This window comes from Actinomycetota bacterium, assembly GCA_019347575.1.
Classification (GTDB): domain Bacteria; phylum Actinomycetota; class Nitriliruptoria; order Nitriliruptorales; family Nitriliruptoraceae; genus JAHWKY01.
The window spans coordinates 1-115,343 of the sequence record JAHWKY010000007.1 but is presented as its reverse complement, the minus strand read 5'-3'; the positions used below and the strand labels follow the sequence as shown (position 1 = coordinate 115,343).

At 68.4% G+C, this 115,343-nt stretch carries 95 protein-coding genes, 4 tRNA genes and 1 pseudogene (1 of these 100 running past the window's edge); 63 read left to right on the top strand and 37 right to left on the bottom strand.

Features of this window, described 5'->3' with window-relative positions:
- The 11 genes in view from KY469_06455 to KY469_06405 are tightly spaced (at most 35 nt apart) and all read right to left on the bottom strand, a layout consistent with a single transcriptional unit that may run on beyond the window.
- Positions 1 to 418, bottom strand: the 5' portion of a protein-coding gene (locus KY469_06455; protein MBW3662722.1) for a hypothetical protein. The gene continues 5 nt to the left of window position 1, outside the view; only the first 418 of its 423 coding nucleotides appear in the window; its start codon is at positions 416 to 418; its stop codon lies beyond the left edge, outside the window.
- Positions 418 to 831, bottom strand: coding sequence for a pilus assembly protein (locus tag KY469_06450; protein MBW3662721.1), 414 nt, complete (start codon positions 829 to 831; stop codon positions 418 to 420). The genes KY469_06455 and KY469_06450 overlap by 1 nt, the downstream gene beginning before the upstream one ends.
- The gene (locus tag KY469_06445) at positions 828 to 1,220 is read right to left on the bottom strand and encodes a pilus assembly protein (GenBank protein MBW3662720.1); all 393 of its coding nucleotides are present in this window, start codon (positions 1,218 to 1,220) and stop codon (positions 828 to 830) included. The genes KY469_06450 and KY469_06445 overlap by 4 nt, the downstream gene beginning before the upstream one ends.
- Before the next feature lie 4 nt (positions 1,221 to 1,224).
- The gene (locus tag KY469_06440; protein ID MBW3662719.1) at positions 1,225 to 1,422 is read right to left on the bottom strand and encodes a hypothetical protein; all 198 of its coding nucleotides are present in this window, start codon (positions 1,420 to 1,422) and stop codon (positions 1,225 to 1,227) included.
- Between the two features lie 22 nt (positions 1,423 to 1,444).
- Positions 1,445 to 2,344 carry a type II secretion system F family protein gene (locus KY469_06435; protein ID MBW3662718.1) on the bottom strand — a complete coding sequence of 300 codons (900 nt, stop codon included), beginning with the start codon at positions 2,342 to 2,344 and terminating at the stop codon, positions 1,445 to 1,447.
- Positions 2,341 to 3,171 carry a type II secretion system F family protein gene (locus KY469_06430; protein ID MBW3662717.1) on the bottom strand — a complete coding sequence of 277 codons (831 nt, stop codon included), beginning with the start codon at positions 3,169 to 3,171 and terminating at the stop codon, positions 2,341 to 2,343. Before KY469_06430 ends, KY469_06435 begins: the two co-directional genes overlap by 4 nt.
- A 35-nt stretch (positions 3,172 to 3,206) precedes the next feature.
- Complete coding sequence (gene tadA, locus KY469_06425; protein MBW3662716.1) at positions 3,207 to 4,604, bottom strand: Flp pilus assembly complex ATPase component TadA; 1,398 nt, start codon at positions 4,602 to 4,604, stop codon at positions 3,207 to 3,209.
- Positions 4,535 to 5,308, bottom strand: a complete 774-nt coding sequence (locus KY469_06420; protein MBW3662715.1) for a chromosome partitioning protein — start codon at positions 5,306 to 5,308, stop codon at positions 4,535 to 4,537. Before KY469_06420 ends, tadA begins: the two co-directional genes overlap by 70 nt.
- Positions 5,305 to 5,991, bottom strand: coding sequence for a hypothetical protein (locus KY469_06415; GenBank protein MBW3662714.1), 687 nt, complete (start codon positions 5,989 to 5,991; stop codon positions 5,305 to 5,307). Before KY469_06415 ends, KY469_06420 begins: the two co-directional genes overlap by 4 nt.
- 20 nt (positions 5,992 to 6,011) lie before the next feature.
- Complete coding sequence (locus KY469_06410; protein ID MBW3662713.1) at positions 6,012 to 6,836, bottom strand: hypothetical protein; 825 nt, start codon at positions 6,834 to 6,836, stop codon at positions 6,012 to 6,014.
- Positions 6,815 to 7,813, bottom strand: coding sequence for a hypothetical protein (locus KY469_06405; protein MBW3662712.1), 999 nt, complete (start codon positions 7,811 to 7,813; stop codon positions 6,815 to 6,817). Before KY469_06405 ends, KY469_06410 begins: the two co-directional genes overlap by 22 nt.
- 1,085 nt (positions 7,814 to 8,898) lie before the next feature.
- On the opposite strand from KY469_06405, the gene purB reads away from it, so the two are divergent.
- The 3 genes from purB to KY469_06390 all read left to right on the top strand — a co-directional run bounded on the left by purB (position 8,899) and on the right by KY469_06390 (position 13,371).
- Entirely contained in the window at positions 8,899 to 10,266 is a 1,368-nt protein-coding gene (gene purB, locus KY469_06400; GenBank protein MBW3662711.1) for an adenylosuccinate lyase, read from the top strand.
- A 136-nt stretch (positions 10,267 to 10,402) separates the two neighbouring features.
- On the top strand, positions 10,403 to 11,746 hold the full coding sequence (locus KY469_06395) for an ImmA/IrrE family metallo-endopeptidase (GenBank protein ID MBW3662710.1): 1,344 nt from the start codon (positions 10,403 to 10,405) through the stop codon (positions 11,744 to 11,746).
- A gap of 32 nt (positions 11,747 to 11,778) precedes the next feature.
- The gene (locus KY469_06390; GenBank protein ID MBW3662709.1) at positions 11,779 to 13,371 is read left to right on the top strand and encodes an adenylosuccinate synthetase; all 1,593 of its coding nucleotides are present in this window, start codon (positions 11,779 to 11,781) and stop codon (positions 13,369 to 13,371) included.
- 1,281 nt (positions 13,372 to 14,652) lie between these two features.
- Here KY469_06390 and KY469_06385 read toward each other — a convergent pair.
- From KY469_06385 to KY469_06375, 3 genes are all read right to left on the bottom strand, one after another.
- The gene (locus tag KY469_06385; GenBank protein ID MBW3662708.1) at positions 14,653 to 15,870 is read right to left on the bottom strand and encodes a DUF4263 domain-containing protein; all 1,218 of its coding nucleotides are present in this window, start codon (positions 15,868 to 15,870) and stop codon (positions 14,653 to 14,655) included.
- 57 nt (positions 15,871 to 15,927) lie between these two features.
- Complete coding sequence (locus KY469_06380; GenBank protein MBW3662707.1) at positions 15,928 to 16,392, bottom strand: hypothetical protein; 465 nt, start codon at positions 16,390 to 16,392, stop codon at positions 15,928 to 15,930.
- Between the two features lie 210 nt (positions 16,393 to 16,602).
- On the bottom strand, positions 16,603 to 17,670 hold the full coding sequence (locus KY469_06375) for a lytic transglycosylase domain-containing protein (protein MBW3662706.1): 1,068 nt from the start codon (positions 17,668 to 17,670) through the stop codon (positions 16,603 to 16,605).
- 241 nt (positions 17,671 to 17,911) lie between these two features.
- Here KY469_06375 and KY469_06370 point away from each other — a divergent pair, with 241 nt between their 5' ends.
- The 6 genes from KY469_06370 (at position 17,912) to KY469_06345 (ending at position 24,813) form a co-directional block, all read left to right on the top strand.
- Positions 17,912 to 18,208, top strand: a complete 297-nt coding sequence (locus KY469_06370; protein ID MBW3662705.1) for a hypothetical protein — start codon at positions 17,912 to 17,914, stop codon at positions 18,206 to 18,208.
- Positions 18,205 to 18,939, top strand: coding sequence for a hypothetical protein (locus KY469_06365; GenBank protein MBW3662704.1), 735 nt, complete (start codon positions 18,205 to 18,207; stop codon positions 18,937 to 18,939). Before KY469_06370 ends, KY469_06365 begins: the two co-directional genes overlap by 4 nt.
- A 3-nt stretch (positions 18,940 to 18,942) precedes the next feature.
- On the top strand, positions 18,943 to 20,352 hold the full coding sequence (locus tag KY469_06360) for a hypothetical protein (protein MBW3662703.1): 1,410 nt from the start codon (positions 18,943 to 18,945) through the stop codon (positions 20,350 to 20,352).
- Positions 20,349 to 21,842: a type VII secretion protein EccE gene (locus KY469_06355; GenBank protein MBW3662702.1), complete on the top strand. Its 1,494-nt coding sequence runs from the start codon at positions 20,349 to 20,351 to the stop codon at positions 21,840 to 21,842. Before KY469_06360 ends, KY469_06355 begins: the two co-directional genes overlap by 4 nt.
- 95 nt (positions 21,843 to 21,937) lie before the next feature.
- Entirely contained in the window at positions 21,938 to 23,113 is a 1,176-nt protein-coding gene (locus KY469_06350) for an ATP-binding protein (GenBank protein ID MBW3662701.1), read from the top strand.
- A 2-nt stretch (positions 23,114 to 23,115) separates the two neighbouring features.
- The gene (locus tag KY469_06345; protein ID MBW3662700.1) at positions 23,116 to 24,813 is read left to right on the top strand and encodes a type IV secretory system conjugative DNA transfer family protein; all 1,698 of its coding nucleotides are present in this window, start codon (positions 23,116 to 23,118) and stop codon (positions 24,811 to 24,813) included.
- 304 nt (positions 24,814 to 25,117) lie between these two features.
- On the opposite strand, the gene KY469_06340 is transcribed toward KY469_06345, so the two are convergent.
- Positions 25,118 to 25,588 carry a hypothetical protein gene (locus KY469_06340; GenBank protein MBW3662699.1) on the bottom strand — a complete coding sequence of 157 codons (471 nt, stop codon included), beginning with the start codon at positions 25,586 to 25,588 and terminating at the stop codon, positions 25,118 to 25,120.
- Between the two features lie 280 nt (positions 25,589 to 25,868).
- On the opposite strand from KY469_06340, the gene KY469_06335 reads away from it, so the two are divergent.
- The 3 genes from KY469_06335 (at position 25,869) to KY469_06325 (ending at position 29,232) form a co-directional block, all read left to right on the top strand.
- The gene (locus KY469_06335; GenBank protein ID MBW3662698.1) at positions 25,869 to 26,063 is read left to right on the top strand and encodes a hypothetical protein; all 195 of its coding nucleotides are present in this window, start codon (positions 25,869 to 25,871) and stop codon (positions 26,061 to 26,063) included.
- 299 nt (positions 26,064 to 26,362) lie between these two features.
- Positions 26,363 to 28,540 carry a hypothetical protein gene (locus KY469_06330; protein MBW3662697.1) on the top strand — a complete coding sequence of 726 codons (2,178 nt, stop codon included), beginning with the start codon at positions 26,363 to 26,365 and terminating at the stop codon, positions 28,538 to 28,540.
- Positions 28,541 to 28,587: 47 nt separating this feature from the next.
- Entirely contained in the window at positions 28,588 to 29,232 is a 645-nt protein-coding gene (locus KY469_06325; GenBank protein ID MBW3662696.1) for a serine protease, read from the top strand.
- 470 nt (positions 29,233 to 29,702) lie between these two features.
- On the opposite strand, the gene KY469_06320 is transcribed toward KY469_06325, so the two are convergent.
- Positions 29,703 to 32,405 (bottom strand): ATP-dependent RecD-like DNA helicase, encoded by a 2,703-nt coding sequence (locus tag KY469_06320; GenBank protein ID MBW3662695.1) that lies wholly within the window; start codon positions 32,403 to 32,405, stop codon positions 29,703 to 29,705.
- A gap of 576 nt (positions 32,406 to 32,981) precedes the next feature.
- Between KY469_06320 and KY469_06315 the strand changes: the two genes are divergently transcribed.
- Positions 32,982 to 33,929, top strand: coding sequence for a toll/interleukin-1 receptor domain-containing protein (locus tag KY469_06315; GenBank protein ID MBW3662694.1), 948 nt, complete (start codon positions 32,982 to 32,984; stop codon positions 33,927 to 33,929).
- Positions 33,930 to 34,612: 683 nt separating this feature from the next.
- Here the strand turns inward: KY469_06315 and KY469_06310 are convergent.
- The 9 genes from KY469_06310 to KY469_06270 all read right to left on the bottom strand — a co-directional run bounded on the left by KY469_06310 (position 34,613) and on the right by KY469_06270 (position 46,933).
- Entirely contained in the window at positions 34,613 to 35,581 is a 969-nt protein-coding gene (locus tag KY469_06310; GenBank protein MBW3662693.1) for a hypothetical protein, read from the bottom strand.
- Between the two features lie 11 nt (positions 35,582 to 35,592).
- Positions 35,593 to 38,448, bottom strand: coding sequence for a relaxase domain-containing protein (locus KY469_06305; GenBank protein ID MBW3662692.1), 2,856 nt, complete (start codon positions 38,446 to 38,448; stop codon positions 35,593 to 35,595).
- Positions 38,449 to 38,680: 232 nt separating this feature from the next.
- Positions 38,681 to 39,394, bottom strand: coding sequence for a hypothetical protein (locus KY469_06300; protein MBW3662691.1), 714 nt, complete (start codon positions 39,392 to 39,394; stop codon positions 38,681 to 38,683).
- Positions 39,391 to 39,660 carry a hypothetical protein gene (locus KY469_06295; protein MBW3662690.1) on the bottom strand — a complete coding sequence of 90 codons (270 nt, stop codon included), beginning with the start codon at positions 39,658 to 39,660 and terminating at the stop codon, positions 39,391 to 39,393. Before KY469_06295 ends, KY469_06300 begins: the two co-directional genes overlap by 4 nt.
- An 11-nt stretch (positions 39,661 to 39,671) precedes the next feature.
- A complete protein-coding gene (locus KY469_06290) occupies positions 39,672 to 40,079 on the bottom strand; it encodes a hypothetical protein (protein MBW3662689.1) in 408 nt (135 codons plus the stop codon).
- A gap of 251 nt (positions 40,080 to 40,330) precedes the next feature.
- Positions 40,331 to 41,053 carry a hypothetical protein gene (locus KY469_06285; protein ID MBW3662688.1) on the bottom strand — a complete coding sequence of 241 codons (723 nt, stop codon included), beginning with the start codon at positions 41,051 to 41,053 and terminating at the stop codon, positions 40,331 to 40,333.
- Positions 41,054 to 41,391: 338 nt separating this feature from the next.
- Entirely contained in the window at positions 41,392 to 42,873 is a 1,482-nt protein-coding gene (locus KY469_06280; GenBank protein MBW3662687.1) for a type I restriction-modification system subunit M, read from the bottom strand.
- Complete coding sequence (locus KY469_06275; protein ID MBW3662686.1) at positions 42,867 to 44,174, bottom strand: restriction endonuclease subunit S; 1,308 nt, start codon at positions 44,172 to 44,174, stop codon at positions 42,867 to 42,869. The genes KY469_06280 and KY469_06275 overlap by 7 nt, the downstream gene beginning before the upstream one ends.
- Positions 44,171 to 46,933 (bottom strand): DEAD/DEAH box helicase family protein, encoded by a 2,763-nt coding sequence (locus KY469_06270; protein ID MBW3662685.1) that lies wholly within the window; start codon positions 46,931 to 46,933, stop codon positions 44,171 to 44,173. Before KY469_06270 ends, KY469_06275 begins: the two co-directional genes overlap by 4 nt.
- Positions 46,934 to 47,361: 428 nt before the next feature.
- Here KY469_06270 and KY469_06265 point away from each other — a divergent pair, with 428 nt between their 5' ends.
- The 3 genes from KY469_06265 (at position 47,362) to KY469_06255 (ending at position 49,295) form a co-directional block, all read left to right on the top strand.
- Entirely contained in the window at positions 47,362 to 47,961 is a 600-nt protein-coding gene (locus KY469_06265; GenBank protein MBW3662684.1) for a DUF4145 domain-containing protein, read from the top strand.
- Between the two features lie 95 nt (positions 47,962 to 48,056).
- On the top strand, positions 48,057 to 48,818 hold the full coding sequence (locus KY469_06260) for a hypothetical protein (GenBank protein MBW3662683.1): 762 nt from the start codon (positions 48,057 to 48,059) through the stop codon (positions 48,816 to 48,818).
- A 213-nt stretch (positions 48,819 to 49,031) separates the two neighbouring features.
- Positions 49,032 to 49,295: an excisionase family DNA-binding protein gene (locus KY469_06255; GenBank protein MBW3662682.1), complete on the top strand. Its 264-nt coding sequence runs from the start codon at positions 49,032 to 49,034 to the stop codon at positions 49,293 to 49,295.
- Between the two features lie 12 nt (positions 49,296 to 49,307).
- Here KY469_06255 and KY469_06250 read toward each other — a convergent pair whose 3' ends face one another.
- The 3 genes from KY469_06250 to KY469_06240 all read right to left on the bottom strand — a co-directional run bounded on the left by KY469_06250 (position 49,308) and on the right by KY469_06240 (position 51,181).
- Entirely contained in the window at positions 49,308 to 50,393 is a 1,086-nt protein-coding gene (locus tag KY469_06250; GenBank protein MBW3662681.1) for a site-specific integrase, read from the bottom strand.
- A gap of 157 nt (positions 50,394 to 50,550) precedes the next feature.
- A tRNA-Arg gene (locus KY469_06245) sits at positions 50,551 to 50,627 on the bottom strand.
- 32 nt (positions 50,628 to 50,659) lie between these two features.
- Complete coding sequence (locus KY469_06240) at positions 50,660 to 51,181, bottom strand: hypothetical protein (protein ID MBW3662680.1); 522 nt, start codon at positions 51,179 to 51,181, stop codon at positions 50,660 to 50,662.
- A 232-nt stretch (positions 51,182 to 51,413) separates the two neighbouring features.
- Here KY469_06240 and KY469_06235 point away from each other — a divergent pair, with 232 nt between their 5' ends.
- From KY469_06235 to KY469_06195, 9 genes are all read left to right on the top strand, one after another.
- On the top strand, positions 51,414 to 53,342 hold the full coding sequence (locus KY469_06235) for an AAA family ATPase (GenBank protein MBW3662679.1): 1,929 nt from the start codon (positions 51,414 to 51,416) through the stop codon (positions 53,340 to 53,342).
- 86 nt (positions 53,343 to 53,428) lie between these two features.
- Positions 53,429 to 53,866 (top strand): hypothetical protein, encoded by a 438-nt coding sequence (locus tag KY469_06230; GenBank protein MBW3662678.1) that lies wholly within the window; start codon positions 53,429 to 53,431, stop codon positions 53,864 to 53,866.
- A tRNA-Gly gene (locus KY469_06225) sits at positions 53,846 to 53,919 on the top strand. The genes KY469_06230 and KY469_06225 overlap by 21 nt, the downstream gene beginning before the upstream one ends.
- A gap of 27 nt (positions 53,920 to 53,946) precedes the next feature.
- Positions 53,947 to 54,021 (top strand) — tRNA-Pro (locus tag KY469_06220).
- A gap of 196 nt (positions 54,022 to 54,217) precedes the next feature.
- Complete coding sequence (gene tig / locus KY469_06215; GenBank protein MBW3662677.1) at positions 54,218 to 55,678, top strand: trigger factor; 1,461 nt, start codon at positions 54,218 to 54,220, stop codon at positions 55,676 to 55,678.
- A 118-nt stretch (positions 55,679 to 55,796) separates the two neighbouring features.
- Complete coding sequence (gene clpP, locus KY469_06210) at positions 55,797 to 56,441, top strand: ATP-dependent Clp endopeptidase proteolytic subunit ClpP (GenBank protein ID MBW3662676.1); 645 nt, start codon at positions 55,797 to 55,799, stop codon at positions 56,439 to 56,441.
- 119 nt (positions 56,442 to 56,560) lie between these two features.
- Entirely contained in the window at positions 56,561 to 57,835 is a 1,275-nt protein-coding gene (gene clpX, locus KY469_06205) for an ATP-dependent Clp protease ATP-binding subunit ClpX (protein ID MBW3662675.1), read from the top strand.
- A gap of 68 nt (positions 57,836 to 57,903) precedes the next feature.
- Positions 57,904 to 60,543, top strand: a complete 2,640-nt coding sequence (locus KY469_06200; GenBank protein MBW3662674.1) for a valine--tRNA ligase — start codon at positions 57,904 to 57,906, stop codon at positions 60,541 to 60,543.
- Positions 60,540 to 61,877, top strand: coding sequence for a bifunctional folylpolyglutamate synthase/dihydrofolate synthase (locus KY469_06195; GenBank protein MBW3662673.1), 1,338 nt, complete (start codon positions 60,540 to 60,542; stop codon positions 61,875 to 61,877). The genes KY469_06200 and KY469_06195 overlap by 4 nt, the downstream gene beginning before the upstream one ends.
- On the opposite strand, the gene KY469_06190 is transcribed toward KY469_06195, so the two are convergent.
- Positions 61,856 to 62,557, bottom strand: coding sequence for a CAP domain-containing protein (locus tag KY469_06190; protein MBW3662672.1), 702 nt, complete (start codon positions 62,555 to 62,557; stop codon positions 61,856 to 61,858). The two genes, KY469_06195 and KY469_06190, sit on opposite strands and share 22 nt — an antisense overlap.
- 243 nt (positions 62,558 to 62,800) lie before the next feature.
- Between KY469_06190 and ndk the strand changes: the two genes are divergently transcribed.
- The 22 genes from ndk to KY469_06080 all read left to right on the top strand — a co-directional run bounded on the left by ndk (position 62,801) and on the right by KY469_06080 (position 86,411).
- Positions 62,801 to 63,214 carry a nucleoside-diphosphate kinase gene (gene ndk / locus KY469_06185; protein MBW3662671.1) on the top strand — a complete coding sequence of 138 codons (414 nt, stop codon included), beginning with the start codon at positions 62,801 to 62,803 and terminating at the stop codon, positions 63,212 to 63,214.
- A gap of 98 nt (positions 63,215 to 63,312) precedes the next feature.
- On the top strand, positions 63,313 to 63,753 hold the full coding sequence (radC, locus tag KY469_06180; protein ID MBW3662670.1) for a DNA repair protein RadC: 441 nt from the start codon (positions 63,313 to 63,315) through the stop codon (positions 63,751 to 63,753).
- Positions 63,754 to 63,932: 179 nt separating this feature from the next.
- The gene (locus KY469_06175; GenBank protein ID MBW3662669.1) at positions 63,933 to 64,931 is read left to right on the top strand and encodes a rod shape-determining protein; all 999 of its coding nucleotides are present in this window, start codon (positions 63,933 to 63,935) and stop codon (positions 64,929 to 64,931) included.
- Between the two features lie 6 nt (positions 64,932 to 64,937).
- On the top strand, positions 64,938 to 65,876 hold the full coding sequence (mreC, locus tag KY469_06170) for a rod shape-determining protein MreC (protein MBW3662668.1): 939 nt from the start codon (positions 64,938 to 64,940) through the stop codon (positions 65,874 to 65,876).
- Positions 65,877 to 65,884: 8 nt separating this feature from the next.
- Positions 65,885 to 66,379 (top strand): rod shape-determining protein MreD, encoded by a 495-nt coding sequence (gene mreD / locus KY469_06165; GenBank protein MBW3662667.1) that lies wholly within the window; start codon positions 65,885 to 65,887, stop codon positions 66,377 to 66,379.
- A gap of 72 nt (positions 66,380 to 66,451) precedes the next feature.
- The gene (gene mrdA, locus KY469_06160) at positions 66,452 to 68,470 is read left to right on the top strand and encodes a penicillin-binding protein 2 (GenBank protein ID MBW3662666.1); all 2,019 of its coding nucleotides are present in this window, start codon (positions 66,452 to 66,454) and stop codon (positions 68,468 to 68,470) included.
- Between the two features lie 2 nt (positions 68,471 to 68,472).
- A complete protein-coding gene (gene rodA, locus KY469_06155; protein ID MBW3662665.1) occupies positions 68,473 to 69,657 on the top strand; it encodes a rod shape-determining protein RodA in 1,185 nt (394 codons plus the stop codon).
- Positions 69,658 to 69,961: 304 nt separating this feature from the next.
- Positions 69,962 to 71,950, top strand: coding sequence for a TIGR03960 family B12-binding radical SAM protein (locus tag KY469_06150; GenBank protein MBW3662664.1), 1,989 nt, complete (start codon positions 69,962 to 69,964; stop codon positions 71,948 to 71,950).
- Positions 71,950 to 72,720, top strand: a complete 771-nt coding sequence (locus tag KY469_06145) for a TIGR03936 family radical SAM-associated protein (protein ID MBW3662663.1) — start codon at positions 71,950 to 71,952, stop codon at positions 72,718 to 72,720. The genes KY469_06150 and KY469_06145 overlap by 1 nt, the downstream gene beginning before the upstream one ends.
- Before the next feature lie 16 nt (positions 72,721 to 72,736).
- Complete coding sequence (locus KY469_06140) at positions 72,737 to 74,443, top strand: Rne/Rng family ribonuclease (protein MBW3662662.1); 1,707 nt, start codon at positions 72,737 to 72,739, stop codon at positions 74,441 to 74,443.
- Positions 74,444 to 74,709: 266 nt separating this feature from the next.
- A complete protein-coding gene (locus KY469_06135; GenBank protein ID MBW3662661.1) occupies positions 74,710 to 75,489 on the top strand; it encodes an adenylate/guanylate cyclase domain-containing protein in 780 nt (259 codons plus the stop codon).
- Positions 75,486 to 77,234, top strand: a complete 1,749-nt coding sequence (locus tag KY469_06130) for an aldehyde dehydrogenase family protein (protein ID MBW3662660.1) — start codon at positions 75,486 to 75,488, stop codon at positions 77,232 to 77,234. Before KY469_06135 ends, KY469_06130 begins: the two co-directional genes overlap by 4 nt.
- Before the next feature lie 139 nt (positions 77,235 to 77,373).
- Positions 77,374 to 77,676: a 50S ribosomal protein L21 gene (rplU, locus tag KY469_06125; protein MBW3662659.1), complete on the top strand. Its 303-nt coding sequence runs from the start codon at positions 77,374 to 77,376 to the stop codon at positions 77,674 to 77,676.
- A gap of 33 nt (positions 77,677 to 77,709) precedes the next feature.
- A complete protein-coding gene (gene rpmA / locus KY469_06120; protein MBW3662658.1) occupies positions 77,710 to 77,997 on the top strand; it encodes a 50S ribosomal protein L27 in 288 nt (95 codons plus the stop codon).
- A gap of 57 nt (positions 77,998 to 78,054) precedes the next feature.
- Complete coding sequence (obgE, locus tag KY469_06115) at positions 78,055 to 79,494, top strand: GTPase ObgE (protein ID MBW3662657.1); 1,440 nt, start codon at positions 78,055 to 78,057, stop codon at positions 79,492 to 79,494.
- Complete coding sequence (gene proB / locus KY469_06110) at positions 79,491 to 80,621, top strand: glutamate 5-kinase (GenBank protein MBW3662656.1); 1,131 nt, start codon at positions 79,491 to 79,493, stop codon at positions 80,619 to 80,621. Before obgE ends, proB begins: the two co-directional genes overlap by 4 nt.
- Before the next feature lie 31 nt (positions 80,622 to 80,652).
- Entirely contained in the window at positions 80,653 to 81,213 is a 561-nt protein-coding gene (locus KY469_06105) for a LemA family protein (protein MBW3662655.1), read from the top strand.
- Positions 81,210 to 83,051 (top strand): DUF2207 domain-containing protein, encoded by a 1,842-nt coding sequence (locus KY469_06100; protein ID MBW3662654.1) that lies wholly within the window; start codon positions 81,210 to 81,212, stop codon positions 83,049 to 83,051. Before KY469_06105 ends, KY469_06100 begins: the two co-directional genes overlap by 4 nt.
- An 81-nt stretch (positions 83,052 to 83,132) precedes the next feature.
- Positions 83,133 to 84,377: a glutamate-5-semialdehyde dehydrogenase gene (locus KY469_06095; protein ID MBW3662653.1), complete on the top strand. Its 1,245-nt coding sequence runs from the start codon at positions 83,133 to 83,135 to the stop codon at positions 84,375 to 84,377.
- A gap of 5 nt (positions 84,378 to 84,382) precedes the next feature.
- A complete protein-coding gene (locus tag KY469_06090) occupies positions 84,383 to 84,964 on the top strand; it encodes a hypothetical protein (protein ID MBW3662652.1) in 582 nt (193 codons plus the stop codon).
- A gap of 138 nt (positions 84,965 to 85,102) precedes the next feature.
- Complete coding sequence (locus KY469_06085) at positions 85,103 to 85,471, top strand: hypothetical protein (GenBank protein ID MBW3662651.1); 369 nt, start codon at positions 85,103 to 85,105, stop codon at positions 85,469 to 85,471.
- A 61-nt stretch (positions 85,472 to 85,532) separates the two neighbouring features.
- The gene (locus KY469_06080) at positions 85,533 to 86,411 is read left to right on the top strand and encodes a MoxR family ATPase (GenBank protein MBW3662650.1); all 879 of its coding nucleotides are present in this window, start codon (positions 85,533 to 85,535) and stop codon (positions 86,409 to 86,411) included.
- Positions 86,412 to 86,414: 3 nt separating this feature from the next.
- Here the strand turns inward: KY469_06080 and KY469_06075 are convergent, their stop codons facing one another.
- Together KY469_06075 and KY469_06070 are read right to left on the bottom strand one after the other, a co-directional pair.
- Positions 86,415 to 87,668, bottom strand: a complete 1,254-nt coding sequence (locus tag KY469_06075; protein ID MBW3662649.1) for a DUF3754 domain-containing protein — start codon at positions 87,666 to 87,668, stop codon at positions 86,415 to 86,417.
- 81 nt (positions 87,669 to 87,749) lie between these two features.
- Positions 87,750 to 88,574: a trypsin-like peptidase domain-containing protein gene (locus KY469_06070; GenBank protein ID MBW3662648.1), complete on the bottom strand. Its 825-nt coding sequence runs from the start codon at positions 88,572 to 88,574 to the stop codon at positions 87,750 to 87,752.
- Positions 88,575 to 88,698: 124 nt separating this feature from the next.
- Between KY469_06070 and KY469_06065 the strand changes: the two genes are divergently transcribed.
- The 7 genes and pseudogenes from KY469_06065 to KY469_06035 all read left to right on the top strand — a co-directional run bounded on the left by KY469_06065 (position 88,699) and on the right by KY469_06035 (position 95,335).
- On the top strand, positions 88,699 to 90,111 hold the full coding sequence (locus KY469_06065; GenBank protein ID MBW3662647.1) for a VWA domain-containing protein: 1,413 nt from the start codon (positions 88,699 to 88,701) through the stop codon (positions 90,109 to 90,111).
- A gap of 13 nt (positions 90,112 to 90,124) precedes the next feature.
- A complete protein-coding gene (gene nadD, locus KY469_06060) occupies positions 90,125 to 90,742 on the top strand; it encodes a nicotinate-nucleotide adenylyltransferase (GenBank protein ID MBW3662646.1) in 618 nt (205 codons plus the stop codon).
- A complete protein-coding gene (locus KY469_06055) occupies positions 90,739 to 92,013 on the top strand; it encodes an LCP family protein (GenBank protein MBW3662645.1) in 1,275 nt (424 codons plus the stop codon). The genes nadD and KY469_06055 overlap by 4 nt, the downstream gene beginning before the upstream one ends.
- 97 nt (positions 92,014 to 92,110) lie before the next feature.
- A pseudogene (locus tag KY469_06050) lies at positions 92,111 to 92,730 on the top strand (IS607 family transposase).
- Positions 92,730 to 94,121: an IS607 family element transposase accessory protein TnpB gene (gene tnpB, locus KY469_06045; protein MBW3662644.1), complete on the top strand. Its 1,392-nt coding sequence runs from the start codon at positions 92,730 to 92,732 to the stop codon at positions 94,119 to 94,121. The pseudogene KY469_06050 and the gene tnpB overlap by 1 nt, the downstream one beginning before the upstream one ends.
- A gap of 135 nt (positions 94,122 to 94,256) precedes the next feature.
- A complete protein-coding gene (gene rsfS / locus KY469_06040) occupies positions 94,257 to 94,655 on the top strand; it encodes a ribosome silencing factor (protein MBW3662643.1) in 399 nt (132 codons plus the stop codon).
- Positions 94,652 to 95,335 carry a histidine phosphatase family protein gene (locus tag KY469_06035; GenBank protein ID MBW3662642.1) on the top strand — a complete coding sequence of 228 codons (684 nt, stop codon included), beginning with the start codon at positions 94,652 to 94,654 and terminating at the stop codon, positions 95,333 to 95,335. Before rsfS ends, KY469_06035 begins: the two co-directional genes overlap by 4 nt.
- Positions 95,336 to 95,364: 29 nt before the next feature.
- On the opposite strand, the gene KY469_06030 is transcribed toward KY469_06035, so the two are convergent.
- The 5 genes from KY469_06030 to KY469_06010 form a co-directional block, all read right to left on the bottom strand.
- On the bottom strand, positions 95,365 to 95,775 hold the full coding sequence (locus KY469_06030; protein ID MBW3662641.1) for a hypothetical protein: 411 nt from the start codon (positions 95,773 to 95,775) through the stop codon (positions 95,365 to 95,367).
- A gap of 59 nt (positions 95,776 to 95,834) precedes the next feature.
- The gene (locus KY469_06025; protein ID MBW3662640.1) at positions 95,835 to 97,004 is read right to left on the bottom strand and encodes a cation:proton antiporter; all 1,170 of its coding nucleotides are present in this window, start codon (positions 97,002 to 97,004) and stop codon (positions 95,835 to 95,837) included.
- 1 nt (position 97,005) lies between these two features.
- On the bottom strand, positions 97,006 to 97,491 hold the full coding sequence (locus tag KY469_06020) for a potassium transporter TrkA (protein MBW3662639.1): 486 nt from the start codon (positions 97,489 to 97,491) through the stop codon (positions 97,006 to 97,008).
- 55 nt (positions 97,492 to 97,546) lie between these two features.
- The gene (locus KY469_06015; protein MBW3662638.1) at positions 97,547 to 99,298 is read right to left on the bottom strand and encodes an NAD-binding protein; all 1,752 of its coding nucleotides are present in this window, start codon (positions 99,296 to 99,298) and stop codon (positions 97,547 to 97,549) included.
- A 62-nt stretch (positions 99,299 to 99,360) separates the two neighbouring features.
- Positions 99,361 to 99,434, bottom strand: a tRNA-Ala gene (locus KY469_06010).
- Positions 99,435 to 99,519: 85 nt separating this feature from the next.
- Between KY469_06010 and leuS the strand changes: the two genes are divergently transcribed.
- From leuS to KY469_05975, 7 genes are all read left to right on the top strand, one after another.
- Positions 99,520 to 101,988, top strand: a complete 2,469-nt coding sequence (leuS, locus tag KY469_06005; protein MBW3662637.1) for a leucine--tRNA ligase — start codon at positions 99,520 to 99,522, stop codon at positions 101,986 to 101,988.
- On the top strand, positions 101,900 to 102,847 hold the full coding sequence (locus KY469_06000) for an alpha/beta hydrolase (GenBank protein MBW3662636.1): 948 nt from the start codon (positions 101,900 to 101,902) through the stop codon (positions 102,845 to 102,847). Before leuS ends, KY469_06000 begins: the two co-directional genes overlap by 89 nt.
- A gap of 111 nt (positions 102,848 to 102,958) precedes the next feature.
- Positions 102,959 to 103,792 carry a DegV family protein gene (locus KY469_05995; protein MBW3662635.1) on the top strand — a complete coding sequence of 278 codons (834 nt, stop codon included), beginning with the start codon at positions 102,959 to 102,961 and terminating at the stop codon, positions 103,790 to 103,792.
- A 76-nt stretch (positions 103,793 to 103,868) separates the two neighbouring features.
- Positions 103,869 to 104,501, top strand: a complete 633-nt coding sequence (locus tag KY469_05990) for a helix-hairpin-helix domain-containing protein (GenBank protein ID MBW3662634.1) — start codon at positions 103,869 to 103,871, stop codon at positions 104,499 to 104,501.
- Between the two features lie 32 nt (positions 104,502 to 104,533).
- Positions 104,534 to 107,053, top strand: a complete 2,520-nt coding sequence (locus KY469_05985) for a DNA internalization-related competence protein ComEC/Rec2 (GenBank protein MBW3662633.1) — start codon at positions 104,534 to 104,536, stop codon at positions 107,051 to 107,053.
- A gap of 684 nt (positions 107,054 to 107,737) precedes the next feature.
- The gene (locus tag KY469_05980) at positions 107,738 to 108,307 is read left to right on the top strand and encodes a hypothetical protein (GenBank protein ID MBW3662632.1); all 570 of its coding nucleotides are present in this window, start codon (positions 107,738 to 107,740) and stop codon (positions 108,305 to 108,307) included.
- Positions 108,304 to 109,269, top strand: a complete 966-nt coding sequence (locus KY469_05975; protein MBW3662631.1) for an HTTM domain-containing protein — start codon at positions 108,304 to 108,306, stop codon at positions 109,267 to 109,269. Before KY469_05980 ends, KY469_05975 begins: the two co-directional genes overlap by 4 nt.
- Here the strand turns inward: KY469_05975 and KY469_05970 are convergent.
- Positions 109,210 to 114,039: an NAD-glutamate dehydrogenase gene (locus tag KY469_05970; protein ID MBW3662630.1), complete on the bottom strand. Its 4,830-nt coding sequence runs from the start codon at positions 114,037 to 114,039 to the stop codon at positions 109,210 to 109,212. The two genes, KY469_05975 and KY469_05970, sit on opposite strands and share 60 nt — an antisense overlap.
- Before the next feature lie 290 nt (positions 114,040 to 114,329).
- Between KY469_05970 and KY469_05965 the strand changes: the two genes are divergently transcribed.
- Both KY469_05965 and KY469_05960 read left to right on the top strand, forming a co-directional pair.
- Positions 114,330 to 114,983, top strand: a complete 654-nt coding sequence (locus KY469_05965) for a hypothetical protein (protein ID MBW3662629.1) — start codon at positions 114,330 to 114,332, stop codon at positions 114,981 to 114,983.
- The coding region (locus KY469_05960; GenBank protein MBW3662628.1) for a hypothetical protein at positions 114,965 to 115,343 on the top strand (379 nt) is incomplete at its 3' end. The genes KY469_05965 and KY469_05960, both read left to right, overlap by 19 nt.

The following is a 115,343-nucleotide window of genomic DNA, read 5'->3' as shown; positions in this document are numbered from 1 at the left end:
TCTCCGGTTCGGTGACGCCGCGCACGATCCGCGCGTGGCCGGTGGCCGTGACGGTCCGCTCGGAGATGCCGGCGAGCTGCAGCAGCGCCATCGACGTAGTGATCGAGACGGTGACCTCGACCCGGTCTGCGGTGACGACGACGGTTCCGGTGTGTCCTGTCGCGGCCAGGTAGGCCTCGCCGGCGGCTTGCGCGGCGAGCGGCTCGACGACCGGCGTGCGAGCGCTGCGGAGCGCGTCCACGTCGACCTCTTGCGCGGCGGCGCGTGCGGCGTTGTCGGCGAGGTCGTGTGCCTCGCGGCGTGCCGCGAGGAGGCGACCGCCGTCGTACACCAGGCCCGCGACGAGCATGATCGCCGGGACCAGCGCGACCACGAACACCGTGATCGCCCCGTCCTCGCCGCGCCATCGCGTGAGCATCAGTCGCCCCCGCGGTAGCGGTCGATGATCTCGACCGCGGTCGACGTGAACGTCCGGCTCCCCGGCAGGCCGGCGAACACGACGTCGTCCAGCTCCACGACGCACGTCACGGTGACACCGACCTGGCCACCGGCGCCGAACGCAGCCGTGTCGACCTCGATCCCCACGTCGGCGCACGTGACGCCGGCATCGGCGAGGTTCGCCTGTGCCACCTGCGATGCGGCGGCGATCGCCGAGTCGGGATCGCCCCGGAGCGAGGCGGCGCGCGCGGCCTGGTCCGCTGCGGCGGTGATCTGCTGCTGTGCCCCTCCGACCCGGCCAGCGAAGACCACGAACGCGAGCAGCGCGAGCAGGACCGGCGTGAGCAGCACCAACTCGGTGGAGACGCTCCCGTCCTGCCATCCGGTCCTCATCGGTCCACCTCGGCGACGAACCGTTCGACCGGCCCCGCCACGGAGGCGGTCACGTGCCAGACGGCGAAGGGCAGGACGTTGGGCGCCTCCGCCTGGACGAGGACGCGTACCTCGGCGGCGTCGCGGGTCACCTCGACGTCCGAGTTCCGGACGCCGCCCGCCTCCGCCAGGAACGCCGTCGCCGAGTCGAGCCCGTCCTGGGCACTGCTCTGCTCCCCCTGCGCGGACTCCAGGGCTTCCTGTGCCGCGGCCTCGACGACGTGACCGGCGTGGTAGTACAGGCCCGCGTGGACGCCGACCAGCACCAGCAGGAGCACGACCGGCATCAGCAGCACGAGTTCGGTCGTGCTGCTACCAGCGTCGCTGCGCAGTCGCTGCACCGAGGCCAACGGTTCAGTCCGTGGGGATCGACTCGGCCTTGCCGGTGACCTTGGCCACGATGACGGCCCCTACGGCCAGCGCCAGCCCGGCGAGGATCGCGGTGATGATCGCTGCCTCGGTCGTGAAGGCGCCGGTCTCGTCGTCGCGTGCCTCGTGCAGCCGCTCCACGTAGTAGCTCCACAGCGTGGTGAGGTAGGCGATCTCTCCCATGTCCGTTCCTTCCCTCTCGTTGTCAGAACCCGAGGATCTCGTGCAGCGCCGGGAACCCGACGAAGACGACGAAGCCCACGACCATAAGCACGGAAGGCAGAGCCATGCGTTCCGTGGCGGCGCCTGCCTCGCCCTCCATCTCCGCGAGGTCGCGCGACCGCAGCGCAGCCGCGCGTGCCTGTAGCGACCCCTTGACCTTGGCGCCGTGGGTGCCGGCCATGCCGAGGCTCGACGCGACCTCGCGCAGCTCGGGGACGTCGAGGTCCTCCCCGAGACGCTCGAGCGCGCTCCACGGGCTGGTGCGGGCCAGGCGGCTGCGGCGGAGCGCAGCTCGCAGCTCGACGAAGGGCCAACCCTCGCCCGCGTCGGCCGCGTAACCGAGCGCCGTCTCGACACCGGCCCCTGCCGCGAGCGCCATGTGTGCCAGGTCGAGGTACGACGACAGCGCGTAGCGGAAGTCGCGGCGACGCTCGGCGGCCTGCGACCCCAGGATCAGGTCGGGGAGCAGGAACCCGGCCAGGCCGAGCGCGAACGCTCCCACGAACGCGAGCGACCAGGGAGCACCGCCGCCGCCGAGGTGCATCAGCACGACCGTGGCCGGAGGGAGGGCGAAGCCCACCAGCGCCGCGGTCGCCTTCTCGACGAGGTGCTCCTCGCTGCTACGGCCGACGACTCGGAGGTCGGCGTCCAGCCTCCGCACGTCGATGCCTGCTGCTGCGAGGAAGTGGCCGACCCGCTGCGCCAGCCCGAGCCGCCAGCCGTCCCCGGCCACGGTGCGGGTCGAGTCCGGCGTGGTCGGTCGCGGTTCGAGGAGCGCATCGAGCGCTTCCGCGAGCGGTGGTCGGTGAGCCGCCACTCCCCAGGCGATCAGCAGCGCCCCGAGGGCCATCCCGGCACCGGCCAACATCCCTGCCGCGGTCATCGGTCGACCTCGGACATGGCGCCGACCGCGGCGCTCGTCAGGAATCGCTGCGGGGTGCGGATGCGCGCCATCCGCTGCAGCATCACGTAGCCCGTGAGCAGGATGGCCCCGACCAGCAGCAGCACGAGCTGGCCCTGCACCGTGCGATAGGGGGCCAGGTAGACCGGGTTGAACAGGATCAGCCCGCCCGCGAAGACGGCGAGGCTCCCGACCACGACCCGGACCGTTGTCCGCAGCCGGGCGCGGCTCGCCCGCACGTGCAGGCGCATCTGCGCCTCCTCGCGCGTGGACTTCGCGAGCGAGGTCAGCAGCGGCACGAGGTCGCGGGCTTCCCTCTCCGCAGCGATCACCAGCGCGGCAACGACGAGATCGGCGGCGGGGTTGGCGAGGTCGTCGGCCAGCAGGCGCAGGCCGTGGACGAGCCGCTCCCCGCGCTCCAGACGGCGAACGACCCGGCCGACCTCTGCCCGGATCGCCTCGGGGGCGTGCGGTGCGGTCGACACGATCGACTGTTCCAGCCCCGCAGCTGCCGCGAGCGTGTCGCGCAGCATCTCGGTCCACGCCGCGATCGCGTCGGTGCGCTCGACGAGCGCGTGCTGCTCGCGGCTGCGCCGCCAGCTCCGCGGGAGCGTCGCAGCGAGCAGCGCTGCCATGGCCGCACCGACCACCCAGCCGGTGAGGAGGTAGACGGCCAGCGCCGCGACGAAGGTGAGCACCGACACGAGCGCGAGGGGCTGCGTCGCCAGCGGGGAGCGCGGCGGGCGTCGAGCGGGTGTGTCCTCCGCCCCGCGGAGGCCGAGGACGAGGACGAGAGCACCCAAGGCCATCCCCGCCCCGCACACCGCTCCGATGAGCACCACCGCTACCAGCCTCCTCGGCCGTTGCCGGAGACGATCCCGGGACGCAGGCCGGCGTCCTCGAGCGCCGCGAGCGTCTCGTCACGCACCATCCCTGTCGGGACGGCGCGCCCGTCCGGTCCGGGGCGGAAGACCTCGTTGGCGACGACCTCGCGGCCCTCGGCGTCGCTGACCTCGAGCACCGACGTCACGAACCGCTCGGTGGGGTCGTTGCCGATCCGGCGCTTGTCGAGGTGCACCACGAAGTCGACGGCGTTGGCGATCAGCACCGCCGTGTCCTCGGGAGCCAGGCGGTGGGGCGGGAGCATCGCGTACATCTGCAACCGCCGGAACACGCCTCTGGCGGTGTTGGCGTGGATCGTGCACATCGAACCGTCCTGCCCCTGGCTCATCGCGAGGAGCATCGGGAGAACCTCGGCTCCCCGGACCTCGCCGACGAACACCCGGTCGGGGTCCATCCGCAGCGCCATGCGCACGAGCTGCTCGAGCGAGATGCCTCCCTCGCCCTCGATGTTGGGCTCGCGCGATTCGAAAGTGACGAGGTTGGGGTGGAGCTCGACGAAGCGATCCACGCCGAGTTCGAGCGCGTCCTCGATGGTCACTAGGCGCTCCTGCTGAGGTATCACGTTGATGAGCGCGCGCATCAACGTGGTCTTGCCGCACCCGACACCTCCACCGATGACGATGCTGCGGCGCGCCTCCACTGCCGCGCGCAGGAACGCGACGAGTGGGGCACTCAGGGTGCCGCGCAGCTCCAGGTCATCGAGGTGCGCGATGTCGAACTGGTGCTTGCGGATCGACACACAGGGCCGCGCGGACACCGCCATGACCGCGAACAACCTCGACCCGTCGGTGAGTTGGAGGTTGAGTTCCGGCTCGCTCGAGTCGAAGCGCCGCTCGGTGCGGCCCACGCGCGCGGCTGCCGTTCGCAGTAGCTCCACGAGTTCGTCGTCGCTGTCCGCAACCGACGCGCCGCGCGACCACGATCCGTCCAGGAGCTTCAACCACACGACGTCACAGCCCTGGACGTGGATGTCGGTGACGCTCGGGTCGTCGAGGTAGCGCTGGAGACGACCGAGCCCGTAGAGGCGGTCGAACGCTTCGCGAGCGACCAGCTCCTCATCGCTGGTGCTCAGCGACACCTCGCCCACCCGGAGCCGCCGACCCGCGTCGGCCTCGAGTCGTTCGCGGATCAGCGCCTGCGCGTACATCCGCTCGTCTTCCGGCAGCTTCGGGGCGCGACCGCCCTGTTCCGCGGCGCCGTCCTCGGCAGCGAGCTGGTCGGCAACACCACCGGCGATCGAGGACACGAGCAGCGCGCGCTCGCCTGGGTTCACGTGACCACCTCCGCTTCCTCCCTCTCGGGCGCCCGCACCTCGCCGTCGTCGTGGCCGCCTGAGCATGCGGCGAGCAGCGCGGCGACGGCGTCCTGGGCACTGCGCAGCAGGAGGGAGCGGCGCAGTCCGGCCACTCCCGGCTCGCCTGTGAGGGCGGCCGCCGCGCGCGGGTCGTCGGCAAGCACCGCGAGCACGTCCACGTCGAGCGCCGTGGTGACCTCCGCGGGGGAGTAGGGGCGTTCACCCACGAGCACCAACGATGGGGCGACTCCGGCACCGGTCAGCGCGCGCAACCTCGCGGGGAGCATCTGGAGCTCCTCCAGACGGGGACGCGCCACGAGGACCACACGGTCCGCGGCGTCGACGAGGGGCCAGGTCGTCGCCGCCGGCGTCAACCGGCCCAGGTCCACCAGCACGTCGGTACCGGGCAGCTCCCGCAGAGCGACGGCGAGCGGCCCCGCGCCCAGCTCGAGCGCCCGGCGTGACTGCTCGGCCGATGGAGGTCCGACGAGGACGTCGACGTCGCCGCCGGGCAGCCGCTGGACGTGGCGGGCGAGCTCACCCAGGGGCATCGACCGCCGTCCTGCCACGGCGAGCGTCGACAGGCCAGGCTCCGCCGCCAAGCCGCACCGCGCACTGAGCACGCCCCCGTCGGGGTCTGCCTCGACGAGGAGCAGCGAGCGGTCCGCGGGCCAGACGGCCGCCATCGCGAGGAGCGACGTCGTCACACCGGGTGACGCTTTGGCGGAGCCGAAGGCGAGGATGCTCATGATCCGCCCACCAGCGCGAGCCGTATCCGTCCCTCAGCCGCCGCCGCCGCGATCTCGCGCGCCGACTCCGACGGCACCGTGAGCGAGACCATCAGGGTGCGTGCGGTGTCGCTGAGCGGCTCGACGGCGAAGACCTCCGCCTCGGCGAGCACGATGGCCTCGGTCGACGCCTCACGGTCCAGCCCGTTCGGTGCAGGTGTCCTGACGACGACGACGGCATCGCCGGCGTGGAGGTTCGCGGTCGGGTACTCGCCCGGTGCCAGCGCCAGACCGATGACGCTCTCCCCGGGACCCACGGAGGGTCCGGCGGTGAAGTGGTCGAGGGTCACGAGCGTCCCGGGGGACAGATCGCTGGTGGCTCGCAGACCGACGATGCCGTCGGCCTCCGAGGCGGGCGCCACCGCCACTTCGTCGTCGGTGCCGACCCGTACGGTGGTGAGGTGAGCCGCTGTCAGCTCCTCTCCACGCTCGATGGGCTGCGCCAGCGCGAGCACCGGCTCACGGTCCGCCACTCGTGCGATGGTGATCGCCCCGAACAGGCCGAACGCCACGAGGAGCAACGCACCCAGCCCGATCCACGACATGCGAGGACGGCGCTGGAGTCGGCCCGGCGGATCGAGGCGCAGCGGTGGCGTCTGCGTCTTGCCGGAACCGTTGCCCCGCTGGCTCGTGATCATCGACACGGTGTGCTCCTCGCTTGGGACTACTCGTTGAGCGCCTGGAACTCGGCGACGCGGACGGGCAGCGTCGTGGAGGTGGAGAGCGCGGGAAGCGGACCGCCACCTGCGGCGCCGGTCACCGTCCAGCCCACCTCCCACTCGACCGTCGCGGTCACGAGGTAGGTGCCGTTCGGCTGGGCGGCGGAGCTGTGTCCGTAGGTGTACGAGCAGTCGGTCGTCTGCTCCGCCTCGGGTAGCGCCGGGTCGTAGGGCGTGCCCGGTCCCGCGCAGGTCACGGTGTCGCCGTTGCCCAGATCCCACACGACCCGCACCGGAGTCGCGGTGACGGTCGCGGTGACCCCGCCCGCGGACGCGGACCGTGAGTGCTGCTGCCAGACCTCGTCGTCGATCCACAGCCACGACTCGATGCGGACCACCTGTTCCTGAGGTGGGTTCATCGCGAGCTGGGGCGCCGGCAGTTCGAGACGGCTCACCGCGCGGTCACGTAGCTGTGTCGGATCGACCGGCGGCGCCTCGCGCGGAACCGGTATGAGGTCGCGCACGACGGTTCCGTCCGGCAGCGGGCACTCCCGCACGTACCAGTCGTACTCCTGGTTGCCGTCCCGCTCCAGGATGGGGAGGATGTCGCTTCCGGCCGGCAGGTCGGCCGGGTCGATGCGGGTCCAGGTGCAGTCTGCGCCGCTGCTGCCCCCGCCGTTGGTGGTTCGGTCCTCGGCACCGACATCGATCGTGGCGTCGTCCTCGTCGACGTCGACCCAGCCATCGGAGTCGCTGGCCCACGCGGGCGCGGCAGCCAGCACGGTCATGAGTCCGGCGAGAGCGGCGCTCAGAAGGAAGCGGGATCGCATGTGCTCTCCTCCTCGATCAGGTCCGCGTCGACGACCTTCCAGGCGCCGCCCCTGAGTTCCATGCGGCTCTCCCACAGCGAGCGCTCGCCGGGTTCAGCGCCGCCCTGGATGCGCTCCCCGGTCTCGGCGTCGTACACACCGGCTTCCGGGTCGAGCTCGCGGCAGTCCCGCACCAGCGCCACGGTGTCGTCCGACGTGATCTGCACCGCCAGCGGGTTGGGCGTGTTGTGGCCGCGGACCTCGTAGCCCTCGTCGCGGAACTCCGCGAGCCGCTGGCGCAAGCCCTCGAGCTGCTCACCGCCAGCCGTCGCCGCCAGCGCGGGGTGGTCGGGGTCCGGCGGCCGGCTCGCCGTTTCGACGGCGTCCCAGAACGCGAGGTAGCTGCTCTCGATATCCGCGGCGAGATCCTCGGGTACGCAGAAGTCGTCCTCGGCGAAGTCGACGACCACCCAATCGCCTTCCTGCTTCCGCAGCTCGGCGGACGCCGCGAATCGGACGCCGTCACGATCAGCGACCTCCTCGCTGGAGTCGCGGTCGTACTCGACGATGTCGGCCCGGTAGCAGTCCAGCAGCCGCGCGCTGTCGTCGTCGACCTCGAGCGACTGGATTGCGGGGACGAACGCCCCCCGTGCGATGCGGCCTTGGGAGGTGAGGTTCGCGACGCGTGCCTGCGCCGCTGTCAAGGCTCGGTCGCGTGCCAGGTCACGGAGTCCGGGGCTATCAGGATCGCCCGTGGACATCGCCTCGACTGTCGCGTCGAGGTAGGCGCGGTACGCGGCCTCCACCTCCGAGGTCGGCTCCGGACTCGGCGACGGTGTCGCGGTCGACTCGGCGGTTGTGGCCACCGGCGCAGGCGTCGTCGCTCCCGGCTCGGCACCGCCGTTGGGTTCGTCGCTACACGCGCTGAGCAAGGCGATGCCGACGAGCGTCACTCGGGCCAGCCAGGCCCACGAACCGTCTCCCCGACGGCGCGTCATGCCACCGTCCCCTCGTGCTGTCGGTGCTCGCCCGAACACCGTGCGTGCACGGGACCCTACCGACTCCGTCCTCAACGTGCGCTCCGGATTCCACAGCGTTGTGGATAACGTCATGGACCGCGTTCGTGCAGTCCCTTCGTCGAGAGAAGGCCGATCTCGAAGTTCAGATGTGACACCGGCTTCGACGGTGTTGGGGGAGGGGCAGGTCCGCGGTCGGAGACCTCGCGGCCGCTACCGTCGCATGGACGTCCCCGGTTCTAAATCCCCGTAGAGCGGAAGGCCACCGCCCATGAGTTGGACCGACCGCGTGCGCTCCTGGTTCGGCAGCGAACGCGACCTCAGATCGGGGGCCGGCGAACCCACGGGGCCGATGCCGGGCCCGCCCGAGGCCGAGGCTGCGGCACCTCAGCCGCAGTCTGAGCCCGAAGCCGCAGCGCCCGAGGAGCAGGATGTGCTCACGGAGGGACTCCCCATTGCCGAAGGTCAGGAACTCCTCGGCCCGTGCCGGACCTGCGAGGGCTATTGGACACGGATCAAGGTCCGGGGCGCGAAACCCCAGACCTGCCCGGTGTGCAAGGAGGCGGAGTGACCGACGTGTCCGTCGCACCGTTCGGGGCCAGCTGCCGCACAAGGCTCAATCGGATACCGCGAGAATCGCCTCTAGAGGCAGAACCCACCGCCCGCCGATCCGCGCCACGGGCGCGTCTGCAGGAGCCGGGGTGGGTGCGAGCCGTGCATAGTCGCCTGGTCTCAAGGTCAGCGCGGGCGCGCTCGCACTGGTTGGGCAATCACCGCTGGTTGTGTCCGTCAAGGTGGTGTATGAGAGTGCGATCCTCGACCGCCTGATTCGTAGGCGCTTCCGACATCCGACGGGTACGTCGGATTTTGCCTAGCCGCGTTGTACCTGGTCAGAGCGTTGCGGGGTCCCGAGAGTGCCGCCGGATTCTCCTCGTGTGGCGCCGGAGATTGCCAAGGAATTACCGAACGGTAAGCCGCGATTCACTCGCAGACGCCACGCTCGGGACCAGGACTACGGCACGCGTTTGCGGGCGTGGGTGTCACACCGGCGTCTCATACTCCAGGTGATGATCGCGACACGTCTCCGCCACGCGCTGTACACCGTGGGCTACGTTGAGGACCCCGTCCAGCCAGCGAACGTGTCTCCTATGCTTCCGCGCTACCTCACGCCGGAAATGGCGGAGTTGTTTAGCGATCGCGCGCGCGTCGAGCGCTGGCTTCAGGTCGAGCTTCTGGCGGTGGATGCGCTCGCAGCAATCGGGCGGGTGCCCGCCGAAGACGCTGCCCGCATTCGCCGTGCCTCACCGGCGGTCGATGACTCGCTCCTCGCGGAGATTGAAGCTCGCGAGCAAACGACGCACCATGACGTCGCCGCGTTCGTCGATGTCGTATCGGGGCGACTGGGGAACGACGGTCGCTGGTTCCACTTCGGCTTGACGTCGTCAGACGTTGTCGACACCGGCCTCGCCCTAGCACTCGTGGCCGCTGGGGAGCTGGTTGTCGAAGCTGGTGCTCGCCTGCATCGAGTGTTGGTGAGTGAGGCGCGCGCGCACCGAGCGGCTGCCATGCCGGGCCGCACACACGGTATGCATGCTCTCCCGGTCACGTTTGGGTCGAAACTCGCCCTGCTGGCGCTCCAGGTAGCCCGTGCCGTCGGCCGAGTTGGTTTAGCGACCGATGGTCTTCGTGTCGGCAAGCTCTCTGGCGCGGTCGGCACGTATGCAGTGGTTGAGCCAAGGGTTGAGGCGGTCGTGTGCGAAGCACTTCAGTTACGACCGGAACCGGCCTCCCAGGTCATCGCACGGGACCGGCACGCCGACTTCGTGTTCTCATTAGCACTCGTGATGGCCGCGGTGGAGAACCTCGCGACCACCGTCCGTCTAGGTCATCAGACGGAGGTCGCTGAGCTCAGAGAGGGCTTTTCGGGCGAGCAGAAGGGATCGTCCGCGATGCCGCACAAGAGCAACCCTGTGAAGGCCGAACAGCTCTGTGGACTAGCGCGGTACGCACGGAGTCTCATGCCAGCGGCGTTGGAGAACGTCGCTCTCTGGCACGAGCGGGACCTCACTCACAGCTCGGTCGAGCGAATCGTCCTGGCAGACGCTTGCACCGTGGCGCACTACTCACTGTGTACGGCGACGGACCTCGTCTCGACGTGGGTCGTCGACACCGACCGCATGTCGGAGAACCTCGCCCGTAGCGGGGACGTTGTGTGCAGCGAGGCCTTGCTGCATGCTCTTATCGAGATCGGACGTTCGCGCGACGAGGCATACAGAACGGTCCAGTCCGTCGTCCGGAGTGCCGCCGACAACGGAACGACGTTGTACACGGAGGCCGCGCGGCTCGGCGTTGGGCTCAGCGATGACGAACTCAGAGCCACCCTGGATCCCGCCGCGTTACTGACTCACGCCTCGCGAGCCGTGGACGCGTTATGAGGCCCGCCCCGCATTTTGCGAGTAGGAGCAATGCCCTCGCAGCCCGGACGAACACGCCCGCCAGGTCGCTGGTGGTCGCCGTTCGAGTCACTACGCTGCGGAAGGACCCGCTCTCCAGCCGTGGAGGTCCAGTGCCGTGACCGCAATCAACTGGACTCACCCCTCCGTGCTTCGAGTGCTCGAGCAACAGGGCGCGAAGGACCCCCTGGAATGGGTGGAGACGCGGGCTCGCGACCTAGCGCTTCAGGCGATCGAACAGGGCTGGACCGGCCCACCTTATGACTCGTTCAAGCTTGCGGACGCGCTCGACATTGAGGTTGTTGCACGCCAAGACTTGGACGATGCACGGTTGGTAGCCATCGAGGGCAAACCCCGGATCGAGTTCAACCCGCAACGCCGGCCTGCGCGTATCCGCTTCTCGCTGGCCCACGAAATCGGGCACCTTCTGTTTGATGACTATGCGGACCGGACGCGCTATCGGGACATGGATCAACGCCGCGCCGACGACTGGCAACTGGAGGTTCTCTGCAACGTTGCGGCCGCTGAACTGCTCATGCCGGCCGGAGCGCTGCCCATTGGTGAGACGACGGACCTCGACTTAGTGCGTCTGCTCGATCTTCGGGCCAAGTTCGGTGTGTCGACAGAGGCACTCTTGCGTCGTGTGATCCGACTCACGGCGCGGCCGGCGTGTTTGTTCGCGGCCGCCCGTACCGATGACGGGCGCTTCCGGATCGATTACACCGTCCGTTCGAGGGCTTGGACCCCGGAGCTGCGGAGCGGAGATGTCGTATCTGCGGAAGTGCTCGCCCGCTGCACTGCGGTCGGCTACGCCGACCACGGCGTCGAGATCTGGGACGGGCAAGAACTGCGCGTCCAAGCCGTAGGCGTCCCGCCGTACCCCGGAGACAGGTTCCCGCGCGTGATCGGGCTCCTGCAGCCAGCATCTGAGACCGTCCCAGACGACGCGGGCCTGCGATATGTGAGAGGTGATGCGTCCCAGCCACGAACGGACGGTCGAGCGATCATCGCTCACGTTGTCAACAACCGCGCGAAGCGCTGGGGTGGACAGGGGTTCGCGCGTTCGCTGATGAAGCGCTTTCCCGCCGCGAAGGATGCGTACGCTGATTGGCCGGCGAAGGAGCGGCGACTCGGAGCACTACACATAGCGCCGGCTGCAGACGACCTGTGGATCGCAAGCCTCGTCGCGCAGGCTGGCTACGGTCCATCGGACCAACCCCGGCTCAGGCTGCCTGCTTTGCGACAATGCCTCGAATCTTTGGCAGAGACGGCGACAAGTCTCCGTGCCGAGGTGCACATGCCACTCATCGGCACGGGCCAAGGGGGGACCCCCTGGCCAAAGGTACGAGATCTGATCCTTGAGGAACTCAGCCGACGCCATGTTCGGGTTACTGTGCACATCCTTCCGAATGCACTGATGCCAGAGGATGCTGACGACAGCGCCCAGATGGCTCTGCTGTAACGAGTCCCCTCGGGCGCACGAAGAGGGATCCGATGGTGCAGCGCGTGGTGATCGTCGTGTCTGGCCCTGTTGCCGGCGGCAAGAGCCTGTTGGCGCGATCGCTGGCCGAGCGATTTGGTGGAATCCGGTTCTCCACTCGGGATCTTCTCGTACCCCACCTCGCCGAAGGACAGACACCAACCCGGGGCACGCTCCAACGCATTGGTGCTGAGCTCGATGAGCGCACGAACGGTCGCTGGGTCGTAGATGGCTTGTCGCGCCGAATCTTCGACGCAGACGAGGAAGTCGTCATAGTTGACGCCGCGCGCATAGCAGCCCAGATCGAGGGTCTTCGCCAGGCATTCGGACGCGACGTTCGGCACGTGCATGTAACTGCGCCGCGGAAAGTGTGCGCCGAGCGCTACGAGAATCGGCGCTCGGAGGCAGAGTTTGAAGAAGCCGCGTCGTACGCCGCTGTCGTCGCCGACCCTACGGAGGAGCGAATCGATGACCTGGGCGCAATGGCTGACGTCGCTGTGGACACCGAGCGAGATGGTCCGGACGATGTAGTCGTTCGCGTAGCTGCCCAACTTGGGCTGCTTGACCGCGAACATGCTTCGTGCGTCGACGTGATCGTTGGCGGAAGTTATGGCAGCGAGGGGAAGGGCAACATCGCATTCCACCTCGCACCCGAGTACGACCTGCTGCTTCGAGTCGGTGGACCAAACGCAGCACACAAAGTCTATCTGGCCTCTGGCGAGATCTTCACGCACTTCAGCCTACCGTCAGGTACGCAAGCGGGCGATGCTCGGCTCGCCCTTGGTCCAGGTGCCGTCGTGTACCCGCCAGAGTTGCTCGACGAGATCGCACGCTGTGACGTCAGTAGCAGTCGTCTTTCGATCGACCCCCTAGTGATGATCATCGACGACGCTGACAAAGCTCGCGAGGCTGAGAAACTCGGTGGCATCGCTTCCACCAAATCCGGAACGGGGTTCGCCACCGCTCGCCGGATCATGCGCGGCGATGACGTTCGGCTCGCTCGGGACGTCCCAGAACTGCATCCCTACGTTCGACCGACGTACGAGATCCTTGAACAAGCCTACGCATCACGGCAGCGGATCATGTTGGAAGGGACACAGGGATCCGGACTCTCGCTCTTCCATGGCCCATATCCCTACGTCACCTCACGAGACACCAACGTGGCCGGCTGTCTGGCTGAGGCTGGAATAGCGCCGTCTCGCGTCCGCCGCGTGGTTCTCGTCGTGAGGACGTATCCTATCCGTGTTGGAGGAACGTCGGGGCCGCTAACGACGGAACTGACGTGGGAGGAGATCGAGGAACGGTCGGGCCTCAAGGGCTTGGCAGAGAAGGAACTGACTTCAAAGACACAACGCCTGCGCCGGGTGGGAGAACCGGAATGGGATCTGTTGCGGCGTGCGGCCCTATTGAACGCACCCACCGACATCGCACTCACCTTCGCCGACTACTTGGACGGCAGAAACGTGGAGGCGTGGCGTTTCGAGCAGTTGACAGACGAAACTATCCGCTTCATAGAAGAGGTTGAGCGGGTGACTGGTGCCCGCGTATCCCTCATCTCGACCGGCTTCATGCAGTACCGCGGCATTATAGACCGCCGACAGTGGTGACTTCGGACGTTCTGACGGTTGGCTACATGGTCGAGCGCTGGCCAACCCTGTTCCACATGGCGGAGGAAGGATCGTGGGCAAGTATTCAGCGCTTTGGACTTCGCTCAACCACCGCTCTACTTGATCTGTACGGGATCGAGGGCCCGGAGCGTGAGACGATCGAGGCTAGGCGCCGACCGGAGTCAGTTCGGATTGAGCATCCTCGGTACGGCACAGCTTGGATCCGAGATAACAAGCCAATTAACGAGACCGTGCTCAGGAGGACTCTCTTCGGCATGACCGAGGACGAATGGTATCGAACGCTCAACGGGAGAGTGTTTTTTTGGCTTACCAGGAAGCGCCTAGATCGCCTGCGTCACGCCCCGCCATATCGGGACCGTCAACACGACATCCTTGTCGTCAGCACGGAACGACTTCTCGCGCGGTTCGGGGACGCTGTGGAGTTGTCACCTCTCAACAGCGGTGCTGTTCACCCCGGCGCAAACTACACGCGGGGGGTCGGCACATTCAGCCGAATCTCGGACTATCCGTGGCGGCAGCGGTGCCGTGTGGCCCCCGCTGAGCCCATCGTGGAGTTGACCGTGCCATATCTCGTCGACGATCCAGCCTCGGTCGTCATTGATGTCAGGACCTACTAACGTTTAGCCAGTGCCGCCGAGTTCTGTTCGACGTCGTGAGGGATGGGTGTGGCGGCGTCTCCCGCAGGCTCTGCGACTCCTTACACACCCGGTACAGCACACGCTCGAGCTCGTAGGCCGTCGGGATGCCGGCACAACGGCGATAGCTCGTCTAGGTTGCATCGAGCCCCTCATAGCAGTAGAGCCCAGCGGTGTCGACGACGGCCGCGTCCCAGGTCCCGGCGTAACAGCGCCACTGGACGCAGCTCCTGATCGTGCATGCTACGCAGCGGCTGTGACGTCGCCGTTGGGGTGTCGTCGGGTCGGTCTTCCCCTCCGTCCTGCGAGTCCGAGTTCGCGGCGGATGATCTGCAGCCGTCAGGCGTCGGCGGGGGTGTTGTAGGTAGGTACCGCGCCAGCCAGCCGCGGCACGCTCGAGACCGAGGCGGCGCTACACACCGCCATCACGCTCGTGCACCCGTTCGCATCGGGACTCGAATCCGCAGTCCTAGCACGCGGGTAAGTGAGCAAGCCGATTGCGGATTTCGCTTCCCGGCCTAAGGCGGCCTCGACTGGTCCGTACGAGATTCGGACCGGCGGACCTCATCCGATGGCTGTTGTACCCGGGAGGTCCTCCGACCGTTGGAGCGGTCGCGATATTGGCTCAGCCTCCACCGGCATCCGTCGACCCATCCGCAGTCTCATGCCGAGCGATGAATCGTGCGCGTTCGAGTAGTTCGTCGAAGGTGATGATCTCTACATCGTGAATCGAACGACGATAGAGTTCAAAGCTCCTGTACAGGTCCTCATTGACGACGCCGTTGCGGCTGAACTGCTGCAGCTGGCCGATGACGATTACCTTCCGAGGCTCAACTGTCCCCACTTCCCTGAGCGGCCATCCCTTCCTGTCCTTCTGTGTCGCGAGGTCCGACAATCCCTTGACAGCCCGATGCGCAGTCACCTGAACTTGGCTGACCGCACCGGACAGCTCAGCCGAAGGGCGGTAGATACCCGACCGGTACTCCTTCGGGTTGAGGAGATCCTCCGAGGCCTTCTTGATTTCGACGAACATGAGCGACTGGATCAGGCCCAACGTGATCATGAGACCATCGATTCTGTCGCCCGTTCGGGAGAAGGCATCAGCACCCGTCGTGTACTGCTCCAGTTTCGTGTCGTCGAAGCCCTCGCAAGCCACCAGCTTGAGCCCATAACCGAAAATCCATGGGTGCTCCTCAAAGAATGCCTGCCACATGGGCTCCTCTCCTCGTGCTCCCGTCTGCTCGATCCGGGCTGCCAGGTAGTCGGGATCCTCGATCAGATGGTTGAACTCGTCGAGGGCAGCGCGGCGATCGACGAGGAGACGAACGTCAGCCTCCGTCAGTCGGCCACGCATGGCACTCTGAACGACCCGGCGGGCCTCGCTGGTGTCGGCATCGGCCAGCACAGACGTGAGGTCTCGCAGGTCCTGCGGCACGACTGCCACGGGCTCGCCCGGGAATTCGACCTCCTTCAAGGCGGCGAGGAACGAGACGAGCTGCCAGAAGTTCTCGTGGCATGGATCAAGATTGACCGCTGTCTTAACGAGGATGTGCTCCTCCTGGTTCCGGAGCTGCTCCTGACCTCGCTTGAATCCGGCCTTCGTCTTGTTGTCCTTCTTGAGGAACAGGCGCGGCTCGAACTTCTCGCCCTTGGCGATGAGTGTCACCTCGCAGTAGGTGATCGTTCGGTCCGTCTCGTCAATGACGAACTCCTTGATCAGGCGCCTCTGCTTGACATCGAAGAAGTAGTTGAAGCCGGATCTATCTCCACTCGGACGGATCTCAAGGTCCGTGAACTCGTCCAAGCCAACGAAGAACAGTTCGGTACGGCGGCGCTCATCCAACCACTGCTCGAGTGAACGGAAGTCCACAGGATCACCCCCGACATGTCGCCCTGGAGCTCAGGGTAACCAGCCACCGGCACGGTCCCCATGTGACTCGAGGTGGCTTAGGTCTGGGGCCGCTGGCTCGCGAGGTCTCGAGACTGTGAGCAATGTGCCGACGGCCATCGAGAACGGCACGGCCGCCATGAGGAGCACGCCGATGTCATCGCTGGGCGCGATCGTCGAGGCATAGAAGAGGGGAATCGACGCCAGCGCAGCTACAACGATCAGTACGAAGTCGCCCATTGGGCCGCTTTGCCGGTGCGAACGGCGCGCACCGTGCAGGAACTGTCCGGGGTTCGGGAGACCAGTTCGACGGAGCCACGCCCGCACGATGACCGGAAGGACCGCGATCCACGGCAGCCCGACTACGAGGAAGACGACGGCCTCGAGCCTGGCGATGGAGTCGCCGCCCCTCCATGCCAGGGTCGCGTCGGCGATGACGATGGCCGGCGCGGAGGCCGCCAACAAGGCATCGAGCACGCGCCCGGGATGTTTCCGGGTTGGGACCTCTGGCGATGGACGCGCGGCTTGGAAGGGGAGACCTCGGTGAGAGGTGCTGACTGCTTGGGCAGTCTGGGCGGTACCGGCCTTGCCCCCTGACCGCATGGTCTCCGGGTGGGTGGGTTGGCGAGGAGCCTCGACCATCGTGGTTCCTTTCGTCATGGTGACTCGCCGGGTAGCCCGTCACCGCTAGCCGGGGTTGGATCGATAGCCAAGGTGCACGTGATCGCGATGATCCGAGTCGCTGAAGAACGGGGCGACCCCCAGATCCGCCCACGGTGTTCCGATCTCCGTCGGTCGAAGGCCCGAGTCGAGTGCCGCAAGCCACTCCACGAGTCCGCGAGCCAGCTGATTGGTCGTATGGACCGGACGGTCGTCGACGACTGCTATATCGGCCGCGCGGCCGTACCAGTGGTGCGAGGTCCGGCAGCCGTCGAAGTCGCCGCCTCCGACGCAGCGTGAATGGCCGGTGCGGAGGCTCGTGATCGTAAGCGTGTGTCGTTCACTCGCGAGTTGCAAGACCTGGAGGACGCGCGCATCGATGCGCCCCGCAGCGATGTCCGCTCTCCCCGCGTCGTAGATCTCCAGTCTGGGGTTGGCGAGCACCATCGCCACGAGGGTCGGCGAGGCGGTGACGAAACCGGGTGATCCGGCGCTTGAGTAGCGGGCCGCCAGCGTCATGACCCGCTCGACGTAGTCCCACGAGTTGTTGTACGCCCAGATCGCGTCGGGGAGTCGAGGCGGGTCCGTAGCTCCGCTCGCGCACAGGTAGACCGCTGCCGCGTGCGCCGCGTCGACGGCGTTGTGGGGATCAGTGATGCGGTCGCCGGACGCATCAACGCCGTAGGCCTGCCAGGTCGCCGGGATGAACTGCATGGGCCCGACCGCGCGGTCGAAGACGGCGTCGCCGTCGTGGTGCCCTTGATCCGTGTCCAGGACAACGCGTGTCCCGTCAGTGCCGTCGAGGACGGGACCGAGGACAGGAGGCATCACTCGGCCGTCCGGGAGGAGCTGCGCGCCGCCGCTTCGTCCGTGGTCTGACTCGATGCCGCCGATGGCTGCGAGTACCGACCACGGCAACGACGGGCATCGAGTCGCGACGGCGTCCTGGTAGAGGGCGAGGAAGGCCGACGGCACCTCGTCCACTGCGTCTTGCGAGGGCGTATCGATCGATCCCACCGCAGCGAGTCCCGCCACGACGGGCAGCCCGAGGAGAAGTCCGAAGCCCGCGAGGAGGGACCAGGCGACGCGGACCATGTCGCGGCTCCTTGCTCATCGCGCCCGACAGGGAGAGAAGGCCCTGTAGGCATCCCGAACGTGACAGCCGTCTCGTGGCAGCCATCGGCGCACCGCATGCCTCACCCAAGAGCACCGACCGTCTCCGTGTTCCGTTCGAATTCGTTGTCACACCGCGACCCCGGAATCGGCCTTCTCATTCACGGGAGCAGAAGACGCGAGTCGCCGTCCCTCTCCATAGGTCCGAGGAGGAGGAACCGTCGTGACCCCACCGCTGACGCTCGCCCAGGTCGCGGGTGACCCCGACCCGAGCCATCTACCGGGAGGGCAGGTCCTGCAGCAGCTCACCGACGGGATCATGGGGTGGGGGCTGATCCTCGCGCTCATCGCTCTGGTCGTGTCGGCGGTGACGTGGGCGCTGGCGTCCAACTCGAACAACTACCAGTACGCCGTGTCGGGGCGTCGCGGCGTCATCATCGCTGGGTTGGCGGCGCTGCTCATCGGTGCCGCCCCGGCGATCATTAACTTCTTCTTCGACACGGGGACCACGGTCCGATGACAGCGCGTCGCAGGATCCTCCCCCTCTCCCTCGCGGTGGTGGCGGTCTTCGTCCTCGGACTGCTCACCGGTCGGACCGTGGTCCCTTCCCCCAAGCAACCGGATACTGCAAGCGGCTCGACCGATGAAGCGGCACAGACCGAAGCGAGAAGCACGCAGGTCCAAGAACACGCCGCAGCCGAAGACCACCCAAGTTCGTCGCTCGGCGCCTTCGACCGTACGAAGGAGGGCGCCATCGAAGCGGCCACTGCCTACGGCCTGGCTCTTGACGGCCCTGGTCTTCTCGATCCGGTACAGCGTCACGAACTCCTCGACGAGTTCGCGGCAACGGAGGCCGAAGACGAGCTGCGCCAGGTCCTCGAGCAGGTCGCGGTCACCATCTCGACCAACCTCCCGCTGGCGTCGGGGGCTGGGAACGACATGGGGTTCGTCTGGCGGACGACGCCGGCCGGATGGACGGTGCGGGCGTACTCACGCGACCGAGCGCGGATCGCCATCTGGGCGACGGGGATCGTCATGGCGGGCGGTCAGACGCTCGTGCAACCCGCCTGGAGTACGACGGAGGTGGAACTGGTGTGGGAGAGGGGCCGGTGGCGCCTCGTGGGATTCCTGACCAGCCCCGGCCCCGAACCACCGCAGACCGGGGAGCCTGGCGGCATCGCGATCGCCGGCCAGATCAACGAGTTCCAGCCGTACGACTACGTCCCGCGCGCCACCTCGTTCGCGGAGTAGGCGATGCGTCTGCGACTTGCACAAGCAGCCGCTGTCGCCGTCATCGGTCTCGGCGTGGCGCTCGGCGGAACGCCGACGGTCGGCGACGCACAGGAGAACGTGGTCGCCATCGTGGAGACCGAGCCGCCAACTACCGCTGAGTCTGGCGACACAGGGTTCTGTAGCCACGTCCCCTGGATCGTCGGCGACGTGTGCAGCGCCGTCGGCGACGTAGTCGGCGGCGGCATCAGGACGATCGTGGGCGGGGGCGCGAGCGCGATCCTCGGCGCGATCGTCGGATGGGTCGTGGACGGCGCGGGATGGATGCTCGGTGGGGTGGCGGGCTTCATCGATGGGTCGACGCGGCCTCGACTCAGCGCGGGATGGTTCGAGGCCTCCTACCGCGACATGGCCGTGGTCGCCGCTCTGGGACTCTTGCCGTTCCTCCTCCTGGCCGTGATCCAGGCGCTCCTGCGCCAGGACATCGGGATGATGGTGCGGGCGGCGTTCGCGCACGTACCTCTCGCAGCCGTCGGTACGGCAGTGGCGATTACGGTCGTCGGCCTGCTGGTGTCGCTCACCGATGAACTCGCGGCTTGGATCCGTCGCGGCATGGGCGCAGACCTGTCGTCGTTCGCAACGGGGGTCGGCAAGGGACTGGCTCTGGTCGCTGTGCCGACCTCCGCGACGACCGGTGCCGCGGTCGCGGGCTTCGCCGCACTGATCGGTGGAGCGGTCGTTGCGTTCGCATCGTTCGTGATCTGGCTCGAGCTCCTGTTGAGGGAGGCCGCCATCTACGTGGCGGTTTTGTTCTTCCCGCTGGCGTTCATGTCGATGGTCTGGCCCGCCACGGCCCACTGGCTGCGCCGTCTGGTGCAGGGCCTCGTCGCCATCGTCCTGTCCAAGCTCGTGATCGTCGCCGTTCTGGCCCTGGCGTCCAACGCCCTCGACGCGGATGTCGCTGACGATGGCTTCGCTGTCGTCGTGTCGGGCTCAGCGCTGTTGACTCTCGCCGCCTTCGCTCCGTACGTGGTCCTGCGGTTGATCCCCGTCTTCGAGTCCAGTTTGTCGGGCCAGCTCGAAGGCACGTTCCGCCGGCCGACCGCCGCGGTGGGCACGCCGGTAACACGCAACCAGGTCGTCGGGATACTCAAGCAACGCGCCGGTGGGGACGCGCAAGGAGTCGCGCGGGGTGCATCGGCAGCAGCCGGACCGGGACGCGCCGCCACGGCGGGGGCCGCTGGTGGAGGGGTCGCTGTCGCCGCAGCCGCCGCGGCGACGAAGAGCACCATCGCCTCGGCAAGGACGCGCGCCGAGCAGGTGGCGGAGACCGCTGGTGGCGCCGGGCGCAGCTCACCTGCGGCGAGGCGCGACACTCCCCGCGCCTCCGACCCGCACGTCGGGGACGACCAGCCCAATGACGCTTCACGTTGAACGCGACCCGCTACGAGTTCGGTGCCGCCGCCGAGGACCGGACGGTCGTCCTGGGGCTGCGCGCCGCACAGCTCGCCGTACTCGGCGGTGCGCTGGTGACGGCGGTCGCGCTGGTCCGTCTCGGGGCCGGGGCGCGCGGGTCGTTCGTCGTCGCGATCGGGGTCGTCGCGCTGGCGGCGATGGCCGTCGTGTGGCCGGTTGCGGGCAGGACGGTCGAGCAGTGGACGCCGGTGGCGCTCCGCTGGGTGCTCCAGCGTCTCACCGGGCGACAACGCCACCGCTCGCCGCTCCCACTGCTGGGTCACGACGCGCAGGGCGCGCTGCCCCAGTGCCCGCCCCCAACTCTGGTGGGGACGCGGCTCCTGCCGGTCGTTCTCGAGGGGTCGGGTGGCCGCGAGGTCGGCGTCGTCCACGACGCCCGTGCCGGCACCTACAGCGCGGTGCTGTCCGTTCGCGGAGGCTCGTTCCAGCTCGCCGACACACCCGACCGGGAGCGGCGACTGGCGGCATGGGGCGGGCTGTTGGCGGGGCTCGCGCGCGCTTCCTCGCCCGTCCACCGGGTGCAGTGGGTCGAGCGAACCGCACCGGAGGACGGCGACGCGATGGGGCGCTACCTGGCCACGGCCCGGCAAGTGCCGCGCGACCACCCGAGCCTGGCGTCCTACCTCGAGCTCGTCGACCGGGCAGGGCCGTCGGCGCCTGCCCACGAGACCTTCCTCGTCCTGTCGATCTCCGTCGCCCGCGCACGACGCTCCGTGCGACAGGCCGGCGGCGGGCACGATGGCGCCCTCCACGTCCTGACGCGTGAGCTGGTCAGCCTGCGTCGTCAGCTCGCCGCCGCAGACCTCACCGTCGACGGGATCCTCACGCCGCGTCTGCTCGCCGGGGCGCTGCGAACCGCGTTCGACCCCCACTCACGCGCACCTCTCGCACGCCGAGCGACGGCGGCGCAGACCGAGGGAGGCACCGATCCCGGCAACGCGTGGCCGCTGGTGGCGGAGAACCGCTGGTCGGCCTACCGCACGACCGATGTGTGGCACGCGACCTACTGGGTCGCCCAGTGGCCCCGCTCGCCGGTCGGCGCCGACTTCCTGGCCCCGCTGCTGCTGGGCACCACCGCGATGCGCACCGTGGCGGTGACGATGGAGCCGGTGAGCCCCTACAAGGCGCACCGGGAGGTGGAGCAGGCGGTCCTCAAGGGCCAAGCCGATGAGGAGGTGCGCACTCGCGCTGGCTTCAGCTCGACCGCCCGACGCCGGCGCATGCAGGAAACGGCCGCGCGACGCGAGCAAGAGCTGGCCGATGGCCACGCCGACTACCGCCTGGCTGGCTACGTCACGGTCACCGCACCGTCGCGCGACGAGCTAGAAGCCTCGTGCGGGGAGGTCGAGCAAGCAGCCCAGCAGTCGGCTCTCGAACTGCGTCGCCTGGACGGCCAGCAGGACGTCGCGTTCACGTGGACGCTGCCGCTCGCCCGTGGGCTGCGATGACCGTTCCGCCAGGAGCCGGCTCCCACCGGGTCTCCACTGCTCATCTCCAGGCTGCCTACCCCTTCGTGACGGAGGGCGGGCTCGGAGGCCGCGGGGTGTACGTCGGACGTGAGGTGCTGGGCGGGGCGTTCTGCTACGACCCGTGGGTCCTTTACGACGAGGGTGTGCTCACCAACCCCAACCTCCTCGTCGCCGGCCAGGTCGGCCGAGGGAAGTCGGCCTGGGTCAAGACCTACCTGTGGCGCCAGCAGGTCTTTGGACGGCGGTCGTGGGTCGTCGATCCGAAGGGCGAGTACGGCCCGCTGGCAGAAGCGTGCGGCGTCGAGCCTGTGCGCATCGGACCTGGGCTCGGCGTGCACCTCAATCCCCTCGACTCCGGTCCCGGAGGCGCGGACGTCGATGAGGGGGGCCGGCGTCGGCTGAACCTGTTGACATCGCTGGCGGCTGCATCCCTGGACCGTGCGCTGAGCCCCGACGAGCAAACCGCCTGTGAGCTTGCGTTGACGTCGGCGACGAGGGAGCACGGCGAAGATCTAGTGATCCCGCACGTGGTGGACGCACTGCTACGCCCGGACCTTGACGCCGCCCAACGGGTCGCGACCGACACGAGTTCGCTCGCGGAAGCAGGCCGGCAGGTGGCCTTGGACCTGCGGCGGCTGTGCCAGGGCGACCTCGCTGGGATGTTCGACGCACCCACCAGCCCGACGCTCGACCTCACGGCGCCCGTGGTGGTGCTCGATCTGTCCGAGCTGTACGGCTCGGCGGCCCTGGGCCTCCTGATGCTGTGCGCCACGGCCTGGCTCCAAACCGCGCTTCGGGGCGTCACCTCCGAGCGGACCATCGTGGTGGTCGACGAGGCGTGGGCGGTGCTGCGCCAGCTCCAGATCGCACGTTGGCTCCAAGCGTCGTGGAAGCTGTCGCGCCAGTACGGCGTGTCCAACGTTGCCGTCATCCACCGACTCAGCGATCTGCAGGCGGCCGGAGAGGCTGGCTCGGAGCAGGTGGCGCTTGCGCGCGGCCTGCTGGCGGATTCCGAGACGCGTGTCATCTACGGCCAATCCCCAGCAGAGACCGCCGCCGCGCGCGAGATGCTCGGGCTCACCGACACCGAGGCGGAGCTGCTGCCTCAGCTCGGACGGGGCGTGGCTCTGTGGCGCGTCGGCAACCGGTCGTTCCTCGTCGAGCACGCGCTCGGCTCCCACGAACGTGCGATCACCGACACGGACGCCCGCATGACGACGGTCCTCCGAGAGCTGACGGAACGAGGTTGAGGGTGAACGCACCACCGTCAAGGAACTCTCAACTGTCGGGCGGACACAACATCGCGACGGGCCTGTCGCCATTCGAGCTGGTCGTCGCCTTCGGGCTCGGCGTCGCGGTGGCCGGCTCGGCCTGGCTGTGGGCTGCCGCTCAGCTCGCGGCGCTCGTCACGTCCGGTTCCTGGCTGACGATCAGGTTGTCGGAGATGGTTCCGGTCGCGTTCGAGGTGGCCCGGCATCCTGGTGACCCTCGGGCGGCGTTCCCCGTCGAGGCGGCCAGCCGCTTGCCTGGTCCGGTGCTGTTCTGGACCGCAGCGTCACTGCTGCTGGTGGCGGTGCTGGTTCCGGTGTGGTGGCTGTTGGGGCGCCGGGCGAGGCGACAGCCGGAGGCGTCGGATGCGTCGCGATGGGCGACTCCGCAGGACCTGACGCCGCTGGTCGTTCCCGGACCGGTACCCGGACGGCTGACGCTCGGCTACGGATCACGCGGCCGGTTGCTCGCGACGGAGGCGGGACACTCGCTCCTCGTGCTTGGCCCGACCCAGAGCGGCAAGACCTCGGGTCTGGCGATCCCGGCGATCCTCGAGTGGCCCGGTCCCGTCGTCGCCACGAGCGTCAAGGCGGATCTGCTGGCCGAAACCATCTCGACGCGGCGCGACCGCGGTGACGTCTGGGTCTACGACCCGACATCGAGCGTCGCTGAGTTCGACAGCGCCTCGTGGACGCCCTTGGCCGGGTGTCACAGCTGGCAGGAGGCGTTGCGGACCGCGTCGTGGCTGACCCAGGCGGCGCGTGACCGGCAGCTCGATGAGAACGACTTCTGGTACTCGAACGCCGGCAAGTTGATCGCGCCCTTGCTGTTCGCGGCGGCCACCTCTGGCTGCACCATCAGCGACGTCGTTCGGTGGGTGGACCTCAAGGAGCAGCAGGAGGTCGAACTCCTGCTCAAGGTGGCGCGCGTACCCGAAGCCCTGGCGGCAGCGAGGGCGAGCTGGGGACGCGAGGAACGGTCCCGTTCGTCGGTGTACACGACCGCAGAGACCGTTCTCGCGGCGTTCGCAGATCCCCAGGTCGCGGCCTCGGCCCAACGCTCCGACATCGATCCTGAGCGGCTGCTGGGCGGCGGGGCGCACACCCTCTACGTGTCGGCACCCCTTCACGAGCAGGCACGGCTCCGGCCTCTGTTCACGGCGCTCGTCCAGACCGTGCTCGCGGCGGCCTACGAGCGAGCCGGCAGCAAGGGACGACTGAACCTATTGCTAGTGCTGGACGAGGCCGCCAACATCGCGCCGCTGCGCGAACTCGCACAAGTCGCCTCCACGGCCGCCGGGCTGGGCATCCAGCTCGTGACCATCTGGCAGGACCGTTCTCAGATCGTCGCCCGGTATGGGCACCAAGCAGCAACCGTGGTCAACAACCACCGCGCGAAGCTTCTGCTGTCCGGCATCACCGACGCGACCACGACGACGGAGGTTGCCCAGGTCATCGGCGAGGCCGAGGTGACGCGGCGGACCACTACCGTCGACCCCGAGGGTCGCATCTCCGCTACGCACGCCACTCAGCACGAACCCCTGACCAGCGCAGCCGGTCTGCGCCAGATGCGACCTTTCGAGGGAGTCCTGATCTACGGCCATCTCCCGCCGACGCGGATTCGCCTCAAGCCATGGTTCGACGCACCGAAACGGTGGCGGGAACGACCTCGCTCGAGGTGAACCTGGCTTCTTGTTGTGTCCATGCTCCAGATCGGGACCCACATGACGACCTTCGACGCCGTCGGCGCGACGTCGGCGTGGATTCCTTCGACGTCCCTGGGCGATCGGCTGCAGGAGCACGTGCGGGGTTCCCGATCTCAAGAGTGTCTGCCGCCGACTCCTAGCCGGGATGACGACGACCGTTACCCGCTCGAAGCTCAGGCACCCCCCTCAGTTCTGGACGGATCTCCTCCGTCCTTGGTGTGGGTGGGTACAACGTCGATGCTGCGAGGTCGACCACTCTGCGGTCCACGTCCGCGATGCCTTACCCTGCCTCACCCACGTCGTGGATCGCCTGTGAGAGCGACTCGCGGATGGTCTTCAAATCCAACTGTCCGCCCGCGAGGAAGCCGCTCCCCTCCGCCAACGTCTCTGCCGCGGCACGCAGCGCCTCCACCGCGTGTCCCAGGGCGACTGAAACCGCATCGACGTCATGGTGGATGGCATGCGAGATCGATTCGTCGAGACGGGTGCACTCGTCGAGCGCCGTAGCGACCGCGGCATAGAGAGACTCCAGGGTCGTCTCGACGGCGGCTCTGCCCTCGGGTGTCAGCATCAACACTATCGCTCCGCGCCTGTCTTCGGCGCCGAACTGAGCGCTCACCGCGAGGGCGACTCGGTAAGCCTCGGCAAGCCTCGTGAGCGTGGTCGTCGTGCGGAGCAGCATGCGCAGGGGCCAGCGCGAGTGATGCAGAGCAGGGTGGAGCGGCGAGCCCGAGATGCTCAGCGAACCCACTGCCGACATCCCCCGAGTTCGGACACCAATGGAGCATGGTGGGCCATCCAACGCCGAAGCCACAACAGGGCAGGTGACTACTCACCCGTCCTCTTACCGAGTGCTCCCCCGGATGGACGAACGCGACGCCATGGATCTCGACGTTCAAGAGCGGCTGCGGACTCACTTGAGCTCGGGGCGTGGGCGACCAGCCTGGTCACTATCCACAGGGTGCGCCGCTCGTCCTGTGTCCATGCGACCGCAGCTTCGCTACATGTACTCACAGAATGGAGGTTGGGCGATGAACGAACGAGACGAGCAGGCAGGCATCAGCGTGGACGATCTCCCCGCGATCCTGCGTGAGGAGTACCTGTACGCGATCGAGCTGGCCCGTGCCGAGCACGATCCCTCATCCGAGTGGGAGGACTTCCGCGACTACCTCTGGGAGGCGCTCATCCGCGTGTTCGGGGTTGAGACCGAGGAACTGACGCCATGAGGCAACTCCGGCAGGGCGAGACACCCACTCCGATGCACGGGGACATTGCCGTCACGGGGGCGGCACGAAAGGATCTACTATCCAGGGTGAGCCTCCCGACATGCACTGGCCAGTTCAAGCGTCGTTCGCTCGTGTCAACTCGATGGAGCCCGTGACTCCTGCAGTCCTGTCAGTCGCATGTTCAACAGGACTGAAGCGATGGACACGTACATTGCCGGAACCATCGACATCGCGACAGGACCCATGAGTGCCGACGCCGCGGGTCCGATGTCTCTGTCCGGGGAGGACGCGAGCTCACTGTGGGAGTAGATGAGATCTGGCCACAGCTACGTGAGTTCTTGGCGACGTCAGATGAGGCGGAGCGGGTGCTGGCGGATGTTGAACGCGTTGCCGGTGCGCACGGTTGGGCGATGGCCTGTGCGCAGCTGTTCGAGGTGACGGTGCGCTTCTCCGCCCCCGCCGCCGCAGCCGCAGATGCCGATGATGACTCCGCCGCCCGGATGTTTGCTGCGGCACTGAAGCGCGGGCTGTTCGCCGCAGTGGAGGAGCTGGAGCAGGCGTGGCCAGCAGATCTCGAAGTGCCGGAGGATCTCCGTGCGCGACTCGACACTGCGCGCGAGACTCGAAACTACCTTGCCCACGACTTCTGGCTGGTCGAGCTTCCGCGGCTACTTGGCGGGCATGCCGATGTACTGGGCTCTGAGTTGCAGACAACAGCCGACGAGTTCCTCGCGTTGGCCCAGGACCTGATCCAGGTGCTCCTGTCTCGTGTTGCGGAACAGCGCGGTGTATCGCGTCAAGCGCTCGGGGAGTTCACGACCTTCCTGATCACCACCATGATTCATCGGCCCGAAAGCGTTGCCGGCCTCGACATCTGGAGAGACGGAGAGGAGCTCGTTGATCGACTGGCTGACCTTGTCGATGAGCTTCAGATGACGTCGGCACAGGAGTCAGGCGAGAACCGAAGTACTGCCGCCGGGCCCCTGGAGACTGACCCATCCCGGGACGTCGACGTCGTCCAAGTCGACGGGCGGCGGATCGTGCAATGGACCATCACCGATGCTGACGAACGGAGCGTGGTCATTAGGCACGACTCGCCGGACGCGCTAGTGCATCACTATGCGCCATGCGGACCCAACGAGGACCTACCGCTATTCCAGGGCGAGTTCACCTTCTCCGACGAGTCGGAGACCGTCGAACCGTGGACGGGTGAGGTGGCGTTCAGCTGGGCACCCTCGCCGCGGGTTGTCGCGCAAGGAGCGCGGCATGCGAACGTTGAGGACTTGAACGCGCTCTTGGAAGCACGAGAGCCGGGCTGGGTATCAAACCCCACCGTCGAGCTGCGCGAAGCGATCCCTCCTGTACCCCCTCCACCGATGGCGGGTGAGCGCGCTCCGTCTGACGGAGCAGCGAGGACTACGGCCTCCGTCAATCAGCGTCTTGGAGCGCAGCAGCTGGGGGCAGGCCGAGGCGTGGAGCGAGTGACCTTCCTCGTGCCGAACGGATGGTGGTGCCCTCAGGGGACACTCGTCTGTGACCCGGCCGATCGTCGGACGAGGTGGCCGAGCCGGCTGGTGGTCCCCATTGAGTCGTGGGAACTGACGCTCGACTCTCGACGCGAGGCGAGTCAGCACGCGTACTGGAAGGAGCGGAAGGGTCAGGGTGGCTACGACTTCACGCAAATAGGGCAGCTCCGTCGTGTGGACGGAACCTCGTTCGATTCCGCGCAAGCTCTGGTCTTCCTCGAAGCGATCGGGCTCGGACTGAGCTTCGCTGTCGGCCGCTCAACGGCCACGCTCCTCCCCGTTGGATGGATCGGGGACACGCCAACGTGGACGTCCTGGCACGAAGCCCCTGTCGATCGGTTGTGGTCAGCGGGTACTTGGCTCGACGAGAGACTCGCGAACGAGCAGCTCTCGGAGCTCCTGCCGCTGGTCGTAGGGCAGTGGAAGGACCCACTGCGTCGTGATGTGTTGAGGTACGCCATTTCGTACTACCTGACCGCGAACGTCGACGTGAACGCCGAACTCATCGTCGCCATCGCAACATCTGGTCTCCAGTTGCTCGCGTACCACCGGTTCGTAGAGTCGAGCGGCGACTTCTCGCGCAAGGCATGGAAGAAAGTGCCCACCGAACAGCAGCTCCGGACGCTACTGGATGACTCCGAGATCCCGACCGCGGTCCCCCCACACCTCGCGCACCTTGCAAACGTCGCCGAGGAATTTCACTGCACGTCGGGAGACGATGTGGACGCGCTGACGTGCATAATCCGACTCCGGAACCACGTCGTCCATCCAAAGCACGCGCATCGGGCGGCACGCAACGTGTACGAGTGGGCCGAGGCGGGTTTCGTCGCCCTCCACTACCTCGAGTTGGCGCTGCTGAACGAACTCGGCTACCAAGGCAAGGTTCGATCTCGAATCGGCAACGCGGACTCCGGCACGCTGCTAGCTCCGGTGCCGTGGGCGACACCGTGACCGATCCGCATCGCGCGCCCGGGCGTCGGCACCCCACGGAGGCCCCTATGGCGACGGACAGCGGCAAGGTCAGGGACTGGGTGGTACCTATCGGTGCGATCCGAGCCGACAATGAACATGCCACCTTCGAGTTCCGCGGCACGGGCTTCGCGCTTGAAGGCGAGGCTCGGATGATCACGGCGGCTCACGTAGTCCACGGCCTGACGGCTCAGGAACTCGGTTTCCTCACCGTCAGGGAGGGTGCCTGGACCGTCAACGAGATTCTCCATGTGCAAACACATCCCGAAGAGGACATCGCCAAGCTCGATCTAGTGGGACCCCTAGCCGGTTCACCGCTTGTGGCAAACCCCGACTGGCAAGGATCCGCCATGCCCTACACTATGTGGGGCTATCCGATGGACGCACAGTACGACATCGTTGTCGATGGTCTTGCTCACCCCCGACCTGACCTGGTCTTCACAGCCGGACACGTACGTCGCCGTGTCAGCCACCCCGTCGAAGAGGTCACGGGGCAACGATTGCTTGAACTGGGTACAGCGGCTGGGCGGGGTTGTTCGGGCAGCCCCGTTCTTCGGGATCCGGGCTGGCAGGTCGTGGGGGTCTACATCAGCGAGAGACATAACGAAGCGGAGGGGATCCGTGTCGGTTACGCCGTGCGGATGGCCGATGTCATCGAATGGGTATCGACGTAGCTTGGATGCTGGACGACGCGAGCACGAGTTTGTTCGAGTCTCGGGAGCAAGCTCCACTCCGAATGAGTCGAGCATCGGCTAGGCCACGTAGTACCAATCACCGTTGAGAGCCTTTCAGGTGACCCCATGCGTGCCACTGCGCGTGAGAAGCAAGAGAACGCCGAGTACATCGCGGCCCAGGCGCACGAGAACGTCGTCCACGTCGAGAAGGTCACCTCGGAGATGGTGGGCCCGGTCCGCCACGACACAAGTCGTTGACGCTCAGGATCCGTTCCATAACGAGTTCGACCGCGATCGCTTAGCGAACACGGCGGTGGTGGCCCCGCTGGTCCATGGGTACGACGGCCGCGACGTCATCGCTGCAAAGCGTGCGAAGAGGAGATAGACGTCGCCGGGATCGCGGTCCTGGAGGTCGCGCGTGGAGAGCACCGGTGAGTGCCGTTCCTCGCGCGGCGAACAAGTATTCGCGTCTACCCGCGGGCCGCTGGGACGAGCGTTCGGCGGGCCCTTAGCAGGGCTACGTCTTTGTGGTTCGAGGGTCGCCCAAGGGAGCCAAGGACAGCCTGTTGGGTTTCGGGAGCCCAGTAGATGCGTAGGTCGCTACGTGCGCGGGTGATGGCGGTGTAGAAGATGTTGTGGGTGATGTGGTCCTCGTTGGCGTGCGTGATTACGACCTTGACCGAGTCGTACTCCAGACCTTGCGCCTTGTGGATCGACACTGCGTAGGCGACCTGGAACGGCACGGTCGTGTGTAGCGCGTCACTGTCATCGTCGCTGACGTCGATGTCGTACACGGTGAACCTCACGGTCGAGTTGCCGATCCACTCAAGATCGCCGTCAGAGATGTCCAGCTCGGTGAGCGGCCGGTCGAGCTTCACGTCGAAGCGGATCCGTCCCTGTGCGGCGTCGATGGCGACAATCCAGCCCTTCAGGTTGTTGTAGATGACTGGCCGGAACCGCTCTGTGTCGTGGAACAGCACGGGGTCACCGACCTTGTAGGTCGCATCACGCCAACGTGTGGGCTCCGCCGGGTTACTGGCCTGAAGGAACCGGTTGATGTTGTTGATGCCGTACAGGCCATCGTAATTCAAGCTCAGCACGATCTCATCGCCTTTCGACGGGGCAAGAAGGGACTCGTCGAGCGGCGACGAGTACCCGTTGGCGGCGACGACCTCTGCGATGTCGTCGTCAAGCGCGCGAACCTTGCTCCAGAACCCCAGCAGCGCCTGGCTGGTGGTCCGAAACGGCGTCGTCAACTCGAACACCGCGCTGTCAGGGACGAACGACGGGATGATGTCAAACCAGTTGCCGAACCGGATCGATTCGATCTGGTGCACATCACCGACCAAGACCAACAGCTGAAGCGACGTGCTCCGAAGCACCTCGAGCAGCTCTTCGTTGCTGACGGTGCTGCACTCATCGATGAACACCACATCGAACTCCATGTCTTGCCCCGATGAGCGGTAGTTGTGGCTGGCGACCGTGCGGAACTCGGAGTTCTGCGCGGTCACGCGCCGCCTCAGGTTGTCCGTGGCCGGGTGGGTCTGAGCCAGAAACAGCTTGCGCATGTCGTTGAAGCGGCTGGCGATGTGGTCGACCATCGTCGACTTGCCCGTGCCAGCCGCCCCGTAGATGATCGCGACGTGCGAATCGCTGAACAACCGACGCAGCGCTTCCTCCTTGACCGGGTCGTCGATGCCGCGGTTCGCCTCGGCCAGCCACCGGTCGACCGCCTGGGTGTAGCCGTCCACACCCGCGGACGCGTACTGCTGAAGGGTCGCCACGATCTCGACCGTGTCGTCCTCATAGCTGCGGATGAACACGTGGTCCATGTCCACGATGAGACGCCGGCGACCGTGCTTGGAGTAGAGCGCGTCGTTGTAAGTGTCGACGAGCTCGTTGACGTCACCGAACCGCTCCAACTCACTCACCGGCGTGTACAGCACACCGTGGCTGTCCACGTTCGTCTTCACCCGCCGCGCAAGCAGCTCGTGGTCGCGGCGCGCCGGGTCCAGGGCCTCCATGAGATCCCAGTAGCTGGGGTTGTGTCCCCTTGGAGAGGTGCAGAACGGCATCGTGTCGAACGGGATGCAGCCGAAGTCGAGGTTCAGGCCGGACAACAGGCGGCAGCCGTCCGCGGAGTACTGGGGCTTGATGATCTGATTGTTCATTCGCAGCAGCAGGTACCTGAGCACGTTGTGGCCCGGCGACGCAGACATGATGATCTGTCGTGCCTTGTCGATGATCGGGAAGATCGCCGGTGTGCGCGTCCTCTCAGTGCCCCTACTTCTGATCTGCGAGTACCCCTCATCTGAGGTGTCGATCAGGTCGAGCAAGTTGGACGATCCGACCGTCAACGCACGCATCAGGAAGCGGTACTCGGCCGACGAGGTGCTGACGTTCACCCTTATCCCCAGCAGCTTCGCAAAGTTGTTGAACTCGCACGGTCGAATCGACACCTTCCAGTCGCGCACGATCGTGATGGGAAGCTGCTGGCCGAACATCTCGATGTGGTCGTGCTGGAACGTCAGCAATGCCGAGTACTTGTCGGTCATGGCGATGTCGGTGAACGCAACGATGCGGTCGAACTTGCTGACCCTATTCACAGCCGGGTAGCACGTCACCTCGTAGTAGATGCGCCCGTCGACGAAGAACGGCCGCGTCTTGTGGATGTAGTAGCGGCGCGGTGAGCCGTCGTCGAGTTGGCGGGCGGGCTCGTTCACCCGCGCCGCGATCCGGTCGTGGTACTCACGCAGCGCAGGGTCGGTGTCGAGTGGGAACTCCTCGAGGTTGGCCAGCACGGCGACCCCGCACTCGTCTGCCAGCAGGGTGCGCAACTGCAGCAGGTACTCGTAGTACTTGAGCATCAACCGTTCAGACGCATCCCTGTCAGGCGTGTAGTGCGAGGTGCTCTTCTGGAGCAGCTTGTGGAACCTGCCGAGGAAGTTCAGGTTCGCTCGGGTCTTGACGAAGGCGATGGCGTGTCCGACCGCGTCGTAAGTGAAGTCTGCGCCGGGCGAACCGACGTGTAGCCGCATCGCCGCTGCCTCGACGAGGTTGCGAAGGTGCGACAGGACATTCCCCGACAGGAGCGCCCGCTGATCGGCGAGCAATTCGATGTTCGAACAGATCGCGTCGTCCGCATTACGGAGCTGTACATCAACAGTCGTCACTCAATCACCCCGTCGCCTCGGCCAAGGCGGCCACGCCTTCCCCGACGGGCCGGACCCCGGGGCTATGCGGCCATGGTCGACGGTAGCGGCCGCCAGGACGAACGAGAACTTCTGGCGCATAGTTCCCTTCCTCACGGGTTTTCGACAACATCAGTGTGCCCGGCGAACGCGTCCCACTGGTGGTCGCCGACGACCAGGTTGCGGGGCTTCTTGACCTACTCAGGGACGCGCAGAGGCGCAACGTCCTTGGGGCCGTGAAGGTCGCACCGGCGGGGACCTGACGGAATCCATACGCCGCTCCATCAGCGACGTGGACATCATCACGTTCGACGAGCTGCTGGCTCGGGCTCGCCCTGTCGCCCAGCACAACGAGACGGCAGACCTCCGTGGGGACGGGGCTGGGGACGGCCCCCACGTAACACCCCGCTCGCGGCTCCACCTGCATCGCCTCCGCCGCCTCCGCCACCAGACGGCGACCCGTCGCCGTAGGAACAGCTCACGAACGTGCCGCCGCCCTAGCCCAGCGGCGACGACCTACCCTTCTAGACACAATCAACTTGAAGGGGGACGAACCACATGGCGTGGGGCAAGCAGGCGCTCGGAAAGTTGTTCATCTCTCACTCATCCGCAGATAAACCCAAGGTTCGGCGACTAGAGAAGCGCCTTCGAGCCGGGGGATACGACACTTGGCTCGATGAGAAGGAGATCGCAGTCGGTGATGCGCTGGCCGGTAGGGTCTCGGAGGGCGTGAAGACCGCCAAGATCGTCCTGGTCGTCGTTTCGAAAGCGTCATTGGAGTCGCAATGGCTCCAATATGAGTTGGACATTGCCACCGAACGCATGATCAAGGGACACTGCCGAGTCTTGCCAGTTCTCATCGATGATGTTGAAGTTCCGGCTGAACTCGCGGGTCGACTGTACGCCGACATGCGACCTGGCAAGCGAGGAGGACTGCGTCGCATCCTCGACACACTTGAGTCCGAGGCCGCCAAATACCCTAAACCTGCGCCTCCGATCACGATGGACTCTGCGGACGCATGGACGAGACATCAAGCCTACGAGAAGTTCCTAGCTGGTCTCTCCGAGCAGGGCTGGTTCTCGGCCAGCATGGAGGTCTCAGCCATCCGGGACATTGACTTTGAAGGGATCACGATCGATGAGCGTGACGTTGTGGTCGACGTAGTTTCTTCATTCGGCGGACCGGAGGACCTCACGCGCGCCGATTTCGATGATTGGGCGCACCGCGTGACAGAGGAGATCCAAGAGACATGTGGGCTCCTGGTCACGGAACGACAACCTTCTCGGGACCTGCGAGATGCCCTCGGCCTCGTAGATCGAATGGGTGCCCGAGCCACGAGTGGCCTATTCGTCCCCAGTGGCATTCTCGTTGTGGCGGACCTGAGCGGCGGCCTTTCAGAACGAGAGGCCCAGAGAGTGCTTGAAGACGCCTACTCAGTACTGGGCGACGCTATTAGACATTCCTCTCCCGCTCCCATCGACCCGTCCACGCTGCAGCATGATTGACGATGCGTCCTGAGAGGGAATGACGCGGACTCCTGGCTGTTGTCAGTTCGGGAACATCCTGCCGGCCTGACGGGACTCGTGACCTACGCCCGCGAGTTCATACGCTTGGAGATACTCAACATCCACGCTAACGCAGACGAGGTTCGTCAGGGTTCTTGGCACCCCGAGGGTGGCGGAGGCGCCGACTACTGCTTCTTCCGCAAGGGCCCCGACGTCGTGGTCACGGATGGCTCGGGCAACTTCGTCACCATCCTTCGTGGAGGCCACATCGACGCTTGGTATCAGAGTGCAGGTCGACTCCAATGACGAAGGAAGCTTCGGAGACTCTGATGGAGCTACATGGGCGAGTCATCACCAGCGTCCATAGGACCTTCTACGTGTACCGTGGCGATGTAGACGAGTCGAGAGGCGCGATCGAACTCCACTTCTCCGATGTAACCACGCTATTCCTCGATGGCGATCCGGACGGATCCAGCCTGAGGGTAAGGTCATCGCCGTGGAGGGATCCCTTCTCGGGCGAATTCTCACCCGAGAATCGAGACTACGTCGAACGCTCCGGCAAGTGGACTCGGTTCGATGTAACAAATCGTCCTGAGTACAGCAGTACGGTCGACGAAGAAGTCATCGACGTGAGCCTCATCCGCCTGTCAAACGGCATGATCAGTGGCGTCAATTACGTTTCGCTACGCCTCGAGCCCGAAACCCGGCGCCGGCGCGTGCTCGACCGTCATGTGGACCGACGGTGCCTCGCGCGTGCTTCGGCGGCCGTGTTCGAGCCACGGGACGACGGCCCGGAGGAGTTGGGTCAGTAGTTCCCGCTGTCTCATCTGCTCCGAGTCTTCCGGCACGTCACCTAAAGGGTCGTCCGTGGCGGCGATGTTCCAGCGTTCCCTGTAGCGGTTGAGTTCGTCGACGGTCTCGTCCCAGATCTTTGCCCAACGCTCGTGGTCGGGTCGTGGGCCTAGCGTGCCCAGCACTGGGTCGTCGGTCAGCGGTGCTGGCGCGCTCTCGGCGCCTCCCTCATCGAGCGTCCGACGCAGCTGCTCTGTTGCCTTCATGATCCCGATCTCCCGTTCGAGCTCGTCTACGCGGTCGGACCATCTCGCCGTCTGCTCGCGAGCCCGCAGGAGCGCACCAGGTCGCTTGTCCACCGTGGCATCAGCCTGCAGCTCCTCGACCCATCGCGTCGCCGCCTTATGGGCCGCAGTGACGAGCCTGAGTTCCCGCTCGACGTCCTGGAGGCGACGGTCGAAGTCGTCGGGCTCGGGTGGCTGCACCTCGCCCCGGCTGGAGACGACGGGTAGGCGCTCGAGCCACGTGAGTTGGGAGACCCTCCATCCGCCACTGCCCTCCCGGAGTCCGACCATGAGCGCGCCCCGACGTTTCTCGTAGTGGCGGGCGACGATGGTCGCGGTGATGCTTCCCGCGGTCCGGCGTTCGAGGTGGATGCGACCGATGTCCTCCCGCATGACGGGGCCCGCGGACGCGACCAGCTCTTGGGGTCGTTTGCGGTGACGCTGGTACTCGGCGTCGATCAAGAAGGCGGCTAAGTGGTCCGGTGGTCGTAGGCCGCGCTCGACCTCGAGGTAGGTCCTCGCGATCTGCCTCAGCACGGCGCGGAGCTGAGCGTCGGTGAACTGCCTGGTCGGCACGGTGTCTCCCTTCAGGCCAGACCGACGCCGAGGTCGCGGGCCTGGTCAGGACCCGCCTCTCGGACCGGTTGGATCTGACGACGAGCGTGTAGAAGCTGGCGGAGCGCCGCGTTGTACGACTCCCGCTCCCTCGGCGCGTCGGGTCGAGGGCCGAGGGGCTGCTCGTTGTCGGTCACCGCCTGGGCTTCGCGGTATGCCTCGACAGCGGAAACGGCCTCACGCCAGATCCGTCGTTTACCAGCGTGCGAAGGCCGGGCTCCGAGAACACGCGTGATGTAGGAGGGCGGATCGAACTCGGCAGCGTGGGTCTCACCGACGGCTTCGTGTGAGGCCTCGGGGAGGTGCTCGATCGCGCAGACCTGCTGGTGGCTGCGCCGGAGTTCGGCAGCCACACGCACTTCGGCGGGACGGTCTTCGCCTTGCAGTGTCTGTGGATGCGTCGGGTCGTCGGGCGGATCGGGATCCTGTGGGTCCTCGACGACGTAGAGGCGGTTGAGCTGACGGCCACGCGACAAGGCCACGTAACCCCACTCGCGGTAGATGGTCTGGTCGGCCAGGACGAACGTGGCTTCGCAGGTCAGGCCCTGTGCCTTGTGCGCGGTGAGCGCGTAGCCATGGTCGACCCAGCCGGCGTCCAGGTAGTCCGTCGGCAATACGACGGACTCGCCGGTGTCGTCGCGGGTGAAGGTCAAGCTGCGGGGGATGTGGTCGATGCGGGTGACGGTGCCGCGCGTGCCGTTGAGAACTCCGACGGAGCGGTGGTTGCGCAGGCACAGGATGCGGTCGCCGCGGTGGAACTCGCGCCCCGCTGCGATGAGCGCGGGCCCGTGGAGTTCGCCGGCGGCGGTCAAGTGTTCGCGCGCACGGGCGTTCAGGTCGTCGATGTCGACGCGGCGGGCAGCGATCATCAGGGCGTCGTCGCCGAACTCGGCGACCGCCTGCCACCAGTCGCCGACGAGCTGCTCTCGCAGCGCAGCGGCGGTGTCTCCGACGACCACTCGATCGTGGAGGAGGTAGGCGTCCAGGGCGTCTCGGACGTTCCCGTCGCGCAGCTCGTCGAGGGCGTCGCGTTCCCAGGCCTGCTGTTGTCGGCGGTTGTCCGTCAGTTCGATGGCGGGAAGGCGGTTGACCAGTCCTGCGAAGGCGCCGCCGGCGTCGATCTCGGGCAGCTGGTGGTGGTCGCCGACGAGGACGACCTTCGTGCCGATCTGGTTGGCCTCGTCGAGGAAGCGCGCCAAAGTGCGGGTGCCGACCATGGCCGCCTCGTCGATCACGAGCACGCCGCCTGCCGGGAGGCCGCCGCCCGGTCGCTGGATGTCGGCGAGCAGGCGCGCGATCGTCATCGACGGGATAGCCGCGCCGTTCTGCAGCTCGAGCGCGGCACGAGCCGCCAGCGCGCACCCCACCACCGGGATGCCAGCGCGTTCCCACGCGGCACGTGCGGCGCCCAGCATCGAGGTCTTGCCCGACCCGGCGCGACCAACGACGACAGCCACCCCGTCTCCCGACTGTGTCAGGTGGTGGACGGCTTCTGCCTGCTGGTCGGACAGCCAGGACCGACCTGCCAGGCAGCGCTCGACCTCCGCCGGGTCCACGGTTGCCACGCCAGCGTCCCGCCGGGCGACGGCCTGCTCGACGAGCTGCTGCTCCAGAGCGAGAAGCTCGAGGGTGGAATAGCGCCGCTCGGTGACGGCGACGAGGCGACCGTCGCGCAGTCGGATGCCTGCGCTCGCCAGGTGACGGACGTCACTGCCGTGGCTGGACAGCCGCACCGTCCTGGCCTCGCCCTCCAGCAAGTGGTCGGCCAGCCGCTCGATGTCGGCGACCTCCGCTCCGAGGGGGAGCTTCAGGCACCAAGCTTGGAGTGCGTCGCGACGCGTGAACGTCGAGGCGCGTGCGGTGAGGCCCTGCTCGCTGAGAAGATCTTCGGCGGCCATCCGCAACGACGACCTGTCCGGCTGGGGAGGCGTGGTCCGACCCGTGAGATCTGCGACGGATTCGTCGTCGAAGTCGAGCTGGGCGGCACGGCGCTGCCACTGCTCGCGGAGACCGGCAGGCTCCGCTGTCTTCGTCGGGCGGGTCGCCAGGGTGGCGACCTGTGCGGCACGGGCGGACGACTGTCCGACTCGCTCCAGCTCGTCGAGGATCTGTGAGCGACGGCGGCTGAAGGCCTCGATGACGTCGCGTGGCACGCCGTCGATGTCGGCGTAGCCGTTGCGGACGGGTCCCCAGTCGGTGCCAAGGCGGCGGGTCAGCTCGTGGCGGAGGTGGGCTTGGTAGAGGTAGCCGGCGGTCTTGGCGTGCAGGTACAGCTGGCGACCGTCGAGCGTGCGCCAGGTGTCGTCGTCGGGGGTGTAGACGAGGTTGGGCACCAGGACGTGCGTGTGCAAGAGGGGATCGTGCGCCCGCGAGGCGCGGTGGCGGAAGCCCGCGCCCACGAAGCCCTCGACGGGGACGCGCTCGGCGCCTCCAGCGCCTCGGCGTGTGAAGGCGGCATGCCGCTCCAGATAGTCGACGGCCGCGGCGACCGCCGCTTCGTGGGCGCGGCGAACCTCCCGTGAGGTCTCGACGTCCGAGAGCGCCCACGCCAGTGACACCGACTTGGGCGCTCGGAACGTCAGGTCGAAGCCGGGCACCTTACGCGGACGCGAGAGCAGGGCCTCGCCGGTGGTGGGGTCACGACCGCCCAGGACAGCCCGCAGCTCGTCGGCATCGACCTCGCCGGACAGCCCCAGGCGTGGCGATGCGCGGCCGAGCCAGCGTCCGGGAGCCTCGCCCTCGCCGGTGTAGTACTCCTCGACGCTGGTCGCGACCTGCGAGAGGTAGTAGTCCTCGCCTCCGGAGGCGAGTTTGCCGACGTTCAGCACGCGCCACCCCCAGGTCCACGGGAGGGGCGCCGGGCGGGCCTGCACGCCAGTGCAAGTCTGTGAGCGCGCTGGGGGGTGGGGAAAGGTGACGCCGCGAGCACGGCCGAGGTCGTTCCGGGCCCACGTAGAAGGTGCTGGGCGCGCAGGGGCCGCGATGACACCTGGCGGAACGTGGGGTCCGGGTCTTCGCTGCAGAGCACGTGCCGCGTCATGGCGAACTCCCTCGGATGGCTCAGCGCCCGGGCGGGGCGAGATCGGGACCATCGGGTCGACGCGGCTGCTGGTCGCGTTCGGGCGTGTCGCGCCCCGAGCCTCGTGCCAGCCGTCGAAGCGAGTCAGGGTCTCCTTCGAGCACGACCAATTCGTGGTCGTGACGTCGTGCGCAGCGGTTCCCAGGTAGTGGGACGGGGCGGCCGCAGATGCAACGGGGGGGTCGCAGCACGTTGACCTGGCCGGCTTCCGCGAGCCACAGCTGCTGCTCGTGGTCGTCCGGGGCGCAGTACACGCAGGCGCAGCGCGCGACGTCCTCCGAGCCGACACGGAAGGCCTTGAGGCAACCCAGGGAGCGGCGCCGTTCGCGGTCTGCCTCGCGGAGAGCAGTGTCCTGGGCTTTGGCCTCTGCCAGAGACGCGAGCGCGAGCTCGAACTCGGGGTCGAGGTAGCGGTCGAGCTTGTCCGGCTCGGCTGAGGTGCCACGGCCGGTGTTCGCGGCCGAGAAGCGGACCCGCTCCGCGAACGACCCGGTCCCGTCATGGGATGGGCCCGCGGTGGCGGTGACCTCGACGACGTGAGCCGCTCGGCTTGCTGCGTTGGCGAGACGTTCTGCGATGATCTCCGCCCGCCTATGTGCGGTCTGTCGCCGTGCGCCGCCTTCAACGCGGATGGTGATGGCGACCAGGTACTCGGCTGAGTTGCGGAACGCGGGTGTCTTGTGCGGTGCACTCACTGTCCGTTCCCTTCTGGGGGTGCCGGGACGGGCACGGTCAGCGCATCGATGGCGAGACCGATGTCGAGGGCCAGGCCGATGATCTCGTCCGTGTGCTCGCCGACCTGGTTGAGCGCGGCGTGGAGCGCCTCCAGGGCGCCTCGGAGAACGTCACAGATCTGTGCGGCGTGCCAACAGAGCCGGGCCGAACGGGTGACAGCCGTTGCCTCGTCTGTCGCGGCCGCTGGAGGACTGTCCGCCCCAGTGAGGTTCGATGTGGTTTGCATGGGGACTCCTGTCATGGGCTCAGCGAGCGGTCGAGGCTCCGTTCCAGGGCGGGCCCGTCCCCATGGGGTGGCGCTACGGCCTCGAAGGCGACATCAGGGCGGCGTCGAAGCACCACTGCGATCCGTGCGTTGAGGTCGTCGTCGAGGTCCTCGGCTGGCGGTGGCTCAGGCAGGCCCTCCTCGAGATTCGCCGGTGGGCTCGGCCCGTCCTCGAGGTCCGCCCCCAGGGCCAGACGCAAGAACTGATCCGGATGCTGGGCGTGCACGGCCACGGCCCACGCGAGCAGCTGCGCCCTGACGACCGGTACGGATCGTCGGTCGATGCCGGCGACCGGCGTCGTCACCCGTTCGACGGCCAGCGTGAGCTGGGCGTCATCGAGCGCGTCGGACAGGACGGCTCCCCAATCTGAGGAGCGCATCTGCTGTTCCTCGTAGACGGCGTCGGCCCGATCCCTGGCCGCCCGCTGTCGAGCCCACGCCTGTCGTCGAGCCTGCTGCGCACGACGCCCGAGGAGGTCGCTGGCGTCTGGGTCGGTCCTCACCCGCTCGAGGACCCACTCGTCAAGCATCTCCAGGAGGGCGGCTACGCGGTCTGACCCGTCCGTGCCTGTTGGCTCGTCATTGATGTGCTCGGAGGACGAGGGCTGACCTGGATTCGAACCGTGGGGGCTCATGCCGCGGACAGCACTCGGCGCATCTGCCGCTCGACCCGCAGACGCTGCTGACGCAGACGCGTGCAGGGGACACCTTCTTTCGCGGCAACCTCTGTCAGTGGGACGCCGGCGACGCGCGTGACGGCGATCAGGAAGGCGTCCTTGGGCGCGACACGTGCACGCCGAACCGCCCACCGCAGCATGGCCGCGGCCTCGACGGCTTGGCTGGGGTCCGGCGCCACGAACACGTTCTCGGGGAGGTCGCCAAGCAGCTCCGCCTGCGTGCAGCGATGGGAGTCCAGCTCCGAGAACAAGCGCTTGCGGATGTCCCACACGATGTTCACTGAGACGGCGCGCGGGCGATCCTCGACCGGATAGCTAGCGATGACGTCGTAGGCAGCGGAGACAACCCGGGCGTTCCAGTCGGGCTGCGTGAACGGGACGTCCCACGACGCGATGCGCTTCAAGGCGGGCACGAAGCGCTGGAGCACGAGCCTCAGCGCGAGGGCGTCGCCACGACCGATTTCGAGCAGCGACAGCAACACGTCGCTTTGGTCTTCGGGGTCCTGCCGACGATCGCCCAGGAAGCGCATGAGCTGCTGCACGCTGTCGAACCCGCCGAGGCGCGGCTCCCGCTGCCGCCATCCCGTGAGGGCTCTGGCGCCTTCCCCTCGGGCCATCTGCCGCGACCAGTCCTGATCCAGCTCGTCGAACAAGGTGATGACGGTGTCGGTTCCCATCGGCTCCTCCTCGCATCAGGCGACGCGAGGACGGTGCAGGCCCACCCTTTCACGGACCTCTCAGGAAGTGGCCTTTCACGCCCCGAAAGGCAACATCTCGCGGCTTTCCGCGCCGTCGGTCGGGTGACCGCTTCATCACGAACTCGGCTGCAGACCCACCTTTCTGAGCACCGGAAGGCCAGCTGGCATCGCGGACGGTCGAACCGATCAGAGACGATCGCGCGGTGATGGCGATGTGCGCACGACACCGTGCGCCTCGGCCACATCACTGACCGTGTCGCCTCGGTGAGGGTTTCCGCTGGTTCGGTGAGCGGCGGGCGCAACGCGGCTCCGCCGGGTCAGTCAGCCCCAGTTCCCCCGACATCAGCGAGAGACTCCGCCAGCTCTGAGAACTCGGCGAGCGCTGCCTCCAGGTCCTCCACGATCTCGGCGGCGATGACGCCCGGTGGCGGGAGGTTGTCGACGTCCTCGAGACTCTCGTCGCGGAGCCAGAAGATGTCGAGGCTGGCCTTGTCCTTTGCCACGAGCTCCTCGTACATGAAGCGCTTGAACCGCTCGGACTCCTCGCGCTTCGAGCGGTCGTCGGCCTGGTAGCAGTCAACGAAGTCGTCGAGGTCGGAGCGGCTGAGTGGGTTCGTCTTGAGCGTGAAGTGCATGTTCGTGCGCAGGTCGTAGATCCACAGCTCCTTCGTCCAGGGCGTGTCGGAGCCCGGCTTGCGGTCGAAGAACAGGACGTTCGCCTTCACACCCTGGGCGTAGAAGATCCCCGTCGGCAGGCGGAGGAGGGTGTGGACATCGCACTCGTGCAGGAGCCGCCGGCGGATGGTCTCGCCGGCGCCGCCCTCGAAGAGCACGTTGTCCGGCACGACGATCGCCGCCGAGCCTTCAACCTTGAGCAGCGTCTTGACGTGCTGGAGGAAGTTGAGCTGCTTGTTCGACGTCGACGCCCAGAAGTCGTCTCGCACCACCGTCATCGACTGGCGCTCAGCCTTGCCCTCGGCGTTGACGATCGTGACCGACGACTTCTTCCCGAACGGTGGGTTGGTCAGCACCATGTCGAACCGCTCACCCGGATCGGCTCTCAGTGCGTCGTCGACATAGATCGGACTGTCCGAGTCGGGTGACTCGATGCCGTGCAGCAGCAGGTTCATCGCACACAGCCTGGCGGTGTTGTCGACGATCTCCCAGCCGGTGAACGCGCCTGAGCGTAGGTGCTTCTTCTGGTCGGGGTCGAGGTGGGGGTGGTGGCCCACGATGTACTCGTAGGCGGCGAGGAAGAATCCGCCCGTGCCGCACGCCGGGTCGCAAATCCGCATGTCCGGGCTCGGCCGCATCACCTCGACCATGGCGGAGATCAACGCCCGAGGTGTGAAGTACTGGCCGGCGCCGGACTTCGTGTCGGCCGCGTTCTTCTCCAGCAGACCCTCGTACGCGTCGCCCTTCACGTCCGCGCCGAGGGTCATCCACTCCTGGCCGTCGATGAGGTCCTTGATGAGCCGTTCCAGCTTGGCCGGGTCCTGGATGCGGTTCTGGGCCTTGCGGAAGACCACGCCCAGCATGTCGCCATTGCGGCCGAGTTCGTTGAGGATCGTGATGTAGTGCGCCTCGAGCGCCTCACCCTTCAGCTCCAGCAGCGACGGCCAGTCGAGATCCTCCGGCACGATCCGGTCGAGGCCGAGCTGGCGCTGCTCCTCGGCCATCTTCAGGAACAGCAGGTAGGTGAGCTGCTCCAAGTAGTCTCCGTACGACAGCCCGTCATCCCGCAGGATGTTGCAGTAGTTCCAAAGCTTGTCGACGAGCGCCTTCGAGTCGCTCACGATGACACCTTCGTCTTCGATTGACGCTTCTTCACCGGCTTCTCGGCACGGATGTGTTTGAGCAGCTCGCTCGCCTGCTCGTCTGAGGGATCCTGCTGAACGAGCCGACCTGAGAACGCGCTAGCAACGATCGAACGGCGCGCTTTGGCGGCACGCCGCTTCGTGCGAGCAAGGGACTTCGACAGGGCCGACACCGTCGTCGACCACGTGTCGAGCTCGTCTAGGATTCGATCTTGCTCGACCAGAGGTGGAACGGGGACAACCACCGCCCGGAGAGTCCTGAGGTTGATGTTCTTCTGCGCCGTCGCTGGCGCGAATCGTTCCAAGCGCTCCTGCTCGACTCGTAGGAAGTACTCGACCCATTCCGCTCGGACGCCTGTCACGTCGGGAATCAGGCCGACCACGCTGTCGGGAAAACAGGCGTCGAGCCCGAGGATCGCCGAGTCGGCGATGTTGGCTGCGATCGTGATGAGCACGGTGCCGGCAGGCCAGAGCCGGCTCTGAGCCAGCCCCGCTTCTGAATACGTCTTCCTGTACTCCTTTAGCACACCCTGTGCGGCCGCTACATCGCCGGTTTGAATGAAGGGATATGGGCCGCCATAGAGAATGGGATCGTTGCGCGGTCGATGCTTTGACTTGCCCCTTCCCATCTCGCCGAGATCGGAAAGACGCTTCCACGACCACCCCTCGGGCAACGGGTGCCCGGGGTCTTGGGAGAACTCGGCCTCTCCCGAAGGGCCGTGGCCGTGGATAAGTCGGCGCGTGGTCGCGTCCAGCAGGCGAGGCAGTCGCGCCGCCACTGCACTCGTCGTAAGCGACGCTCGATCCAAGACTGACAGATGCTCCTCGATCGCCGCGACGATCCGCTCCTGCTCATTCAGCGGTGGCACTGGGATTGGCGTCGCATCGAACCGCTTCTTTGTGATGTGGACCATGCCCGACCCGTGCGTCTGCCGTTGCAGGTCCCCGAGAACGTGCTCGAGCAGGTGCCGATGGAAGCGTGGGTCCACGTAGGAGACGACCTTGAAGATGTGCTGGTTGAGTACCGCCTCTGGACCCCGCCATACGAAGACTCCAAGCGTCGCAGCCCAGGAGACGAGTAGATCGCCGTCCCGGACGATGTGGCGTTCGTCAGCCTCGCCCTGGAAGTAGTTGAAAGCGTCGCTGGTTCCTGTGAGGTTCTGGATGCGGATGATCGGTCGGCCGGACTCGCGCCACTCGGTCTTCTTGAAGCCGCGGCCGTTGATGTACTTGCCAATCTCGCCGAGGCTCGACCACTCCCAGCCCATCGGAAGATCGTTCATGCCGCAACCGCTTCCGTGATCTCGTCAAGCAGCACTCTCAGCTCGTCGCCGAACAGTTCGCGTGCCTTGCCAAGGCCGCCGCGCTGGCTGAAGGGCGGGCCTTGGAACTCGATGGGTTCGATGCTGAGGCTGGCGGCGAGGTGGTCGCGGATGAGTCGGAGCCACTCGATTTGTTCGGTGGTGAAGGCGCGGCCAGCGTTCTGCTGTTGGAGCAGCCAGGTCTCAAAGCGTTCGGTCACGCGATCGGGGTACGGGATGAGCTCGTCGTCAAGGGCGAGGGTGTAGCGAACGAGGGAGACGATGTTGGTGAGCACGGTGCCAGCTGAGCCGCGGACCTTCGTGGCGTCGAGGGTCTCGTACGCCTCCCACAGCCGCTCGGCAGTCCACGCATGGGGCGGTCGCCTGATGGCGTCGGCCAGTTCCTTGATGTCGCGGTACGTGAGCCGCTGAGCGTAGGGCTTGCTGTATAGGACCTGGAGGGCGGTGATCTCGTCCTTGTGCTCCTCCAGGAACTCGCGGAACGACTCGATGGTGTGGGCGGCACGGGCTTTGGCGTCGACGGCGAACTCGGCGCGGGTGACGGTGTCGGTGCTGACCTCGTCGATAACTTGCTCGAAACTGCGCTGTACGTGGACGAGCTGCTCTCGAAGTGACGGGTTCGAGGCGAGCGGCTGGACAGCGGCTTCGAGCAGCTTGGTACGGGCGACAGCGACGTCGTCCGCGTCGGGTTCGTCCTTGCCGGTGGCTCGCTGGGCGGCAGCGACCTGGATGTCGGGATCGATGGCCTCAACGAGCGCGTGCTTGATGTCGTCGAGGCTGGTGCCTGCGGTCTCTTCGAGGCGAGCCCGGTCGGCGGCGGTGATGCGAGCATCGATGCGGGCGAGCCGAGAGGCGAGGCTCGAGACAGCGTCCTCGGAGATCTGGCCGAGGCTGATCTGGTGGAGCAGTTTCTCCAGCTTCACGCCCCGCTTGCGTTCCAGCGGCGTGGTCTCGAGCAACTTGGTCTCGGTCACGCCGACGGCGTCGACGAGCACGAACCGGTCCTTGTGGCCAGCGTCGGGCGTCACGACCTGCAGGTCGGTGTCGGCGATGGTGCGCGTGCCCCGCCCCTTCATCTGCTCGAAGAAGTTGCGAGACCTGACTATGCGCATGAACACGACCATCTCGATCGGCTTCACGTCGGTGCCGGTGGCGATCATGTCCACTGTCACGGCGATGCGCGGGTTGTAGCCGGTGCGGAACGCCGAGAGCAGATCTTCGGGCTTGTTGCCGTCCGAGGCCTTGTAGGTGATCTTGGCGATCACGTCGTTGCCCTTGTCGAACTCCTCCCGCACGACCCGCACGATGTCCTCGGCGTGGCTGTCGGTCTTGGCGAAGATAAGCGTCTTCGGGATGTGCCTGAGCCGTCCGTGTTCGTCGGTCTCGCGGTCGGGGAAGATGGCCGGGAGGTTGCCTCTCAGCGTGCGAACGATAGTGCGGATTTGGTCCTTGGCTACGACTCTTCGGTCGAGCTCGGACTCGGCGTACTGGAGGTCCTCGTCCACCACCTCAAGCCGTTCCTGGCGGGTCTCCCGATGCCGGAAGGTCGTGACGTAGCCGGCCTCGATGGTGGCTCCACGTTCACTGATCTCGGTGGAGATCCGGAAGACGTCGAAGTCCACGTTCACCCCGTCGGCAACCGCTTGCGGGAAGCCGTACTCCATGACGAGATTCTTGTTGAAGAAGCCGAACGTCTGCTTGCCGGGCGTGGCTGTGAGGCCTACGAGGAACGCGTCGAAGTACTCCAGGACCTGACGCCACACGCCGTAGATAGAGCGGTGACACTCGTCGACGATGATGACGTCGAACGTCTCGATGGGGATGTCGGGGTTGTAGTCGACCTCTACCGGCTGCTCGGGAGCCAGCTCGAACCCCGAGACCTCATCGATCGCCTCGTCGAGATCGGGATCACCCCGGAGCATCGAGTACAGGCGCTGGATGGTGCTGATGCAGACGCTGGCGACCGGGTCGATCCGGTTGTGCGTCAGCTGCTGCACGTTGTACAGCTCGGTGAACTTGCGGCCTGACCCCGGAACGTCGAACCCCTGGAACTCCTTGAGGGTCTGCCTGCCGAGGTTCGCTCGGTCGACCAGGAACAGGACGCGAGTTGCCCGCGCGCCCTTCTTGTGGTCCAGGAGACGCTCGGCGATGTTGACCGCACAGAACGTCTTCCCGGATCCGGTAGCCATCTGGATCAGCGCACGAGGACGACCCGCCTTCAGCGACGCCTCCACATTGCGGATGGCCTCGGCCTGCGCGTCCCGAAGCCACCACGGGTCGGTGTCCAGCGGCGGCAGCTCTCGGAGCCGCGCGCGAAGCGACCCGGTCCCGTGGTGCGACCACTCGGACAGCTCGCCGTCCAGCGACTCCGGGCGATGGAACCAGAAGACCTGCCGGGCGGTCGGCTCCGGGTCGAAGCGACAGGTGAACCAGGTTTCGATGCCGGTTGACTCGTAGCCGTAGGGCAGGTACCCGTCGACGAGCAGAGCGGGTAGCTCGTCAGGGATGTGTGTCTGGTACTTGACCGTCTGCCACTCGACGCCGGAGAGGGTCGTGCCTGCCTTCTTGGCCTCGATGACACCGACCGCTTGGCGGTTGATGAAGAGGACGTAGTCGGCGGGTCCGGCGGTGGTCACGAGTTCTCGGACAGCGACACCCACACCCGCGTAGAGGTTGATGGACCGGTAGTCCTGCACCACCCAGCCGGCGGCCTCCAGCATCTCGTCGATGCGGACGCGCGCCTTCTGCTCCGGGTGCAGGTAGCCGTCCTCCCCGGCGACCAACGAGCCTCCTCCATCAGACCGTCGTGCGCAGACTATGGACCGGCGTGCGATGGAGCAGGATGAAGCCAAACTGGACCGGGTCGAGTGACAGGAAGGTTGAGCACGGTTGATGGAGGCCCGACGAGCTTTCCCGATGCCGACTGCCGCTAGGCAAGGCGTCCTGAGGTTGGGCATGCCGCCTCGAGCCCTGAACTCACTGGCTGGATCCCTCGTTAGGCCTCGTCCGAGTCGTACAGTCTGTCGCAGCGAGCGCGGAGGAACGGTTGCACCAACCTCGGATACAGGTGACGAGCAGATCGGCGAAGAGGCGGGGACCGCCAATCGGCACCACATGCCCGCACTGTGGCGGGTTCGCATGGTTCGATGTGGGCCTCGAGGTGGCGGATGCCAACCGCCCCGCGAAGGCGACCAACTGCCCGGGCTGCCGACAGGTCGTGAAGTTCTACGTGACGGGAGCGCCCGGTTCCGACGAGTGGGTCTGGATGCACCCCGACCCGCCCGGGACGGTGCAGTTGCGTGGGGATGTCATCGAGGCGCTGCAGGACCAGAACGCGTTGCTCGCCGAGGCGTACGCAGAGGCGGTGGCCAACGTGGTCGACCAGCGGTGGAGTAGCGCACTCGTCCAGACGCGACGGACACTGGAAGGCGTGGTCCGCTCCGTTCTCAGCACCAAGGACGATGATCACGCTCCGCTGGGCAACCTCCTCAAGTTGTTGGCCAACTTCGACGGTCTCGGTGATCCACTCGTCGCGACAGCGGAGGCGGTCAAGGACGGCGGCAACCTCGGGTCACACCTCGACCTACGGAAACCCGCCGACGCGCGACTCGCCCGGGACGCTCTGGAGCTACTGGAAGCGCTGGTGCAGTACCTCCTGATCCTGCCCGCGCGCGTCAAGGCTCTCCGCGACCACATCGAGGGACCAGGGCCGGATGCCCCTCGAGGAGGAAGCGCCGACGCCGAGTGACGGGACGGGGTCGACGTGACTTCGGTGCCGAGGGAACCCGCGGTGCGTGGTAGAGCCGCCGCGTCGACCTTACGTGGACAGCGAAGGGAGGCACCGTGAGTCTGGAGCAGGTAGGTCGCGCTGCGGAGATGCTCGAGGAACTCTGGCTGTCCGAGATCGTGCAGCAGCGTGCCTCCCGGCTGCTGTGGGACGAGCTACGTGGTCCCCTAGCTCGCTACCGGGTGGCGCCTTGGATCGAGGTGTGGTATCGGGACTCGATCCTGGCGGGCTGCCGCCGTCTACTGGATAAGGATGGGCGGGCCGTCAGCCTCGTCCGTGCCCTCCAACTCCTTCGCGATAACGCCCAGCACGTAACCGACGACTGGGTTGTGCAAGCCCGAGCCCAGCACGCCAACGACTACGTGAGGGGAGAGCTGGAACAGCTCGCACGAGCTGATCTGGAGTCCGTCGGTCTCATAGGCGCGTCGGGGCTGCAACTGGACCCTGCTGCAGTCGAGGAGAGCCTGGAACAGCTCGAGGTCGCAGGTCGCGAGATCCGGGTTCTCGCCACACGCATCGTGGCGCACCGAGACCCACAGGACAAGCCGGCTGTGACCGAGGTGCACGTCCAGACACTTCTGGACCATGTCGCAGACATCCACGCTCGCTGGTACCGCCTGGTCACCGGCGCAGAAGTCTCGCTCCGCGTCGACCATCTCGTCCGTGCGTCGGAGTTCGTGCTGGCGCTCAACCTCTACGACCGAAAGGCGTACCTGTTGGCCCTGAGTGAAGCGGAGCGACAGCTGGGTCCTGCGGCACCACCTGAAGCGTACGAGCACGTGCGCACGAGCGCCCGGGTTCGATATGAGTTCGGCTGATGGCGGGCGTCACTTCGTCGCGACGCGAGGTCGGCGTCAGCCGACAGCGCATCTGCCAGTTCGCGGCCCAGCATCGATCACACGTCGGCCGAGGCTGCCGGCGACGTCCGCGATCTGGCGTTCAAGCGAATTGCGAAAGTCGTTGTCACTGTCGGAGGCTCCCGACGGCCTTCTCTCTCGTGAGGGATGCGTGCCAGCGAGAAGGATGAGGGTATGTCGAGCACAGCCCCGGCGGAGGCCTCGCGGCGTGAGCGCGTGCAGGCGACGCTACGCGAGCGCCTCTCACGCCCCGCTCCGACCGTGTGGCTGTCCGGGCAGGAGGCGGCGGAGTACGTGGGCGTCTCGTGGCCAACCCTGCGCCAAGCGATCATCGAGCACTCCATCCCGCACGTCCGGCTAGGCACACGGTGGAAGCTGGAGGTCGCAGTCCTCGACGAGCACCTGCGCCGCATCGCGAGGGGATACGCGGGCGACTAGGTCGTCGTCGGGTCAGGCGAGGTCCCGGAGGGCGTCGTCGATCTCGGCGGCCGCCGGTGCCGACGAGGCCTCGAGCATGTGGGCGTACACGGTGTGGACGGTCGCGGGCGTATCCCCGATCCAGAACGCGACCTGCTCTGCCGAGTAGCCCTTGTCGATCATCCACGACACGTAGGTGTGACGGAGCCCGTGCGACGTGATGCGGGGCGCGCCGGCGTCCGAGCAGGCCTTCGAGAGGGCCTTGGTGAAGGCGGAGTGGTTCGCGGGTCGCCCCGTCGAAGTCTGGATCAGCCACCGTCCGATGAACTGCAGAGCATCGTGCTCACGGTCGTCGAGTGGCGGGATCGGTTCGACGTCACCCGCCTCTCGGCACAGCCGCTCGACCGTGCTGAGGGTCACCTGCGGAAGATCCACCGTCCGGAACCGGTGGTTCTTGGTCGCTCGGACGGTGCCGTCGTAGTAGCGGCGTGCGATGGTGATGCGGCGCCGACCGAGGTCGAGGTCGTGCGGAGTGAGCGCAGCGATCTCGCCGAACCGAGCACCGAGAGACATCTGCAAGAGAGCGACGTCGCGATGCCACCCTCGCATCTGCAGCAGCACATCGCGGGCCTGGGAACGCTCCAGCACGACCTGGGCGGGGCGCTGCCGCCGCGGTCGATGCTTCTTCGACCGCACCGGGCTGCGAGAGGTGACGTCGTCGGCGACCGCGGCGTTGAAGAGCGCCGAGCACGTGCGGTACACCGCGTCGGCCTTGGCCGCCGACACCGACTTGCGGATGGCGTTCAGCATCCGGGAGATGTCGGTCGGCGTGACGTCGGAGAGACGGCGATGCCCCAGCGCCGGGACGATGTAGAGGTCGAGGTTCGACTGGTGCCACTTCCGCGTCGAGGACGGCGCCTCGTCGTAGGTCGTCATCCACCGCTCCGCGTAGTCGCGCACCGTCACGCGCTTCGGCAGTCCGCCCGTGATGGAGCGGGCGCGCGTGACGACCAGCCAGTCGGCGGCCTCCTCCTTCGACGCGAACGTGCCGCTGTGGTTGACGCCGTCGATGGTGACCCGCGCCTGGTAGCTGCCGGAGGGGAGTTTGCGGATGCTCACGAGGTCGACCTTCCCGCGCCGTCATGTTCGTCGAGGACGCTACGCGACCAGGCGCCGTTTGGCACGGATTTGGCACGAGGCTCTGTGGACAACCAGGCCGCTCAAGCGCGATACCGTCGTAATCGCACGAGTTCGGGCAGCTAGGGGCGGTTTCGGGTGGCGCGCCCGGAGGGATTCGAACCCCCGACCAACGGATTAGAAGTCCGTCGCTCTATCCAACTGAGCTACGGGCGCAGAAGCCCGAGGGTAGCTCGGGGCGGCGATCCTCAGCCTCTGCGGCGGGCGACACCGAGCGCTCCGGCGATGGCGACGAACGCCCCGATGGCGGCGAGACCGCCGCCGGTGTCGGGCATGTCGTCGACCTCGCCCTGGGGGGTGGGGGTGGTCGGCAGTGCCGTGCCCGTGGGCGTCGGGCTCGGCGTGGGTGACGAGGTGGGCGTCGTGGTAGGTGTCGGTGAGGCCGTCCCGGTCGTCCCCGTCGGCGTTGAGGTAGCGGTCGGCTCGGTCGCACCGGCGCCGGTGCCGCCGACGGTGGGCGACGTGCCGGTCGTGGCCGGGGTCGGTTCGGTGGCCGTGCCCGTCGGACCGGGCGTCGGTTCCAACGTCGGCGTCTCGGTCGGGAACGTCAGGGTGGCGGTAGGACCTGGCGTCTCGACCGTAGCGGTGGGCGATGGAGTGTCGATCGCCGTCGGCTCGTCGTCGTCGGTGCTCATGACCCCGAGTCCGATCACCGCAGCCAGCAGGATGGCGGCGGCAGCGATGAAGAGCGCTTGCAGACTGCGCGTCACGGTAGGCCGGACCCCTCGTCGCGGACGGACGTCGGACCGAGCCTAGGCCACGGGACCCCTCGCTCCACGCACCCGGTGCTCGTCCGACCTCGGGCACCGTAGCGCAGCCGCCGCTGGCTGCGAAGATGCGCTCCACCGGTTCGCGCCCCTGCTCGCGTTCGGTGCTCGGATGGACGCGGAGAGTTCTAGGCCGTAGCCTCGGGTTCCGAGACCACTCGTGGGGGGTGGCGACGTGTCCGAACAGCACGAGTCCGTCGCGGCTCGGCTGGGCGGCGGCCTGGTAGAGGCGGCGGCCGCCGACGTCGGTTTCCTCCGCGAGGCCGCACGACGCCGTCGACTGACCATCCTCGCCGTCGTCCTCGGCATCCCCGCTCTGTACCTGTGGTTGCGCATCGTCGCTGGGGCCCCGTTCGACTTCTTCCGACTGCCCACGCTCCCGCCGGACTGGCCGATCTACCTCATCCCGATCGCCATCGTGCTGGCCCTCGGCGCGGCCGTCGCCGCACCGCTACTCAGCGGTCGGTCGCCCCACGTGCTCTACCGTCCCGAGGAGATCGAGGTCTCGTTCGAGGACGTCAAGGGACTCGACCCGATCCTCGACGAGGTGGTCAAGACGCTCAACATCTTCCTGGGCCACCGGCTCTACCGTGACCGGCTCGGCGGAACCCCTCGTCGTGGTCTGCTGTTCGAGGGCGCACCCGGCACCGGCAAGACCCACCTCGCCAAGGCGATGGCGCGGCAGGCCGGCGTGCCGTTCCTCTACGCATCGTCGACCAGCTTCCAATCGATGTGGTACGGCGCCACCGCCCGGCGCATCCGCAGCTACTTCAAGCAGCTCCGCAAGGCGGCGCTCCGCGAAGGTGGTGCCATCGGGTTCATCGAGGAGATCGACGCCATCGCCGGCCGCCGCTCGGAGATGAGCAGTGCCGTGTGGCAGGGCACCATCTCGCGAGCCGGAGGCTGCAACACGACGCCGGCCACGCCAGCGTCGCTCGAGGTCAACGCGTTCACGAGCGAGGGGACCGGCGGGGTCGTCAACGAACTGCTCGTCCAGATGCAGTCGTTCGACACGCCCCCGTTCGGGCACCGTGTCCGCAACCGGCTCGCCGACATGATCAACGCGTTCCTGCCGCCGCACCGCAACATCAAACGGCGCCCCGCCCCCTACCACAACGTGCTCCTCATCGCCGCGACCAACCGGGCCGACATGCTCGACCCGGCGCTGCTCCGTCCGGGTCGGTTCGATCGGCGACTGACCTTCGAGCTCCCCGCCAGGAGCTCTCGCCGTGAACTCGTCGACTACTTCCTCGACCGCAAGGCGCACGATCCTGGGCTCGACGAGGGCGAGGCGCGGGACCTCATCGCGGCCCAGACCTTCGGGTACACCCCGGTGATGCTCGGGCACCTGTTCGACGAGGCGCTCGTGCTGGCGCTCAAGGGCGGGCACGACGGGATGTCGGCGAACGACGTCCAGGAGGCGCGCCTCATCCAGGAGGTCGGGCTGAAGAACCCGGTCGAGTACACGGCGCGGGAACGGCAGGTCGTCGCCACGCACGAAGCCGGTCACGCCACCGTCGCCTACCTGGCAGGGACGCGACGCCTCGAGGTGCTGACGATCATCAAGCGCAGCGGATCGCTGGGGCTGCTCGCGCACGGCGACCTCGAGGAGGTCTACACCCGCACGAAGGCCGAGATGTACGCCCTCGTCGACATCGCGATGGGCGGCATGGTCGCCGAGGAGCTGTGGTTCGGCGAGGCGAGCACGGGCCCGAGCAGCGATCTCGCGTACGCCACCCGCGTCGCGTGCGAGATCGTCGGGTCGGCCGGGATGGGCTCGTCGCTGGTTTCGCTCGCCGCGGTCGAGAACAGCGCTCTCAACGACACCAACATCGTCGGTCGCGTGCTCGGCGACCGCGAGGCCCGCCCCGAGGTCGACCGCCTGCTCGCGACCGCCAAGGTGCGGGTGCGCGCGCTGCTCGACGCCAACCGCCACCTCGTCGAGGCGCTCCGGGACGCCTTGCTGGAGCGCGACGAGCTGGTCGGCGAGGAGATCTCCGCCGTCCTGACCGCAGCCGGTGCGCCCGTCATCGAGGGGCTGCGTCACGACCTGCGCACCGGCGACCGTCGCCGCCGCGACTGGCTCAGCCCGGCCGAGAACTGATCGGAGCGGGTGAAGGGGATTGAACCCTCATCGCCAGCTTGTCACAGGCACCACCTAGCGTTTCGGACCTCAACAGGGGGTCTGGGATGCGCAGATGCGGGCGGTGTGGCGAGAGCAAGCCGTTCGGTGAGTTCAACTGGCGCCGTCGGGAGAAGGGACAGCGGGACAACTACTGCCGTCCATGTCGGGCGGAGTACAAGCAGGAGCACTACGCCGCTAACAAGCAGCAGTACGTGCGCAACGCCACGCGTCGGAAGCGCCGCGAGCTCGAACGGAGGATGGTGTGGCTGGTCGACTACCTCCGTGGACACCCGTGCGTCGACTGCGGCGAGACCGATCCGGTCGTGCTCGAGTTCGACCACCTCGGGCCGAAGCGATGGGACATCAACAAAGGTCTACGAGACCACCGCTGGGAGGACGTGTTGGCCGAGATAGCGAAAGGCGAGGTCGTATGTGCAAACTGTCACCGCCGGAGGACCGCTGAACGGGGTGGCTTCCTTCGCGCGGCGGTAGCTCAACGGTAGAGCCTCGCCCTTCCAAGGCGATGACGCGGGTTCAACTCCCGTCCGCCGCTCCAGCGGCCGGTGATGTGCACCGGCCACTGCGGGGCGTAGCGCAGCTTGGTTAGCGCGCGGCGTTTGGGACGCCGAGGTCGCCGGTTCGAATCCGGCCGCCCCGACCGCATCGGTGTAGGCCAGCCTGTACCTCTGAGGTCAACAACGACCTACCTCGATGCCAGGCCCTGGGTTCGACATGCGCGCCCCGCCGTGCGAACCTTCGCGGTCGGCGTCCTCGGCCCCGGAACGCTGTGCGCGCCACCACCTCACCGACACCGCCGCGCCCCCGCCGCACCCCGAACCAGGAACGACCTCGCGATGAAGACCACCGTCGAGCGCCTCGACGACGTCACGGTCAAGCTGACCGTCGAGATCCCACCGAAGCGCGTCAGCCGTGCCATGAACGAGGCCGCGAAGCACCTCGCCCAGGGCGTCACCCTTCCCGGGTTCCGCAAGGGCAAGATCCCCCGCAAGGTCCTCCAGGCCCGTCTCGGCCAGGATGCCATCGTCCAGCACGCTATGGAGGACTCGCTCGGCGAGTTCTACGGCGAGGCCCTGCGCCAAGAGGAACTCATCGCGGTCGGCAACCCCGAGATAGACGTCAAGAACTTCGACGAGTCCGAGGGCGCCACGTTCGAGGCGACCGTGCAGGTGCGTCCCGAGTTCGAGCCGCCCGACCACACGGGGATCTCGATCGTGCACCCCGACTGGGATGTCGAGCACGTCGAGATCGAGCAGCAGATCGAGAACCTGCGCGAGCGCTTCGCCGAACTCGAGGAGGTCGACCGTCCCGCCCAGGAGGGCGACTACGTCACGCTCGATCTCGAGGTCCGGATCGACGGCGAGGTGCTCGAGAGCGCCACCGTCGAGGACGCGCTGTACGAGATCGGATCCGGTGGAGTCACCCCGAAGCTCGACGAGGAGCTGGTCAGCGTGACGGGCGGCTCCGACTTCACCTACGTCGACGAGCTGCCCGAGGAGTACCCCGAGCACGGTGGCGAGGAGGCCGAGTTCGCGGTCACCGTCAAGGACGTGCGCGAGAAGAACCTCCCCGAGCTCGACGACGACTTCGCGGCCACCGCGTCCGAGTTCGAGACCATCGACGAGCTACGAGAGGACGTCCGTCGCACCCTGCTCCGTCGCTCGGTGTCCCAGGCGCGCGAGCAGCTGCGGGCGCGGGTGCTCGAGGCCTACCTCGCGCGCGTCGACATCCCCCTGCCCGAGCAGATGATCGAAGCCGAGAAGGACTTCCGGCGCCGCCAGGTGGAGAGCCAGGCCGAGCAGTTCGGTCTGGACGTCGAGCAGCTGCTGCTGGCACAGGGCACCTCGCAGGAGGAGTGGGAGCGGACCGTCGACGAACGCGCGCACGCAGCCGTCAAGGCCCAGATCGTTCTCGACGAGCTCGCGCGGAAGCTCGAGATCCAGGTCAGCGGCGAGGACCTCGACGCCGAGATCGTTCGGCACGCGGTGCAGAACAACGTCAGCCCACAACAGATCGCCGAGGTCATCCGTCAGCAGGGTTCGGCCGGGGCCCTGGTCGGTGACGTGGTGCGGCGCAAGAGCATCAACGCGCTCGTCGAGGCCGCCGAGATCGACAGCGCGCCGCCGCGGGAGCTGCTGGTCGATCTCGGGATCCTCGCCGACGAGTCGGAGGGCTCGGACGACGGCGACGGTGACGAGGAGCTGCCCACGGTGACGGCCGGCGACGCCGACGCCCCCAAGCTCGAGGTCGCCACCGGCGCCGGCGACATCAAGCGCGCGGTCGAGGAGTCCACGTAGTCGCGGGGGTGATCGGGACCGGGCGGGCCGATCCGTTCGCACCGTTCCGGATGCGCCGGTGGTTGGACTGGTGGGCCTGGGTATCCTCGGCCGCGTCCCGTCTACGAAGGAGCACCGGGTGGCTGCTGATCGGCACGAGGTCCGCGCCCAGTACCTGATCCCGACCGTCATCGAGCAGACCAACCGGGGCGAGCGCGCGTTCGACATCTACTCGCGCCTGCTCCAGGAGCGCATCGTCTTCCTCGGCACACCCGTCTCCGACGAGGTCGCGAACGTGGTGATGGCGCAGCTGCTGCACCTCGAGTCCGAGGACCCCGAGAAGGACATCTCGCTCTACATCAACAGCCCCGGTGGGTCCATCACGGCGTTGTTCGCCATCTACGACACGATGGAGTACATCAAGCCCGACATCACCGCTATCTGCATGGGTCAGGCCGCGTCCGCGGCTGCGGTGCTGCTGGCGGCCGGCACGCCTGGCAAGCGCTTCGCGCTGCCGCACTCACGCGTGCTGCTCCACCAGCCATCCGGTGGTGGCGAGGGCCAAGCGGCAGACATCGAGGTCGTCGCCAGGGAGATCCTGCGCATGCGGGACCTGCTCAACGAGGTGCTGGCGGAGAAGACGGGGCAGTCGGTCGACCGCATCGCCAAGGACACCGACCGCGACTTCATCCTCACCGCCGAGGAAGCACGCGAGTACGGCATCATCGACGAGGTCATCCAGAGCCGGAAGTCACAGGAATCGGTGATGACTTCGGCGAGCTGATCCGGTCGCCGCAAGTCCGCGGCGGGCACGGCAGGGCTGAAGTACCATGACCCGGCGCCGTCACCCGGACGCCGGGCCGAGCCGGAACACGCGACATCGGGTGGCAGTAAGGGAGCAGGATGGGCAAGTTCGGTGAGGGTGGGGACCTCCTCAAGTGCTCGTTCTGCGGCAAGTCGCAGAAGCAGGTCAAGAAGCTCATCGCCGGACCCGGCGTCTACATCTGCGACGAGTGCATCGACCTCTGCAACGAGATCATCGAGGAGGAGCTGTCCGAGCCCTCCGAGCTGCACCTCGACGAGCTGCCCAAGCCCAAGGACATCTACGAGTTCCTCAACGACTACGTCGTCGGCCAGGACGGTGCCAAGAAGACCCTCGCGGTGGCGGTCTACAACCACTACAAGCGCATCCAGGTCGGCGCGGTCAACACCGACGAGGTCGAGCTGGCCAAGTCCAACATCCTGCTCGTCGGTCCCACCGGCTCGGGCAAGACCCTCCTCGCTCAGACGCTCGCGCGCCTGCTCAACGTCCCCTTCGCCATCGCGGACGCCACCGCGCTGACCGAGGCCGGCTACGTCGGCGAGGACGTCGAGAACATCCTCCTCAAGCTGATCCAGGCGGCGGACTTCGACGTCAAGAAGGCCGAGACCGGGATCATCTACATCGACGAGGTCGACAAGATCGCACGCAAGAGCGACAACCCGTCGATCACCCGCGACGTGTCCGGCGAGGGCGTGCAGCAGGCGCTGCTGAAGATCCTCGAGGGCACGGTCGCCTCGGTACCGCCACAGGGTGGACGCAAGCATCCCCACCAGGAGTTCATCCAGATCGACACGACGAACATCCTGTTCGTCTGCGGCGGGGCGTTCGCCGGCCTCGAGAAGGTCGTCGAGTCGCGCATCGGCCGCAAGGGCGTGGGCTTCGGTGCCGACGTCCGCGCCGCCACGGACAAGGACCTCGCGGCGCTCCTCGGTCAGGTCCTACCCGAGGACCTCACCCGCTACGGGCTGATCCCCGAGTTCGTCGGTCGCCTCCCCGTGGTCACGTCGGTCGACCCACTCGAGCGCGAGTCCCTCGTGAAGATCCTGACCGAGCCCAAGAACGCGCTCGTCAAGCAGTACGAGCGCTTCTTCGAGTTCGACGGTGTCGAGTTGACGTTCGAGGACGACGCCCTCGAGGCCATCGCCGATCTCGCCATCCTGCGCCAGACCGGCGCGCGCGGGCTGCGGGCGATCCTCGAGGAGGTGCTGCTCAACACCATGTACGAGCTGCCCTCCCGCGACGACGTCGGCCGCTGCGTCATAACGCGCGACACCGTGATGGAGAAGGTCAACCCCACGCTCGTGCCGCACGGTCGCGTCACGGAACTCGACGAGCCCACCGAACGCTCTGCCTGAGTCACCGCAGGGCCCTACTGGTCCCTGGCTACCCTCCGGTCGCGACGCGACGGATGGAACAAGCCCCGATGACGGAGCTCGCCAAGACCTACGACCCTCAGGCAGTCGAGGACGACCTCTACGCCGACTGGGAGTCGGCCGGTCTGTTCCACGCAGAGCCCGACGACCTCGGCGAGCCGTTCTGCATCGTCATCCCGCCGCCGAACGTGACCGGGGCGCTGCACATCGGACACGCGCTGACCAACGCGATCGAGGATGCGATGATCCGGCACGCCAAGATGGCGGGCAAGAACGCGGTCTGGATCCCGGGGACCGACCACGCCGGCATCGCGACCCAGAACGTCGTCGAGCGTCAGCTCGCCGAGGAGGGCCTCACCCGTGACGACGTCGGTCGCGAAGCGTTCGTCGAACGCGTGTGGCAGTGGCGCCAGGAGTACGGCGGCGTCATCCTCCGACAGCTGCGCAAGCTCGGCGCCGCGCTCGACTGGGAGCGTGAGGCGTTCACCTTCGACGAGCAGCGGTCCGAGGCGGTCCGCGAGGTGTTCGTCTCGCTGTACGAGCAGGACCTGATCTACCGCGGGAACCGCTTGATCAACTGGTGCCCTCGCTGTGCGTCGGCGCTGTCGGACATCGAAGTCGACCACGAGGACGTGGTGGGCGAACTCGTCCGATTCCGCTACCCGTTCGCGGATGGCGACGGCGGCATCGAGGTCGCGACCACCCGCGCCGAGACGATGCTGGGCGACACCGCCATCGCGGTGCATCCCGAGGACGAGCGCTACACGGACGTCATCGGCAGGGAGGTTCGCCACCCGTTCCTGGACCGCACCTTCCCGATCATCGCCGACGAGCACGTCGATCCCGAGTTCGGCACCGGGGCGGTCAAGGTCACGCCCGCACACGACCCCAACGACCATGCCATCGGCGAGCGCCACGGCCTCGACGTCATCGACATCATGACCGACGCGGCCACGATCAACGACGCAGGCGGGCGCTTCGCGGGCCAGGAGCGCTTCGAGGCGCGCGAGCAGGTCAAGGCGGCGCTCGACGAGCTCGGTCTCCTCGTCGAGGTGGAGCAGCACGAGCACTCCGTCGGCCACTGCTCCCGCTGCGGCACGGTCGTCGAGCCGCGGTTGTCGGACCAGTGGTTCGTCGCCGTCCGGCCGTTGGCCGAGAAGGCCATCGAGGCGGTCCGCGGGGGACGGACGACGCTGATCCCCGAACGGTTCGAGAAGCCGTTCCTCGACTGGCTCGAGAACCTGCACGACTGGTGCATCTCGCGTCAGATCTGGTGGGGTCACCGCATCCCCGCGTGGCACCACACCGAGACCGGCGACATCCGCGTCTCGCGGACCGACATCGACGAGCCCGGCTGGGAGCAGGACCCCGACGTGCTCGACACCTGGTTCAGCAGCCAGCTGTGGCCGTTCTCGACCTTGGGTTGGCGCAGACCCGGCGACACGACGCCCGAACTCGAGACCTGGTACCCGACCGCGATCCTCGAGACCGGGTACGACATCAACACCTTCTGGGTCAGCCGCATGCTCATGATCGGGCTGTGGTTCCTCGACGAGGTGCCGTTCCACGTCATCTACAACCACGGCATGGTGCGCGACCAGCACGGCAAGAAGATGAGCAAGAGCTTCGGCAACGTCATCGACCCGCTCGAGTTCATCGAGCGCTACGGCGCCGACGCGCTCCGCTTCGCGCTGTTCTCGCACTGCTCGCCGGGTTCCGATGTCCCACTGGCCGAGGAGTGGGTCGAGGGCGCTCGCCGCTTCGCCAACAAGCTGTGGAACGCCACCCGCTTCGCACTCGGGACGCTGGAGGGCACCCGCCCCGGCCCGCTCCCGGCACCCGACCGGCTCGCCCTCGAGGACCGCTGGATCCTCTCGCGGCTCGCGGCGGCGCGTGGAGCCGTCGATCGCGCCTACGAGACCTACGACTGGGCCCGCATCTCGGACGCGCTCTACCACTTCGCGTGGGACGATCTCGCGGACTGGTACCTCGAGGCGTCGAAGGTGCGCCTCTACGGCGACGACGAGGACGCCCGCGCGACAGCGCAGCAGGTCCTCGCCACCGTGCTCGACCACCTCCTGACGCTGCTGCATCCGCTGGTTCCGTTCGTCACTGAGGCGCTGTGGCGCGCGCTGACCGGCTCGGAGGGAGGCCGCAGCGCGCTGATGGCTCAGCCGTGGCCGGACCCTGTCGGGGTCCGTGACGAGGACGCGGAGCAGAGCTTCGGAGTGCTGATGGATCTCGTCACCGAGCTGCGCCGCTTCCGGTCCCAGAACGCGATCGCGCCCAGCGTGCGCTTCGACGCGAGCGTGACCACCGATGCACGCGCGTTGCTCGAACCGCTGTCGTCACTGGCGTCGTCGCTCGCCGGGGTGGGCTCGCTCACGTTCGTCGAGGGGGGACCCGACGACGACACCGGGGTCGCCCGGATCGTGTTCGGACGCGGAGAGGCGTACGTCCCCCTGGCCGGACTCATCGATGTCGCGGCTGAGCTCGAACGGCTGCGGAAGGAGCTCGACAAGGCCGAGTCGGAGCTCGAACGGGTCGAGGACAAGCTCGCCAACGATGCGTTCGTGTCGAAGGCGCCCCAAGACGTCGTGCAGGCCGAACGCGACAAGCGCGACAACTGGCAGCGGGTGATCGGCGAGCTCCAGGACCAGATCGCGGCGTACGAGTCGATGGACGAGTGAGCACCGCAGAGGAGCTCGCGTTCGACGCCGCCCTCGCCGATCTCGAGCGACGGGTACCGACACGGATGCTGCCCGACCTCGAACGCATCACCGCGCTCGCCGACCTGATGGGCGACCCGCAACGGTCCTACCCCTCGATCCACATCACGGGAACCAACGGCAAGACGTCGGTCGCCCGCATGACGACGGCGCTCCTCAGCGCGCTCGGGGTGGCCACCGGCACCTACACCTCACCGCACCTGCAGTCCATCCGCGAACGGCTCTCCGTGGCGGGCCGTCCGATCGACGAGTGGCGCTTCGGCGAGGTCCACGCCGAGCTGGCTCCGCTCGTCGGCCTGGTCGATGCGGACCGCCCCGACCCCGACGACCACGTCACGTACTTCGAGCTACTCACCGCGATGGCGTACTGGTGGTTCGCGGACCTGCCGGTCGAGGTGGGCGTCTTCGAGGTCGGTATGGGCGGGACCTGGGACGCGACGAACCTGGTCCGAGGGGACGTCGCCGTGCTGACCACGATCGATGTCGACCACCGTGAGCTCGGCGCGACCCCCGCTGAGGTCGCGCGCGAGAAGGTCGGCATCATCAAGCCCGGCGCCACGGTCGTCTCCGGGCAGCAGGCGGCCGACGTCATGCGGATCGTCCGGGACGCGGCGGCAGCCGCCGGGGCTGGTGTCCTCGTCGCGGGTGAGGACTTCGACGTGCTCGAGCGCCGCGTCGCCGTCGGGGGACAGGTGGTCACGTTGCGCGTCGGCGACCGCGTCGTGCGCGAGCTCGTGCTGCCGCTGTTCGGGGCCTACCAGGCGACCAACGCGGCGGTCGCCCTCGCCGCCTTCGCCGCGTTCCACAGGGACGGCTTCGCCGACCTCGCCGACGAGGTCATCCGCGACGCGCTCGGGGCGGTGCGGACCCCGGGGCGACTGGAGGTCGTCAGCCGCGACCCCACCGTCCTGCTCGACGGGGCGCACAACCCCCACGGTGCGAGGGCGACGGCAGCAGCGGTGGAGGAGGCGTTCACGTTCCGCAACCTCGTGCTCGTCGCGGCGTGCCTGCAGGACAAGGACATCGCCGGGATCCTCGCGCCCTTCGCCGAGATCGCGAACCACGTCGTCGTCACGGCGGCACCATCGGCACGCGGAGCGTCGGCCGCCGAGATGTCCGCCGCTGCGCGGACCACGTGGAGCGGGTCGGGCGTGATCGTCGAGGTCGCCGACGACCTCGAACGCGCGCTCGACATGGCCACCGGCGTGGCCGGCGAGGGCGACGGCGTGCTGGTGACCGGTTCGCTCTACACCGTCGGTGCAGCGCGCGACCGCTACGCGCCGTTGTCTTCCTGAACATCGGGTGGTGAGTCCGGCAGGATCTCGCTGACGCGGCCGCCCTGCTCGACGGCGGTGATCCGTGCCATCACCAGGTCGAGCGCCACGCCGCGATCGACCGGCGGCTCGGGCTCAGGCACCGCTGGTGCCGCCTCGACCGGTGCTGGCGTGGTCGGTGCGGCCTGCGGCGCGGGTGCCGGCGTCGCCGGGGGTGGTGGCGGGGGAGGCGGTGGCGGCGGGGGAGGTGGCGGCGGGGGAGGTGGTGGCGGGGGAGGAGGCGGAGGCGGTGGCGGCGGTGGCGGTGGTGGAGGCTGTTCTCCGGACGGCAGCCGGAACACCTGCGTCACCCAGTACCGCCCATCACGCAGCTCGACCCCGACCCCGACCTCGGTGAAGTCAGGCGAGAGGATGTTGGCACGGTGCGAGGAGGACGCCATGAAGCCGTCGTGGACGGCCCGGGGACTGCCGCCGACGCCGACGTTCTCGCCGACGCGCTGCCAGTTGCTGACCTCGCTGCCGAGGTTGGGGTTGTGGTGGAGGCGGTTCTGATCGGCCATGCGGACGCTGTGGCGACGCGCCACGTCGCGTAGATCGCCGGCCACCGCGAGCGCGGGCAGCCCGTTCGCGGCGCGAGCATCGTTCAGCAACGCCACCAGCTGCTGCTCGGCGCCGGCGTCTGCGGCGCTCGCTGGCAGCACCGGAAGCGTCGAGACGGCCACGAAGAGTGAGACGACGAGGGTCAGGAGGCGCCGCCGGCGGCGGGCGGGCGCGGTGCGGTCCAGGGGGGCCTCCTGATACGGGGCGGGACCCTAGTCACATCGACCCGGTCTCTCAACGTGGCGCGACCGCGATCGCGATCGCGGGCGTGCGTCCTCTGCTTGAACCTCACGGCAGCGCCACGCCTACCCTGCGCGCCCCGCCCCGACCGAGGAGCCCTCCCCGTGGCCGTCGAACGCACCCTCATCCTCGTCAAGCCCGACGGCGTCCGACGTGGCCTCACCGGCGAGGTGATCAGCCGCATCGAGCGCAAGGGCTACCGGCTGGTCGCCCTCGAGCTGCGCCAACTCGACCGGGACACCGCCGAGCGGCACTACGCCGAGCACACCGACAAGCCGTTCTTCAGCGAGCTCGTCGACTTCATCACCTCGGCTCCTCTGGTGGCCATGTGTGTCGAGGGCGACGATGCCATCGCCGGCATGCGCCAGCTGATGGGTGCCACCAACCCTCTCGACGCGAGCCCGGGTTCGATCCGTGGTGACTTCGCCACCGTCATCGGCGAGAACATCGTCCACGGCTCCGACAGCTCCGACAGCGCCGCCCGCGAGCTCGACCTCTTCTTCCCCGGACGCTTCTGAAGTGCCCACTCCGTCGATGCCCATCCACAGGCGTCGAACGGGGTCTTCCTTGGAGGTCGCCGTCGCGGCAAGGTGCCCACAGACGGCGAGGAGCCCGGGTGAACTGCGACGTCTGCGATACGGCCGTGCGGGTCCCGTTCCGGCCCGCGGCGATCGAGGTCCGGCCCGAGATCGGGTCACCCGAGGCTGCGGTCGAGCTCCTGCAGCCCCGTTTCGAGGGACGCGACCGCGAGTGCTGTCTGGCGGTGATGCTCGACACCAAGCACCGGCTCCTGACGGTCCGGACCGTCAGCGTCGGCTCGATCGATCACACGTTCATGGGCCCACGCGAGATCCTGCGGGACGCCCTCCTCGCCAACGCCACCGCCACGATCGTCGCGCACAACCACCCGTCCGGTGACCCTGAGCCCAGCCGCGACGACGAGCTCGTGACCCGGCGGCTCGCCGAGGCCGCGTCCCTCGTCGGCGTGGACCTGCTCGACCACGTTGTCGTCGCGGGTGACCGTTGGGTGAGCCTGGCCCGGCGAGGGGTCGTTTAGCCCCGGTCCGCTTGGCGTCCAACGGGGTGCGAGGCGGCTTGTCACACGCCCGTGGGACGCGTGTAACCTGCAGACTCACGTCGGGCCGGTACCCGGCCGTGCTACGTCTATCCCACACTCGAGCAGCAGGTACGCCCGTGGCTGGTTTCGGCAACACCTTCCAGTTCCTCGGCCGAGACATGGCCGTGGACCTCGGAACGGCGAACACGCTCGTCTACGTCCGGGGCCGCGGGATCGTCCTGAACGAGCCCTCGGTGGTGGCGATCAACACCAAGAACGGGGCGATCCTCGCCGTTGGGGCCGAAGCCAAGCGCATGATCGGACGCACCCCCGGCCACATCATGGCCATCCGACCGCTGAAGGACGGGGTCATCGCGGACTTCGACGTCACCGAGAAGATGCTGCGCTACTTCATCCAGGCGGTGCACCGTCGTCGCTTCCTCGCCAAGCCGCGCGTCGTCGTGTGCGTCCCCTCCGGTATCACCGGCGTCGAGCAGCGCGCCGTCGAGGAAGCCTCGATACAGGCCGGCGCTCGCGCCGCCTACATCATCGAGGAGCCCATGGCCGCGGCCATCGGATCGGGCCTGCCGGTCCACGAGCCCGCCGGGAACATGGTCGTGGACATCGGTGGCGGCACGACCGAGGTGGCGGTCATCTCGCTGGGTGGCATCGTCACCAGCCAGTCGATCCGCATCGGTGGCGACGAACTCGACGAGTCCATCATCTCCTACATAAAGAAGGAGTACTCGCTGATGCTCGGCGAGCGCACCGCCGAGGAGATCAAGATGGCGATCGGATCGGCGTTCCCGTTGCCGGACGAGCCGCACGCCGAGATCCGCGGCCGCGACCTCGTCTCCGGGCTACCGAAGACCATCATCGTGTCCGCCGAGGAGATCCGCAAGGCGATCGAAGAGCCGGTCAACTCGATCATCGACGCGGTCAAGAACACGCTGGACAAGACACCCCCCGAGCTCGCCGCGGACATCATGGACAAGGGGATCGTCCTCACCGGTGGCGGTGCGTTGCTCAAGGGCCTCGACGAGCGTCTGAAGCACGAGACAGGGATGCCGATCCACATCACCGAGAACCCGCTGTCGTCCGTGGCGATCGGCTCGGGCAAGTGCCTCGAGGAGTTCGAGGCCCTCAAGAAGGTCCTCATCTCCTCCTCACGGCACTAGCGATAGGTGTACCAACGCCGACGCGCGCGGGTCCTCCTCGCCATCCTGGTGCTGGTCGCGCTCGTGCTCGTCACGATCGACTTCCGCTCCGGTAGCGAGGGGCCGCTCGATCGGCTCCGGTCGATCGCCACGTCGGTCTTCGGACCCATCCAGGACGGACTGGCCACGATCATCCGTCCCGTCGGGGACGCCATCGACTCGGTCAGCAACGTGTTCTCGCTACGGGAAGAGAACGAGCGCCTGCGCGCCCGGCTGGCTGAGCTCGAGGAGCGCCGCCGCTCGTTCGACGACCTCCTCGCCGAGAACGACGAGCTCCGTGAGCTGCTCGGGATGCAGGAACGCACCGGCTTCGAGGTCATCCCCGCGAGGGTCGTCGCACAGGCGCCGTCGAACTACGAGCTGGTCGTCACGCTCGCCGTGGGCAGCAACGACGGCGTCGCCCGGGACATGCCGGTCATCAACCAGGACGGACTCGTCGGACGTGTCATCCAGGTCACCCCGTCCGCGTCGCGGGTCCTGCTCGCCATCGACCCCAACTTCGGCGCAGCAGCACGGGTCGCCACGTCGCTCGAGCAGGGGCAGATCGCGGGGCAGGGCGCAGATCTGATGCGCTTCCAGCCGTTCGACCCCGAGCTCGACATCGATGTCGGCGCCGAGATCGTCACCTCCAGCTACAGCAACGGCATCTTCCCGAGCGGGATCCCCATCGGTAGCGTGGCATCCGTGGGCGAGACCACGACGTTGCTGACCCGCGACGTCCTCGTGCGCCCGTACGTGGACTTCACCAGCTTGAACATCGTGCTCGTCGTCAAGCACGCCCCGATCGAGGAGCCACCTCCACTCGAGGGGCCCGTGGACGGCGAGTTCACGCCGCCCGACCTGCCCGATCCCTCGCCGTCCCCGGAGCCCACTGCGACGTCGACTGCGACCGAGACGGGCCAGTGAGGGTCGCCGTGACCGCACTGGTCCTCATCACGGCGGCCCTGCTCCAGACGACCCTGTTCCCCCATCTGACCCTGGCAGGGTTCCGTCCGGACCTGCTCCTGCTGGTCGTCGCCGCGTTCGCGCTGCGCGACGGGCCGCTCGTGGGTCTACGGGTGGGGTTCGCCGCGGGTCTGCTCTCCGATCTGCTCCTGCACCAGTCCGCGGTCGGGCTGGAGGCGCTCGTGCTACTCGGGACCGGGTACGTCGTCGGGGTCGCCCGTCCCTACCTCGCCCCGGAGTCGGTCTCTGCACCCCTCGTCGTCGCGTTCACCTCGGGCTTCGCCGCGACCGCCGGCTACGGCATCCTCGCCCGCCTGCTCGGCGATGAGCGCTTCACGACCGATCTGGTGATCCAGGCGTCGGTCTTCGTCGCGCTCTACAACACCCTGTTGACCCCTCCCGTCATGGCCGGCGTCCGCCGGCTCACGACCCGCTTCCCCACCGAGCGTGCGGTGCGCATCTGATACGAGTACGGGACATCGGCGGATGGGGTAACTTCCCCGCTCGCCTGACCCTCGCCCCGGACGGGCACTTCCATGACCGGCATCGACGCTCCTCCGCGCCTCCGGCTGACCCTCCTCACGCTGCTGGTCGGCGGTCTGCTCGTGGCGCTGTTCGCGCGTCTGTGGTTCCTCCAGGTGCTGGCGGGTGAGCGCTACGCGGACCTGGCCGAATCGAACCGGGTCCGCTTCGTGGTCCTCGAGGCCCCACGCGGCCGCATCCTCGCAGCGGATGGCTCGACCGAGCTGGTCAAGAACCGTCCGGCTCAGACGATCAGCGCTCACCCCAGCCAGCTCCTCGATGGGACCGGTGAACCCAAGGACGAGGAAGCGGAGGCCGTGCTCGGTCGGCTCGAGCAGCTGCTCGGGATGACCCGCGAGGAGATCGTGGACCGGCTCCTGTCGAGGAAGTTCTCGCCGTTCCGGGCCGTGCCGATCAAGGAGGACGTCCCCCCCGAGGTGATCTTCGCAGTCAACGAGCACCAGGAGCTGTTCCACGGTGTGGTCGCCGAGACCCTTCCGGTCCGCACCTACCCGCACGACACGCTGGGGGCGCATCTCGTCGGCTACCTCGGCGAGATCAGCGAGGAGGAGCTCGCCGACCCCGAGTTCGAGGCCTACCGGCCCGGGACGCTGGTCGGTCGCGCCGGGATCGAACGCACCTATGAACACGATCTGCAGGGCACCGAGGGCCTCAAGAAGCTCGAGGTCAACGCCCGAGGCACGGTGCTGCGGCTGTTCGACCAGCGCGAGCCGATCCGGGGCAACGACCTGGTGACGTCGCTCGACCTCGAGATCCAGGCCGAGGTCGAACGCATCCTCGAGGAGGGGATCGTCGCCAGCCGACAGATCCAGCGCACTGACGGACGTTTCCTGCCGTCGACCGCGGCTGCTGCCGTGGTCCTCGATCCCCGCGACGGCAGCATGGTGGCGATGACGTCGTGGCCCACGTACGACCCGGCGCAGTTCGTCGGTGGCGTGGGTAACGAGTACTGGGAGTGGCTGCAGGATCCTGCGAACGAGTACCCGCTCATCAACCGGGCGATCCAGTCGGCCTACCCGCCCGGGTCGACGTTCAAGATCGTCTCGGGTGCCGCCTACCTGGAGGCCGGCATCGTCGGGACGTCGACCCGCGTCAGCTGCCCCCCCGCCTGGCGCCTCGGCAACATCACGTTCCGGAACTGGAACCCCCGCCACGACGGGACGCTGGATCTGCCCGACGCGCTGATGCGGTCGTGCGATACCTACTTCTACGAGCTGGCCGCGCAGATGTGGGCCAGCGAGGAGCGTGCCGCCGACGAGGGCCAGCCGGTCGTCGAGACCCTGCCGGGGGTGGCGGCCACCTTCGGGCTGGGACGCTCGCTCGGTGTCGACCTCCCCGGAGAGCGGAGCGGCGTCATCCCCGGCAGGGAGTGGCGGCGGACCTACTGGGAGCAGAACAAGGACGTCTACTGCACCAAGGCCGAGGAGCTGCCCCAGGGCAGCTACGCCCAGCTGATCAACGCGGACCTCTGTCGCGATGGTGGGCGCTGGCGGGGCGGTGACGCGGTCAACAGCTCCATCGGTCAGGGCGATGTGCTGACCACGCCGCTCCAGATCGCCGCCGCGTACGCCGCGGTCGCCAACGGCGGAACGCTGTACCAGCCTCAGGTGGGCCAGCGGGTGCTGGGGCCCGATGGGGAGGTCGTGCGCGACATCGCCCCGGTCGCACTCGATCGGCTGCCGCTCGACGCCGAGGAGCTCGACGCCATCCAGCGCGGCCTCGAGAAGGTCGTGATGGGCCCTCGAGGGACCGCGGTGACGCCGTTCGCCGGCTTCCCGCTGGACGAGATCCCCGTGGCCGGCAAGACCGGGACCGCCGAACTCAAGCCCAAGGTGCCCTACGCGTGGTTCGCGTCGTACGCACCCGCCAACGACCCGCGCTACGTGGTCGTCGTGGCGGTCGAGCAGGGTGGCGGCGGGAGCCAGACCGCAGCACCGATCGCGCGTCGCATCCTCGAAGCGATCTTCGACCTCGAGCCGACGCCCTTCGTGGCCGGCCCGAAGACGGATTAGCGGTGGACGTCGGCGGCTACTTCGGACATGACCGTGCGGAGCGCATGGCGCGTCAGCGTGTCCAGGACAAGTGGATGGATGCGTACGCCCCGATGCGCCACATCGACCCCATCCTGATCGTCACCACACTGGTGCTCGCGCTCGTGGGCATCGCGATGATCTACAGCGCGACGGTCCAGCGTCTGGAGCTGCAGGAGCTGCCTCGGACGTTGTTCGCAAGCCGCCAGCTCGTCAACCTCGCGGTCGGAACCGTGGCGATGATCGTGGTGGCCGCAGTGGACCACCGCTACGTCCGGGCCTACAGCCCGGTCATCTACCTGGGTGTGCTGGTGCTGCTCGGTCTCGTCCTCACCCCTCTGGGAGTCGAGGCCAACGGGGCGCAGCGGTGGATCGTCATCGGTTCGTTCCAGCTCCAACCATCGGAGCTGGCCAAGATCGCGGTCATCATCACACTCGCTGCGGTGCTGCACGAGCGCAAGGGCGAACCCGGCTTCCTCACGCTCGTCTTCTCGCTCGTGCTCGTCGGTGTGCCGATGCTGCTGATCTTCCTCGAGCCCGACCTCGGCACCATGCTCGTGTTCGTCTGGCTGGTGTTCGTGCTGTTGCTGGTCGGAGGGATGCGGGCGACCTACATGCTCGGCCTCGGTGCGCTGGGCATCGCCGGCGTCGTCCTGGCGTTCAAGCTCGAGCTGCTCCAGAGCTACCAGCTGCAGCGCTTGACGGCCTTCCTCGACCCGTCGAACGAATCCCTCGCGCGCACGGCGCTGTACAACTCGAACCAGTCGCTGATCGCGATCGGCTCGGGACAGTTCGCCGGGAAGGGCTGGTTGCAGGGGACGCAGACGAACCTCAGCTACGTGCCCGAGAACCACACCGACTTCATCTTCACGGTGGTCGGCGAGGAGTTCGGCTTCCTCGGCGCGGCCCTCGTCCTCGGCCTGTTCGGCATCCTGATCTGGAGAGGGCTGAGGATCGCGGCCATGGCCAAGGATCTGTTCGGCACCTTGCTGGCTGCGGGCATCGTGGGGCTGATCGCGCTCCAGGTGTTCGTGAACGTCGGGATGACCGTCGGGATCATGCCGGTCACTGGGATCCCCCTCCCCTTCATCAGCTACGGGGGGACCTCGCTGCTGAGCAGCTTCATCGCCGTCGGCCTACTCCTCAACGTTCACATGCGTCGCTTCTAGACGAGCAGTTCCAGCCGCGAGCGAGCGCAGCGAGCGACGCGGCTTGAAGAACCCGCGGCCGGCGCGGGTTTCTGAGCGAAGCGGAAACCCGCGTCCGGCGCGGGTTCTTGGGAATCCCGCTCGCCATCGCCAGCGTCGGGACGCTTGGCGAGTCCCCCGTGAGGCGGGATCGTTGGCTGGTAGGCTGCAAGCTGTCTCCGCGCCCTCTCCCAGCAGTACAGGATCGACGGTGACGCCCCCCACGGCTCCAGCTACCCGCACGGTCACGTCCGACCGCGCCCGCGTGCGCCTCGGTCGCGGTGCTGTGCCACCACCCAGCTACTGGAGCCAGCTCGAACCGCTCCTGCCGTCGGTGCGCAAGCCGGCGCAGTACGTCGGTGGCGAGCACAACCAGGTGCGCAAGGACTGGTCGACGGTCGAGACGCGCTGGCTGCTCTGCTACCCCGACACCTACGAGGTCGGCCAGCCCAACCAGGGCATCCAGATCCTGTACGAGCTGCTCAACGAGCGGGCGACCAGCCTGGCCGAGCGGGCGTACGCCCCCTGGACGGACCTCGATGAGCTGATGCGTGAGCACGAGCTACCCATCTTCAGCCTCGAGCACCACCACCCCTTGTGGGCGTTCGACGTGTTCGGCGTGACCCTGCCCCACGAACTCGGCCACACCAACCTGCTGAACCTCCTCGACCTCGGCGGTGTCCCGATCCGTAGCGCGGACCGGATCGAGGACGATCCGATCGTGCTGGCGGGCGGTCACGCGGCGTTCAACCCCGAGCCGCTCGCCCCGTTCCTGGACGCGGTCGTCATGGGCGACGGCGAGGAGGTGACGCTCGAGATCGACGACGTCATCCGCGGATGGAAGCGTGACCGGGAACGGGACGTGGCCCTCGACGTGGGAGCTCGTGACCGTCGCCACGAGCTTCTGCGCCGGCTCGCTGCCGTCGAAGGCGTCTACGTCCCCGCGTTCTACGAGGCGCGCTACACCGACGACGGCCGCCTGAACGCGACCGTCGCGGTCGAGCCCGGCGTGCCCTTCCGGGTGCCCAAGCGGACGGTGCAGGACCTCGAGGAGTGGGCGTACCCGCGCAAGCAGATCGTTCCGATGACCGAGACGGTCCACGAGCGGTTCAGCGTCGAGATCTTCCGCGGCTGCACCCGGGGTTGCCGCTTCTGCCAGGCCGGCATGATCACCCGCCCCGTCCGCGAACGGCGGCCCGAGACCGTCAAGCGACTGGTCGACGAGGGCCTGGCCGACACCGGCTTCGAAGAGGTCGGCTTGCTGTCTCTGAGCTCGGCCGACCACTCCGGCATCGGCCGCATCGCGCGCGAGCTCGGCGACGAGTACGAAGGCACCGCGACCTCGCTCAGCCTGCCGTCGACACGCGTGGACGCGTTCAACGTCACGCTGGCCAACGAGCTCAGCCGAAGCGGCCGCCGCACCGGCCTCACGTTCGCGCCGGAGGCCGGGTCGGAGCGGATGCGTGCCGTCATCAACAAGATGGTCTCGGAGGAGGATCTGCTCCGGACCGCCGAGGTGGCCTTCAGCAATGGCTGGCGCCACATCAAGCTGTACTTCATGGTGGGTCTGCCGACCGAGCGCGACGAGGACGTGCTGGCCATCGCCGACCTCGGCATCAAGGCCTACGAGATCGCGCGCAGCTACGGCAAGCGCAACAAGGTGACGGTGTCGGTGGGCGGGTTCGTCCCGAAGCCGCACACGCCGTTCCAGTGGGCGTCACAGGACCCGACCCACGAGATCCAGCGGAAGATGGATCTCATCCTCGAGGCCATCAAGCCGTACTCGGGCCTGCGTCTGCGCACCAACGCGCCGGACGAGGGCCTGATCGAGGGTCTGCTCGCGCGGGGCGACCGCCGGGTCGCAGACGCCGTGGAGCGTGCGTGGCGCCTCGGTGCCACCTTCGACGGCTGGCACGAGACCGACACGCTGCCGCTGTGGCGTGCTGCCCTGGAGCAGACGGCCATCGATGTCGCCTGGTACTGCGAGCGCGAGCGGGGCGAGAACGAAGCCCTGCCGTGGGACCACCTCGACAGCGGCCTCGAGCGCGACTGGCTGTGGGACGACTGGCAGGACGCTCTCGCCGAGAAGGAGCTCGACGACTGTCGCTGGTCGCCGTGCTACGACTGCGGTGTGTGCCCCGGCCTCAGCATCCAACACGACACCGGCTACCAGCACCTGCCGCTGCTGCCGGCGGCCCCTGCCGACCTCGGGGGCGACGCGGATCTGCCGAAGGAGCCGGCACGCATCGCTGGTCACGACGGGGGGAGTCGCTGATGCAGCGCATCCGCATCCGCTACACGAAGGAGGACCGTGTCCGCTTCGTGTCCGCACGAGACCTCACCGCGATCTGGGAACGTGCGCTGCGACGCGCCGACCTCCCGATCGCCTACTCCGAAGGCTTCACCCCTCACGCCAAGGTGTCCTTCCCGGACGCCCTACCCGTGGGGTACGCATCCACCGGCGAGTACGCCGAGCTGACCTTCGCGGCGCCGATCGATCCCGGCCACGGGATGGCGTCGCTGTCGGCTGCTCTGCCCGACGGGATGGACATCCTGACCTACGCCGAGGTCCCGGACGGGGCGCCGAAACTGGCGCGCCTGCTGCCGGTGACCCTCTGGGAGCTGGTGTACGACGCGGCGGCAGGGGCCGTCGTGACGCAGCTCCAACGACTGGGCGAGGAGCTGCTCGCCGTCGAGGTGGCAGAGGTCATCCGCCACCGCCCCGACGGGGACCGGACGATCGACGTCCGACCGGCGCTGCTCACGCTCCACGCCTTCCCGCGGACCGCAACGGCCGCGGGCACCACCGCTGTACTCCGTGCGGTGCTCCGCAACGACGGACCCAACGTTCGACCTTCCGACCTCCACTCCGCGCTGCTCGCGCGGCTCGCTCAGGATCCCCACGCGGGACCTGGCGGGGACCTGCCAGAACCCCGGCTGTACCGCCGGGTGGTGCAGGGAGCCCCCCACGCTGAAGGCGTCGCTGATGCCCTCAGCCGCGAGGTCGAAGCGCTCGCTCCGGACCGTCTCGCGGGGGCCGCCTGACCGATCGAGCCGCCACGTGACAACCCGCAACGACACCGAGGAAGAGACCAGCAAGGCCGCAGAGGACGCGGGAGGCGAGCACACCTCCACCACGCGCGTTCGAACCCGCACCCGCAGCCGGAGCCGCAGCGAGGACGCTGCTCCCGACGCGGGCGGCGATGCCGCGTCCGACTCGGACGCGGCCGCGGAGGGATCCGACGACAGCCGCCGAGAGCGGTCGCGCGGCGGACGCAAGCGGAGCAAGGGCAAGAGCGGATCGTCCCGGTCCCGGTCGAAGTCGGACGCCGCCACGGACGACGGTGGCGATGGAGACGACCTCGAGAAGGCGATCTCCAGGGGCGGCACTCGCGTCGCCGCGAAGCGACGGGGAGATGGTGGCGGGAACCGTCGGTCGTCGGGGCGCAGCGGTGGCCGGCGCAAGGCCGAGCTGCCTGACGACGTCCGCCGGGCCGTCCTCGAGGGATCCCCCCGGTCCATGCTGGTCACCAACGCCGGCCAGCGCGTACAGATCGCGGTCCTCGAGGAGCGCACGCTGGTCGAGCACTACGTCACCCGAGCTGACGAGCGGAGCTACGTCGGCAACATCTACATGGCGCGGGTGCAGAACGTCCTCCCCGGGATGGAGGCGGCGTTCCTCGACATCGGCAAGGGCCGCAACGGGGTGCTGTACGCGGGCGAGGTCCTCTACGACGAGGCCGACCTCGAGGACGGATCCCCACGGATCGAGGAGGCTCTGAAATCGGGCCAGACGGTGCTGGTCCAGGTCACCAAGGACCCCATGGGCTCGAAGGGCGCCCGGCTCACCCAGCACCTCTCGCTCGCTGGTCGCTACATGGTGCTGGCGCCCAACTCGGAGCTGTTCGGCATCTCGCGCAAGCTGCCAGACGAGGAGCGCGATCGGCTTCGCAAGATCCTCAAGCAGCTCAAGCCCGAGGAACACGGGGTCATCGTGCGGACCGCTGCCGAGTCGGCGACCGACGAGCAGCTCGAACGCGATCTCGATCGGCTCCTGGCAAAGTGGGAAGCGATCAAGGGGGCCGCCGACGAGGCCAAGGCGCTCGACGCGGTCTACGAGGAACCGACCCTGGTCGTCCGCGTCATCCGCGACAACTTCGGACCGGAGTTCACCGAACTGGTCGTCGACGACGCCGAGCTGCACAAGGAGGTCGAGTCCTACCTCGAGGAGATCGACCCCGACCAACTCCCCAAGCTGAAGCTGTACGCGCCGGCGCCCGACGAGGGGGACGAGCCACAGAAACTGTTCGATGCCTACCACGTGACGGAGCAGATCAAGAAGGCGCTCGACCGCAAGGTGTGGTTGCCGTCCGGCGGCTACCTCATCATCGAGAAGACCGAAGCGATGACGATCATCGACGTCAACACGGGACGCTTCACGGGCAAGGACAACCTCGAGGAGACGGTGCTCAAGACCAACCTCGAAGCTGCTGAGGAGGCCGTCCGCCAGCTCCGCCTGCGTGATATCGGTGGGATCATCATCGTCGACTTCATCGACATGCTGCTCAAGGCGAACCAGGACCAGGTCGTGAACCGCCTCAAGCGAGAGCTGCTGCGCGACCGCACCAAGACGCGGGTGTCCGAGGTCAGCCGTCTCGGCCTGGTCCAGATGACGCGCAAGAACGTCAGCCAGGGACTGGTCGAGTCGTACAGCGAGAAGTGCGACCGCTGCAACGGCCACGGCTTCATCATCCGCGCCGACTTCTGATACGAGCGACGCCGCATCCGCGTCGTCGATCCGGGGATCCCATGGCGTCCGCCGCCGAGAGCGCGGTCTCGGCGGCTCGCGGCGCAAGGGGACCCGCAGCGTGCACGTTCCTTCGGCGACGCCGCATCCGCGTCGTCGATCCAGGCGCCGCTGCGTCCACGCGGCCGAGAGCGCGGTCTCGGCCGCTCGGTCGGTAGGGGAGCCGGACCACCCCAGTAGTCACTGGCGACCCGCGGGAGTCGTAGCATCCGGGTGTGGATGCCTGGGTGATCGTCGCGATCTCGGTCGGTGGGGCGGCCGTCATCGGGCTGGGCACCACGCTGGTCATCCGCCGCATCCTGCGCAAGCGACGTGAGGCACGGGAGGCTGCCCGGCGGAAGACGCCGACGCAGCGCGTGATCGCCGCCGGTCTCAAGGTCGGCGAGATCGCGCTGCGTGAGCTCGGTCCGTTGGTGGCGAGTTCGCTGCAGGGGCTCGTCTCGTGGGTCCAGTCGACGCGCCCCGACCTCAGCCCCGATCTGGCGGAGGACGGGACCATCACGCTCGTCTTCAGCGACATCGAGGACTCGACGGAACGCAACGTCGACCTCGGCGACGAGCGGTGGCTCGAGATCCTCCGGACGCACGACGACATCGTGCGACCGGCGGTCAAGGAGCACCAGGGCCACGTCGTGAAGTCCCAGGGCGACGGCTACATGCTGGCGTTCCGTTCGCCGCTCGACGCGGTGATGTGCGCGACGTACCTGTGCGACGAACTGGAGCGTGCCGTCGACCTCGACCAGCCGTTGCGGGTGCGCTACGGGGTCCACACCGGGTCGGCGCTGAGTGAGGATGGCGACTTCTTCGGGGCGAACGTGGCGTTCGCGGCGCGCGTGGCCGACGCGGCGGCCGGGGGCGAGGTGGTCGCGTCGGAGGACGTCCGTCACCGCTGCGCCGACGTCGACGGTGTCCGCTTCGAGCACCTACGCACGGTTCGGTTCAAGGGGCTACCCGGCAATCACGACCTGTACCGTGTGGCGCGACGGGACGCGAGGAGCACGACGTGACAACGACGGCACGAGGGACGCTGACCATCCCGGAGGCTCAGCCTGGCATCCCACCGACCTCTCACACGGACCTCGAGGATGCGGTCCAGGCGGTCAAGGCCGGGGCGAAGCGCTGGGTCGACACCGATGTCCGAGCTCGGATCGAACTGCTCGATCAGGCGCTCCGCGACACCGCAGCCGTCGCCGAGCGGTGGGTGCAGACCGCCTGCGAGTTCAAGCGCATCCCCTACGAGTCGCCGTTGGCCGGCGAGGAGTGGCTCGGCGGTCCCGTGCTGAGCCTGCGGACGCTGCGGCTGCTGCGTGAAAGCCTCCGGGACATCGAGCAGATCGGCCGCCCGCAGTACCCGGGTCCGGTCACGGTCCGCCCCGACGGTCAGGTCGCGGTCGGCGTCTTCCCGACCAGCACGCTCGAGAGGGCGCTGTACGCCGGCTTCACGGGCGAGATCTGGATGCAGCCCGACGTGACCGAGCGTGGGCTGCACGACACGATGGCGCTCTCCTACCGGGGAGCGACGTCGGATCCCAAGGTCGCGCTCGTGCTCGGGGCGGGCAACGTCACGGCGATCCCCGCGACCGACACCCTCTCGAAGCTGTTCGAGGAAGACGAGGCCGTGGTCCTGAAGATGAACCCCGTGAACGAGGCGATCGGTCCCGTCCTCGAGGACGCGTTCCGCGTGTTCGTCGACCACGGCGTGCTGAGGATCGTCTACGGCGGCGCGGCGGAGGGGGCGTACCTGACCGACCACGTCGACGTCGACTCGGTCCACATCACGGGATCGGACAAGACCCACGATGCGATCGTGTTCGGGCCGGGCGAGGACGGGGCGCGACGCAAGGCGCAGGGCGAGCCTCGGCTGAACAAGCCCATCACGTCCGAGCTCGGCAACGTCACGCCCGTCATCGTCGTCCCCGGCCCGTGGTCGGCCGCCGACCTGGAGTTCCAGGCGGAGAACCTCGCCACGATGCTGGCGCAGAACGGCGGCTTCAACTGCATCGCCGCAAGGGTGATCGTCACCCACGCCGCGTGGGCCAAGCGGCGCGATCTGCTGCACGCCGTGCGAGCCGTCCTCCAGCGGGTGCCGCAGCGCTACCCGTACTACCCGGGGGCGGTCGACCGCTTCCGAGCGTTCATCGATGAGCATCCCGAGGCGGAGCGGTTCGGCGTCGAAGGCGACGACGCGGTCCCGTTCACGCTCATCCCCGGTCTGGACCGGTCGAACGCCGACGACATCGCCTTCACCACGGAGGCGTTCTGTGGCGTGTTCGGGGAGGTCCCCCTCGACGCTCCCCGATCCATCCCCGACTACCTCGACCAGGCGGTGGAGTTCGCCAACGACCGGCTGTGGGGGACGCTGTCCGCCTCGATCATCGTGCACCCGCGATCGCTCAAGGACCCGGCGGTCGCAGCCGCGGTCGACCGGGCGATCGCCAACCTGCGCTACGGCTCGGTCGTGGTCAACCACTGGTCGGCCCTCGCCTACGGGGCCATCTCGACGAGCTGGGGCGCCTATCCCGGACACGAGCTGACCGACATCCAGTCGGGGCGCGGGACCGTGCACAACACCTACCTGTTCGATCGCCCGCAGAAGTCGGTCGTGCGTGGACCCTTCCGGGTGGCACCGCGCCCCGCCTGGTTCGTGACCAACCGGGTCGCCGACCAGCTCGGGCGTCGCGCGGCCGACTTCGAGGCCGATCCGAGCCCTGCGAAGTTGCCCGGGATGGTGGTCACGGCGCTCCGCGGCTGACGCACGAGGGGTCCGATTGACCGTCTCGGGGGGTCTGGGTACCCTCCGATGACCGGTGCCCCTGGGCACCGTTCTTCACGTCAGAACCGACTCGCCACCACCGACCGTCGCGTCGTCGCGACGCCCCAAGGAGGCCACCGTGTACGCGGTCATCGCGACGGGCGGCAAGCAGTACCGCGTCAAGCCGGGCGAGTCGCTGGACGTCGAACGGCTCGACGGGGCGGTCGGTGACGAGGTCGAGCTGCCAGTCGTGATGGTCGTGGACGACGGCGGCGAGGTGACCGCGGGACCCGATGCTCGCGGGAGAACGGTGACGGCGACCATCACCGGTCACGGCAAGGGCGACAAGATCCGCGTCTTCAACTACAAGAACAAGTCCCGCCAGCACAAGCGCCGCGGGCACCGTCAGCACCTGACCACGATTCGCATCGAGTCCATCTGACGGCGCCACGACCGGCGCACCGGGAGGTCCGACATGGCACACAAGAAGGGCGGCGGCTCCTCGCAGAACGGCCGCGACTCCAACGCCAAGCGCCTGGGCGTGAAGAAGTACGGCGGTGAGTACGTCCGTGCGGGCAACATCATCGTGCGCCAGCGCGGCACCAAGATCCACCCCGGCCGCAACGTCGGCCGTGGCGGCGACGACACGCTGTTCGCGCTCGTCGACGGTCACGTCAGCTTCCGGGCGCAGGGCGATCGCAAGTTCGCCGAGGTCGCCCAGCTCGAACCGTCTGAGGTCGACGAGCTCGAGCCCGCCGAGTAACCCCATCCGCACACAGCTACCGAGGGCGGCTCCGGCCGCCCTCGTCGCGTACGGTGGCTGACGTGGCCGGACCCAGTCGGGAGGCCCACCCTGGACCGCATCGAGTTCGTCGACGAGTGCACCGTCCACCTCAAGGGTGGCGACGGTGGCGACGGTGTGGTCGCGTTCCGTCGCGAAGCGCACGTGCCCCGTGGTGGGCCGAACGGGGGAGACGGGGGTCGGGGCGGCGACGTCGTGCTGGTCGCCGACACCAACACCACCAGCCTGTTGGACCTGCACCGTCATCCTCACCGTCGGGCCCAGAACGGCGGGCACGGTGAGGGCAACAACCGCACGGGCGCGGACGGCGACGATCTGATCATCCCCGTTCCGGTGGGGACCGTGGTACGCGACCACGGGACCGGCGTCGTCCTCGAGGACCTCGAGACCCCCGGGCACCGCTTCGTGGCGGCTCGAGGCGGGAGGGGAGGCCGCGGCAACGCCGCGTTCGCCAACCGCTTCCGTCGAGCGCCCCGCTTCGCCGAGCGGGGCGAACGAGTCGAGGAGCACCTGTTCCGGCTCGAGCTCAAGCTCATCGCCGACGTCGGGCTCGTCGGGTACCCCTCGGCCGGCAAGTCGTCGCTGATCGCCCACCTCTCGGCGGCCAAGCCGCGCATCGCCGCCTACCCGTTCACCACGCTCACGCCGAACCTGGGGGTGATGCGTGCGGGCGACACCGATGTCGTGCTCGCCGACGTTCCCGGACTCGTGCCCGGCGCGAGCGAAGGCAAGGGCCTGGGACACCGCTTCCTGCGCCACATCGAACGCACCTCCGTGCTCGTGCACGTCCTCGACGCTGCCGCGTTCGAACCCGAACGCAACCCGGTCGACGACCTCGAGGTGATCCGCCACGAGCTCGTCCGCCACGATGCCTCGCTCGGTGAGCGCCCCGCCCTGGTCGTGCTCAACAAGATCGATCTGCCCGACGGGCGCGCCATGGCCGAACTCGTGCGCCTCGACCTCGAAGCGGCCGGCCACGAGGTCCTCGAGGTCTCGGCCGTGACCGGCGAGGGACTCGACGCACTGCGCTACCGGCTCGGTGAGCTGGTCTCGACGCAGCGAGAGCGGACCGCGGCCGAGCCCGAGGCCGAGGAGCTCGTCATCCGGCTCCAGCCACGAGCGGAAGGCTTCACGATCGAGCGTGACGACGCCGCTCGCTACGTCGTCCGGGGGCGCCAGGTCGAGCGATGGGTGCAGATGCTCCCTATCGAGATCCCCGACGCTGCCCGGTACCTGCAGGGTCGGCTCAAGCGTGCGGGGGTCGAGCGCGCGCTCGTCGATGCCGGTGCGCGTCAGGGCGACGACGTCGTGATCGGTGACGCCGTGTTCGAGTTCACGCCCGAACTCGAGGACCTGCCTGCCGAGGAGCGCGAAGCGGTGCTCGCGGGTGCGGCTGACACCGACGACGACCTCGTCACCGGGCCCGAGGACGACGACCTCGAAGAGCGTGCGACGTGAGCCGCTTCCCCACGCCCGCTCTCGCGGTCGTCAAGGTCGGCTCCTCCAGCCTCCGGGGTGAGGATGGCCGGCTCGACCGCGAGCAGGTCCGATCCATCTCCGAACAGGTCGTCATGGCGCGCGGTAGGGGGACGCGCGTGGTGCTGGTCAGCTCCGGTGCGGTCGCTGCCGGCATGGGGCTGCTGGGACTCGACCGCCGCCCCGACGACCTGCCGACCCTCCAGGCCGCCGCCGCGGTCGGACAGGGCGAGCTCATCCACGAGTACCAGCGGCACCTCGCGGGGCACGGCGTGGCCGCGGCGCAGATCCTGCTGAGCCAGGACGACTTCGTCCGACGACAGCGCTACCTCAACGCACGCACGACACTGCGGCGGCTCCTCGAGCTGCGGACCATCCCGATCATCAACGAGAACGACGCGATCGCGACCGAGGAGCTGAGCTACGGGGACAACGACCACCTCGCCGCGCTGGTCACCTCGATGCTCGACGCGCAGCTGCTGCTGATGCTCTCCGACGTGCCCGGTCTCTTCGACAGGGACCCCCGCCAGAACGACGAGGCGCAGCTCGTCCACGAGGTCCCGGACGTCGGCTCGCTCGATCCGCTGTCGGTCGGAGGCACGGGCTCGCACCTCGGCAGCGGCGGGATGCGGACCAAGGTCGAGTCGGCGCGCGTCGCGGCGTTCTCCGGTGCGCACGCGGTCGTCGCGGCGGCGCGCGAGCCCGAGGTGGTACCCCGGGCGCTGCAGGGCGAGTCCGTCGGGACCTGGTTCCACGCCCAGCCGCGCCGCGGCGATGCACGCAAGCTGTGGATCGGTTTCGCGCTCAACCTCCATGGACGGATCCACGTGGATGCGGGCGCGGCGCGCGCTCTGACCGAGCGCAACACCTCGCTGCTCGCGGTCGGCGTCACCGGCGTGGACGGCAGCTTCTCCGCCGGAGACGCGGTCGAGGTCGTCGACCCCGAGGGCCACGCCGTCGCCCGGGGCCTGGTCAACTACGACGTCGGCGACGTCGCGAAGCTCGCGGGACGCTCGACATCAGCCGCGGTCGACGAGTTCGGTCCCGGCTTCGCGCGTGAGGTCATCCACCGCGACGACCTCGTCCTCGTCGGAGGCGCGCGCGACTAGTCTCCGCCCGCGGGTCGACAAGGGGTGGTGCGTGGGGGTCGTGATCGGGGCGGGCGTGGTCGTCCTGCTCCTCATCTGGGTCATCGTCACCTACAACGCGCTGGTCCGACGTCGCAACAAGGTCGAGGAGGCGTGGTCGGGCATCGACGTGCAGCTGCAACGCCGAGCCGACCTCGTCCCCAACCTCGTCGACACCGTCCAGGCCTACAAGGTCCACGAGGAGGAGGTCCTCACCCGGGTCGCCGAGGCACGGTCGCAGCTGGTGAGCGCCGAGGGACCGCGGGCCAACGGGGTCGCCGACGACATCCTCGAGGCGTCGCTGAGGTCGCTGTTCGCGGTCGTCGAGGCGTACCCCGAACTGAAGGCGAGCGAGAACTTCCTGGCACTGCAACGGGAGCTGTCGGACCTCGAGGAGGAGATTTCGTTCGCGCGCCGCTACTACAACGCGCTCGTTGAGAAGCTCAACAGCGCCATCCAGGTCTTCCCGACCGTCCTCATCGCTCGCCCCATGGGGTTCTCCGAGGCGGAGTACTTCAAAGCGGAGGCCGCGGACCGTGCGGTGCCCGACGTCTCTCTCGGAGGTGCGGCGTGAGGCGCGTGGCAGCGGTCCTCGCGGTGACGGCTGGGGTACTGGCTCTCGCGATGCCGGCGAGCGCGCAGTCCGGCTGGTTCATCGAGCGCTTCGACGTCGCGTTGACCGTCAACGGTGACGGCTCGCTGTCCGTCCACGAGCACATCGAGGTCGACTACAACGGCGAGCAGCGACGCGGGATCTTCCGCAACATCCCGGTGCGGTACGAGGTGGCGGGCCCGCTCTCCGAACGCGTCCCCGAGGGTGACTCGCCGGACGACTACTGGCGGATCCTCGAGATCGACGACATCGCGGTGTCGTCCCCGACGGCACCCGACGCCATCGACGTCACCCGGCCCCCACGCGTCGACAACACCACCCGCGATGTCGTGATCCGCATCGGCGACGAGGACACCTACATCACGGGTCGGCACAGCTACGACATCCGGTACCAGGTGCGGGGCGCCTTCAACCCGATCGGTGACACCGACGAGCTGTACTGGAACGCGACCGGCGAGTGGCCCACGACCATCGGCGAGGTCACGGTCGTCGCGACGGGCGCCGAAGCCACGGAGGTGGCGTGCTTCGCGGGACCGACGCTGTCTGAGGAGACCTGCGCCGACGCGGGCATCGCTGGTGGGGAGGGCCGGTTCGCGCACGGCACGCTGTTCCCCTACTCGCAGCTGTCGGTGGTCCTGGCCTACCCAAGTGGTGCCGTCGGGGACGCCGCCCCCATCCTCCAGCGGCAGTGGACCCTGTCGTACGCGTTCCTCGGATCGCCGTGGTCCGTTCCTGGCGCAGCGCTGGTGCTCCTCGCTGGCCTCCTGCTCGTGGGTCTGCTGGCCTACCGCAACGGCCGCGACCGAGTGGCCCGTGGCGGTGTCAGCGCCGACGGGACCCGCGAGGAGGAGGCGCGGTCGCTGTTCGGCGGCAAGGACATCCCGGTCCTCTTCCGTCCGCCTCAGGAGCTGCGCCCGGGCCAGCTCGGCGTCCTGATCGACGAACGGGTCGATCCGGTCGACATCAGCGCCACCATCGTGGATCTCGCCGTGCGCGGCCACCTCACCATCGAGGAGAAGAAGACCAGGAAGCTGTTCCGATCCAACACCGACTGGATCCTCCGCGAGACCGACCCTGCGGAGGGCGCACGGGCACTGCTGCCGTACGAGGAGCGCTTGTACGAGGCACTGTTCGAGGACGGCGACGAGGTGAAGCTCAGTGAGCTGCGGGGCGAGTTCTCCACCGAGTACACCAAGGTCAAGAAGGACATGTACGCCGACGCGGTCAAGCGACGCTGGTTCCCCGCGAACCCCGAGAAGGTGCGGGGCGTGTGGTTGGGCATCGGGATCGGGGCGCTGGTCGTGAGCATCGGGTTGATGGTCGTGCTCGCGGTCTTCACCACGGTCGCCCTGATCGGGGTCGGTCTGGTCGTCGCGTCCCTGGTGCTGCTGATGGCCAACCGGGTCATGCCGCGCAGGACGGGCAAGGGCAGCAAGCTGCTCACCGAGACGCTCGGCTTCCGCGAGTTCATCCGCACCGCCGAGACGGGGCGGATGGAGTTCGCCGAGGCGGAGAAGATGTTCGTCGAGTACCTGCCCTACGCGGTGGTGTTCGGGGCGGTGGACCGCTGGGCGGAGACCTTCGCGGCGATCGGCGTGACCGCGGCGGCCGCCGCAGGAGGCTGGTACCTCGGCACGCATCGCAGCTTCGACAGCTTGTCGCGCGGCCTGTCGGACCTGTCCTCCAGCCTGGGATCGAGCCTGTCGTACACGCCATCGAGCAGTGGCAGCTCGGGCTTCAGCGGCGGGGGCGGCTTCTCCGGTGGTGGTGTCGGCGGTGGCGGGGGCGGCGCCTGGTAGGTGGTGGGCTGACTTGTCTTGACTGGCCGCCCCGCACGCCTCCCCTGTACCTTCGGGCTCTTCCCGAGCCGGAGGTGGCGCATGCGCACCGTGCGCGAGACCTGCACCGCTGCGAGGTCGGCGAGTCGCGTGCTCGCGACCGTCTCGACCGAGCGCAAGGACGCGCTTCTGCTTGGCATCGCCGACGCGCTCGAAGACCGCAGCCACGAGATCCAGAGCGTCAACCAGCGCGACGTCGACGCCGCGCGCGAGGCCGGCACCCACGAGGGGCTGGTCGACCGCTTGACCCTGACCGACGACCGCATCCGAGGGATCGCCGCTGCGCTCCGCCAGGTCGCGGGCTTGAAGGATCCCGTGGGCCAGGTCGTCGAGGGGTGGACGCTCCCGAACGGCCTCGAGGTCCGCAAGGTCCGCGTGCCGCTCGGCGTGGTCGCGATGGTGTACGAGGCCCGTCCCAACGTCACGGTCGATGCGGCGGGCCTGGCGCTCAAGTCCGGCAACGCGTGCGTGCTTCGAGGGTCGTCGTCGGCGTTCCAGACGAACCAGATCCTCGTCGAGGTCATCCAGGACCGTCTCGCGGCACACGATCTGCCGCGCGACGCGGTCGCGCTGGTCGAGGACCCGTCGCACGACAGCGTGCAGGAGCTCATGGAGGCGCGGGGCCTGGTGGATCTGCTCATCCCGCGGGGCGGTGCCGGGCTGATCTCACGGGTCGTGGAAGGTGCGAAGGTCCCGGTCATCGAGACCGGCGTCGGCGTGTGCCACGTGTACGTCGACCGCTCTGCCGATCTCGCCAAGGCGATGGACATCACCGTGAACGCCAAGGTCCAACGCCCATCGGTGTGCAACGCCGCCGAGACCCTGCTGATCCACCGCGACGTCGCGCCCGAGTTCCTCCCCAAGATCGCCGAGACGCTCCGAGGCCACGGAGTGCAGCTCTTCGGCGATCCCGCCGCCCGCGACCTCGTCGAGATGGACGAGGCGACCGACGAGCTGTTCACGGAGGAGTTCTACGACCTGCGCCTGACCGTCGGCGTGGTCGACGATCTCGACGGGGCGCTCGCGCACATCGACCGGTTCGGGACGCTGCACACCGAGGCCATCGTCACCGAGGACCGCGCGGCCGCACGTCGGTTCCAGGCCGAGGTCGACGCTGCGGCGGTGATGGTCAACGCCTCCACCCGGTTCACGGACGGCGAGCAGTTCGGGTTCGGTGCCGAGATCGGCATCTCCACCCAGAAGATGCACGCCCGCGGCCCGATGGCCCTCCCCGAGCTGACGACGATCAAGTACCTCGTCGACGGCGACGGCCAGACCCGGACCTGATCACCGTGACCCGACTCCTCGCGCCGCTCCTCGCGGCGGCGCTGCTCCTCGGCGCGTGCACGTCCGACGATGTCGACGACCCCATCGAGGTGCCCAGCGTCGCGGTCTTCGACCGACGCATCCCGACCATCGACCGGATCCAGCCGCGCCTCGACCTCGACCGTGGCTGGTCCGTCGAGGCCGTCGATCCACTCGTGGGTGTGGTGTTCGAGCACGAGCTGGGGTCGCTGCCGGAGGGGACCCTGACCTACGCGGAGTCGTCCACGTTCGACGAGGCCACGGCTAACGCCTACCTCGACAGCGCGATCGAGCGGCTGAGCCAGGGTCGTGATCGGTTCGAGCTGCTGATCAGGGAGGACGACCCGTACGAGATCGGCGGGGCGCGCACCATGCGCTTCCGCGCGAAGGCGATCGCGGACGGCATACCGCTCGAGGTCAGCGTCCTGATCATCGTGGGCGTCGAGGCGTCGCTGATCGCCCAGGTCGTGCACGAGCCGAGCCAGTTCGAGATCGAGAAGCCGCGCGTCGACGCCCTCTTCCAGGCCATCGTCGACGCCGTCCGCGACGCCCCGACGACGGTCGCCTGAGACGCCAGCCCGCGCGGTTGGCAGACACCGCCTCCACGCGCGGCGGACGATAGCTCGCTTCCGCGGAAGCTCGTTCGATAGTGTTCTCATGACGACGTCGATATCTGTTACGCGCGTGACCTGACCAACCTGGCTCGCATGGCGGCTGCTCTCGAGGAACTCGGAGCGGCCCTGCGGGGCGCCCCGGAAGGGCTCCCGTTCCTGCTCGACGAACAGACGCTGCGCAACGAAGACCGCTTCACCTTCGACACCAGGCTCGGCCCGCTCGACATCCTGGGAGACCCCGACGGGTCCGATGGATACGACGCTCTGCGTGCGAACGCTGACCGGTTCGAGATCGCGGGAGTCGAGGTCTGGACCTGCTCCTTGGACGATCTCATCGCGATGAAGCGGGCCTCGGGGCGGGTGAAGGACCGCATCCACGTCGAGGAGTTCGCGGCGCTGCGCGAGGAGCGCGAGGCGCTCGAGGCCCGGGGCATCGACCCGGACGCCCCGCCGCCCGCCTGACCTTGGTCCGGGTGCACCCCGGGGCGTACCGTTCGGGTCCTGCTTCCTCCAGGAGCCCCACGTGTCGATCGAGTTCACCGGCGTCGACGACGTCAGCAAGCGCCTGTCGGCGGTCGGCTACCTGCCCGACCAGGCCATCGAGACCGTCGTCTACCTCGCCGAGCGGCTGCGCAAGCCCATCCTGGTCGAGGGGCCCGCGGGCGTGGGCAAGACCGAACTCGCCAAGGCCATCGCGCGCGCGCGCGACGCCGAGCTGATCCGCCTGCAGTGCTACGAGGGCCTCGACGAGGCCAAGGCCCTGTACGAGTGGAACTACAAGAAGCAACTCCTGCGGATCCAGGCCGACCAGGATCAGGGCTGGGAGGCGGTCCACGACGACCTGTTCGGCGAGGAGTACCTGCTCGAACGCCCGCTACTGCGGGCGCTGCGTCACGAGGGTGACGCCGTGCTCCTCATCGACGAGGTCGACAAGGTCGACTTCGAGTTCGAGGCGTTGCTGCTCGAGATCCTGTCCGACTTCCAGGTCACGATCCCCGAGCTCGGCACCGTCAGGGGGACGCGCCACCCGTTCGTTGTCCTGACCTCCAACAACACCCGCGAGCTCTCGGAAGCGTTGAAGCGTCGCGCTCTGTACCTCTACCTCGACTACCCCGACGTGGAGCGCGAGAAGGAGATCGTGCTGACGCACGTCCCCGACGCGCCCGAGGCCCTGGCCGACCAGCTCGTCCGGATCGTGCGCAGCCTGCGTCAGCTCGAGCTGAAGAAGCCACCCAGCATCAGCGAGACGTTGGACTGGGCACGGACGCTGCTGGAGCTCGGCTTCGACTCCATCGACGAGGAGGTCGCCCGGTCCACCCTGAACGTGCTGCTGAAGTACCAGCAGGACGTCCAGAAGGCTTCCGGCCACCTCAAGCTGCCACCGCGTCCCGAGATGAACTGAGCGTCACACGGACGCCGCGGCGTGGTGGTAGTCGAACACGCCATCCCAGATCTCATCGAGACGCCGCTTGGCCTCGTCGAGCGGGACGGCGGCGAGCCGTCCACCGGATCGGCGCTCGACCAACGACAGCCGCTCGAGCTTCGCGACGCCGTCGTCGACCTCGAAGTCGAGGCTGGCGTCCCAGACCTCGGCGAACCAGCGCTCGATCCGAGCGTCGAGCTCGTCGAGCGACAGCGGGTGCTCGGCGTGGCGCAGGAAGTGGTAGGCGAGCACGGCCTCCTTGACCTCCTCCTCCTCGGCTGCGTCGAGCAGGTGGTGGAAGACACCGGCGTCGTTGTCGAGGTTGCGGAAGTACAGGTTCTCGGAGAGCGCCTTCATGAACTCGATCTTGCGGTTCTTGAACTTGTTGAACTGACGCAGGACGTATCCGGCGACGGCACCCAGACCCGCGCCGAGCGTGACCAGCGCCGCCTGGTCGAGCTCCACGGGCTCGTCGCGGAAGCCGAGCCAGAAGCCCAGGAGCAACAGCAGCAGACCCAGCGAGGCGAGCAGCTTCGTGGCCACGATAGCGATCCCCGACACCACCGCAGGTAGACCGATCAGCAGCTTGTCGATGCGGCGCATGCGGACCTCGGTGTTGGGGAAGAGCATCTCGAGGTCCGCCTTGGGCACGTCCTGGAACAGCTTGATGATGGTCGATCCCGGCTCGAAGGCGAGGTCCTCGCGTTCGTCCTGCTCGAAGTGACCTGCCTCCTTGAACTGCACGTAGACCAGGACCTTCTGGTAGCTCACGAACCGCACGGTTCGCTCACGCAGCCCCAACCACGTCCGCACGGTCTCTTCGCGCGCCTTCTCCCCGCGGCGGTAGAACAGCAACTCGTCGAAGTCGTCGAAGTCGACCTCGAGCCGCAGTTTCATCAGCGACTCCTCGCGTAGGGCACGACCGACCTCGGCCCTGGAGATCGGCTCGAAGTTGGCATCGTCGAGCAGCGAGGTCATCTCGTCGACGAGACGCCGTTGTGCCGCCCGTCGTTCGTCGGGGCTGAGCTCGATGATCGTGCGTGTGTCAGCGTCCGGGTTGAACGGCTGGTACGCGCCCTTCAGGGCCTCGAGCCGGCTGTGGAACTCGAAGTGCAGCAGGCTCGCGAGCACGGCGGCGAAGTCCTCGAAGGACCCTCGCTCCTCGTTGTCCACGGCGCGGGCACACATGGTCACGACGTCGGCCTTCCGGAACGGGATGAACCGGCCGGGCACCACGTCGGTCATGCCGCTCCTCGTCGCGTCGTGAGGCGGCTGGCCACCTGACCGTACCGGCCGGGGCGTGCCTGCAGGGGCGCGTCAGTCGGCCAGTGGTGCCGTCTGCAGCTCGAAGTCGATGCCGGTGGCTTGCTCCGCCAGGGTCAGGTGCAGCTCCAGGTCGGTCGCCTCGATGTAGCCCGCGAGCTCGCCGGGTGCGAGGCGCACGAGGATGCCGACGGCGTTGCCTTGCTCGTCGATGACGGAGCTGCCGGAGTCGCCGAACGACGCGCCGCCGGTGAAGTTCATCACCGATCCGCCGCCCGAGTAGTGGTCCACCCGACCGGTCCGACCCGGCACGGTCTCGCCGAACGCGAGGCCGTTGCCGAAGTGGTGCACGAGCGTGCCGGCGGGACGCTGGGTCGCGCTCGCGACCGGGCCACCGAAGTGGCACACGGCCGGGTCGACGTCGTCCTCGCGGTCGTCATCGATGCGGATCAGGCCGAAGTCGAGGCCGCCGATGGCGATCGCGAAGATGCTCTCGCCAACGCGTTTCCCGTCGCTGTCGACGGTCTCGATGCCCTCCCCCTCGGTCCAGACGGTGGCATCGGTGGCCTCGTCGAAGATGCAGTGACCGGCGGTCCCGATGAACAGGCCCTCGTCGATCAACTCATCGAGTTCCTCATCGTAGCGGGTGCCGTGGAAGACGAAGTTGAACGTGCAGCCGCCCGGAGCGCGGTGGAAGGCTCCCGGGCGGATGCCGGGGCACTCGACGAGGACGCCGACCGGGGGAGGCGGGTCCTCCGGGCCGAGCTCGAGGTCGACGCAATCCGGTACCGCCGTCGTGGTGGTCGATGAGCCGGGCGGGGCTGCGCCCAGCGTCAGCGCCAGGGCGAGGCTCGTGATCAGGATCGCGCGTACACGCATGATCTTCCCTGTCAGTCGGCTAGCAGGAGGACGCGGACGCGCACGGGCATCTCCGGAGAGGCTTCAGGGGTCTGCTTCGACGTGGGTACGTGGCTTCCCTGCTCCGCGTCGTACCCTCTTGGCCGTGACCGACATCAGCGCCCCGCCCGACCCCGCCGCGACGCCGGGGTTCATGCAACGCCTACTGGACTTCGAGGACGCGCTTCGTCGCGCTGGCGTGCAGGTCGCCCTATCCGAGGGCGTCGAGTCGGTCCGGGCCCTGCGCCACCTCGATCTGCTGGACCGCGAGCAGCTGCGCGAGGCGCTCGCGTCGCTGTGCATCAAGAACCACGTCCACCGGCGCGCGTTCGACGACCTGTTCGAGGTCTACTTCCCCGCGGGTCCGGCCGCGCCGGATGACACCCCGATGGTCACCGATCAGCCTCCTGGCGACGACGAACTCGATCCCGACGAGTTCATCCGTCAGCTCATCGAGCAGCTCATGGAGGGCGACGCCGCGTCGATCCGACAGATGGCACGGCTCGCGGTCGAGATGTTCGGCCGCGTCGAGGGCCGTGACGGTGGTGTCAGCTTCTTCCAGTACCGCGTGTTCCGTGCCGTCGACATCCAGCAGCTGCTCCGTGACCTGCTCCAGCGCGTCACCGAGGACGAGGAGGGCCTGACGCCGCTCCAGGAGCGGCTCTGGCGCGACGAGTTCGAGGCTCGTCTGCGACGGTTCCAGCAGGAGGTCGAGGGTGAGATCCGGCGGCGCGCCGCTGCCCAGCGGGGCGCGGACCAGGTCGCGGAGCGCCTCATCCGCCCGCCGCTCGAGGAGGTCGACTTCTTCCGTCTCAACGCGGAGGAGCAGGCACAGCTGCGGGCCCAGATCCGGCCGCTCGCCCGCAAGCTCGCGACCCGTGTTGCGGTCAAGCGACGCCTCGGCAAGGACGGTCGTCTCGACGTGCGCCGCACCGTGCGCCAGTCGCTGTCCACCGGAGGGGTGCCGTTCGATCCCGCGTTCAAGCCGCGGCGCCCGCACAAGCCCGAGCTGTTCCTGCTGTGCGACGTCTCCGGTTCGGTCGCCTCGTTCGCCCGGTTCACCCTGATGCTCGTGCACACGCTCCAGGGCCAGTTCAGCAAGGTGCGATCCTTCGCCTTCGTCGACACCCTCGACGAGGTGACGCGGCTGTTCGAGGACGGCGACTTCAGCGCCGCGATGAGGCGGATGATGCACGAGGCCGAGCTGGTGTGGCTCGACGGGCACAGCGACTACGGCCACAGCCTCGAGCGCTTCCACGCCGAGTACGCGCGCGACATCACGCCCCGCTCGACCGTCATCATCCTCGGTGACGCGCGCAACAACTACCGCAAGGCCAACGACTGGGTGGTCCAGGACCTGCAGCACAAGGCGCGACGGGTGTTCTGGCTGAACCCCGAGCCGATCCAGTTCTGGGACACCGGCGACTCGATCGCGTCGAGCTACGCGCGCTACGTCGACGACATGGTCGAGGTCCGCAACCTCAAGCAGCTCGCCGCGTTCGTCGAGCGCATCGCCTAGGCGGGATGGGTGTATGGATGACACGGCATCCCGCGCCAACGACACATCCATCGGGGCGCGGGTGGGGCTGCTCGGGGGGACGTTCGATCCGCCCCACCTCGGTCACCTCGTCGTGGCGGAGGAGGCTCGGATCGCGCTGGGCCTCGACGAGGTGCGGTTCGTCGTCGCCGGGGCGCCGTGGATGAAGCGGGAGACGTCGTCTCCCGAGCACCGGGTCGCGATGACCGTGCTCGCCGTCCGCGACCGGGGCGGTCTGACGGTCGACAGCCGTGAGGTCGAGCGAGAGGGGGAGACCTACACGATGGACACCCTCGAGGAGCTCCACGAGGAGGAACCGGACGCCGAGTGGATCTTCCTGGTGGGGGCGGATGCGGCGGCGAAGCTCGACCAGTGGCACCGTGTCGACGAGGTCCTCGAGGCTGCCTCGGTCGTCGTCGTCTCCCGACCTGGGTCAGCGGCGGCGTTGCCAGAGACGATCGAGGAGCGCGTGACGCGGCTCGACGTCACCCCGATCGGCATCACCTCCACCGAGCTGCGCCGACGCTTCGGGACCGGCGGAGCGACGCGGTTCCTGGTCCCTGACGAGGTCGCCGCGTACGTTCACGCGCACGGCCTGTACGGAGCGGTATGAGCCTGGACACCCGGCCACGCCCCAGCGCCCCGCCACGGCGACGGCGCTCGGGGCGGCGTTCCCGCGCACGTCAGCGTCGGCGGCGCCGCACGCTGCTGCGGCTCACCCTCGGTGGCACCGGGCTCGTAGCGGGCGTGGTGGGGCTGATCGTCATCGCGACCATCGTCGTCAGCGACACCGGCGACCCCTCGGAAGGCGGCACGATCGCGGCTCGCCCGGTCACCGACCGGCAGCCCACGCTGGTCATCGCTACGATCGACGAGGCCGCCCCGCGCGCGGACGCCTCGATGATCCTGGTCCTCGCACGCGACGTCGAGACCGACGCGGCGACCGCCGTACTCGTTCCAGCGACCACGGTCGGGGACATCCCCGGACACGGCATCCTGCAGGTGGGTCGCGCCCACGCGTTCGGAGGCGCGTCGCTTCTGGACGCGACTCTGGACAACCTCCTGGGCGTCGACCTCGACCACGTCGCCGCGGTGAGTCAGCAGGGCTGGGCCTCGTTCTTCACCAGAGTGGGAGGGCTCACGATCGACGTGCCCGAGCGACTCACCGAACGGGCAGCCGATGGCAGTGGCCGGGTGCGGTTCCAGCCGGGAGAGCAGTTCCTCGACGGTCCGCGGCTCGCGGAGTACATCACCTTCACCCAGGAGGGGGAGGCGGAACTGACCCGGCTCCCGCGACTGCAGCAGGTGCTCGTCGCGGCCTTCGAGAAGCTGGCGGCCGAGCCGGACCTGGTCGAGGCCGTCTTCGCCGACGGCGCCCCGATGTTCGATACCGCGATGCCCGCCGACGAGTTCCGGTCCCTCCTCGTCGGGGTCGCCGAGGCCGCGACAGCCGACGACCTGGTCGTGCGGACGCTGCCCGTGACCCCCATCGGCTCATCCGAGGACGACAGCTACCGGGTCGACGCTGATCGCGTCGCGCGGCTGGTCGCGGAGCGGTTCGTCGGATCCGTGCCGACGGTCGGGGCGTCCGAGGGTCGCAGCCTGCAGGTTCTGAACGGCAACGGCCTGCCGGGCATCGGGGCGGTGGTGGCCGAACGGCTCATCCCCGCGGGGTTCCGGGTGGTGCTCACGGGCAACGCCGACACGTTCGACCACGACACGACGCGCATCATCGTCTTCGACGACGATCCGGGACAGCTGTCCGTGGCACGCGAGATACAGACGCTCCTCGGCGTCGGCCAGATCGAGATCAGCCGGACCCCCCAATCCGTCGTCGACATCACCATCGTCGTCGGGGCCGACTTCACGGCGGACGAGGGCTGATCCTGCGACTGGCACTGAGCTGTGCGGCCGCTCAGGGGGTTGACAACAGCTGCGCTGTGAGGGAAACATCTGGTGCGAACGTACGTACAAGGCTGGCTTGAGGATGTCGGAGTGGGCGCGGTTGGAGGGCATCCATCCCAAGACGGCGTACCGCTGGCTCTGTGATGGGCAAGATGCCCGTGCCAGCGGAGAAGACCCCGTCAGGGTCCATCCTGGTGCAGGACCCCAAGTACCAGCCGCCCGGTGGCAACGGGCGGACGGTGGTGTACGCCAGAGTGTCGTCCCACGAGCAGGGGCCATGGTTGGAGGGGCGGGTGTCACGCACCGTGGCGGCTGCCACCCGGCGGGGGCTGTGGGTCGATGAGGTCGTGACCGAGGTTGTGACCGAGGTCGGCTCGGGCGTGGACGGCCGCCGCCGGAGCCTGTCGAGGCTGCTGGCCGACCCGAGGGTGACCACGCTTGGTGGTCGAGCGCCGGGAGGATCTGGCCCGGTTCGGGGTCGATCACCTGGAGTCGGCGTTGGCAGCGGCCGGACGCCGGATCGTGGTGGTCGACCACGACGACCACACCGACGACGAGCTGGTAGGGGACATGGTCGAGGTGCTCAGCTGGATGTGTGCCCGCCGGTACGGCCGTCGTGGTGCCCGCAACCGCGCGGAGAGGGCCATGCGGTGCGCGGCGAACGATGTCGGCCCCGCCAGCCCCATGGTGGGCTGATGGGTGCCACGGCGCCACGGCTGTACGGGGTGAAGGTCGCACTCGACCCCACCCCGGTTCAGTCACGGCTGTTGGCGTCGCATGCGGGTGCGGCCCGGTTCGTGTTCAACCGGATGCTCGCCGAGGTCAAGGCCACCCTCGACGCACGCGAGTGGGAGCGGCGGCTGCTGGGCGGGGCGTTGACCCCGGCCGACAGCTGGACCCTGCCGGCGCTGCGGCGCTCGTGGAACGCCGGCAAGGACGTGTGGGCGCCGTGGTGGGGCGAGGTGTCCAAGGAGGCGTTCAACCACGGCCTGCAGTCGCTGGCGGACGCCCTGGCGAACTGGGCCGACTCCAGGGCCGGGGGGCGTGGCGGACAAGCGATCGGCTTCCCCACCTTCCGTGGCCGGCGTGCCCGCCTCTCGTTCTCCTACACCACCGGGTCGTTCCGCCCCAACCCGGACGAGGTGTCGGTGCAGCTGCCCCGGGTCGGCCGGGTCCACACCCACGAGCGGCTCGACGAGCTGATCACCGCGGTCGCGGCCGGCGAGGTCCGCATCATCCGCGCCACCATCTCCCACAGCCGGGGCCGCTGGTGGTGCTCGTTCACGGTCGAGGATGTCCGCGACGTGACCCTCGACGACAAGCCGCATGCGGTCGTGGGGGTCGACGCTGGCGTGGTCGATCTGCTCGTGGTCGCCACCCCCGACGGCCACCAGGTGCTGGGGGTCCCCGCCCCCAAACCGCTGGCCGACGCACAGGCGAAGTTGCGTCGGTTGCAGCGCAGAGCCGCACGCCAGCAGCGCGGTTCCGGCCGGTGGCGCCGCACCATGCGGCGCGTGGGCAAGACGCACGCCCGGGTGGCGAACCTGCGGGCGGACACGATCCACAAGGCCACCACCGCCATCGCGAAGATGGCCGACACCGTCGTGATCGAGGACCTCAACACCAAAGCCATGGCGGCCCGCAAGCCCGGTGCGGGCAACGCCGGCCGCGGGTTCAACCGTGCCGTGGCCGACGCCGCGCTCGGCGAGTGCCTACGGCAACTGGCCTACAAGACCGCCTGGTACGGCGGCACGCTGATCCGAGCCGACCGCTGGTACCCCTCGTCCAAGACCTGTTCGTCGTGCGGCAGCCGAGAGCCAAAGCTGCCCCTCGACGTGCGCCACTGGACCTGCACCTCGTGCGGGGCCGAGCACGACCGTGACCGCAACGCGGCCACCAACCTCGCACACCTCGCGGTGTGCACGTCCTGCCGCCAGTGGGGCGGGGACGCAAAACACGGACGTGGAGCCACCCATCAGCCCTGCGCCGCCCAGGCGGCACAGGCAGGAGGCCGTGAAACGTCAACCCAGCCGGACCCGACGGTCCACAACACTGGGACCGCCACCCCGCAAGAGGTGGCTGCATGAAGAGCGAGACGAATACTCCCTCAACTGCAACGGTGTGGTTCCCTACGGCATGTAGCCGCCATCCGCTACGTGAGCACCCGGGTGTGCTACCGCCATCCGGCTACATGAGCACCCGCACCACACGAGAGGGAAGCCTTGCCCGCGACTGACGAGGCCGTCCGGGCAGCCGTCGCCGCCTGCGCCGCGGCGGACGACAAGAAGGCCAGCGACATCCTCGTGCTCGAGGTCGCCGACATCCTCAACGTCGTCGACCTGTTCGTCGTGGCGAGCGCGGCCACGGACCGCCAGCTCCGCGCGGTCGCCGACGAGGTCGAGCGCAAGCTGCGCGAGGATCACGACCGCCGGCCACTACGCCGTGAGGGCGAACCCGCTTCGGGCTGGATGCTGCTCGACTACGGCGACATCGTGTGCCACCTCTTCGAGGACGAGCGGCGCGACTACTACGCGCTCGAGCGGCTGTGGTCCGACGTCCCCCGACGCGATCCGGTGACCGGCGAGTTGTACACCGCGGCCGTGGCCGAGGGGAGTCGGTGAAGCGGCTCGTCCTCATCCGCCACGGCGAGTCGGCGTGGAACGTCGAGCGTCGCATCCAGGGCCAGTCGGGGTCGAGGCTGTCCGACCGTGGCCGACAGCAGGCCAAGCACACCGCGGCGTGGGTGGTCGAGAGCTACGGCGGGGCGCGTCTCGTCACCTCGGACCTGCAGCGTTGCCTCGAGACAACCGCGCCGATCGCGGCTGCGCTCGGCCGCGAGCCGGTCACGGAGCAGGGTGTCCGCGAGCGCGACTTCGGTCGCTGGACCGGCAAGCTCGTCACCGAAGTGGCCGAGCTCGACCCGGCGATCTGGCGCCGCTGGACGGCTGGTGACGATGTGGTCGCAGAGGTCGGTGGCGAGGGCACGGCCGACTTCAGCGCGCGCGTCATCGAGGCGTACGACCGCATCCTGCTTGACACTCCCGACGACGGCGTGACCGTGTGTGTGACGCACGGCGGCCCCGTCTGGCACGGAACCCGCCGCCTGCTCGATCTCCCCATGAACGCGCTGGGAGGCGTCGGCAACGCATCGGTGACCGAGATCGCCTTCGACGACACTTGGGGCCGGCGCCTCATCGTGTGGAACCAGGGCGCGCACCTCCCCGTCGATCTGCGGTCGTGGCCCCACGCGGCGGACGCCGCCGACGTCGAGGACGACGACGCCCCAACCGTCGGGGAGTGAGGCACTCCGGAGACCCCGTCAGTGGTGCGTCAGAACAGCGACCGGAGGACAACGGCCAGCACCCAGGCGGCGAGCGCGAAGACGCCGGCCATGAGGGCCACCATGCCGATCCCCCCCGCAGCCTGCTGCAGCACGCTGCTATCTCCGCGGTCAGGTGTCCGTCCCCGTGACGCCATCCGGAGGCTGATGTAGACCGCCGCGGCACCGGTAGCTGCGGCCAGCGCCGCGAGAGGCAGCGGGTCCAGCACCGGTCCGGGTGTCGCGGGGGAGAGGCCGAGCGTCACCACGCCCGCCGCGACGAGCGCGGGAACGAGCAGACGGGGACGGACGAGCTGGCCGAGCATGTAGGCGAACTCGCCGAGGACGAGTCGCCACAGGGGACGCTTGCGGTCAGGTGGCAGACCCTGGTGACGCCGCATCGCCCGGCGCGCGGTCGCCATCGCACTCGAGAACACCGGGTTCGTCATCCCAAGGGACTCTACCCGCCACTGCCTGACGCTCACGTGCCCGTTCGGAGCCCGACTTCACGGACCGAGAGACGATCGGTGACGAGAGCCGCCACCGGTCCGATCGTGGCGGTAACGAGGACGTAACCTGCGGCGATCGCCGAGAGCCGCTGAGATGCTCCCGCAGTCACGCCCAGCGCCGCGATCACGATGGAGAACTCGCCCCGTGCCACCAACGCGGCGGCTGCTCGCCACCGTCCCCAGGTTCCGATCCTGCTTCGCGCGCCTCCGAGCCAGGCGACGGCCGTCTTGGTCGCAGCCGTGATCCCCGTCAGGGCCAGGACCGGCACGATGACCCCGGGCAGGACGCCGGGATCGGTCGAGAGGCCGAAGAACACGAAGAAGACCGCAGCGAACAGGTCGCGGAGCGGCGAGAGGAGCGTCTCCGCGCGGTGGGCCGCCGGACCGGAGATCCCGATGCCGACGAGGAAGGCACCCACTGCGGCGGAAACGTGCACCCACTCCGCGAGTCCAGCGGCGATGAGGGTGACGCCGAGGATCGAGAGGATGTTCACCTCGTCCGAGTCCGAGAACGCCAGGCTGCTGATGCGCTCGCCGTGGCGCACCGACAGCGTCAGGGCGAACGCCACCGCGGTCAGCGCGACAGCGACTGACAGGCTCGCCCCCGCCACCGTGCCCCCCAGGGCGACGGCTCCGAGGACGGGGAGGATGACGGCCATCGCGAGGTCCTCGAAGACGAGCACCGACAGGATCAGCGGGGTCTCGCGGTTGCCGGCCCATCCCAGGTCACCGACCACCTTGGCGATGACGCCGGATGACGAGATGTAGGTCACTCCTCCCAGGAACAGCGCGGGCACGATGCCCATCCGCATGATCAGACCCGCCGCGAACCCGGGGGCGAAGTTGAGCCCGAGGTCGACCAGACCGACCGGCGTCGCACGGCGCATGTTGTCGATGAGTTCACGTCCCGAGTACTCCAGCCCGAGCATGAGCAGGAGCAGGATCACACCCAGCTCCGCTCCGGTGCCGACGAACTCCTCCGAGGTCACGAGCGGGAGCAAACCTCCCTCGCCGAAGGCGAGCCCCGCGCCCAGGTACAGGGGGATGGGTGAGAGCGCCAGGCGCCTGGCCAGCCGTGCCATCACCGCCAGGACGGTCAGCACGCCCCCGAGTTCGAGCCAGAGGAGGACCGTGTGATCCACGTCAGCTCGGCTGGAGCAGAGCTCGGACCTTCTCGACCCCGTCCGTGGTGCCAGCCGCGACGAGGGTGTCACCGACCTCGAACACGAAGCTCGGGTCCGGTGCCGGGACCGGGTTGGGGGCACGGATCACGGCCACGATGCTGGCACCCGTCTGCGTCCTGATGCGAAGCTGCCCGATGGAACGGCCCACGGCGGGGGAGCCAGGATCCACGTCCAACCACTCGAAGACAAGACCCTCGACCTCGTAGGTGCGGCGGCCGACGTCCTCGGTCACGGAGACCACATCGAGCGCCTCGACGAGGCTGTGAGCGTCGTCGTCCGACAGGTTCACGGCCATGTCGGTGCGGTCAGGGTCTCCGGGACGGCACACGAAGACCTCGCGGCGGCCTCCGTGGTGCTGGACGACGCCCATCCGACGTCCCTCGTCGGTGAAGAACTCCACGCGCTTCCCGATGCCGGGAAGCGCGGTCTCGTCGAGATGGCCCACTTGAACCTCCGTTGCTGCCGTCTCCGATGCGGCATCGAACTCGAGCGCGTCCTCCTCACGAGCGACCGAGACGCGCTAGCCAACCGCCGCGACTGGTTCCCGCGACGAACCGGCGGAGGAAGCGTTCCTCGCCCTCATCGGTACCGATGAGTATGACGTCAGACCCCACTGGGAGCGGCTCGTCGAGGTCGACGATGGTCCGCACCTCTCGGTTCGTCGCGACGCCGACGACGTAGCACCCCGTTTCGCGCGGGATGTGGGTAGCCCGGAGGGGGCGACGCGTCAGCTCGTCGGGTACGGGAATCCTGAACATCACCAGACCGGCGGCCAGCAGGACCGTCGACTCCGACCGTAGCGTGTTCCACGCCTCGGTAGCACCTGCCGACGCGTACGACAGGACGAAGTCGGCACCAGCGCGATGCATCGACGACAGGTTGCGATCCACCGTGACCCTCCCGAGGATCTCGATCCCGGGACGGAGCTTGCGACAGTAGAGGGTCAGGAACAGGTTCGTGTCATCGTCGTGCGTCGTGATGGCTACGGCCGCCGCGTCCTCGATCCCGGCACGACGGAGGGTCTGCAGGTCGGCGGCGTCGCCCTGCACGTAACGGTCGTCGTCCCTGATCCGGTCGGGCAGCCGTTCGACGATCCGGAACGGAGTGCCCGCCTCATCGAGAGCGGCGGCGGTGGCGCGCCCGACCCGACCGCCCCCGATGATGACGACGGGCCGCGCGGTCCCCTTCCCGTCGGCTGTGGTCCCAGCTTCAGCTGGTGCGAAGGCCTCGTTGTACGCCTCGATCTGCTCCTCGGTCGCAGCGAGCAGCAGGATGGACTCTGCGCGGACGCGGATATCGGGCGTCGCCATCTCGAGGCTCCCGCGGTCCCAGAGCGCCACGACGGTCACGCCGAAACGGCGGCGGAGCCCCAGCTGCATCAGCGTCTGGCCGACCAGTTCGGTCCCCGTGGCCGACGTCTCGGCGATCACGAGGTCCTGGAACCGCGCGATCGCCCTCGCCTGGGCTGTGGGCGACAGGATGCGGTTTGCGAAGGCTCGTCCGAGGATCTCCCCCAGGCGTAGCACGTGGTCGCAACCGGCAAGCTCCAGGATGTCGACCGAGTCGGCATCGTTCGCCGTCGCGACGACCACCGCCTCATCGGTGACCTCACGAAGGGTGAACGCGATGTTCGTGTTCGTCGCGTCGGCTCGACCCGTGTAGAGCATGACCGCCTGGTCGGCACGGATCCGACGGTACGTGTCCGGGTCGTCGTACGCCCCGACCGCCACGCGGTAGCCGGCGTCGTGCAGGGCAAGCCCCTCTTCGACGTCATCGACCAACAGCACGTATGGCGTTCCCGATGCCTTCAGGCGATCGATCAGCGCCACGCCGACCGGATCGCGGCTGGCCACGATGACGTGCTCCGATGTCGACTCAGACAGCGAGCGGGGGGCGCTGGCACGTCGCACCGCTGCCCGCCACGGCACGTACACGACCTGTATGAACGTGAACGGCAGCATCACCAGGATCAGAATGGCCCCGGCGAAGAGCACGACCAGCGAGTAGATCCTGCCGATGTCACTGGCGAACGTGATGTCCCCGTACCCCAGCGTGCTCATCGTCACGAGCGTCCAGTAGACGCTACTGGGCCAGCTGAAGTCCCGACCCTCGTACTCCATGATCGCGTGGAAGCCGATGCTGAACATCGCGACCGACACCACCAGGATGACGAACAGCCGCACCAGCGCGCGGACGCTGGCCTCGCTGTCGGGAGCCGACAAGGCCGCGATGAGGGTGGTGAGGAACTTCATCCGAGGCCAGACTAAACGCCTGCGCGACAGCGCGGTCGGGCTGAGGGGGACGCGATCTTGGGTGGACCCGATGGGATTTGAACCCACGACTTCTGCCATGCCATGGCAGCGCTCTGCCGAGCTGAGCTACGGGCCCGAGTGCGTCGCGGAGCGTACCTGAGGGTGCAGAGGCGGACGAACGCGGTCGGTACGCTCGCTCGCGTTCCCGAACTGGCGAGCCGATGACCGCGCGTTACGACCCGACCGAGCGCTACGACCCCCTGGCTTTCGAACCCGCCATCGCTAAGCGCTGGTACGACGAGCGCACTTACACGACCCAGCTCGGTGACGGCGCCGGCGTGTTCTACGCCCTGACGATGTTCCCCTACCCCTCAGGTGACCTGCACATGGGGCATGGCGAGATCTTCTCGCTGCACGACACTCTGGTCCGGCACAAGCGCATGACCGGCGTCGAGGTGTTCAACCCCATCGGTTGGGACGCGTTCGGTCTGCCGGCCGAGAACGCGGCGAGGCAGCGGGGCGTCGACCCCAAGCGCTGGACCTACGACAACATCGAGGAGCAGCGCAGCTCGATCGTCCGGCTCGGCTACTCGTTCGATTGGTCGACGCGTCTGCACACCTGCGACCCGGAGTACTACGCCTGGACGCAGTGGATCTTCCTCGAGCTGTTCGACGCCAGGCTCGCCTACCGCCGTGAGGCAGCCGTCAACTGGTGCCCGGGTTGCCAGACGGTCCTGGCCAACGAGCAGGTGATCGACGGTCGCTGCGAGCGCAGCGACGACCCGGTCGAGCGGCGCCCGCTGACGCAGTGGTTCTTCCGCATCACCGACTACGCCCAGGAACTGCTCGACGATCTCGACAAGATCGAGTGGCCGGACCGCGTCAAGAACATGCAACGCAACTGGATCGGCCGGTCCGAGGGGGCCCAGATCACGTTCCGGACCGAGGACGGCGAGGACGTGGTCGTCTACACCACCCGCCCCGACACGGTCTACGGCGCGACCTACTTCGTGTTCGCCCCCGAGCATCCGGTGGTCGCGCAGCGGATGGTCGGCAACGCCGAGTACGACGCGTTCCTCGACGAGGTCGGACGCAAGTCCGAGATCGAGCGGATGAGCGAGACGTCGGGCGGGTTGGCGAAGCGCGGCTTCCGCCTCGACTTCGACATGGTCAACCCGATGACCGAAGAGCGCATCCCCGCCTACGCGGCCGACTACGTGCTGATGGACTACGGCACCGGCGCCATCATGGCCGTCCCGGTCGGCGATCAGCGTGACTTCGAGTTCGCTCGGCAGGAGGGACTCGAGATCCGGGTCATCATCCAGCCCCAAGGGATGGACGAGCCGCTGCGTGCGGAGGACATGACCGAGGCCTACGTCGGCCCGGGCGAGATCGTCAACTCCGCACCCCTCGACGGGCTGGCGGTCGACGAGGCGAAGCGTCGCATCGTCGAGCTGCTCGAGGAGCGCGGGGTGGGGACGGGCAGCGTGAACTTCCGGCTGCGTGACTGGTTGATCTCGCGCCAGCGGTCGTGGGGCGCGCCGATCCCGATCATCCACTGTCCCGCCTGCGGTGAGGTGGGGGTGCCGCGGGACCAGCTACCGGTCCGGCTTCCCGACGACCTCGACTTCACCGTGGACGGATCGCCGCTGGCGATGCACCCGACCTGGAAGCACGTGTCGTGTCCGCGCTGTGGCAACGAGGACGCCATCCGCGACACCGACACGATGGACACGTTCGTCGATTCCTCGTGGTACTTCCTCCGCTACCTGTCTCCGAACGACGCCGACCAGCCGTGGCCGACCGATCTCGTCAACGCGGTCCTACCCGTGGATCAGTACACCGGCGGCGTCGAGCACGCCGTCCTGCACCTGCTCTACGCACGGTTCTTCGTCAAGGCACTGCGAGACCGCGGCTACCTCGCGTTCGACGAGCCGTTCGTGCGCCTGCTCAACCAGGGTCAGGTCATCCTCGGTGGGGCCGCGATGTCGAAGTCGAGAGGCAACCTCGTCACGCCCGGTGAGGTCTACAACGAGTTCGGCGCCGACACCCTCCGAGGCACGATGCTGTTCGCCTCTCCTCCGGAGGATGACATCGACTGGGCGGACGTCTCGCCCACCGGCATGCACAAGTGGCTCGCCCGCGTGTGGCGGTTGACCCTCGAGCACCTCGATGACGAGCGTGAGGCGGGCTCCGGCGATGCCGTGGCGGCGCTGCAGAAGGCCGTCGCGGTGGCCATCGACGGAGCGTCCGGCGACTACGAGGCGTTCAAGTACAACACCGCGATCGCCAAGCTGATGACGCTGACCAACGAGCTGCAGGCCGCCCGCCACGAGGGGGTGACCGGCGGGGTCGTCCGCGAGGCCATCGAGACCCTCCTGCTGATGCTCGCTCCGATCTGCCCGTTCGTGACCGAGGAGCTGTGGCGCCGGCTCGGGCACGACGACTCGGTGCACGACCGGTCGTGGCCCACCGCCGATACCGCCCTGCTGGTCGAGGACGAGGTCGACCTCGTGGTCCAGGTGGACGGCAAGGTGCGAGGCCGGGTGAGCGTGGCCCTCGGCGCGGACCAGCTCCGCGCCGAGGACGCCGCCCGAGCCGATGACAACGTCGCCGCCCACCTCGAAGGGGTGGAGGTCGTCAAGGTCGTGCACGTCCCGGACCGGCTCATCAACTTCGTCACCGCCTGACGTGGGTGCGCGCTTCGTCGCGGCCAACGGCCTGCGTTTCGCCTACCTGGAAGACGGTCCGGAGCGAGGCCCGTTGGCCCTGTGCCTGCACGGCTTCCCCGACCACGCCCCCACCTTCCGCCACCTGCTGCCGCAGCTCGCCGCTGCCGGCTTCCACGCGGTCGCCCCGTGGCTGCGTGGCTACGCGCCCAGCGCGGTCCCCGAGGACGGTGATGTGTCGCTCGACACCCTGGCAGCGGATGCCAACGCGCTCCACGAGGCCCTGGGTGGGGACGCCCGAGCGGTGATCGTCGGCCACGATTGGGGCGCGTTGGCAGCCCACCGGGCGGGCACAGCGGCGCCGCAGCGGTGGCGGCGCGTCGTCACGATCGCCGTGCCGCCGGAGTCGCACCTGGTACGGATGCACCTGACGCTCGCACAGGTGCGACGCTCCCACTACGCCGTCCGGATGCAGGCGCCGGGCGCGGTGGCGTGGTTGCGCGCGAACGACTTCCAGGCGATCGATGCCCTCTGGGGCGCGTGGTCGCCGTCCTACCGTCGACCTGCGGAGGATCGGTTCGCCCTCCGGGCCACGCTCCGCAGCCCCGGCACGCTCGAGACCGCCGTCGGCTACTACCGCCAGGTCCGACGGGACGCCACGATCGGACGGTTCCCACGCCCCGATGCGCTCCCGCCCCAGCCACACCTGTACCTGCACGGCCTGGCAGACGGCTGCGTGGGTGGGGAGATCGCTCAGGGCGTGCGCCTCGCCCACCCCAAGTCCCGTGTCGAGTTGATCCCGGGTGCCGGGCACTTCCTGCACCTCGAGCACCCCGTCGTGATCGGCGAGACGATCACCGCGTTCCTCACCGAGAGCTAGGCGGGAAAGGTGCGTCGCCGCGCCGCGGGGGTCGCAGTCGCCGGGCGCATCCGGTGCCACCGTCCTCCTACGCTCGGGGCTCGCGGTTCGGGAGCGGATGACGTGGGTCACGTGGCGGTCGTCACCGATTCGACCGTGGACCTCGCACCGTCGCACACCGACGAGCTCGGGCTCCGCGTCGTGCCGATGACCGTGACGTTCGCCGACGAGTCCTACACCTCGCGCATCACGATCACCGATGAGCGCTTCTACGAGCGGCTCCGTGCCAGCCCTACGCTCCCGACGACGTCCCAGCCGGTCCCAGCCTGGTTCGAGGAGGCCTACGCGGATGCGGCGGACGAGGACGCGGACGGGGTCGTGAGCATCCACGTGTCCGGTGCGCTGTCGGGGACCGTCGAGACCGCCCGGCAGGCCGCCGAGGACGCCCCGCTGCCGGTCGAGGTCGTCGACTCCCGCCAGGTGAGTGGGGGGCTGGCGCTCGCCGTGATGGCCGCCGTGGAGGCCGCGGACGCCGGCGCCGACCTCGCCGAGACCGCTCGCGTCGCCGCGGACGTCGCGGCCCGCGCCAGCTTCTTCTTCACGGTCGACACGCTCGACTACCTGCGTCGAGGCGGCCGACTCAGCGGTGCTCAAGCGATGGTCGGCAACGTCCTGCGGGTCAAGCCGATCCTCACGATCCGCGACGGTGAGGTCGAGGTGCTGGAACGCACGAGGACGTGGTCACGGGCCACCGACCGGCTCATCGAGCTCTGCCACGGGGCCGTGGGTGATGCGGAGGCCGACGTGGTGCTGGTCCACGGCCTCGCCGGGGAGCGTGCGGCGTCGGTGGGCGCCGCCCTCGACCAGCGGCTGACCGTGGCACGTCGGATCGATGCCGTGATCGGGCCGGTGGTGGGGACGCACTGTGGACCCGGCGCGATCGGGATCGCGGTCGTCCCGACGTGACGTAGGGTCCCGGTTCTCCACAGGACCGCCAGCATCCGCACGTGACCGCGACGCGTGCGAGCGCGACCCTCCGACTGTGGAGGAGAGCGGGTTCACCGAACGGCTGAGGCGAGCCTCCCAGTGGCTCGACGCGACGCCCTCCGAGCTCACGGGGCTCGCCGTGCTGCTCGTCGGTGGCCTGGCGCTCACCGGGTACATCTGGATGGCGACGCCTCGCGGCGCCCCGCCGCTGGAGACCGTGACCGACGCGGCGGCGGTCCCGACCTCTGTGCCCGTGATCGTCCACGTCGCCGGTGCGGTGCTGCAGCCCGGTGTCCTCGAGCTCCCGAGCGGGGCGCGTGTCGGCGATGCGCTCGCCGCAGCGGGCGGTGCGCGCGCCGACGCGGACCTCGACGCCATCAACCTCGCCCGCGTCCTCAGCGACGGGGAGCAGTTGCACGTCCCCGTACGTGGGATGTCGCCAGGCGTCGAGGGTGAGGTCGGAGGTGGATCGGCAGCCGGTGCCTGGCGCGACGGTGTCCTCGATCTGAACGCGGCGACCACGGAGGACCTCGAGCAGCTGCCCGGGATCGGCCCGGTGCTGGCACAGCGGATCGCGGACTGGCGTGACGAGCACGGTCCCTTCCGCGAGGTCGGCGAGCTGCGTGACGTTCCGGGGATCGGCGAGCGCACGTTCCAGGCGCTGGCGGACGTGATCGCGGTGTCGTGAGGTCGCGCGCGACGACCGTACGTGGGCCCGTCGTGGTGTGGAGCGTCCTCGCTGTGGTCGCTGCCAGCACGGGGGCGGGCAAGCCGCGAGCGTCCGTACTCGCCGTGGCGTTCGCAGCCGCGATGGTGCTGGCGACGTTCGCTACCCGGCGCCGACGTCTCGGTCGGTGGGCCGCGGTCATCGCCGTCGCGCTCGCCGTTGGAAGCACCGCGGGCGTCCGCGCCGTCCGCATCGCCACGGGACCGCTGGCCGAGCTGGCAGCCCGTGGTGGGGCGGTCGGGTTCGAGGCGGTGGTCGTGAGCGAGCCGCGCGTCGACGAGCACGGGTGGTGGGCGCTGCTGCGGGTCACCCGCCTGGCCGAGATCGACACACGCGAGCGGGCCTTCGTCCGCGGTGAGGCGGATCCTCCGGCACTCGGATCCTCGTGGCGGGGCATCGCATCGGCCCGCCCGCTCGAGGACACGCCCTTCGACCGCTACCTGCGCAGCCTGCACCTCGGGGTCCGGCTCGATCCCCGGTCGTGGCGTCAGGTGGCCGCTCCGGGTGCCGTCGCCCGCTCCACCGAGGTGGTCCGGGCAGCGGTCCGCGATGCGGCATCACGGTGGCTGCCTCCGGCTCCCTCGGGACTCGCGACCGGGCTCGTGACCGGGGACACACGCCTGCTCCCCGAGGCGGATGCCGAGGCCATGCTCGTCACCGGACTCAGCCACCTCACCGCCGTCAGCGGCTCCAACGTCGCGATCGTCGTGCTCGGCACGGTCATCGTCGGCCACACGCTCCGGCTCGGGGCGCGGGGGAGGAGGCGACTGGTCGCCGCCACGCTCGTGTGGTTCGCGTTGCTGACCCGGCTCGATCCGAGCGTCCTGCGTGCTGGTGTCGTCGCGGGGCTCGTGCTGCTGGCGCAGGCGGTCGGTCGACGCACGGAACCCGCGTACGCGCTCGCCGCTGCGCTGCTGCTGCTCGTCGTGGTCGATCCCTTCCTCGCCCGCTCACTCGGTCTCCTGCTGTCTGCGGCCGCCGCCGGCGGGGTGCTGCTGCTCGCGCCTCGGGTCCGTCGGCGACTGGGCTGGTTGCCCGGTCGGGCGGGGGACCTCGTCGCCGTGACGCTGGGGGCCCAGATCGCCGTCGCGCCACTGCTGCTGATCCACACCGAAGGGGTCCCGGTCGTGTCGATCCCGGCCAACCTCATCGCGGTCCCGGCGGCGGCCGTCGCCGCCGCACTCGCGATCGCGTCGGCGCCGTTCGCGGTCGTCGACGAACGCCTGGCGGCGCCGGGTCTGCTGCTGGCACGCCCCGCCCTCGCTGTGGTGCTCGCGGTCGCTCGAGCGCTGGCCGGTCGTGGTCTGCTCGTGTCGTCAGCAGCTCCCGCAGCGTTGATGGCCGCGATCGCGGTGATCGCGTGGCTGGTCGCGCAGCCGCGGTCACGACTGGCGCACCGCGCCGCTCTGGCGAGCGTCGTCGTGCTGTGCTGGTCCATCCTGCCGCTCCCGGCCAGACCCGTGACGGACCTGCGGGTGACCGCCATCGACGTCGGGCAGGGCGACGCGATCCTGGTCGAGGCACCGGGCACCGCGATCCTGGTGGACGCGGGGCCGGACACCGCGGCCGTCACCTGGCTGCGGCGGCACCGCCCCGCACCGCTCGACCTCTTCGTCGTGTCCCATCCCCACCTCGATCACATCGGCGGCGCCGTCGAGGTGATCGAGACGATCGGGGCGAGAGCGGTCTGGCTGCGACCGGTTCCCGTCGAGCACGATCTCGCGGCTGACGTCGCGAGCACCGCCAATGCCAGGGGCATCCTCGTCGTGGAGCCCCGGGCCGATCAGCACGTCAGGCTCGGCGACGTCCTCGTGGAGGTCCTCGCTCCGCCACCGGGTCGGCCCTACCGGGCCGCGGACTCGGAGCCCAACGAGATGTCGATCGTGATGCGCGTCTCGTGGCGCGGTCGGGCGGTGCTGCTCACCGGCGACGCCGAGCAGGACGCGCAGCGCGACCTGTCGGCACGCCCCGACCGACTCCGAGCGGGCCTCCTCAAGGTTCCCCACCACGGAGGCGCGACCAGCTCACCCGCCTTCCTCAGGGCCACGACTGCACGCGTCGCGATCGTCTCCGCAGGGTCGGGCAACCGCTACGGCCACCCGCATCCCGAACTGCTGGCCCTCCTGGAGTCGGCGGGGATGCAGGTGCGACGCACCGACCTCGAGGGGACGATCAGAGTGGTCGTGCCGCCGATCGGGGACGAGGCCGCGGACGCGCGGGACGGATCGAGGGCAGCGGTAGGCTCGGCGTATGCCCGACCGCGCCCCGCTGTACCTCATCGTCGGCGACGACGACCACCTCCTCCGCCGAGCCGCCGACCGGGTCACCACGGACCTACGGGCGGTGGCGCCGGACCTCGACGTCGATCTCCTCGACGCGGCCGAGACCACCCACCTGCCCGACCTGCGCACGGCATCGCTGTTCGGCGGGACCCGCTGCATCGTCCTGCGCGGCATCGAGGCCGTGTCGGGCGACCTCAAGGCCGAGCTCGAGGACTACGCCGCGTCTCCTGACCCGGACGCGACCGTCGTGCTGGTCGCCCGAGGCGTGGGTCGCATCCCCAAGCTCACCAAGCTCACGACGTCGTCGGGCGAGCGCATCGACGTCAAGGCACCCCTACCGTGGGACCAGCGCGGCTGGCGCGGGCTGGCCGAGTCGGAGTTCGCGTTCCACGGTCGGGACGCCGACGCGGCTGCCCTCAGCGCCGTGCTCGAGCGCGCCGGCAACGACGCCGCCGTCATCGCCTCGAAGGTCGCGCAGGTGGTCGCCGCGACCGAGCCCGGACGGCGGATCGGCGCCGAGGACGTCGAAGGGTCGGTCGAGGGCCACGGGACACGAGGGCCTTTCGCCGTGGCGGACGCGGTGGAAGCCCGCGATCCGGGCACGGCGATCGTCGGCCTCCGTGGGGCCCTCGAGGCCGGCGACGCACCGCTGGCGCTGCTCGGCGCCCTGGCCAGCCGCATCCGCCAGCTGCTTCAGGTCCGTGGCGGAGCCACGGCGTCGGAGGTCGGGGTCTCGCCGGGGCGTCACAAGATGCTCGCCCGGGGCGCGCGGAACTTCACGCCCGGCGAACTTGCCTGGTGCCACGACCGCGTCGCCCGGGTCGACCTCGATCTCAAGGGTTCGGACCTCCCCGCGGATGTGCTGATCGAGGTCGCCGTCATCGAGCTCGCGACCAGCCGCGAGGTGGGACGGCCGTGGAACCCGCTGGCGACGAACTGACCCCCGCGCCGGCGTCGTCCTGGCAACACCGCGCCGAGCGGCACCCGGCGGGGCGCGCCATCATCTCGCTGTTCATCCTCGTGGTCCTGGTCTCGATCACGGCTTGGAACCTGCCCAGGTCCGGGCTCCGCGACAGCCTCGTGCCCGTGGTGCGTCCTTTCGTCGAGACCGTCGGACTCGATCAGAACTGGTCCGTTTTCGCGCCGAACCCGCGGCGACTCACGCTGGACCTGACCGCTCGGGTGGAGTTCGCGGACGGCCGGAGCACGGTGTGGCGTCTGCCGCTGCACCGTGAACCGTTCCTCACCCCGTACCGCACCTACCGTTGGCAGAAGTGGATGGAGCACGTCCGTGCCGACGACAGCTCCGGTCTGTGGGGCCCCGTCGCCCGGTGGATCGCGGCCGAGCACGCGGATGAGGGTGAGGTCGTCCGGGTCACACTGGTGCGTCACTGGTACGACACCCCCGAACCCGGGAGCGGACAGGTCCGACCGGAGTGGAACCAGTACGAGTTCCACGTTCTGGATCTGGGGTCCTCGGGATGATCGCGTGGGGGCGGCAGGTCGTCGGGGCGTGGTCCACGTTCTGGTTCGACGAGCGATCGGTGGCACCGCTCGCCCTCGCGCGCATCGGCTACGGGCTGCTCCTGCTGGGCTGGACCGCGACGCTGCTGCCGGACGTCATCGACTTCTTCGGTCCGACGCCGGCAGCGACGACGACCATCGGCGGTTGGCGGTGGAGCGTATTCGAGGTAGCGGCATCGCCGGCAGCTCTGTGGACCGGTTACGTCGTGCTGATCGTCGCGGCGTTGGCGCTCACGGTCGGCCTGTTCACCCGTCTCGCGGCGATCGTGGCGTTCGTGCTGCTGCTCAGCTTCCAGCGGCAGAACGTATGGATCCTCAACTCCGGCGACCTCCTCGTCCGTCACCTCGGCCTGTTCCTCGCCCTCGGTGCAGCGGGCGGGGCGCTCTCGGTCGACCGCTGGCTCCGAGCCCGCGACCGGTTCTGGGAACCCGAGCCCCGACCGATCTGGCCGCTGCGTCTGATACAGGTCCAGCTCGCCGCCATGTACCTGTTCAGCGTGTGGGCGAAGGCGCGGGGCGACACCTGGGCCGAGGGAACCGCCGTTGGGTACGCGTTGCGGATCGACGACCTCACCCGGTTCGCCGTTCCGGACGTCATCACCGAACAGCTGGTGATCGTCAACCTGCTGACCTACGGGACGCTCGCCATCGAGCTGGCGATCCCGCTGCTCGTGTGGAACCGACGTCTCAGACCTTGGGTGCTGGGCCTCGGGGCGGTGATGCACGTCGCGATCGACCTGACGATCACGGTCGGGTTCTTCAGCTACGCCGTGTTCGTCGGCTACCTGGCGTTCATCCCGTCGGAGACCGCGGACCGACTCGTCGACCGACTGCGGATCGGAGCCGCTGCGAGCGGATCGGGTTCAGCCGACGAGCGCGCTGCGCAGGGCGCGGGTCGCGACACCGGCAGCGTCGAGGCGTAGCGGGTCGGCGTCCGCGAGCTGAGCGATGAGCTCGCGTGCGTACGCGACACGTTCGGCCCGGCGAGCGAGGTAGCGCTCGACCGCATCGCTCGCGGGGAGGTCGCGTTCGTTGGCGAGAGCTGCCGCGACGGCGAAGCTGCGGAGCTCGCGCAGGTCGTGCAGCAGGCCCGACCGCTCCCACCGCTCCCAGCGATCGTCGGGTTCGAACACGTCGAGCCTGCGTGCCAGACGATCCAGGTGCGTCGCGGCAGTGATGCGGAGGAAGGCGTCCGCCACCTCCGGGGGGTCCGCCTCGTCGATGCCGCGGACGACCTCGGAGATGTCAGGCACCATGGCGAGATCGCGGACGCAGGCCAGGCGCTGCGCCTGATCGGGGTCGACCAGGTCGTCGATGAGCTCGTGCATGCGCTCGATGCGGTGACGTCGCTGGGCGTCGGTGCCGAGTTCGAGCATCCGTCCCTCGAGCGCCTCGAACACCGGGCGGTCGCGCGCGACGAGCGTGCTGACCCCCACACCCGTCTCGGCGAGGTAGATGCGGGTCAGGGAGTCGATGAGCTTGTCGACCTCGCGCTTCCAGCTCATCGCACGTGACGGCCCGAGCAGCTGGTCGAGGTCCTCGATCGCCTGCCAGGTGGCCCCGGCGTCGCTGACGTCACGTGCGACCCAGTACGCGGCGACGACATCGTCCAGTCCGCGACCGTGCTCGGTTGCCACCCGGAAGGCGAAGTTCACGCCCATCCGGTTCACGATGTCGTTGGAGACGATCGTCGCGATGAGCTCACGGCGGAGTCGGTGGTCATCGATCAGCTCGTCGAACCGTTCGGCCAGCGTCGACGGGAAGTACCCGCGCAGGGTCGGAGCGAGCGCGGGATCATCGGGCAACGAGGAACGCAGGACCGACGCCATGACGTCACGCTTGGCGTAGCCCATCAGGACGGCGAGCTCGGGCCGCGTCAGTCCCGCGCCGGCGCTCCGTCGCTCCTGCATCTCCTCCGTTGAGGGAAGCGACTCGGCATCACGGTCGAGGACATCCCGATCCTCGAAGCCGGTCAGCATCGCCTCGTAGGCGTCCATGGCGGTGGGGCTCTCGGCAGCCTCCTGGCTCAGCCGCCACGTCTGGAGCTGGTTATCGCGCAGGACGAGTGCGACGACCTCCTCGGTGATGTCCTCGAGGATGCGGTCTCGCTCGTCCCGGTCGATGAGTCCCCGTTCGATCGCCACACCCAGCAGGATCTTGACGTTGACCTCGTGGTCGGAGATGTCCACGCCAGCGCTGTTGTCGATCGCGTCCATGTTGATACGGCCGCCCCGGCGGGCGTACTGGACCCGTGCGGGCTGCGTGAACGCGAGGTTGGCGCCCTCCGCCACGACGCGCGCGCGGACCTCGGTGGCGTTGACCCGCAGTTCCTCGTTGGCGCGGTCGCCCACCTGGCTGTGGGTCTGGTGCGACGCCTTCACGTACGTGCCGATCCCACCAGCCCAGAGCAGGTCCACGGGCGCCCGCAGGATCGCCTGGATGAGTTCGGCGGGCGTCCGCGTCTCGTCCTCGATGCGCAGCCGGTCTCGGACCTGGTCGCTGATCGGTATCGACTTCAGATCACGCGCCCACACCCCACCACCGGGGCTGATGAGCCCCGGGTCGTAGTCCGCCCAGGTCGAGCCGGGCATCTCGAACAGCCGGCGCCGTTCCTGGTACGACGCCTCGGGATCCGGATCGGGGTCGAGGAACACGTGGCGGTGGTCGAACGCGGCGACGAGTTGGACCGCGGGCGACTGCAGCATCCCGTTGCCGAAGACGTCCCCCGACATGTCGCCGATGCCGACGACCGTGATGGGATCGGTCTGTACGTCGATGTCGAGTTCGCGGAAGTGGCGCTGGACCGCGATCCACGCGCCACGGGCCGTGATACCGAGCACCTTGTGGTCGTAGCCGTGGGAGCCGCCGGACGCGAACGCATCGTCGAGCCAGAAGCCGTAGCGAGCGGCCACGGTGTTGGCGACGTCGCTGTAGGTGGCGGTTCCTCTGTCGGCGGCCACGACCAGGTAGGGGTCGTCGCCGTCGTGGCTCCGGACGCGGGCCGGCGGCACGATCTCGCCGGCGACGAGGTTGTCGGTGACCTCGAGCAGCGCACTCACGAACGTCTCGTACTGCCGACGGACGACATCGCGCAGTTCGTCGCGGTGGTCCGGGGAACGCTTCACGACGAACCCGCCCTTGGCCCCCGTCGGGACGATCACGGAGTTCTTCAGCATCTGGGCCTTCATCAGCCCCAACACCTCGGTGCGCACGTCGTCCATGCGGTCCGACCAGCGCAGACCGCCACGGGCGACGGGCCCGCCACGCAGGTGCACACCCTCGAGCGTCGGCGAGTACACGAAGATCTCCCGGTACGGCACGGGATCGGGCGCGTCGACGATGCGCGAGCTGTCGAACTTGAGCACGATGAACGGGTGACCGCTGGCGTCGGTGGAGCGGCGGTAGTAGTTCGTGCGCACGGTCGCGTCGATCAGGCTGCTGAAGCCGCGCAGGATGCGGTCGTGATCCAGACGCTCGACCTCGTCACACCGGTTCAGCACCTCGTGGCGCGCGGCGGCGATGGTCTCGGCGTCGGCTCGTGCGTCCGGATCGAACTTCGCCGCGAACAGCCGCAGGAGGGCACGCGCGACCGCGGGATGGCTGTTCATGGCCTCGTTGACGTACTCGGTCGAGTACGCCGTACCGAGCTGGCGGCGGTAGCGGCGGTAGGCACGCAGCAGGGTGACCTCGTACCAGTCGAGCTCGGCGCGGAGGACGAGCCGGTTGAGCGCGTCCACGTCGATCGCCCCGCTCCGTGCTGCCAGGGTCGCTTCGGCCAGCCGCTCCCCATCCCGCTCGAGATGGATGGGTTCGCCGTCGTCGGTGCGAACGCCGAAGTCGTGGATGTACAGCGGCGGGTCGTCACCGTCCAACTGGTACGGGCGCTCCTCGATGACCCGCAGCCCGAGCGACTCGAGGATCGGCAGGAAGCCTGACAGCTCGAGAGCAGCGCCCGCGGGGTAGGCCTTCACGCGGAGGAGTCCGTCGCCGTTGGCCGCGTGGTGAGCACGGACCCGCAGATCCGCTCCGGATCGCACCAGCCCCGCGAGCTCACGGACGTCGTCTGCGGCGATGTCGGTGGGTGTGACCTCCCGGTACCCCATGGGTACGCGGTCGGCGTACTGGCGTGCGAGTCGACGGCCGTCGGCCTCGCCGTGACGGCGGACCAGGTGGTTGGTGACCTCGTCGATCCAGGAGCGGGCCCGGCTGCGCACGTCGCGTTGGAGCTGGTCGATGTCGACCGAGTCGAGCGTCCGCTCGATCCCGTGCACCGTGAAACGCGCGACCGCCTCGGCGCGGTCGCCGAGGGAGAGGTCGACGTCGACACGCTGCGCCTGCCACCGGGAGACGAAGAGCTGCTGCAGCTCACGCCGTAGCGACGGGCTGTACTGGTCGCGCGGGACCGCGAGCAGGATCGATGCCGTGTGGGTGAACGCGTCCTGTCGTACCAGGACCCGGGTCTCCTCGTGCTCCTCGGCCGTCACGAGCTCGATGAGGTGGCGGTGCAGCGTGTCGGTGTCGGTCTGGAAGAGCTCGTCCTTGGGTAGTGCCTGGAACAGGCTGACCAGCGTGGCTTCGTCGTGACTGCCATGGACGACGTCCTCGCGCTCGAGGATCCGCTGGAGCTTGCGGCGCAGGACCGGGGTGTCGCGTGCGGGCTCGGCGTACGCCTTGCGTGTGAACAGCCCGACGATGCGGAACTCGCCTGCCACCCTGCCGTGCTCGTCCACGCGTTTCACACCGACGTAGTCCATGCGTGTGCGTCGGTGGACGGTGCTGAGCCGGTTCGTGCGCGAGATGTTCAGCAGCTCGCCCTCGAACGCCCGGTGCGCGAGCTCGGACTCCATCTCGCTCTCGGCGACCGGTTCGGCGTAGGTCGAGGTCTCCTCACGGCGCAGGATCCCCCGGCCGCTGCCCGGGATCACGTGGATCGTCCGTCCGTCGGCCCCGTGCGTGACCTCGTACTCGCGGATCCCGAGCAGGACGAAGTTCTCCTCGAGCAGCCACTCGAGCAGGTCCGCCGCCTCGGCGGCCTCGTCGGGGTCGTAGCGTCGCGGGGCGCTCTCCCGCGTCGCCGCGGCAGCGGCCTCGATGCGATCGCGCATCTGCTCGTAGTCGCCGGTGGCGGCGAGGGCGTCGCCCAGGACCTCGCGGAGGGCGTCGTACAGCGAGTCCGTGGTCTCGTCGTCGAGGACGGTGTCGAGTTCGAGGTGCAGGAACGACTCCCTCGTCGATGCGGTGCGTGCCGGCAGTACCTCCTCCAGCCTCCCGTCGTCGCCCCGTACCACCCCGAAGATGGGGTGCAGCATGCGCACGACGTCGTGTCCTCGGGCGTGGAGCTCCTCGGTCACGGTGGAGAGGAGGAACGGGCGGTCCTCGACGTTGATCTCGATGACGGTCCCGGGATCGCTCCAACCGTCGAGGGCGACCTCCGGCGTGAACACACGCACGGCAAGATCGCCGGGTGTGCGTTCATCGGCGAACGTGAACGCGGCGAGGATCTGGCTCGCGGTGGTCTCGGGGTCGGCCGCGGCGAGCTGTCCCGCGGGCACGCGCCGCAGCGCCATCTGTGCGAACGCGTGCACGAGATCGGCACGTTCCTGGGGCGCGGCGTCGTGGACGCGGGCGAGTAGCTCCTCGAGACGCTCCTCCCCGGCGGAGGAGTGCGCGGACACCGGCGTCGTCTCGATCACATCTCGACTGTAGCCACCTGGTCTGCGACGAACGGGGCCATCCGACCGCCCCGACGACGTCGAGGCGTGACCCGACATCCACCGAACTTGCATACTTGGAGGCATCCACGTGCACCCAGGTATTCAAGTTCGTGCGGTCGCGGCGGATGCGGCGTCGGGCAGGGCTCGCGTGCGGGGGTGCGTCGGGCGCTTCCGCGGAAGCGGGGCCCGTCCACAGCGACGCCTGCGGCGGGCGCCGCGGGGCGGGGCGGTTGGGTACGGTGCGACCTCCGGCGGCTGAGGGGATGCCGGTGCGAACGGGGGTGGCTCTCATCGCGGCGCTGACCGCGGGGGCAGTCCTGTGCGGGGCGTGCTCGTCGGGCAACGCCGAACCCGGATCGTCACCATCGCCGTTGACGTTCGGACCACCCTCCTTCCCCGCCACCGCCTACCCCACCCCCGATGACCCCTACGCCATCCCCGACACCATCGACGCCGCCTACATCGAGAAGGTCTACGGGGCGCTCGCCGAGGTTCAGCATGAGGCGAAGCGCGAACTGCTTGGGTCGTTCGGAGAGGTCGAAGTGCTTCCGTCTCCGGTACGCGACAGGTTGCGGGCCATCTACGCCGTCGATGCATTCACGAAGATCGCAGCGAAGTGGCAGGCGGACTTCCAGGAGCCCCACCCTCCTGACGTCCCCACGCCGTTGCGACCCGTATCCCTACGCGTCCTTGAGGTCCACACGGCAACACCTACATGCATCGTCGCCCTCGCCGACTACGACTTCTCGGGTGTCTCATCAGCGCCGCCTGCCGTTGAGCCGATCCAGTTCATCGCTCTCGTGCCCGCAACGCCCGATCGCGACCCAGAGGGTTTCAACCCGACGCCGTGGATCATCTCGTACGAGGTCCTTGAGGCGAGTGGCTCGCCCAGCGAGGAGGCGCCGTGCGACGCCTTCTCGTAGTCGCGGCAGTGGTGGTCCTCATTACACCTTCGCCAGCTCGCGGCCAGGTTCTTCCTCCGGGCTGCAACATCATCGACGCCGATGTCGTGTGCGACGGGGAGATGGAGGTGCCCGGGAAGCCGGGTAGCGGGGGGTCGGATGGCGACGCCCCGAACGGGGTCTGGGTGTCGTATCCGGTGGTCTCGACGGGGCCGGATGGCGCCCCGTGCATCGGGACGTCGGGTGAGTGGGCCGCCGACGAGGTCGAGGCGGACGCGATCCGGCTCGCCCGAGGTCGGGAGTTCTTCTTCGCCTACGAACGCGACGCCGCGGACGGACCCATCGCCAACTGCCCCGACGCCGGCCCCGGCGCCCCGGGCG

What these genes read in the sequence shown, in the direction of transcription:
- KY469_06450 (MBW3662721.1), bottom strand. Translation starts at nt 831, where the DNA reads ATGAGGACCGGATGGCAGGACGGGAGCGTCTCCACCGAGTTGGTGCTG.
- KY469_06440 (MBW3662719.1), bottom strand. Translation starts at nt 1,422, where the DNA reads ATGGGAGAGATCGCCTACCTCACCACGCTGTGGAGCTACTACGTGGAG.
- KY469_06435 (MBW3662718.1), bottom strand. Translation starts at nt 2,344, where the DNA reads ATGACCGCGGCAGGGATGTTGGCCGGTGCCGGGATGGCCCTCGGGGCG.
- KY469_06430 (MBW3662717.1), bottom strand. Translation starts at nt 3,171, where the DNA reads ATGGCCTTGGGTGCTCTCGTCCTCGTCCTCGGCCTCCGCGGGGCGGAG.
- tadA (MBW3662716.1), bottom strand. Translation starts at nt 4,604, where the DNA reads ATGCTCAGGCGGCCACGACGACGGCGAGGTGCGGGCGCCCGAGAGGGA.
- KY469_06420 (MBW3662715.1), bottom strand. Translation starts at nt 5,308, where the DNA reads ATGAGCATCCTCGCCTTCGGCTCCGCCAAAGCGTCACCCGGTGTGACG.
- KY469_06410 (MBW3662713.1), bottom strand. Translation starts at nt 6,836, where the DNA reads ATGCGATCCCGCTTCCTTCTGAGCGCCGCTCTCGCCGGACTCATGACC.
- KY469_06405 (MBW3662712.1), bottom strand. Translation starts at nt 7,813, where the DNA reads ATGACGCGCCGTCGGGGAGACGGTTCGTGGGCCTGGCTGGCCCGAGTG.
- purB (MBW3662711.1), top strand. Translation starts at nt 8,899, where the DNA reads ATGATCGCGACACGTCTCCGCCACGCGCTGTACACCGTGGGCTACGTT.
- KY469_06390 (MBW3662709.1), top strand. Translation starts at nt 11,779, where the DNA reads ATGGTGCAGCGCGTGGTGATCGTCGTGTCTGGCCCTGTTGCCGGCGGC.
- KY469_06375 (MBW3662706.1), bottom strand. Translation starts at nt 17,670, where the DNA reads ATGGTCCGCGTCGCCTGGTCCCTCCTCGCGGGCTTCGGACTTCTCCTC.
- KY469_06365 (MBW3662704.1), top strand. Translation starts at nt 18,205, where the DNA reads ATGACAGCGCGTCGCAGGATCCTCCCCCTCTCCCTCGCGGTGGTGGCG.
- KY469_06360 (MBW3662703.1), top strand. Translation starts at nt 18,943, where the DNA reads ATGCGTCTGCGACTTGCACAAGCAGCCGCTGTCGCCGTCATCGGTCTC.
- KY469_06335 (MBW3662698.1), top strand. Translation starts at nt 25,869, where the DNA reads ATGAACGAACGAGACGAGCAGGCAGGCATCAGCGTGGACGATCTCCCC.
- KY469_06325 (MBW3662696.1), top strand. Translation starts at nt 28,588, where the DNA reads ATGGCGACGGACAGCGGCAAGGTCAGGGACTGGGTGGTACCTATCGGT.
- KY469_06315 (MBW3662694.1), top strand. Translation starts at nt 32,982, where the DNA reads ATGGCGTGGGGCAAGCAGGCGCTCGGAAAGTTGTTCATCTCTCACTCA.
- KY469_06295 (MBW3662690.1), bottom strand. Translation starts at nt 39,660, where the DNA reads ATGCAAACCACATCGAACCTCACTGGGGCGGACAGTCCTCCAGCGGCC.
- KY469_06290 (MBW3662689.1), bottom strand. Translation starts at nt 40,079, where the DNA reads ATGCGCTCCTCAGATTGGGGAGCCGTCCTGTCCGACGCGCTCGATGAC.
- KY469_06285 (MBW3662688.1), bottom strand. Translation starts at nt 41,053, where the DNA reads ATGGGAACCGACACCGTCATCACCTTGTTCGACGAGCTGGATCAGGAC.
- KY469_06275 (MBW3662686.1), bottom strand. Translation starts at nt 44,174, where the DNA reads ATGAACGATCTTCCGATGGGCTGGGAGTGGTCGAGCCTCGGCGAGATT.
- KY469_06270 (MBW3662685.1), bottom strand. Translation starts at nt 46,933, where the DNA reads ATGCTGGAGGCCGCCGGCTGGGTGGTGCAGGACTACCGGTCCATCAAC.
- KY469_06255 (MBW3662682.1), top strand. Translation starts at nt 49,032, where the DNA reads ATGTCGAGCACAGCCCCGGCGGAGGCCTCGCGGCGTGAGCGCGTGCAG.
- KY469_06230 (MBW3662678.1), top strand. Translation starts at nt 53,429, where the DNA reads ATGCGCAGATGCGGGCGGTGTGGCGAGAGCAAGCCGTTCGGTGAGTTC.
- tig (MBW3662677.1), top strand. Translation starts at nt 54,218, where the DNA reads ATGAAGACCACCGTCGAGCGCCTCGACGACGTCACGGTCAAGCTGACC.
- clpX (MBW3662675.1), top strand. Translation starts at nt 56,561, where the DNA reads ATGGGCAAGTTCGGTGAGGGTGGGGACCTCCTCAAGTGCTCGTTCTGC.
- KY469_06200 (MBW3662674.1), top strand. Translation starts at nt 57,904, where the DNA reads ATGACGGAGCTCGCCAAGACCTACGACCCTCAGGCAGTCGAGGACGAC.
- KY469_06175 (MBW3662669.1), top strand. Translation starts at nt 63,933, where the DNA reads ATGGCCGTGGACCTCGGAACGGCGAACACGCTCGTCTACGTCCGGGGC.
- mrdA (MBW3662666.1), top strand. Translation starts at nt 66,452, where the DNA reads ATGACCGGCATCGACGCTCCTCCGCGCCTCCGGCTGACCCTCCTCACG.
- KY469_06145 (MBW3662663.1), top strand. Translation starts at nt 71,950, where the DNA reads ATGCAGCGCATCCGCATCCGCTACACGAAGGAGGACCGTGTCCGCTTC.
- rpmA (MBW3662658.1), top strand. Translation starts at nt 77,710, where the DNA reads ATGGCACACAAGAAGGGCGGCGGCTCCTCGCAGAACGGCCGCGACTCC.
- KY469_06095 (MBW3662653.1), top strand. Translation starts at nt 83,133, where the DNA reads ATGCGCACCGTGCGCGAGACCTGCACCGCTGCGAGGTCGGCGAGTCGC.
- KY469_06085 (MBW3662651.1), top strand. Translation starts at nt 85,103, where the DNA reads ATGGCGGCTGCTCTCGAGGAACTCGGAGCGGCCCTGCGGGGCGCCCCG.
- KY469_06070 (MBW3662648.1), bottom strand. Translation starts at nt 88,574, where the DNA reads ATGCGTGTACGCGCGATCCTGATCACGAGCCTCGCCCTGGCGCTGACG.
- nadD (MBW3662646.1), top strand. Translation starts at nt 90,125, where the DNA reads ATGGATGACACGGCATCCCGCGCCAACGACACATCCATCGGGGCGCGG.
- KY469_06055 (MBW3662645.1), top strand. Translation starts at nt 90,739, where the DNA reads ATGAGCCTGGACACCCGGCCACGCCCCAGCGCCCCGCCACGGCGACGG.
- tnpB (MBW3662644.1), top strand. Translation starts at nt 92,730, where the DNA reads ATGGGTGCCACGGCGCCACGGCTGTACGGGGTGAAGGTCGCACTCGAC.
- KY469_06030 (MBW3662641.1), bottom strand. Translation starts at nt 95,775, where the DNA reads ATGGCGACCGCGCGCCGGGCGATGCGGCGTCACCAGGGTCTGCCACCT.
- KY469_06015 (MBW3662638.1), bottom strand. Translation starts at nt 99,298, where the DNA reads ATGAAGTTCCTCACCACCCTCATCGCGGCCTTGTCGGCTCCCGACAGC.
- leuS (MBW3662637.1), top strand. Translation starts at nt 99,520, where the DNA reads ATGACCGCGCGTTACGACCCGACCGAGCGCTACGACCCCCTGGCTTTC.
- KY469_06000 (MBW3662636.1), top strand. Translation starts at nt 101,900, where the DNA reads ATGACAACGTCGCCGCCCACCTCGAAGGGGTGGAGGTCGTCAAGGTCG.
- KY469_05975 (MBW3662631.1), top strand. Translation starts at nt 108,304, where the DNA reads ATGATCGCGTGGGGGCGGCAGGTCGTCGGGGCGTGGTCCACGTTCTGG.